Source organism: Haloplanus sp. XH21 (assembly GCF_023276355.1).
Taxonomy (GTDB): Archaea; Halobacteriota; Halobacteria; order Halobacteriales; family Haloferacaceae; genus Haloplanus; species Haloplanus halobius.
In genome coordinates this window covers 948,137-1,060,923 of the sequence record NZ_JALLPL010000001.1, presented here as the reverse complement: position 1 = coordinate 1,060,923, position 112,787 = coordinate 948,137, and the positions used below count along the sequence as shown (strand labels likewise).

113 protein-coding genes and 3 tRNA genes (2 of these 116 running past the window's edge) are annotated in these 112,787 nt (G+C 62.4%); 51 read left to right on the top strand and 65 right to left on the bottom strand.

What is annotated here, in order from left to right; genetic code table 11:
• The 3 genes from MXB53_RS05415 to MXB53_RS05405 form a co-directional block, all read left to right on the top strand.
• Positions 1–1,475, top strand: the 3' portion of a protein-coding gene (locus MXB53_RS05415; protein ID WP_248896275.1) for a DNA mismatch repair protein. Its footprint begins 247 nt before the window's first position; only the last 1,475 of its 1,722 coding nucleotides appear in the window; the start codon falls outside the window, past its left edge; the stop codon is at positions 1,473–1,475.
• Between the two features lie 214 nt (positions 1,476–1,689).
• Positions 1,690–3,033 (top strand): CRTAC1 family protein, encoded by a 1,344-nt coding sequence (locus tag MXB53_RS05410; protein WP_248896274.1) that lies wholly within the window; start codon positions 1,690–1,692, stop codon positions 3,031–3,033.
• 57 nt (positions 3,034–3,090) lie between these two features.
• Positions 3,091–3,288, top strand: coding sequence for a DUF7576 family protein (locus MXB53_RS05405; protein WP_248896273.1), 198 nt, complete (start codon positions 3,091–3,093; stop codon positions 3,286–3,288).
• Position 3,289: 1 nt separating this feature from the next.
• Here the strand turns inward: MXB53_RS05405 and MXB53_RS05400 are convergent, their stop codons facing one another.
• The 4 genes from MXB53_RS05400 to MXB53_RS05385 all read right to left on the bottom strand — a co-directional run bounded on the left by MXB53_RS05400 (position 3,290) and on the right by MXB53_RS05385 (position 7,844).
• On the bottom strand, positions 3,290–5,656 hold the full coding sequence (locus MXB53_RS05400; RefSeq protein WP_248896271.1) for an ATP-dependent DNA helicase: 2,367 nt from the start codon (positions 5,654–5,656) through the stop codon (positions 3,290–3,292).
• An 81-nt stretch (positions 5,657–5,737) separates the two neighbouring features.
• Entirely contained in the window at positions 5,738–6,133 is a 396-nt protein-coding gene (locus MXB53_RS05395; RefSeq protein WP_248896270.1) for a DUF5658 family protein, read from the bottom strand.
• Positions 6,134–6,241: 108 nt separating this feature from the next.
• On the bottom strand, positions 6,242–6,607 hold the full coding sequence (locus MXB53_RS05390; protein ID WP_248896268.1) for an ArsR/SmtB family transcription factor: 366 nt from the start codon (positions 6,605–6,607) through the stop codon (positions 6,242–6,244).
• Positions 6,608–6,683: 76 nt separating this feature from the next.
• Positions 6,684–7,844 carry an MFS transporter gene (locus tag MXB53_RS05385; RefSeq protein ID WP_248896266.1) on the bottom strand — a complete coding sequence of 387 codons (1,161 nt, stop codon included), beginning with the start codon at positions 7,842–7,844 and terminating at the stop codon, positions 6,684–6,686.
• An 82-nt stretch (positions 7,845–7,926) separates the two neighbouring features.
• Here MXB53_RS05385 and MXB53_RS05380 point away from each other — a divergent pair, with 82 nt between their 5' ends.
• Positions 7,927–9,372 carry an NAD(P)H-hydrate dehydratase gene (locus MXB53_RS05380; RefSeq protein ID WP_248896265.1) on the top strand — a complete coding sequence of 482 codons (1,446 nt, stop codon included), beginning with the start codon at positions 7,927–7,929 and terminating at the stop codon, positions 9,370–9,372.
• Positions 9,365–9,862 (top strand): cyclic pyranopterin monophosphate synthase MoaC, encoded by a 498-nt coding sequence (gene moaC / locus MXB53_RS05375; RefSeq protein WP_248896262.1) that lies wholly within the window; start codon positions 9,365–9,367, stop codon positions 9,860–9,862. The genes MXB53_RS05380 and moaC overlap by 8 nt, the downstream gene beginning before the upstream one ends.
• Here moaC and hflX read toward each other — a convergent pair.
• Positions 9,854–11,188, bottom strand: coding sequence for a GTPase HflX (gene hflX, locus MXB53_RS05370; RefSeq protein WP_248896260.1), 1,335 nt, complete (start codon positions 11,186–11,188; stop codon positions 9,854–9,856). The two genes, moaC and hflX, sit on opposite strands and share 9 nt — an antisense overlap.
• Before the next feature lie 50 nt (positions 11,189–11,238).
• Positions 11,239–11,457 carry a hypothetical protein gene (locus MXB53_RS05365; protein ID WP_248896257.1) on the bottom strand — a complete coding sequence of 73 codons (219 nt, stop codon included), beginning with the start codon at positions 11,455–11,457 and terminating at the stop codon, positions 11,239–11,241.
• A gap of 198 nt (positions 11,458–11,655) precedes the next feature.
• On the opposite strand from MXB53_RS05365, the gene MXB53_RS05360 reads away from it, so the two are divergent.
• The gene (locus tag MXB53_RS05360; protein WP_248896255.1) at positions 11,656–11,988 is read left to right on the top strand and encodes an FUN14 domain-containing protein; all 333 of its coding nucleotides are present in this window, start codon (positions 11,656–11,658) and stop codon (positions 11,986–11,988) included.
• Here the strand turns inward: MXB53_RS05360 and MXB53_RS05355 are convergent, their stop codons facing one another.
• The 3 genes from MXB53_RS05355 to MXB53_RS05345 form a co-directional block, all read right to left on the bottom strand.
• Positions 11,989–12,714, bottom strand: coding sequence for a ribosome assembly factor SBDS (locus tag MXB53_RS05355; protein ID WP_248896253.1), 726 nt, complete (start codon positions 12,712–12,714; stop codon positions 11,989–11,991). It lies immediately after the preceding gene.
• A gap of 65 nt (positions 12,715–12,779) precedes the next feature.
• Complete coding sequence (gene trxA / locus MXB53_RS05350; protein ID WP_248896251.1) at positions 12,780–13,118, bottom strand: thioredoxin; 339 nt, start codon at positions 13,116–13,118, stop codon at positions 12,780–12,782.
• A 63-nt stretch (positions 13,119–13,181) separates the two neighbouring features.
• Complete coding sequence (locus MXB53_RS05345; protein ID WP_248896249.1) at positions 13,182–13,856, bottom strand: 2,5-diamino-6-(ribosylamino)-4(3H)-pyrimidinone 5'-phosphate reductase; 675 nt, start codon at positions 13,854–13,856, stop codon at positions 13,182–13,184.
• 275 nt (positions 13,857–14,131) lie between these two features.
• Between MXB53_RS05345 and MXB53_RS05340 the strand changes: the two genes are divergently transcribed.
• The 4 genes from MXB53_RS05340 to MXB53_RS05325 are packed head-to-tail and all read left to right on the top strand — an operon-like array spanning position 14,132 to position 20,625.
• Positions 14,132–15,403 carry a Single-stranded DNA binding protein gene (locus tag MXB53_RS05340; protein ID WP_248896248.1) on the top strand — a complete coding sequence of 424 codons (1,272 nt, stop codon included), beginning with the start codon at positions 14,132–14,134 and terminating at the stop codon, positions 15,401–15,403.
• A complete protein-coding gene (locus MXB53_RS05335) occupies positions 15,400–16,962 on the top strand; it encodes a hypothetical protein (protein ID WP_248896247.1) in 1,563 nt (520 codons plus the stop codon). The genes MXB53_RS05340 and MXB53_RS05335 overlap by 4 nt, the downstream gene beginning before the upstream one ends.
• Positions 16,962–17,729 carry a metallophosphoesterase gene (locus tag MXB53_RS05330; RefSeq protein ID WP_248896245.1) on the top strand — a complete coding sequence of 256 codons (768 nt, stop codon included), beginning with the start codon at positions 16,962–16,964 and terminating at the stop codon, positions 17,727–17,729. The genes MXB53_RS05335 and MXB53_RS05330 overlap by 1 nt, the downstream gene beginning before the upstream one ends.
• Positions 17,730–17,784: 55 nt before the next feature.
• Positions 17,785–20,625 carry a DEAD/DEAH box helicase gene (locus MXB53_RS05325; protein WP_248896243.1) on the top strand — a complete coding sequence of 947 codons (2,841 nt, stop codon included), beginning with the start codon at positions 17,785–17,787 and terminating at the stop codon, positions 20,623–20,625.
• Between the two features lie 13 nt (positions 20,626–20,638).
• On the opposite strand, the gene MXB53_RS05320 is transcribed toward MXB53_RS05325, so the two are convergent.
• Both MXB53_RS05320 and MXB53_RS05315 read right to left on the bottom strand, forming a co-directional pair.
• Entirely contained in the window at positions 20,639–22,870 is a 2,232-nt protein-coding gene (locus MXB53_RS05320; protein ID WP_248896242.1) for an AAA family ATPase, read from the bottom strand.
• A gap of 25 nt (positions 22,871–22,895) precedes the next feature.
• Entirely contained in the window at positions 22,896–23,741 is an 846-nt protein-coding gene (locus tag MXB53_RS05315; protein WP_248896240.1) for a fumarylacetoacetate hydrolase family protein, read from the bottom strand.
• Between the two features lie 154 nt (positions 23,742–23,895).
• Between MXB53_RS05315 and MXB53_RS05310 the strand changes: the two genes are divergently transcribed.
• A complete protein-coding gene (locus MXB53_RS05310) occupies positions 23,896–24,048 on the top strand; it encodes a DUF7563 family protein (protein WP_248896238.1) in 153 nt (50 codons plus the stop codon).
• 7 nt (positions 24,049–24,055) lie between these two features.
• Here MXB53_RS05310 and MXB53_RS05305 read toward each other — a convergent pair.
• Both MXB53_RS05305 and MXB53_RS05300 read right to left on the bottom strand, forming a co-directional pair.
• Positions 24,056–24,180 (bottom strand) — tRNA-Ile (locus MXB53_RS05305).
• A gap of 75 nt (positions 24,181–24,255) precedes the next feature.
• Positions 24,256–26,487, bottom strand: a complete 2,232-nt coding sequence (locus MXB53_RS05300) for a CDC48 family AAA ATPase (RefSeq protein WP_248896236.1) — start codon at positions 26,485–26,487, stop codon at positions 24,256–24,258.
• 184 nt (positions 26,488–26,671) lie between these two features.
• On the opposite strand from MXB53_RS05300, the gene larC reads away from it, so the two are divergent.
• The gene (gene larC / locus MXB53_RS05295; RefSeq protein ID WP_248896234.1) at positions 26,672–27,988 is read left to right on the top strand and encodes a nickel pincer cofactor biosynthesis protein LarC; all 1,317 of its coding nucleotides are present in this window, start codon (positions 26,672–26,674) and stop codon (positions 27,986–27,988) included.
• On the opposite strand, the gene MXB53_RS05290 is transcribed toward larC, so the two are convergent.
• On the bottom strand, positions 27,985–28,716 hold the full coding sequence (locus MXB53_RS05290; protein ID WP_248896232.1) for a hypothetical protein: 732 nt from the start codon (positions 28,714–28,716) through the stop codon (positions 27,985–27,987). The two genes, larC and MXB53_RS05290, sit on opposite strands and share 4 nt — an antisense overlap.
• Positions 28,717–28,798: 82 nt before the next feature.
• Between MXB53_RS05290 and radB the strand changes: the two genes are divergently transcribed.
• On the top strand, positions 28,799–29,494 hold the full coding sequence (gene radB, locus MXB53_RS05285; RefSeq protein ID WP_248896230.1) for a DNA repair and recombination protein RadB: 696 nt from the start codon (positions 28,799–28,801) through the stop codon (positions 29,492–29,494).
• On the opposite strand, the gene MXB53_RS05280 is transcribed toward radB, so the two are convergent.
• Entirely contained in the window at positions 29,489–30,631 is a 1,143-nt protein-coding gene (locus MXB53_RS05280; RefSeq protein ID WP_248896229.1) for a CBS domain-containing protein, read from the bottom strand. The two genes, radB and MXB53_RS05280, sit on opposite strands and share 6 nt — an antisense overlap.
• A 123-nt stretch (positions 30,632–30,754) precedes the next feature.
• On the opposite strand from MXB53_RS05280, the gene MXB53_RS05275 reads away from it, so the two are divergent.
• The 3 genes from MXB53_RS05275 to MXB53_RS05265 all read left to right on the top strand — a co-directional run bounded on the left by MXB53_RS05275 (position 30,755) and on the right by MXB53_RS05265 (position 33,171).
• Entirely contained in the window at positions 30,755–31,504 is a 750-nt protein-coding gene (locus tag MXB53_RS05275; RefSeq protein ID WP_248896228.1) for a potassium channel family protein, read from the top strand.
• Positions 31,505–31,773: 269 nt separating this feature from the next.
• A complete protein-coding gene (locus MXB53_RS05270; RefSeq protein WP_248896226.1) occupies positions 31,774–32,643 on the top strand; it encodes a hypothetical protein in 870 nt (289 codons plus the stop codon).
• A 45-nt stretch (positions 32,644–32,688) separates the two neighbouring features.
• Positions 32,689–33,171 (top strand): hypothetical protein, encoded by a 483-nt coding sequence (locus MXB53_RS05265; RefSeq protein WP_248896224.1) that lies wholly within the window; start codon positions 32,689–32,691, stop codon positions 33,169–33,171.
• Positions 33,172–33,328: 157 nt separating this feature from the next.
• Here the strand turns inward: MXB53_RS05265 and MXB53_RS05260 are convergent, their stop codons facing one another.
• Together MXB53_RS05260 and MXB53_RS05255 are read right to left on the bottom strand one after the other, a co-directional pair.
• A complete protein-coding gene (locus tag MXB53_RS05260; RefSeq protein WP_248896223.1) occupies positions 33,329–33,559 on the bottom strand; it encodes a hypothetical protein in 231 nt (76 codons plus the stop codon).
• Entirely contained in the window at positions 33,522–33,716 is a 195-nt protein-coding gene (locus tag MXB53_RS05255; RefSeq protein ID WP_248896222.1) for a hypothetical protein, read from the bottom strand. The genes MXB53_RS05260 and MXB53_RS05255 overlap by 38 nt, the downstream gene beginning before the upstream one ends.
• A gap of 234 nt (positions 33,717–33,950) precedes the next feature.
• Between MXB53_RS05255 and MXB53_RS05250 the strand changes: the two genes are divergently transcribed.
• A complete protein-coding gene (locus tag MXB53_RS05250; RefSeq protein ID WP_248896221.1) occupies positions 33,951–34,496 on the top strand; it encodes a hypothetical protein in 546 nt (181 codons plus the stop codon).
• 671 nt (positions 34,497–35,167) lie between these two features.
• Here MXB53_RS05250 and MXB53_RS05245 read toward each other — a convergent pair.
• Entirely contained in the window at positions 35,168–35,506 is a 339-nt protein-coding gene (locus MXB53_RS05245) for a hypothetical protein (protein WP_248896219.1), read from the bottom strand.
• A 532-nt stretch (positions 35,507–36,038) separates the two neighbouring features.
• Positions 36,039–36,113 (bottom strand) — tRNA-Val (locus MXB53_RS05240).
• Between the two features lie 237 nt (positions 36,114–36,350).
• Between MXB53_RS05240 and trpD the strand changes: the two genes are divergently transcribed.
• From trpD to trpG, 4 genes are read left to right on the top strand one after another with little or no spacing between them, the layout of a single operon-like run.
• Entirely contained in the window at positions 36,351–37,346 is a 996-nt protein-coding gene (gene trpD / locus MXB53_RS05235; RefSeq protein ID WP_248896217.1) for an anthranilate phosphoribosyltransferase, read from the top strand.
• The gene (locus MXB53_RS05230) at positions 37,347–37,988 is read left to right on the top strand and encodes a phosphoribosylanthranilate isomerase (RefSeq protein WP_248896215.1); all 642 of its coding nucleotides are present in this window, start codon (positions 37,347–37,349) and stop codon (positions 37,986–37,988) included.
• On the top strand, positions 37,985–39,607 hold the full coding sequence (gene trpE, locus MXB53_RS05225) for an anthranilate synthase component I (RefSeq protein WP_425601194.1): 1,623 nt from the start codon (positions 37,985–37,987) through the stop codon (positions 39,605–39,607). Before MXB53_RS05230 ends, trpE begins: the two co-directional genes overlap by 4 nt.
• Positions 39,608–39,615: 8 nt before the next feature.
• On the top strand, positions 39,616–40,251 hold the full coding sequence (trpG, locus tag MXB53_RS05220; protein WP_248898072.1) for an anthranilate synthase component II: 636 nt from the start codon (positions 39,616–39,618) through the stop codon (positions 40,249–40,251).
• On the opposite strand, the gene MXB53_RS05215 is transcribed toward trpG, so the two are convergent.
• Positions 40,248–40,445, bottom strand: a complete 198-nt coding sequence (locus tag MXB53_RS05215) for a DUF8029 family protein (RefSeq protein ID WP_248896213.1) — start codon at positions 40,443–40,445, stop codon at positions 40,248–40,250. The two genes, trpG and MXB53_RS05215, sit on opposite strands and share 4 nt — an antisense overlap.
• Before the next feature lie 583 nt (positions 40,446–41,028).
• Here MXB53_RS05215 and MXB53_RS05210 point away from each other — a divergent pair.
• The 3 genes from MXB53_RS05210 (at position 41,029) to MXB53_RS05205 (ending at position 46,709) form a co-directional block, all read left to right on the top strand.
• Positions 41,029–45,246, top strand: coding sequence for an LAGLIDADG family homing endonuclease (locus tag MXB53_RS05210; RefSeq protein WP_248896212.1), 4,218 nt, complete (start codon positions 41,029–41,031; stop codon positions 45,244–45,246).
• Between the two features lie 305 nt (positions 45,247–45,551).
• Positions 45,552–45,671: an HVO_2523 family zinc finger protein gene (locus MXB53_RS15780; protein ID WP_345779696.1), complete on the top strand. Its 120-nt coding sequence runs from the start codon at positions 45,552–45,554 to the stop codon at positions 45,669–45,671.
• Positions 45,672–45,725: 54 nt separating this feature from the next.
• On the top strand, positions 45,726–46,709 hold the full coding sequence (locus tag MXB53_RS05205) for a phytoene/squalene synthase family protein (RefSeq protein ID WP_248896210.1): 984 nt from the start codon (positions 45,726–45,728) through the stop codon (positions 46,707–46,709).
• Between the two features lie 73 nt (positions 46,710–46,782).
• Here the strand turns inward: MXB53_RS05205 and cruF are convergent, their stop codons facing one another.
• From cruF to MXB53_RS05180, 5 genes are all read right to left on the bottom strand, one after another.
• On the bottom strand, positions 46,783–47,643 hold the full coding sequence (gene cruF, locus MXB53_RS05200) for a bisanhydrobacterioruberin hydratase (RefSeq protein WP_248896208.1): 861 nt from the start codon (positions 47,641–47,643) through the stop codon (positions 46,783–46,785).
• Positions 47,636–48,466, bottom strand: a complete 831-nt coding sequence (locus MXB53_RS05195; protein ID WP_248896206.1) for a prenyltransferase — start codon at positions 48,464–48,466, stop codon at positions 47,636–47,638. Before MXB53_RS05195 ends, cruF begins: the two co-directional genes overlap by 8 nt.
• The gene (locus MXB53_RS05190; RefSeq protein ID WP_248896205.1) at positions 48,463–49,956 is read right to left on the bottom strand and encodes a phytoene desaturase family protein; all 1,494 of its coding nucleotides are present in this window, start codon (positions 49,954–49,956) and stop codon (positions 48,463–48,465) included. The genes MXB53_RS05195 and MXB53_RS05190 overlap by 4 nt, the downstream gene beginning before the upstream one ends.
• A 62-nt stretch (positions 49,957–50,018) precedes the next feature.
• The gene (locus tag MXB53_RS05185) at positions 50,019–51,440 is read right to left on the bottom strand and encodes an FAD-dependent oxidoreductase (RefSeq protein WP_248896203.1); all 1,422 of its coding nucleotides are present in this window, start codon (positions 51,438–51,440) and stop codon (positions 50,019–50,021) included.
• A 123-nt stretch (positions 51,441–51,563) separates the two neighbouring features.
• Entirely contained in the window at positions 51,564–52,010 is a 447-nt protein-coding gene (locus MXB53_RS05180) for a hypothetical protein (RefSeq protein WP_248896201.1), read from the bottom strand.
• Positions 52,011–52,110: 100 nt separating this feature from the next.
• Here MXB53_RS05180 and MXB53_RS05175 point away from each other — a divergent pair, with 100 nt between their 5' ends.
• The gene (locus MXB53_RS05175; RefSeq protein WP_248896199.1) at positions 52,111–52,932 is read left to right on the top strand and encodes a ZIP family metal transporter; all 822 of its coding nucleotides are present in this window, start codon (positions 52,111–52,113) and stop codon (positions 52,930–52,932) included.
• A gap of 51 nt (positions 52,933–52,983) precedes the next feature.
• Here MXB53_RS05175 and MXB53_RS05170 read toward each other — a convergent pair whose 3' ends face one another.
• Both MXB53_RS05170 and MXB53_RS05165 read right to left on the bottom strand, forming a co-directional pair.
• Complete coding sequence (locus MXB53_RS05170) at positions 52,984–53,271, bottom strand: DUF8060 family membrane protein (protein ID WP_248896198.1); 288 nt, start codon at positions 53,269–53,271, stop codon at positions 52,984–52,986.
• Positions 53,268–54,287 carry a DUF7490 domain-containing protein gene (locus tag MXB53_RS05165; protein ID WP_248896197.1) on the bottom strand — a complete coding sequence of 340 codons (1,020 nt, stop codon included), beginning with the start codon at positions 54,285–54,287 and terminating at the stop codon, positions 53,268–53,270. The genes MXB53_RS05170 and MXB53_RS05165 overlap by 4 nt, the downstream gene beginning before the upstream one ends.
• 255 nt (positions 54,288–54,542) lie before the next feature.
• On the opposite strand from MXB53_RS05165, the gene MXB53_RS05160 reads away from it, so the two are divergent.
• Positions 54,543–54,803, top strand: coding sequence for a universal stress protein (locus MXB53_RS05160; protein ID WP_425601193.1), 261 nt, complete (start codon positions 54,543–54,545; stop codon positions 54,801–54,803).
• Positions 54,804–54,817: 14 nt separating this feature from the next.
• Here the strand turns inward: MXB53_RS05160 and MXB53_RS05155 are convergent, their stop codons facing one another.
• The 3 genes from MXB53_RS05155 to MXB53_RS05145 form a co-directional block, all read right to left on the bottom strand.
• Positions 54,818–55,729, bottom strand: coding sequence for an alpha/beta hydrolase (locus MXB53_RS05155; RefSeq protein ID WP_248896195.1), 912 nt, complete (start codon positions 55,727–55,729; stop codon positions 54,818–54,820).
• Position 55,730: 1 nt separating this feature from the next.
• On the bottom strand, positions 55,731–56,075 hold the full coding sequence (locus tag MXB53_RS05150; RefSeq protein ID WP_248896193.1) for a DUF8159 domain-containing protein: 345 nt from the start codon (positions 56,073–56,075) through the stop codon (positions 55,731–55,733).
• Between the two features lie 91 nt (positions 56,076–56,166).
• Positions 56,167–56,364, bottom strand: coding sequence for a hypothetical protein (locus MXB53_RS05145; RefSeq protein ID WP_248896192.1), 198 nt, complete (start codon positions 56,362–56,364; stop codon positions 56,167–56,169).
• Between the two features lie 314 nt (positions 56,365–56,678).
• Here MXB53_RS05145 and MXB53_RS05140 point away from each other — a divergent pair, with 314 nt between their 5' ends.
• Positions 56,679–58,565: an SLC13 family permease gene (locus tag MXB53_RS05140; RefSeq protein ID WP_248898070.1), complete on the top strand. Its 1,887-nt coding sequence runs from the start codon at positions 56,679–56,681 to the stop codon at positions 58,563–58,565.
• Positions 58,566–58,569: 4 nt separating this feature from the next.
• On the opposite strand, the gene MXB53_RS05135 is transcribed toward MXB53_RS05140, so the two are convergent.
• From MXB53_RS05135 to MXB53_RS05005, 27 genes are all read right to left on the bottom strand, one after another.
• Positions 58,570–59,310, bottom strand: a complete 741-nt coding sequence (locus tag MXB53_RS05135; protein ID WP_248896190.1) for an N-acyl homoserine lactonase family protein — start codon at positions 59,308–59,310, stop codon at positions 58,570–58,572.
• On the bottom strand, positions 59,307–60,368 hold the full coding sequence (locus MXB53_RS05130; protein ID WP_248896188.1) for a hypothetical protein: 1,062 nt from the start codon (positions 60,366–60,368) through the stop codon (positions 59,307–59,309). Before MXB53_RS05130 ends, MXB53_RS05135 begins: the two co-directional genes overlap by 4 nt.
• A 395-nt stretch (positions 60,369–60,763) precedes the next feature.
• Positions 60,764–62,233 carry a preprotein translocase subunit SecY gene (gene secY / locus MXB53_RS05125; protein ID WP_248896186.1) on the bottom strand — a complete coding sequence of 490 codons (1,470 nt, stop codon included), beginning with the start codon at positions 62,231–62,233 and terminating at the stop codon, positions 60,764–60,766.
• A gap of 3 nt (positions 62,234–62,236) precedes the next feature.
• Complete coding sequence (locus MXB53_RS05120) at positions 62,237–62,731, bottom strand: uL15m family ribosomal protein (RefSeq protein ID WP_248896184.1); 495 nt, start codon at positions 62,729–62,731, stop codon at positions 62,237–62,239.
• Entirely contained in the window at positions 62,728–63,192 is a 465-nt protein-coding gene (gene rpmD, locus MXB53_RS05115) for a 50S ribosomal protein L30 (protein ID WP_248896182.1), read from the bottom strand. Before rpmD ends, MXB53_RS05120 begins: the two co-directional genes overlap by 4 nt.
• Positions 63,192–63,848: a 30S ribosomal protein S5 gene (locus tag MXB53_RS05110; RefSeq protein ID WP_248896181.1), complete on the bottom strand. Its 657-nt coding sequence runs from the start codon at positions 63,846–63,848 to the stop codon at positions 63,192–63,194. Before MXB53_RS05110 ends, rpmD begins: the two co-directional genes overlap by 1 nt.
• A complete protein-coding gene (locus MXB53_RS05105) occupies positions 63,838–64,398 on the bottom strand; it encodes a 50S ribosomal protein L18 (RefSeq protein WP_248896180.1) in 561 nt (186 codons plus the stop codon). Before MXB53_RS05105 ends, MXB53_RS05110 begins: the two co-directional genes overlap by 11 nt.
• Positions 64,398–64,856 carry a 50S ribosomal protein L19e gene (locus tag MXB53_RS05100; protein ID WP_248896178.1) on the bottom strand — a complete coding sequence of 153 codons (459 nt, stop codon included), beginning with the start codon at positions 64,854–64,856 and terminating at the stop codon, positions 64,398–64,400. The genes MXB53_RS05105 and MXB53_RS05100 overlap by 1 nt, the downstream gene beginning before the upstream one ends.
• Positions 64,853–65,566, bottom strand: a complete 714-nt coding sequence (locus MXB53_RS05095) for a 50S ribosomal protein L32e (protein ID WP_248896177.1) — start codon at positions 65,564–65,566, stop codon at positions 64,853–64,855. Before MXB53_RS05095 ends, MXB53_RS05100 begins: the two co-directional genes overlap by 4 nt.
• Complete coding sequence (locus MXB53_RS05090) at positions 65,567–66,103, bottom strand: 50S ribosomal protein L6 (RefSeq protein ID WP_248896175.1); 537 nt, start codon at positions 66,101–66,103, stop codon at positions 65,567–65,569.
• A 4-nt stretch (positions 66,104–66,107) separates the two neighbouring features.
• Entirely contained in the window at positions 66,108–66,500 is a 393-nt protein-coding gene (locus MXB53_RS05085; RefSeq protein ID WP_248896173.1) for a 30S ribosomal protein S8, read from the bottom strand.
• 2 nt (positions 66,501–66,502) lie between these two features.
• Positions 66,503–66,703 carry a 30S ribosomal protein S14 gene (locus tag MXB53_RS05080; protein WP_248896171.1) on the bottom strand — a complete coding sequence of 67 codons (201 nt, stop codon included), beginning with the start codon at positions 66,701–66,703 and terminating at the stop codon, positions 66,503–66,505.
• Positions 66,700–67,218 carry a 50S ribosomal protein L5 gene (locus tag MXB53_RS05075; protein ID WP_425601213.1) on the bottom strand — a complete coding sequence of 173 codons (519 nt, stop codon included), beginning with the start codon at positions 67,216–67,218 and terminating at the stop codon, positions 66,700–66,702. Before MXB53_RS05075 ends, MXB53_RS05080 begins: the two co-directional genes overlap by 4 nt.
• A gap of 5 nt (positions 67,219–67,223) precedes the next feature.
• Positions 67,224–67,943 (bottom strand): 30S ribosomal protein S4e, encoded by a 720-nt coding sequence (locus tag MXB53_RS05070; protein ID WP_248896168.1) that lies wholly within the window; start codon positions 67,941–67,943, stop codon positions 67,224–67,226.
• A complete protein-coding gene (rplX, locus tag MXB53_RS05065; RefSeq protein WP_248896166.1) occupies positions 67,940–68,296 on the bottom strand; it encodes a 50S ribosomal protein L24 in 357 nt (118 codons plus the stop codon). The genes MXB53_RS05070 and rplX overlap by 4 nt, the downstream gene beginning before the upstream one ends.
• Positions 68,293–68,691: a 50S ribosomal protein L14 gene (locus MXB53_RS05060; protein WP_092634472.1), complete on the bottom strand. Its 399-nt coding sequence runs from the start codon at positions 68,689–68,691 to the stop codon at positions 68,293–68,295. The genes rplX and MXB53_RS05060 overlap by 4 nt, the downstream gene beginning before the upstream one ends.
• Positions 68,691–69,017, bottom strand: coding sequence for a 30S ribosomal protein S17 (locus MXB53_RS05055; RefSeq protein ID WP_248896164.1), 327 nt, complete (start codon positions 69,015–69,017; stop codon positions 68,691–68,693). Before MXB53_RS05055 ends, MXB53_RS05060 begins: the two co-directional genes overlap by 1 nt.
• Complete coding sequence (locus tag MXB53_RS05050; protein ID WP_248896163.1) at positions 69,008–69,397, bottom strand: ribonuclease P protein component 1; 390 nt, start codon at positions 69,395–69,397, stop codon at positions 69,008–69,010. The genes MXB53_RS05055 and MXB53_RS05050 overlap by 10 nt, the downstream gene beginning before the upstream one ends.
• Complete coding sequence (gene rpmC, locus MXB53_RS05045) at positions 69,397–69,600, bottom strand: 50S ribosomal protein L29 (protein ID WP_248896162.1); 204 nt, start codon at positions 69,598–69,600, stop codon at positions 69,397–69,399. Before rpmC ends, MXB53_RS05050 begins: the two co-directional genes overlap by 1 nt.
• Positions 69,600–70,583 carry a 30S ribosomal protein S3 gene (locus MXB53_RS05040; protein WP_248896161.1) on the bottom strand — a complete coding sequence of 328 codons (984 nt, stop codon included), beginning with the start codon at positions 70,581–70,583 and terminating at the stop codon, positions 69,600–69,602. Before MXB53_RS05040 ends, rpmC begins: the two co-directional genes overlap by 1 nt.
• Complete coding sequence (locus tag MXB53_RS05035; RefSeq protein WP_248896159.1) at positions 70,583–71,044, bottom strand: 50S ribosomal protein L22; 462 nt, start codon at positions 71,042–71,044, stop codon at positions 70,583–70,585. The genes MXB53_RS05040 and MXB53_RS05035 overlap by 1 nt, the downstream gene beginning before the upstream one ends.
• A gap of 3 nt (positions 71,045–71,047) precedes the next feature.
• Complete coding sequence (locus MXB53_RS05030; protein ID WP_248896157.1) at positions 71,048–71,470, bottom strand: 30S ribosomal protein S19; 423 nt, start codon at positions 71,468–71,470, stop codon at positions 71,048–71,050.
• 2 nt (positions 71,471–71,472) lie between these two features.
• Positions 71,473–72,195: a 50S ribosomal protein L2 gene (locus MXB53_RS05025; protein ID WP_248896155.1), complete on the bottom strand. Its 723-nt coding sequence runs from the start codon at positions 72,193–72,195 to the stop codon at positions 71,473–71,475.
• Between the two features lie 2 nt (positions 72,196–72,197).
• Positions 72,198–72,452, bottom strand: coding sequence for a 50S ribosomal protein L23 (locus MXB53_RS05020; RefSeq protein WP_248896153.1), 255 nt, complete (start codon positions 72,450–72,452; stop codon positions 72,198–72,200).
• Positions 72,449–73,195 carry a 50S ribosomal protein L4 gene (rpl4p, locus tag MXB53_RS05015; RefSeq protein ID WP_248896151.1) on the bottom strand — a complete coding sequence of 249 codons (747 nt, stop codon included), beginning with the start codon at positions 73,193–73,195 and terminating at the stop codon, positions 72,449–72,451. The genes MXB53_RS05020 and rpl4p overlap by 4 nt, the downstream gene beginning before the upstream one ends.
• 3 nt (positions 73,196–73,198) lie before the next feature.
• Positions 73,199–74,215, bottom strand: a complete 1,017-nt coding sequence (locus tag MXB53_RS05010; RefSeq protein ID WP_248896149.1) for a 50S ribosomal protein L3 — start codon at positions 74,213–74,215, stop codon at positions 73,199–73,201.
• Positions 74,216–74,219: 4 nt separating this feature from the next.
• Complete coding sequence (locus MXB53_RS05005; protein WP_248896147.1) at positions 74,220–75,062, bottom strand: RNA methyltransferase; 843 nt, start codon at positions 75,060–75,062, stop codon at positions 74,220–74,222.
• A gap of 219 nt (positions 75,063–75,281) precedes the next feature.
• Here MXB53_RS05005 and MXB53_RS05000 point away from each other — a divergent pair.
• From MXB53_RS05000 to MXB53_RS04970, 7 genes are all read left to right on the top strand, one after another.
• Positions 75,282–75,352, top strand: a tRNA-Gly gene (locus MXB53_RS05000).
• A 197-nt stretch (positions 75,353–75,549) separates the two neighbouring features.
• Positions 75,550–76,671, top strand: coding sequence for a tyrosine-type recombinase/integrase (locus MXB53_RS04995; RefSeq protein WP_248896145.1), 1,122 nt, complete (start codon positions 75,550–75,552; stop codon positions 76,669–76,671).
• 317 nt (positions 76,672–76,988) lie between these two features.
• Positions 76,989–77,273 carry a hypothetical protein gene (locus MXB53_RS04990; protein ID WP_248896143.1) on the top strand — a complete coding sequence of 95 codons (285 nt, stop codon included), beginning with the start codon at positions 76,989–76,991 and terminating at the stop codon, positions 77,271–77,273.
• A 9-nt stretch (positions 77,274–77,282) separates the two neighbouring features.
• The gene (locus MXB53_RS04985; RefSeq protein ID WP_248896142.1) at positions 77,283–77,627 is read left to right on the top strand and encodes a DUF6908 domain-containing protein; all 345 of its coding nucleotides are present in this window, start codon (positions 77,283–77,285) and stop codon (positions 77,625–77,627) included.
• Between the two features lie 71 nt (positions 77,628–77,698).
• A complete protein-coding gene (locus MXB53_RS04980; RefSeq protein ID WP_248896141.1) occupies positions 77,699–77,929 on the top strand; it encodes a hypothetical protein in 231 nt (76 codons plus the stop codon).
• Positions 77,926–78,165, top strand: coding sequence for a DUF8139 family protein (locus MXB53_RS04975; protein ID WP_248896140.1), 240 nt, complete (start codon positions 77,926–77,928; stop codon positions 78,163–78,165). Before MXB53_RS04980 ends, MXB53_RS04975 begins: the two co-directional genes overlap by 4 nt.
• 58 nt (positions 78,166–78,223) lie before the next feature.
• Positions 78,224–80,761, top strand: a complete 2,538-nt coding sequence (locus tag MXB53_RS04970; protein ID WP_248896139.1) for an HsdM family class I SAM-dependent methyltransferase — start codon at positions 78,224–78,226, stop codon at positions 80,759–80,761.
• Positions 80,762–80,790: 29 nt separating this feature from the next.
• Here MXB53_RS04970 and MXB53_RS04965 read toward each other — a convergent pair whose 3' ends face one another.
• Positions 80,791–82,824 carry a phospholipase D-like domain-containing protein gene (locus tag MXB53_RS04965; protein WP_248896137.1) on the bottom strand — a complete coding sequence of 678 codons (2,034 nt, stop codon included), beginning with the start codon at positions 82,822–82,824 and terminating at the stop codon, positions 80,791–80,793.
• A gap of 125 nt (positions 82,825–82,949) precedes the next feature.
• Here MXB53_RS04965 and MXB53_RS04960 point away from each other — a divergent pair, with 125 nt between their 5' ends.
• Genes MXB53_RS04960 through MXB53_RS04920 form a run of 9 tightly spaced genes read left to right on the top strand, consistent with a single transcriptional unit; the run spans position 82,950 to position 96,308 of the window.
• Positions 82,950–84,068, top strand: coding sequence for a winged helix-turn-helix domain-containing protein (locus MXB53_RS04960; protein WP_248896135.1), 1,119 nt, complete (start codon positions 82,950–82,952; stop codon positions 84,066–84,068).
• The gene (locus MXB53_RS04955; protein ID WP_248896134.1) at positions 84,061–84,783 is read left to right on the top strand and encodes a hypothetical protein; all 723 of its coding nucleotides are present in this window, start codon (positions 84,061–84,063) and stop codon (positions 84,781–84,783) included. The genes MXB53_RS04960 and MXB53_RS04955 overlap by 8 nt, the downstream gene beginning before the upstream one ends.
• Positions 84,783–87,068, top strand: a complete 2,286-nt coding sequence (locus MXB53_RS04950) for an argonaute/piwi family protein (RefSeq protein ID WP_248896132.1) — start codon at positions 84,783–84,785, stop codon at positions 87,066–87,068. The genes MXB53_RS04955 and MXB53_RS04950 overlap by 1 nt, the downstream gene beginning before the upstream one ends.
• A gap of 24 nt (positions 87,069–87,092) precedes the next feature.
• A complete protein-coding gene (locus MXB53_RS04945; protein ID WP_248896130.1) occupies positions 87,093–88,463 on the top strand; it encodes a metallophosphoesterase family protein in 1,371 nt (456 codons plus the stop codon).
• Positions 88,460–91,153, top strand: a complete 2,694-nt coding sequence (locus tag MXB53_RS04940; RefSeq protein ID WP_248896128.1) for an AAA family ATPase — start codon at positions 88,460–88,462, stop codon at positions 91,151–91,153. Before MXB53_RS04945 ends, MXB53_RS04940 begins: the two co-directional genes overlap by 4 nt.
• Positions 91,153–92,364 (top strand): DNA double-strand break repair nuclease NurA, encoded by a 1,212-nt coding sequence (locus MXB53_RS04935; protein ID WP_248896126.1) that lies wholly within the window; start codon positions 91,153–91,155, stop codon positions 92,362–92,364. The genes MXB53_RS04940 and MXB53_RS04935 overlap by 1 nt, the downstream gene beginning before the upstream one ends.
• 3 nt (positions 92,365–92,367) lie before the next feature.
• A complete protein-coding gene (locus tag MXB53_RS04930; protein WP_248896124.1) occupies positions 92,368–92,985 on the top strand; it encodes a DUF8166 family protein in 618 nt (205 codons plus the stop codon).
• Positions 92,986–94,617, top strand: a complete 1,632-nt coding sequence (locus tag MXB53_RS04925) for an ATP-binding protein (RefSeq protein ID WP_248896123.1) — start codon at positions 92,986–92,988, stop codon at positions 94,615–94,617. It begins immediately after the preceding gene.
• Between the two features lie 26 nt (positions 94,618–94,643).
• Complete coding sequence (locus MXB53_RS04920; RefSeq protein WP_248896122.1) at positions 94,644–96,308, top strand: ATP-dependent nuclease; 1,665 nt, start codon at positions 94,644–94,646, stop codon at positions 96,306–96,308.
• Positions 96,309–96,314: 6 nt separating this feature from the next.
• Here MXB53_RS04920 and MXB53_RS04915 read toward each other — a convergent pair whose 3' ends face one another.
• The 7 genes from MXB53_RS04915 to MXB53_RS04885 form a co-directional block, all read right to left on the bottom strand.
• Entirely contained in the window at positions 96,315–96,716 is a 402-nt protein-coding gene (locus MXB53_RS04915; RefSeq protein ID WP_248896120.1) for a winged helix DNA-binding protein, read from the bottom strand.
• Entirely contained in the window at positions 96,713–98,617 is a 1,905-nt protein-coding gene (locus tag MXB53_RS04910; RefSeq protein ID WP_248896118.1) for a type IV secretory system conjugative DNA transfer family protein, read from the bottom strand. The genes MXB53_RS04915 and MXB53_RS04910 overlap by 4 nt, the downstream gene beginning before the upstream one ends.
• Positions 98,614–99,585: a DUF8128 domain-containing protein gene (locus MXB53_RS04905; protein WP_248896116.1), complete on the bottom strand. Its 972-nt coding sequence runs from the start codon at positions 99,583–99,585 to the stop codon at positions 98,614–98,616. The genes MXB53_RS04910 and MXB53_RS04905 overlap by 4 nt, the downstream gene beginning before the upstream one ends.
• Positions 99,582–101,753: an ATP-binding protein gene (locus MXB53_RS04900; RefSeq protein WP_248896114.1), complete on the bottom strand. Its 2,172-nt coding sequence runs from the start codon at positions 101,751–101,753 to the stop codon at positions 99,582–99,584. Before MXB53_RS04900 ends, MXB53_RS04905 begins: the two co-directional genes overlap by 4 nt.
• Positions 101,740–102,828 (bottom strand): TrbL/VirB6 family protein, encoded by a 1,089-nt coding sequence (locus tag MXB53_RS04895; protein WP_248896113.1) that lies wholly within the window; start codon positions 102,826–102,828, stop codon positions 101,740–101,742. Before MXB53_RS04895 ends, MXB53_RS04900 begins: the two co-directional genes overlap by 14 nt.
• Entirely contained in the window at positions 102,828–103,229 is a 402-nt protein-coding gene (locus MXB53_RS04890) for a hypothetical protein (RefSeq protein ID WP_248896111.1), read from the bottom strand. Before MXB53_RS04890 ends, MXB53_RS04895 begins: the two co-directional genes overlap by 1 nt.
• A 201-nt stretch (positions 103,230–103,430) precedes the next feature.
• Entirely contained in the window at positions 103,431–104,267 is an 837-nt protein-coding gene (locus MXB53_RS04885) for a transcriptional regulator FilR1 domain-containing protein (protein WP_248896109.1), read from the bottom strand.
• 261 nt (positions 104,268–104,528) lie between these two features.
• On the opposite strand from MXB53_RS04885, the gene MXB53_RS04880 reads away from it, so the two are divergent.
• The 8 genes from MXB53_RS04880 to MXB53_RS04845 form a co-directional block, all read left to right on the top strand.
• Complete coding sequence (locus tag MXB53_RS04880) at positions 104,529–105,416, top strand: DUF932 domain-containing protein (RefSeq protein WP_248896107.1); 888 nt, start codon at positions 104,529–104,531, stop codon at positions 105,414–105,416.
• A 228-nt stretch (positions 105,417–105,644) separates the two neighbouring features.
• Positions 105,645–105,785 carry a hypothetical protein gene (locus tag MXB53_RS04875; RefSeq protein ID WP_248896105.1) on the top strand — a complete coding sequence of 47 codons (141 nt, stop codon included), beginning with the start codon at positions 105,645–105,647 and terminating at the stop codon, positions 105,783–105,785.
• 17 nt (positions 105,786–105,802) lie between these two features.
• Positions 105,803–106,222: a hypothetical protein gene (locus MXB53_RS04870; RefSeq protein ID WP_248896103.1), complete on the top strand. Its 420-nt coding sequence runs from the start codon at positions 105,803–105,805 to the stop codon at positions 106,220–106,222.
• Positions 106,223–106,306: 84 nt separating this feature from the next.
• Positions 106,307–106,939, top strand: coding sequence for a DNA-methyltransferase (locus MXB53_RS04865; RefSeq protein ID WP_248896101.1), 633 nt, complete (start codon positions 106,307–106,309; stop codon positions 106,937–106,939).
• Between the two features lie 70 nt (positions 106,940–107,009).
• Positions 107,010–107,549: a TATA-box-binding protein gene (locus MXB53_RS04860; protein ID WP_283102231.1), complete on the top strand. Its 540-nt coding sequence runs from the start codon at positions 107,010–107,012 to the stop codon at positions 107,547–107,549.
• Between the two features lie 71 nt (positions 107,550–107,620).
• Positions 107,621–109,201 carry a type I restriction-modification system subunit M gene (locus tag MXB53_RS04855; RefSeq protein ID WP_248896097.1) on the top strand — a complete coding sequence of 527 codons (1,581 nt, stop codon included), beginning with the start codon at positions 107,621–107,623 and terminating at the stop codon, positions 109,199–109,201.
• On the top strand, positions 109,198–110,484 hold the full coding sequence (locus MXB53_RS04850) for a restriction endonuclease subunit S (protein ID WP_248896096.1): 1,287 nt from the start codon (positions 109,198–109,200) through the stop codon (positions 110,482–110,484). The genes MXB53_RS04855 and MXB53_RS04850 overlap by 4 nt, the downstream gene beginning before the upstream one ends.
• A 21-nt stretch (positions 110,485–110,505) precedes the next feature.
• A protein-coding gene (locus tag MXB53_RS04845) for a type I restriction endonuclease subunit R (protein ID WP_248896095.1) crosses the window boundary here: on the top strand, positions 110,506–112,787 show its 5' portion. 694 nt of this gene lie beyond the right edge of the window; only the first 2,282 of its 2,976 coding nucleotides appear in the window; its start codon is at positions 110,506–110,508; its stop codon lies beyond the right edge, outside the window.

Here is a 112,787-nt window from a genome sequence, read left to right as displayed (position 1 = left end):
ACGCCCTCACCAGACACGCCGCCGACCGGATCCGCGTACTGACGCCGCTGACCGCCCGCGACGCCATCGAGTCCCGACTCGGCGCCGTCGGCGACGCCCGCGCGGCGTGGGCGAGCCTCGCCGACGGCGGCCGGAGCGCGGTCGTCGCGGCCTTCGAAGACTACGACGACGCCACGGGGAGCGAACGCGCCGCCGTCGAGGCGGTGCTGGCGCTTCGCGACGCCGGCCTCGACGGATCGACGTTCGACGCCCTCGGCGACATCGACCCCGAGGCCGTCCGCGAGGCGGCCGACGCGCTGCAGTACGTGACCGACGACGGCGTCGCGCCGGGCGCCGACGACCGCCTCGACGATATCCGCGCGCGCCTCGACGACGCGCGCGACCTGGAGAACTCCGCGTTCGACGTGCTCGAACGGATCCGGGAGACGGGCGTCCGCGACCTGGCGGACTTCCGGCGCGCCTTCACCGACTACGTCGACCGCGAGACGCGACTCTCTCGGGGAGCCGTCGAATCGGTCGCCCCCGAGCAGGCCCACGACGCCGCCGACTTCGTGAGCACGTCGCTCCGGGCGCTGGTCGATGACCTCGAACGCCAGGAGACCGAACGCGAACGCGAGGTCGAGGACGCGCTCCGGGCGTCCATCGCCGAGGCCCGCGAGGATGTCGACCGGGCGGTCACCGCCGTCGACGACGTGGCCGTCGAACTGTCGCTCGCCCGCTTCGCGGAGGCCCACGACCTCGTCCGACCGACGCTGGGGGGCGACGGGCTCGCCGTCGAGGGCGCGCGGAGCCTCTTTCTCGACGACCCCGACCCGGTCACCTACGCGGTCGGCGACCACGGCCTCGACGGGGCGCCGTCGGGCGACCGAGTGGCCGTCCTGACGGGAGCCAACAGCGGCGGGAAGACGACGCTGCTGGAGACCTGCTGTACCGTCGCCCTGCTCACCGCGATGGGACTGCCGGTCCCCGCCGAGCGGGCGGAGGTCGGCTTCTTCGACGCCGTCGTCTTCCACCGACGGCACGCGAGTTTCAACGCCGGCGTGCTGGAGTCGACGCTGAAATCCATCGTCCCGCCGCTGACCGACGGCGGCCGGACGCTGATGCTCGTCGACGAGTTCGAAGCGATCACGGAACCGGGCCGCGCGGCCGACCTGTTGAACGGACTGGTCGATCTGACCGTCGAACGCGGCGCCCTCGGCGTCTACGTCACCCACCTTGCGGACGACCTGAGTCCGCTCCCGCCGGCCGCCCGGATCGACGGCATCTTCGCCGAGGGCCTCACGTCCGATCTCGATCTCCGGGTGGACTACCAGCCGCGGTTCGGCACGGTAGGCAAGTCGACGCCGGAGTTCATCGTCTCGCGTCTCGTCGCCAACGCGGGCGACCGCCGCGAGCGACAGGGGTTCGAACACCTCGCCGCCGCCGTCGGCGAGGAGGCCGTCCAGCGCACCCTCGCGGAGGCGTGGGAGGACTGAGACGGTTTAGTGTGAGTCATCACCGGTGGTTCGCCGGACCATCTTGTCGAACCACCGGTAGACAGGTACAGTAATCCGTATGAGACGGGTCGCTGTGGCTGTTCGCCACGACGACCGCCCACAGTCGGCCTCGATGTGGAACCGACTACAGCAATCCGCATGAGACGGCAGTCCGGAGCGAGCGACTCTTAACCCCGTATCGTCTGGGCAGGGTATGTTCGAGGACTGCTCGGGGCGGTTCGCAGACAACCCCGACTTCCGGGGGTACGGGGCCACCGTCACGTCGGGACCCGAGGGTCCGCTCGTGTTCGTCGCGGGGTTCGGGGACGCCAACCGCGTCCTCCGGTGGCGGTCCGGCGTCGTCGATACGGCCTGTGGCATCCTCGCCGACGACGGTCGTCACGCCATCGGCGTCGCCGCCGCCGACATGGACGCCGACGGTCGCGAGGAGGTGTACGTCCACAACGTCGCCGCCTTCGGCGGCACCTCCCCCGAGGCGGACCTCCTCCTCGACCCCGAGGGCGACCGGTGGCACGACCGCTTTGCCGACCCCGCGAACCGCGGCCGCGCCAACCACCGGGTCGGCCGCTCCGTCGCGGCCATCGACCGCCTGGGCACGGGTCGCTACGGCGTGTTCGTCACCGGCTACGGCTCCCCCTCCCGGTTCTACGAGATGGGCGACGACGGTAGCATCACCGATCTCGCGGGGACGGTCGGGCTGGACGTGGTGACCGGCGGGCGGTCGGTCGCTGCCGGCCCTATCCTCTCGGACCGGACGGATCTGTTTCTCGGCGCCGAGCGAGGACCGAACCTGCTCTTGCGCAACGTCGACGGGCACTTCGTCGACGTGGCCCGGGAGTACGGCGTCACCGACGCGGCGGAGAACGCCCGCGGGGCCGCGCTCGTCGCCCCCGACGGCGCGAGCGAGTTCGACATCGTCTGTGGCAACTGGAACGGCGACAACCGCCTCTTCGCCCGCGACGGCGACCGGTTCCGCGACGTCGCCCCATCGGCGCTCGCCCGCCCGACCCGGGTTCGGACCGTCGTTCCCGCCGACTTCGACAACGACGGCCGGCAGGAACTGTTCGTGAACTGCCTCGGCGCGCCCAACCGCCTGCTCACCTACGACGGCGAGTGGACCCAGACCGGCGTCGGCGCGGCGAGCGAACCCGAGGGGATGGGCACCGGCGCCGCCGTCGCCGACATCGACGGCGACGGGACGCTCGAACTCCTCGTGGTCCACGGCGAGGCGGAGGCCCAGCCGCTCTCCCTGTATCGCGCGCCCAACGACGCCGACTGGCTCCGCGTGCGACCGCTCACGCCCGCCGGCGCGCCGGCCCGCGGCGCCCGAGTGACGCTCCGGACGACCGCGGGGCGCCAGACCCGTATCATCGACCCCGGGAGCGGCTATCTCTGCCAGATGGAACCCGTCGCTCACTTCGGCCTCGGCGACGCCACGCCCCGGGAGGCGGTCGTCCGCTGGCCCGACGGCCGCGAGCGGACGATTCTGGATCCGTCGCCGCGAACGACGCTCGACTGCCCCCACCCCAGCGGGTGAGGGCGCCAGAGCGATGTAGCCGGATTTAAGAGGGATTCACCGCTACTGACTGGAAATATGATCGATCCCACCTCCGATATTGGGGAGGACGTTGACGAGAGCACTGCGCCGACGTGTCACACGTGTGGGAAGAAGATAGTACAGGAGCCGAACCACCGAGTCGTCTCCTGGATCGACGAGGGCGAAATCGACCATCTCCATTTCTGCGACGACGAGTGTCGGGCGTCCTGGAGCGGGAAGCGGCCGAACCAGTAGGTCAGCGGCCGCCGTCCGCGAAGCGGTCGAGACCGAGCGAGAGCATATCCGGGCTGACCGGCTGGAACTCCTCGCGCTCCCAGTCGGGAAGATACTCGCGGACGCCGTTCCAGCGGTCACGGGCGTAGCGCGCGTCGACGAGGACGCGAACCCCGCGCTCGTCGGGCCCGCGGATCACCCGACCGACGGCCTGGCGCGCCTTCCGCACCGCCGGCACCGTCAGCGCCGTCTCGAACCCGCTGCGGCCGCCACGCCCGTCCGCGTCCGCCCCGAACGCCCGGTCGTACGCCGTAACGACCGCCTGGGTCCGCGGGCGGGTCGTGTCGACGAGCGGAACGCCACACACCACCGCCGCGTGGAGGCGGTCCCCCCGGTAGTCGACGCCCTCCGTGAGCGTCCCCCGAAGGCTGGTGACGAGCGTGCTGTCGTCCGCGCCGAAGAACTCCTGTTTGAGCGCCTCGGTCGCGCCGTCATCGCTCGATTCGTCGAGGAGGACAGACGAGTCGAGGCGGTCGGCGAGGCGACCCGCCATCCACTCCGCCTCGGCGTAGTTCGGCATCCCGACGAGGACGTTGCCCTCGCGCCCGGCCACCTCGGCCACGGCGTCGACGTACACCCGTCGCGTGTCGCTCTCGCTCCCCGGTGGGCCGCGGTTCTCGTGGGTGAACGTCGGCGCGTCGACGGCGAAACTCGCGCGGTTCTCGGCCGGGAAGGAGAGGCCGTAGGTCCGTTCGACGACCGGCCGGCCGTTCTCAGCCAACTCGTCGAGCCCCGTCACCGTCCGGAACACGTCGAGCGGTTCGAGCGTCGCGGACATCAACACGCCGCCGCCGAAGTCGGCGAGGCGGTCGGCGATGGCGTCGCCAGGGACGCAGTTGTGTAGCGACAGGCGGGCGTTGTAGGCCCGCCGCCACGAGTCGGCGGGTTCCGTCTCGTCCCACGTCCGCGAGAGGTCGATCTCGCGGAAGTAGCGGGCGTGATCCGCGCGATACCAGGCCCCGAGCACCCGACCGACCGTCGGCGCCGCCCGGTCGCGATCCGCCTCCTCCAGTTCGTTCAGGACGCGCGCCGCCACGGCGCCGACCGTCTCGGCGCGCACCCACACGTCGTCGCCGTACTCCCCATTCGCCCACTCCGTGATGGCGTCCGGTTCCGGCGTCTCGGGGTCGCGCAGAGCGATCTCGTCGTCAGGGAGGTCGTCCAGCGCCGTGCGCCACGCCGGCCGCTCGCCGTCGAGATACGCCGTCACCTGCCGGTCGAGTTCCTTGCGCAGGTCGCGCACGAACGACCGCGTCGCTTTCAGCTCCGCGAGCGAGACGTCGGTCTCTTCGAGTTCGCCGCGGACCATCGCCGCGTCCGAGTCAGCCGGGGAATCCCCGTCCCCGCGCTCGAATTCGAGCGGTTGGATCACCCGCGTCAGTTCCGACTCGGCGTTGCGGAGGGTGGTGTCGGCCACCCCGTCGCTCACCAAGTCGCGCACCCGCGGCTCGAGCATGTGCGCCTCGTCACAGACGACGAAGGTCGATTCGTCGAGCAGTGGCCCGGTGAACGTCTCCGTGGTCCGCGGGTCGAAGGCGTGGTAGTAGTTGCCGATGACTACCTCCATATGCGGCAGGAGTGCCCCGAGCATCGAGTGAGGGCAAGTGCCGTGGCTGGCCGCGAGACCCACCAGTTCCTCGGTGTCGAGGAGGCCACGGTCCTCGACGTCGAAGGGGACGGCCTCGACGGGGTCGCCGTCCTCGGGCAGGTCCTCCAGATACTGGGCGTAGAACGGACAGTATTCGGTGTCCTCGAACTCGGCGGTGTCCGGAAGATACGGCGTCGTCTCGCCCGCCGTCTCCAGGTAGTCGGCACCCGCCGACCCGCCGGAGCCAGTGTTCAGGAGACCGGTCTGGGCGCGGCGCGCCTCGTCCGCCAGCGCGGCGGCCGTCGTCGGCCCGTCGCTCCCCGTCAGGTTGCGCGTCCGCTCGCGCAGCCCTTCACAGCGGTCGTAGACGGTCGTCTCGTCGATGTTACCCGTTCGCTCGCGGCTGTACGGGCAGATGTCGGCCTTGCCGACGAGCGTCAGCGCCGAGAGAGGGCGCCAGTCGTCGGGCAGGTTGTCGTTGATGGTGCGCACGTCCGCCTCGAACTGCCGCAGTTGCTGTTTGACGCTCGTGAGCACCACCACCCGCTCGAACGACGAGTCGGGATCGCGCACTCGGTCGAGACCCGCGGTCAGCGCGAGCATGGTCTTGCCCGTCCCGCAGGCGCCTTCGATGACGGCGAAGCCGTCGCGGTCGGCCGTCTCGATGGCCGTCTCGATGCCATCGGCCTGCTCCGCGTACGGCTCGTCGTGGCCGAAAATCGCCCGCCACGTCTCCCCCATGTTATCCAGAGACTGGCGACGTCCTCGGATAAAAAGCTCGGCTCGGCGGAACGCCGAGAAGCGGGTCCGTCTCTGTCGCGATTACAGCAGACTCTCGCCGAGAACGATCACCGCGAGGTTGTTGGCGAACACGAGGAGACCGGCGGCGACGAGGACGCCGAGCCACACCTCGATCAGCGCGGCGAAATAGCGGTTCGCCGGCGGGGGCGTCCGCCGCAGGCGCTCGACGAGCAGGCGAAACCCGACAGCGACCACGACGGCGACGAGCAGGTGTGCGCCGACCACGACGGCGAGGCTCCGTCCCAGGAGCCACCGCATCAGTGGGTTGCTCTCGGCGCCGGTGCCGACCAGCCGGGCCGCCGCGAGCGTCGTGAGTAGATCGACGGTCAGCAGGAGGAAGAGCGCGACGGTGATCCAGTCCCAGTACTCCTCGATCCGGGAGTTGATGGCCGTCGAATCCAGCGGCTTGGCGGTCATTGCGCCACCGCTCGGGCAGACCGACTCGGCGCATCCCGCTCAGTCAGCAGCATGGCGATAGCTTCGCGTCGCGTCACCATGCCAGTTTCCCTGCCGTGACACGGGTGACTACGGCGTCGAGAACTCCTCCGTGTCGGCCCCGACACAGACGACGAGGGAATCCTGGGTCGCGGCGTACACCGTCATCTCGCGGCCTTTCACCGAGTAGCGCGTGTCGGCCACGTCGACCAGCCCCGCCTCTTCGAGGTTGCCGAGGTGGTGACGGACGTTCTGGAGGGACGTCGAAACCGACTCGGCGAGTTCCGAGGCCGTCGCGGGGCGCGCTTCCAGCGCGGTCACGATGGAACGGGCCGTCTCCGACGAGAGCGAGCCGATGAGCTGTTCGGCGTCGTCGTCCGTCAGGGACAGGACGCGGACTTCACCCTCCTCCGACGCCGCGTCCCCCGTCGATTGGGATCGGAACAGCTCTGGCATCACGCCGTGGGTTTCGAATCCAGATGGAAAACCCTTCGCCAGAATGTGCTTCAGTAAACGAGTTGACAGGTGAAGGTCACTCCGCAGGCGTCTGGAAAATGCCCGCGAGATAGAGTCCGGCGAGGAGGGCCACGAGCGCGAAGAGGCCGCCAGCGAACCCGCGGAAGATGGCGTCGAACGCGTAATGCTCGCCGAGCACGCCGACGGTGCCGCTCCCCATTGCCTGCACGAACAGGGCGAGGCCGCCGTAGACGGCGTAGGCGCTGCCACGGTTGTCCGGGATCGTCCCGAGGACGTACGCGTCGAGCGCGGGGAAGAGGCCGTGGACGACGAGGCCGAGCGCGACGCTCACCGCGACGAGGCCGAGGAGGGAGTCGACGACCGTCAGCACCGCGACGCAGGCGGCGACGCCCGTGCCGAGCGCGAGGATATATGGCACGCGGGGCAGGCGGTCGGCGAGGCTCCCGCCGAGCCAGAACGCTGGCAGGCCGGCGACGAAGGCGACCGTCAGCAGCGTGCCCGCAGGGCCGGGAGCCAGTCCCTTCGCCGTCACGAGATACGTGACGTAGAAGTTGAACACACCCTGCCAGACGAAGCCAGCGCCGCCGATGAGCGCGACGGCCGCGAGGATGATCCGCCAGTGGGCGAGCGCCGCGCGAAAGTCGCGGTCGGCCCCGTGGGGAACGCCGCCTTCGCGCTGCCGGGCGACGAGCAGGAGGGCGAGCGTCAGCGTCGCGCCGATCGCCGTGAGGAGCCAGAAGACCGCCCGCCACGAGACGGTGGCGACGAGCGCCACCGCGAGCGTCGGCGCGACGACGGCGGCCATCTGGGCCGCCGTGCCGTGGATGCCCACGAACTGTCCCACGCGTTCGGGGTAGAGATCGCCGATCAGCGGGACGGCCGACGCGTAGTAGGCACCGGAGGCGACGCCGATGGCGAAGGCGCCGACCTGCAGGAGCGGGAGCGACGTCGTCACGGCGGTCAGCGCCGACGCCGCGGTGAGGAGGACGCCCGCGCCGAGGACGATGCGTCCGCGAGCGACGCGCGTGACGAGATATCCGACCGGAATCCGCGGGACGGCCGTGCCGACCCAGACGAGCGTCGTCACGAGGCCGAGTGCGCCCGTGCCGGCGCCGAAGGTGGTGCGGAACGTCTCCAGCAACGGCGCGAACGCGACGCGGCCGAAGTTGACACAGAACACCAGGCCACAGAGCGTGCCGAAGAGCCGTCGCGTCACGGTCCGGGGTTCGACCGGGGCGGGCACAAGCGTTGCGCTCCGACAGCGAATAGTATAACGGCCGGGGGAGCGAAGCGCGCCCATGATCACGCCCGACCGGATGGCGGCCGTCGACGAGAACGCGGCCGCGCTCGGCGTCCCGCGCAAACAGTTGATGGAGTCGAGCGGTAACGCCGTCGCCGACGCGGTGCGCGAAGTCGCGGCTCCCGGCGCCACCGTCGCCCTCGTCTGTGGCCGCGGCAACAACGGCGGCGACGCCTTCGTCGCCGCCCGCTTTCTCGACGACCACGACGTGACCGTCCACCTGCTCGGCCGACCTGAGACCATCATCACCGACATCGCGCGGGAGAACTGGGACGCGCTGGAACGCGCCGCCATCGAGACGCGGGTCGTCCGCGACTCCCGGGCCTTCGACCTCGGCGACCCCGACATCGTCGTCGACGCAATGCTCGGAACGGGCGTGACGGGCGCGCTCCGCGACCCCGAACGCCACGCCGCCCAGCGCATCAACGCGCACGACGCGCCGGTGGTCGCCGTCGACGTGCCCTCGGGCGTCGACGCCGCCACCGGCGAGGCCGCGGGCGTCGCCGTCGACGCCGACCACGTCGTCACCTTCCACGACGCCAAACCCGGTCTCGACGCGCTGGACGCGGAGGTGACCGTCGCCGACATCGGCATCCCCGAGACGGCGGAGCTGTTCGTCGGCCCCGGCGACCGGCGCCTGCTCTCGCGGCCCGCCGACGCCCACAAGGGCGCGTTCGGCGAGGTGCTCGTCGTCGGCGGCGGCCCCTACACCGGCGCCCCCGCGCTCGCCGGCCAGGCCGCGATGCGCGCCGGCGCCGACCTGGTTCGCGTGGCCTGTCCCCGCAGCGTCGCCCGCGAGGTGCAGGCGTTCGAGGAGGGTCTCATCGTCCGCCCGTTCGACGGCGATCGACTCACACCCGACCACCTCGACCACGTTCGGACGCTGGCGGCCGATCACGACACCGTCGTCTTCGGCCCGGGCCTCGGCGACGACGACGCGACGCTCGCGGCCGTCCGCGAGTTCCTCGCCGACTACACGGGGCGGGTCGTCGTCGACGCCGACGCCCTCGCCGTCGTCCCCGACGTCGACACCGACGCGACGCTCCTGTGTACGCCCCACGCCGGCGAACTCCGGGCGATGGGCGGGCCCGACGTGACCGGCGCCGACTGGCGGGAGCGACTGGAACAGGTGGCCGCGTTCGCCGCCGACACCGGCCACGCGCTGCTGGTGAAAGGCCCGGACGACGTGGTGACCGACGGCGAGCGCGAGCGCGTGAGTCGCACCGGGAATCCGGGGATGACCGTCGGCGGAACCGGCGACGTCCTCGCGGGCGCCGCGGGGGCGTTGCTGGCGTCGCTTCCTCCCGTCGACGCCGGATCGCTCGCGGCCTACGCCAACGGCCTCGCCGGCGACCGCATCGTCGAGGACCGAGGCTACGGCCTGCTGGCGAGCGACCTCTTGCCTGAACTGCCCGCGGCCCTGTGGGGTGGTGTCGATGTCTGACGAGGAGACACCGCAGGACGACCTCACCCACACCGACGAGTCCGGGAACGTCCAGATGGTGGACGTGGGCGACAAGCCCGACACGTCGCGCCGGGCGGTCGCGCGCGGCGAGATTCACCTCCAGCCGTCGACCATCGAGGCGATTCGCGCCGACGAAATCGGCAAGGGCGACGTGCTGGCGACGGCCCGCATCGGCGCCGTTCAGGCCGTGAAACACACCTGGGAGACGATCCCCATGTGCCACCAGATCCCCATCACGAACGTCGAGACATCGTTCGACGTGGGCGACGACCGCGTCGAGGTGACCGTCGCCGTCGAGACGACGGGGAAAACCGGCTGTGAGATGGAGGCGCTCGAAGGTGTGACGACGGGGCTGAACGTCGTCTGGGACATGGTGAAAGCGGCGGAGAAAGACGAAGACGGGGAGTACCCCGCGACCGAACTCACCGGCGTGCGGGTCGTCGAGAAGACGAAACGTCGGTTAAACTGATTCGACGGTCGCGAGGTCGCCCGCTCGAGCGCGGGCGCGCTCGATGATCGACGGTCGCGCCTCGAACTCCAAGAGGACCTGATCGTCGTCGTACTCCTCGCGTTCGACGTTGGCGTGGTCGTACACCCAGGAGACGAGGCTCATGGTGTCGTCAGTCATGGGGAGGACGAGCCGTTCGGACTCCCAGTCGGGGAGTTCCTGCTCGATGCGGTCCCGGAGGTCGTCGACGCGTTCACCGGTCAGTCCGGAGACGGTGACGGGGTTGGGCGCGAGCGCCGAGAGGGCCTCACGTTTCTCCGCGAGTTCGTCGTCGTCCACGCGGTCGACCTTGTTCAATACGGTGACGATGGGCGCCTCGTTGCGCTCGTACAGCGTGTCGTGGCAGGTGACGAGTTTCTCGCGCATCTCCGCGACGGATTCGCTGGCGTCGACGACGAGGAGGACGAGATCCGCGCGGTAGACGGAGTCGAGCGTCGACTCGAAGGACTCCACGAGCCAGTGGGGCAGATCCGAAACGAATCCGACGGTGTCGGTGAGGAGGACATCACGCTGCCCCGTATCCGCACGGCGTGTGGTGGTTCCAAGGGTGGTGAAGAGGCGGTCCTCGCTCTCGGCGGTGGTGGCGAGGTCGGGGTGGCGGTCCTCGTTCTCGTCGATATCGAGTTCGGCGGCGAGTCGGCGCATCAGCGTCGACTTGCCGGCGTTGGTGTAGCCCGCGAGGGCGACGAGGTCGAAGCCGGATTCGCGGCGCTGCTCCCGGCGGTCCTGCTCTTTCTCCGCGATGGCGTCCAGTTCGCGCTTGATGTCCGCGATCTGGTTTTTGATGTCGCGTTCGCGGCTCTCGTCGTACTCGCCGAGACCCATGAAGCCGGGGCGCTCGTCGCGTTTGGCGAGGCTGGTTTTCGCCTCGGCGCGCGGGAGTTCGTATCTGAGTTCCGCGAGTTCGACCTGTAACTGGGCCTTGCGTGTCTGTGCCCGCTGACCGAAGATGTCGAGGATGAGCGTGAATCGGTCGATGACCTCGGTCCCCTCGGGAAGTTTGCCACCGATGTTGTACGTCTGGTACGGGCCGAGACGGTTGTCGACGATCACCGCGTCGGCGTCCGTCCGGACCGCCAGCTGTGCCAGTTCCTCGGCTTTCCCCTCACCGAACGCGTAGGCGGCGTCTTCCGTCCGGATCTGGGTGAGTTCTCCGACGACGTCGTAGCCCGCGGCACGGGCGAGGTCCTTGATCTCGCTCAGGTCGACCGATCCGTGGTCGACCCGCTTGGCGACGACGGCGGTCGTCGCGTGCTCCCCGTCAGCGGACGCGTTCGTTCTCTGCACGATCTACCGGAAGTAGGCGCTCGAACCACTTAAACTCCGCTCGCCCCCCATCACGTCGTCTCCGACGGCGTGTACGTCCGCAGCCGATATATCATACGGAGGACAGTGCTCCCGACGGCGTCGGCGGCCACCGCCGCCGGAACCGGCGATGTCTCGTCGTAGCCCGCGATGGGAACCGTCCACTCCCGAAACCGGATCAGGCTCCCGAGGATCAGGAGGAGGACGCCGGCACCGAGCCACGACAGCGCCGCGGAGGGCAATCCGAACATGGTCGGGGGGTTGGCGCGGCGAAATGAGAAGCGTCGGGCCGCGAGGGTCCCGTTCGGCTCGGTATCGGTGGATTTGTCTCAGCCTCGCGGATACGCTCGGAGCGCGCCGACGGACCCATCTGTCGGCGTCAGCGGGCGAGACCGTCGGGCCAACCCCACCGCCACAAGCGACTTAACCGCAAGCGTCGGAAAAGCGGTATGGACCCGTTCGTCTTGCAACTGGGAATCGACCCCCAGCAACTCGGCATCGAGTTCGGGAGCGGGGCGGTGATCGGCGGCATCATCGGTTTCGCGGCCAAGAAGGTGGCCAAGATCATCGCCATCATCGTCGGCCTCGAGCTCGCGCTGTTCAAGTTCCTCGAATCGCGGGAGATCATCAGCGTCGACTGGGCGGCGCTGTCGGCGGGCGTGTTGAAAACCGGCGAGAGCGCAGCGGACGGGCCGCCCGGATGGGTGTCGAGCATCCTCTCGACGCTGTCGGTGTCGGCGGGGTTCGCCGGCGGATTCCTGCTCGGCTTCCGGCGCGGATAGCTAGCGGACGTTGAGGTCGTCTTCGTCTTTGACGATCCGCGTCTCGGCCTCGCCGCTCGTCACTTCGTTCACCAGGTCGTAGAACTCGTTTTGCATCCCTGCGGGGAAGGTGAGGACGCCGACCCAGGAGCCGTCGGCCTGCCACTCCTCGCGGTCGAGGTCGCCGAACTCGCGGATGCGTGACTGCGCGCTTCCGGCGTACTCCGGCGGGACGTGGACCGCGACGGTCACTTCGGCAAAGCGGATCGGAATGACGGGCCGGAGCGCGTCGAGCGCGTCGTCGACCTGCGTTTCGACGCGCTCCATCGGGTCGATCTTGAACCCCGCCTCTTCGAGCGCGCGCTCGATGCGTTCCGGCGGGTGGGGCGCGTCGTCCATCTGCGGGTTGACGGCGTTGCGCGCGATCCGGTTGATCAACTGTTTGCGCTTCTGTTCTTGCATCTCGCGGCGCTGCTCGGCGGTGATCTGTATCTCGCCGCGTTTGACGACCTCCGGGATGATCTCCATCGGGTCGGTCGTGCCGAACACCTCTTCGAGGTCCTCCTCGGCGGGCCGGTCGCCGCGCGAGGCGTTCTCGAAGACATCCTCCGCGGCGATGACATCCTCCAGATCCCCGTCGAACTCGTCGCGCTGGATCGCCAGCGCCGCGTCGGGATCGATCAGTACCTCGAACCGTGAGCCGTGGGATTCGAGGCGCGCGGTGACGGCCTCGTCGAGCGATATCATACGCCGGACTACAGCCTCCGGTGATTTATACTCTCGGCCAACGACAGCGCCCCACCGCGGGACGATCAGGAGAGGTCGTCGATTATCGACACCAGATCGGCCTTGTCCTGGACGCCGATGAGCCGTTCGGCCTGCTCGCCGTTCGCGTAGAACTCGAGGGTCGGGACGCTCCGGATGCCGCGGTCCTGGGCGAGTTCCTGTAGTGCGTCGATGTCGACTTTCAGGACGACCGCGTCGGTTTCGGCCGCGATCTCCTCGACCGTCGGCTCCAGCATCTTGCAGGGGCCACACCAGTCGGCGTAGTAGTCGACGAGGACGATGTCGTTTGCCGCGACGAGTTCGTCCAGGTGGTCGGCGTCTTCGACGTGAATCGGCTCCGATCGTTCCGCGGTCGATTCGCTCATACTCGAACTAGCGACGCGAAGCCCTTAACGGTTGAGTCGCGTGACCGACGGGACGCACGACCGTCAGTCGGCCGCGTCGCGAACCCGGTACTGCAACACGACGCCGTCGTCGAGGCGGTCGACGGCGACCAGTTCGAGCGACGGGAAATCCTCGACGAACCCCTCGCCGTCGGCGAGGGTCGGGGCGTCCCGGCCGCCGATGACGAGCGATCCCACGAACACGCTGAGTTCGTCGACGAGGCCGGCGGCAAAGAGCGAGTAGATGAGTTCGCCACCCCCTTCGGCGAGGAGTCGGTCGACGCCCTCGCGTTCGAGTGCCGCGAAGGCGGCGGCGAGGTCGACCCGCTCCGCGCCGGCGACGATGACCGTCGCGCCCGCGTCACGGAGGGCGTCACGGCGCTCCTCGGGGGCCGCCTCCGAGACGAGAACGCAGGTGTCGGCGCCGTCGTCGAGGACCGTCGCATCGAGCGGCGTCCGGCCGCGGGAGTCCGCGACCACGCGAGCCGGGTTGGCGTCCCGGCCGTTCCGCAGGCGCTCCACCCGCCGCGACTCGGATTTGACGCCGAGATGCGGGTCGTCGGCGAGGACGGTTCCGACGCCGACGAGGACGGCGTCGGCGGCCGCCCGTAGGCGATCGACGCGGTCGAAATCCTCGTCGCCCGAGATGCGAACCTGGCGGCGCTCTCGCGTCGAGAGTTTGCCGTCCACGCTCGTCGCCGCGTTCACGACGACTTCCATACGCTTCCGTTCGGACGGGGAGAGAAACCGCTTTCGGTGGGGTTGAGGGAGCGGTCGCGGGGTTGTTGCGGTGGGGCGGTCGCGGGGTTGTTGCGGTGGCGGAGGTCAGGAGTCGAACCGCGAACGAGCGGAGCGAGTGAGCGGGCCAAGCGCCGACCGGAGGGAGGCGCGCAGGCTTTTGGTCGAGCTTTTGCCAGGGAGGCGCCGAAGGCGCCGACCGCAGCAAAAGGTCGGTGTGCGACGCTTTTTATTACTGCACGCCGAACTACGGGGTGATGCAACTCGACGATCATGCCGAGGATCTCGCCTCCGACCTCGGCGTAGACAAAGCGGAGGTCAAAGAGGATCTGGAGAGCCTGCTCGAATACAGCGTTCCCGTCGAGGAAGCCAAACAGAGCATCCGCCGAAAACACGGCGGTGACGACGGGTCGTCGGCGACGCCGACGGCCAAATCCATCGCGGACGTGTCGACCGACGACGGGTCCGTGACGGTGACCGTCAGAGTGCTGACGAAGGGGACGCGATCCATCCGGTATCAGGGCGAAGACCGCGTCATCCGCGAAGGGGAAATCGCCGACGAGAGCGGTCGCCTCGCCTACACCGCGTGGGAAGCGTTCGACGCCGAACCCGGCGATACGGTCACCATCGGCAACGCGAACGTCCGAGAGTGGGAAGGCAGCCCCGAACTCAACCTCGGCGCGAACACGACCATCGCGGTCGCCTCGGACCCCGTCGAGACGCCGCATGAGGTGGGCGGCGACCGGGACCTCATCGACCTCGAACCCGGCGACCGCGGCCGCAACGTCGAGGTGACGGTGCTCGAGATCGAAACCCGGACCATCGACGGCCGCGACGGCGAGACGGAGATTCTCTCGGGCGTCGTCGCCGACGAGAGCGCGCGCCTGCCGATCACCGACTGGGACCCACACGACGAACTGGCGGAGGGCGCGTCGCTCCGCCTCGAAGACGTCTACGTCCGCGAGTATCGGGGCGTCCCACAGGTGAACGTCACCGCGTTCTCGACGATCAAGCGCCTCGACCGCGAGATCGAACCGCCGGCCTCGGCCCCGCGGATGGCCGTGGGCGAGGCCGTCGCGACGGGCGGCCTGTTCGACATCGAACTCACCGGCAACGTCATCGAAGTGCGCGATGGCTCCGGCCTCATCGAACGCTGTCCCGACTGCGGGCGCGTCGTCCAGAACGGCCAGTGTCGCGCCCACGGCGACGTGGACGGCGAGGACGACCTGCGCGTGAAGGCCATCCTCGACGACGGCACGGGGACGGTGACGGTCGTGCTCGACTCGGAGCGGACGGCCGAGGTGTACGGCGGCGACATCGAGGACGCGAAGGAGGCGGCCCGCGACGCGATGGACCGCGAGGTGGTAGCCGACGCCATCCGCGACCGGATCGTCGGCCGCGAGTACCGCGTTCGGGGGTCGCTCTCCGTCGACGAGTACGGCGCCAACCTCGACGCCGACGAGTTCGTCGAGAGCAGTGACGACCCCGCCGACCGTGCCAGCGAACTGCTCGCGGGGGTGGCGCGATGAGCGCCGACGGCGACGATGACGGCGACAGCGGACCCGGCCGCCGCGAGGTGGCCCACCGCCTCTTCGCCGCGGAGTTCGACGACGCCACCGTCTCCTACGCCGAGAGCGACGAGGAGCGCGCGCCGAAATACGTCGTCACGCCGACGGGCGCGCGAGTGAACCGCCTGTTCGCCGTCGGCGTCCTGACGGAAGTGGAGTCGGTCAACGACGACGTCCTCCGAGCGCGGGTGGTCGACCCGACGGGCGCCTTCGTCTCCTACGCCGGCCAGTATCAGCCGGACGCGGCCGCGTTCTTCGAACGGGCCGAGACGCCGGCGTTCGTCGCGCTCACGGGCAAGGCCCGGACGTTCGAACCGGACGACGGCGACCGCATCTACACCTCCGTTCGCCCCGAGAGCGTCGCGGAAGTCGACACCGACACGCGCGACCGGTGGACGGTGTCGGCCGCCGAGGCGACGCTCCGCCGCGTCGCGGCGGTGGCCGACGCCCGATCGATCGACGCCACGGGCGACGACCTGCAAGCAGTACTCGCCGACCGCGGCTACGACGAGTCGCTCGCGGCCGGCATCCCAATCGCCCTCGAACGCTACGGGACGACGACGGCGTATCTCGACGCCGTGCGCCAGGTCGCGCTCGACGCGCTGGAAGTCGTCGCCGGCGACCGGGATGCGGTGCGCGCGCTCGATACGGCCCCCGACGACGAGGGCACCACGTCGCTCGGGCCGCTTCCCGACGCGGTGACGGCCGAGCGAGCGACGACCGCCGCCGAGACGAGTGCGACCGGTGGAGAACGCAGTGACGCCACCGCGACGGCAACGAGCGACGAAGAGACGGAACCCGTCGCCTCGGCGTCGGAAGCGAGCGCGGCAACGACGGCCGACGAGGAGTCGGCGACGGAAGCCACGACGGTCGAAGGGACGACGACCGACGCCACGATCGACGAGGAGAGCGGGGTAGACGCAACGGCGGCCGACGAACCGTCCGCCGAACGCAGTGCGGTCGACGCGGACGCCGAGACGGACAGCGACGATTCGTCAGTCGACGGGGCGGCGGATGCGGACGAGGCGACGGGCACCACGACGCCGGACGGCGACCTCGGCGACTTCGACGAGGACGACCTCTACGAACTCGACGAGGAGGAGCGCCGCGAAGTGGAGGAGTCATTCGATGTCGGCTTCGAGAGCGGGGCCGAAGTCGGCGACCCCGGCGAAGCCGACATCGACGTTCCCGGGCCGGAGGACCTCGAAGAGGGCGTCGACGACAGCGACGAGACGGACGCCGCGGCGGCGGCAGACACCGAGGCCGAAGCCGAGTCCGGGGACGAAGACGATTCGAGCGCCGATACTGACGCCAGCGCCGAGGACATCAACCTCGAAACGGCCGCCATCGAGGTGATGGACGAACTCGATGACGGCGACGGGGCGGACCGCGAGGCGGTCGTCGCGGCCGTCGTCGACGAGTACGGCGCCGATCCGGGCGTCGTCGCCGACGCCATCGAGGACGCCCTCATGAACGGGCGGTGTTACGAACCGAGCGAGGACCGCCTGAAAGCGATCTGATGGCGCTCGTGGAACCGGTCCCGGACGCCCCCGCTGCGACCGCGGACTGCGGCGACGAGCGCGCACTCGTCGTCGCCGACTACCACGCCGGCATCGAGGTCGGCCTCCGATACGAACGCGGGGTCGAACTCCGGAGCGCCGCCGACACTCGCCGCGAGCGTCTGCTGGCGCTCTGCGAGCGTGTCGAGGCGGACCGAGTGGTCGTCCTGGGTGACCTCGTCCACCGAATCGGCGACCCCGGCACCGGCGAACGCGACGAAGTGGACGCCCTGCTCGACGCCCTCGACGCTCGCGGGGTGCCGCTGACGCTCGTCCCCGGCAACCACGACGGCGGCGTCGCCGACGCCTACGGCGACCGGATGGAGGTGGCGGACCCGGAGGGTCACCGCCGCGGCGACGTGGGATTCGTCCACGGACACACGTGGCCGAACCGGGCTGTCCTCGGCGCCGAGACTGTCTGTATGGGGCACGAACACCCGCAGGTCCGTCTCGAAGACGAGGTCGGCGTCGGCCGCGCCGAGAAGGCGTGGCTCCGGGGCGACCTCCGTCTCGCCCCCTTCGCCGACCACCTGGGCGTCGGCCCCGAGGCGTTGGCGTGGTCGACGCCCGACCTCGTGGTCTTCCCCGCGTTCAACGACCGCTCGGGGGGGACGTGGATCAACGTCGAGAATCAGGAGTTCCTCTCCCCGTTCCTCCCCGACGCCCTCGGCGGCGGCGAAGCCTACCTGCTCGACGGGACGCGCCTCGGCGCGTATCGGCGGGCGTAGCCCAGCATCACCGCGGAACGGTGACCTTAATCGGCTCGCACCGCTAGCGGGGCCGATGGCAGAACGGGAGGTTCGCGAGGGGATGGACGCCTTCACCCACCTCGGGGAGCGGGTGCGGGCCGCGCTCTCCGAGCGGGGGTTCTCGACGCCGACCGAACCACAGCGCCGAGCGATTCCGCCGCTCGCGGCCGGCGAGAACGCGCTCGTCCTCGCGCCGACGGGGACGGGCAAGACGGAGACGGCGATGCTGCCGGTGCTCGACGCCGTCGACCGGCGCGAGGAGCAGTTCGGCATCTCGGTGCTCTACATCACGCCGCTGCGCGCGCTCAACCGCGACATGCGTGACCGCCTCGACTGGTGGGGCGAGTATCTCGACATCGACGTGGACGTGCGCCACGGCGACACCACACAGTATCAGCGGAGCAAGCAGGCCGACGACCCGCCGGACGTCCTCGTGACGACGCCGGAGACGCTCCAGGCGATGCTGACGGGGAAGAAACTCCGCACGGCGCTCTCCGACGTCGACCACGTCGTCGTCGACGAGGTGCACGAACTCGCGTCGGCCAAGCGGGGCGCGCAGTTGACGGTCGGCCTCGAACGCCTGCGCGACCTGGCGGGGCCCTTCCAGCGCATCGGCCTCTCGGCGACCGTCGGGTCGCCAGAGGAGGTTGGGAAGTTCCTGACCGGCGACCGCGGCTGTACGCTCGTCGAAGTCGACGCGGGGACGAACGTCGAGTTCGAGGTTCGCAATCCCGAACCGACGGCCGAAGACGAGGCGCTCGCGGGCGAACTCGCGACCGATACGGCAGTGGCGAGCCACGTCCGCGCGATCAGAGATGTCGTCCGCGACAACGAATCGACGCTGGTGTTCGTCAACACACGGCAGACGGCGGAGGCGCTCGGCTCGCGGTTCAAGCGCCTGGAGGAACCCATCGGCGTCCACCACGGGTCGCTCTCGACGGAGGCCCGCATCGACGTGGAAGAGGCGTTCAAGTCGGGCGAACTCGACGGTCTCATCTGTACGTCGTCGATGGAACTCGGTATCGACGTGGGGCGCGTCGATCACGTCGTCCAGTACGGAAGCCCTCGGGAGGTGGCTCGCCTGCTCCAGCGCGTCGGCCGCGCGGGCCACCGTCGCGACGCCGTCTCACAGGGGACCGTCCTCACGGACCACCCGGACGACACGCTGGAGGCACTGGCAATCGCCCGACGAGCCGTCGCCGGCGAGGTCGAACCCGCGACCATCCACCACGGCAGTCTGGACGTGGTCGCGAATCAGGTCGTCGGCCTCGTGATGGACCACGGCGAAATCGCCGCCCGCGACGCCTACGAGACGCTGACGCGGGCGTACCCCTTCCGCGACCTCTCGGAAGAGCGGTTCCGTGACGTGGTACGGGAACTCGACGCGAATCGCCTGCTGTGGCTGGAGGAGGACGCCGACCGCCTGGAGAAATCGGGCGGGACGTGGCAGTATTTCTACGCCAACCTCTCGATGATTCCGGACGAGGAGACCTACGAGGTGTACGACCTCTCCTCGCGGAAGACCATCGGCACTCTGGACGAGCGGTTCGTCCTCAACTTCGCCACGCCGGGCGAGGTGTTCATCCAGCGCGGCGAGATGTGGCGCATCACGGAGGTCGACGAGGACGAGACGCGGGTCGAGGTGACGCCCATCGAGAATCCGGCGGGCGAGGTGCCGTCGTGGACAGGCCAGGAAATACCGGTACCGTCGGCCGTCGCCGGCGAAGTCGGGGAGTTGCGCGGCGTCGCCGCGTCCCAGTTCGACCGCGGCGCCGACCGCACGGCCGTCGCCAGCGACATCCGCGCCCGGTACCCCGTCGACGAACGCACCGTGCGCGAGGCGCTCGACCCCATCGAGCGTCAGGTGGAGGCCGACGCGCCGACGCCCACCGCCGACCGCCTCGTCGTCGAAGGCCAGGGCCGCGGCATCGTGCTCAACGCGCCCTTCGGCCACGAGGTGAACGAGACGCTCGGCCGCCTGTGTTCGGCGCTCATCGGCCAGCAGACCGGATCGTCCGTCGGCCTGGAAGTCGACCCCTACCGCATCGAACTCGAAGTGCCGGGCCGGGCGGGGCCGAGCGACGTGGTCGAGGTGCTCGAAAGTACGGACCCGGACCACGTCGAGGGACTGCTCGAACTCGCCCTGAAAAACTCACAGACGCTGAAGTTCACGCTCGCGCAGGTGGCCGCGAAGTTCGGCGCCCTGAAGCGGTATCAGGGCTCGGGCCGCTTCGGCGCCGACCGCCTGCTGGCCGCCCTTGAGGAGACACCCGTCTACGACGAGGCCGTTCGCGAGGTGTTCCACCGCGACCTCGACATCGACGGCGCGGCGTCCGTCCTGAAACGGGTCCAGTCGGGCGATATCGAGGTGGTGACCGCACGGGAACACACCCCCATCGGGACGGGCGGGCGGAGCAGCGGGCGGGAACTCCTCGTTCCCGAGAACGCCGACGCGAGCGTCGTCGAGACGCTGAAAGACCGGATTCGGAACGACCGCGTCATCCTCGCCTGTCTCCACTGCACGGACTGGACGCGCAAGACCAAGGTGAAACGCGTCCCCGACCAGCCCCAGTGTCCGGAGTGTGAGTCGACGCGCATCGCCGCGCTCAATCCGTGGGACGAGGAGGCGGTGAAAGCCGTCCGGGCGCCCGAGAAGGACGAGGAACAGGAGCGCCTGACCGAACGCGCGTACCGCTCCGCGAACCTGGTCCAGAGCCACGGCAAGCAGGCGGTCATCGCGATGGCCGCCCGCGGCGTCGGCCCGCACAACGCCGCCCGCATCATCGCCAAGCTCCGCGAGGACGAGGACGACTTCTACCGCGACATCCTCGAACAGGAGCGCCAGTATGCCCGGACGCAGTCGTTCTGGGATTAGGGAGCCACTCGGCTCACGTCGATTTCTGACCCGCGCCCCCGAGCGACGGCGCCACCGTCTCGAGCGCGGCGTCGAAGTGAGCGGCCGTCAGGCACACCTCGTCGGCGTGCTCGTTGGCCTCGGGGCCGGGGTAGGCGTCGGCCACCGCTTCGACCGCGAGCACCGCGGCCTCGCGGCAGACGGCGGCGAGGTCGGCGCCGGTGTAGCTGCCGGTTCGCCGGGCGACAGCGTCCAGATCCACGTCGGCGGCGAGGGGCTTGTCCTGCGTGTGAACGTCGAGGATGGCCCGCCGTGCAGTCTCGTCGGGCGCCGGCACCTCGACGTGGGTTTCGAGGCGGCCAGCCCGGAGCAGCGCCGGATCGATGACCTCTTTCCGGTTGGTGGCCGCGAGAACGACGACGTTGGGGTTGTCGGCGACGGCGTCGAACTCCGTCAGCAACTGGGAGACGACGCGCTCGGTCACCGCGTTGTCGCCGGCGGAGCGGTCCGTCGCGACGGCGTCGATTTCGTCGAAAAAGACGATGGCGGGCGCGGTCTGTCGGGCACGGTCGAACACCTCGCGAACGGCTTTCTCGCTCTCGCCGACGTAGCGATCCAGGAGTTCTGGTCCCTGGACGCGCACGAAGTTGACGCCGCTCTCGGCGGCGATGGCCCGCGCGAGCAGCGTCTTGCCCGTTCCCGGCGGGCCGTAGAGCAGGACGCCGGAGGGCGGGTCGGCGTCGGCCGCCTCGAACAGCGGTCCGTACGTGAGCGGCCACGTGACCGCGCGTTCGAGGGTCGCCTTCGCGTCGTCGAGGCCGCCGACCGATTCGAACCCCTGGGTCGGCGCCTCGGAGACGTACTCGCGCATGGCACTGGGGTCGACCGCCGCCATCGCCGCCTCGAAGTCGTCGCGGGTGACCCTGATGTCCTCGGCCGGCGTCTCCTCGCGCCGGGCGCGACGGAGCGCCGACATGGCGGCCTCGGTCACCAGGGATTCGAGGTCGGCGCCGACGAAGCCGTGGGTCCGCCCGGCGAGACGGTCGAGGTCGACGCCCGCCGCCATCGGCATCCGGCGCGTGTGGACGTCGAGGATTTCGCGCCGCCCCGCCTCGCCGGGGACGCCGATCTCGATCTCGCGGTCGAAGCGGCCGCCGCGGCGGAGCGCGGGGTCCAGGTCGTCGACGCGGTTGGTCGCACCGATGACGATGACCTCGCCGCGAGCCTCCAGGCCGTCCATCAGCGAGAGCAACTGCCCGACGATGCGGTCCTCCATGCCGTCGCTGTCCTCGCGCTTGGGCGCGACGGAGTCGATTTCGTCGAAGAAGATGATCGACGGCGACGCCTCGCGGGCGTGTTCGAACACGCTCCGGAGGCGCTCCTCGCTGTCGCCCTTGTACTTCGAGACGATTTCCGGGCCGGAGACGGAGATGAAGGTGGCGTCGACCTCGTTGGCGACGGCGCGGGCGATCAGCGTCTTGCCCGTCCCGGGCGGGCCGTAGAGCAGGACGCCCTTCGGCGGATCGACGCCCAGACGGGTGAACAGGTCCGGTTCCGCCAGCGGGAGTTCGATCATCTCCCGCACCAGATCGAGTTCGTCGTCGAGACCGCCGATGTCCTCGTAGGTGGCGCCCGTGACGGGGTGATCGACCGGTTCGGCGTCGACGCTGGGCGTCGGCGACGACGTATCGGCGTCGGTCGATCGATCGGGACGCGTGGCGCCGCCCGTCGTTCCGGCGTCGGACCGGCCGGACGAAGCGTTGCCACCCACGAGCCGAAGGTCGGTGCCGTCGGTGAGCCGGACCGCACCCTCCGGGCGCACCGACCGGACCACGAACGGCTCGTCACCGAGGCTCTCGACGTGGACGCGGTCGCCGGCACGGAACGGCCGGCCGTCGAGCGTCCGGCGGAGTTCTCGAGGGACGGCTTCACTGTCGGCGTCGACACCTGGCGGCGGGGCGAGCGTGACCGACTCGGCGTCGGCGACATCGGCGGTCCGCACCTGTACCGTGTCGCCGACGGCCACGCCGGCGTTGGCGCGGGTGCCGGCGTCGATGAGGATGGCGTCCTCCGAGATGCCGGCCCGGGCCGGCCAGAGTTTCGCAACGGTCGTACGGTCGCCCTCGACGACGATGGCGTCGCCGCTCAACACGCCGAGTCGCTTCCGGGCGGCCTCGGGCAAGCGCGCGATTCCGCGGCCCGCGTCTCGCTTCTCGGCGCTCCGGACCGTGAGACGGATACCGGTGTCACCGTCGCTCCCGTTCATCGGCGGTGCTAGGGGTGGCCGACCCTTACGCTTGCCGACCCCGGTCGGTGTCGGGGCGGACCACGTCCGCGCCCACCGAGCCGATCCGGTCGATTTCCGCGCGCACCCGGTCGCCCGGTTCGATTCGATGCGCGCCGGGCGTCCCCGTGAAGATGACATCACCGGGTTCCAGCGTCATCACACGGGAGTGAACGGCGACGAGTTCGCGCGGCGAGAAATGCATGTTGTCGACAGTGTTGTTTGCGCGAACGGTTCCGTTCACGACGGTCCGCACCTCGATGTCGTCGAGCGTCGTGTCCGCCTCGGGCACAGCGATGTGTGGTCCGAGGACGAGAAAGGTGTCGTAGCTTTTCGCCCGCGTGAGAAAGCGTGGATTCCGCTGGAGCACGTCCTCCGCGGTCATATCGATGACGGGGGCGTAGCCCGCAACGACATCGGCGGCGTCCTCGGCGCGGACGTTTCGACACGTCCGCCCGATGACGACGGCGAGTTCCGCCTCCGCCGTGACCCGAGACGATTCGTCGGTCGGCGGGAGTCGAATCGGGCCGCCGGGCCCCGTCGCGGCCGTGGCCGGTTTGAAGAAACTCGCCGGTTCGTCCGGGCGCTGCTCCGACAGGTCCGCGGCGTGGTCGGCGTAGTTGAGGCCGATGCCGAACAGTTTGCCCGGGCGGGCGAGAAACGGGCCGAACGCGAACCCTTCAGCTGGGGAGCGGGTGGCGCTGGCAGCGTCGATTTCGGGGCGCTCGTCGGCCACCCGCGAGAGCGCGTCGCGAACATTCGACGCACCCCTGTAGGCGGATTCGAGCGGGACGAACCCGTCGTCATCGCCGACGAAGGGACGGCCGTCAGCCGTTCGGGCGAGATACCACATCTCACGCCGTCCCCCGTTCGCACGTGTCGGTTCGGCGAGCGGTCCGCGTCAATCGGCGGCGGGCGTTCATGGTAAACCGGGTGACAGCCAGACTAATGAATCTCCGGGAGTGGCCCAAAGACTTATGTGAAATCTGAGGGGTATCTCGACCCGTATGCCCGAGTGTCAGAACTGTGGCTCGTTCGTCACCCGTGATTACGCCCGGGTGTTCACGCCGACTGGCGTCGACGAACCCCGGGTCTGTCCCCGCTGTGATGACCTGGTCCGCGACGGTGGCGACGTGCGCGACGCTCGGTCGCCGCGCTAACACCGGATGGAAGGGGCGGGATTCGAACCACGCGAAGCCGCTGCCGACCATCGGTCGGTCGTCTCCCCATCGGACCGACGGCGACCGCGCCGCCAGTCGACGGAGAACACTCTACCACTGAGCCACCCTTCCATCGACCGTACGCCCAGGAATCACTAACACGCGTTGGCTACCGAGAACGCGGGAGTGGCCGCCGCGACGGCGGCGTTACTGGAATCCGATGCGACCGCCGCCACCGCGACCGGCGAGTCCCTCGCCGCCACCGCCGCCCTTGAACTGCTCTTCGACCTGCTCGTAGTACTCCATGATCTCGTCGGTGATCGTGGGCCGGACGTTCTCCATCGCCTGCCGGAAGTGGCGCATCTCGACGTGTTCGGCGTCGTCGTCCTCGCGGAGCGCAACCATCGCCGCCTCGCGGGCGATGCTCTCCAGGTCGGAGCCGACGTAGCCGCCGGTGATCTCCGCGATTTCGCGCAGGCTCACGTCGGGCGCGAGCGGCGAATCGCGCGTGTGGATCTTCAGGATCTGCTCGCGACCCTCCTGTTCGGGTTCGCCGATGAACACCAGGCGGTCGAAGCGCCCGGAGCGCAGGAGCGCGGGGTCGATCATATCCGGCCGGTTGGTCGCCGCGATCACCATCACGTCCTCCATGTCCTCCAGCCCGTCGAGTTCGGTCAGGAGCTGGTTGACGACCCGCTCGGAGACGTTGTTGCCGACCTCGTTCCCGCGCGAGGGCGCGAGCGAGTCGAGTTCGTCGAAGAAGATGACGGTCGGCGACACCTGCCGGGCCTTCCGGAAGGTCTGCCGGATCGCCTTCTCGCTTTCACCGACCCATTTCGAGAGGAGCTGCGGACCCCGCACCGAGATGAAGTTGGCGTTGGTCTCGTTGGCGACGGCCTTCGCCATCAGCGTCTTCCCCGTGCCGGGCGGGCCGTACAGGAGGACGCCTTTCGGCGGGTCGACGCCCATGCGGTCGAACTTCTCCGGCGAGGAGAGCGGCCACTCGACCGCCTCTTTGACCTTCTGTTTGGGGTCGTCGAGACCGCCCACGTCGTCCCACGTGATCTTCGGAAGTTCGACCAGCACCTCGCGCATGGCCGACGGCTCCACCTCGTTCAGCGCGCCGCCGAAGTCGTCGCGCTTGACGATCATTCGGTCGATGAGACTCGGCGGAATGTCCTCCTCGTCGAGGTCGATCTCGGGGAGGTAGCGCCGGAGCGCCTTCATCGCCGCCTCCTTGGTGAGACTCTCGATGTCGGCACCGACGAAGCCGTGGGTCTCGTCGGCGAGGTGATCCAGACTCACGTCGTCCGAGAGCGGCATGCCACGCGTGTGGATCTGAAGGATCTCTTTCCGCCCTCCTTCGTCCGGGACGCCGATTTCGATCTCGCGGTCGAATCGGCCCGGCCGCCGTAGCGCGGGGTCGACCGAGTCGACGCGGTTGGTCGCCGCGATGACGATAACCTGGCCGCGGGTTTCGAGGCCGTCCATCATCGTCAGCAGCTGGGCGACGACCCGGCGCTCGACCTCGCCGGTCACGTCCTCGCGTTTCGGCGCGATGGAGTCGAGTTCGTCGATGAAGATGATCGAGGGCGACTCGTCTTTGGCGTCCTCGAAGATTTCGCGCAACTGCTGTTCGGACTCGCCGTAGTATTTCGAGATGATCTCGGGACCGGCGATGGAGAAGAAACTCGCCGACGTCTCGTTGGCGACCGCTTTGGCGAGGAGGGTCTTCCCCGTTCCCGGCGGCCCGTGCAGGAGGACACCCTGCGGGGGCTCGATGCCGAGTTTCTTGAAGATCTGCGGATGCTTCATCGGGAGTTCGACCATCTCCCGGACCCGCTGGATCTCGCTCTGGAGGCCGCCGATGTCCTCGTAGGTGATGCCGCCACCCGTCTTCTCGAACCCGGAGATCGGCTCCTCGCGGAGTTCGACCTCGGTGTCTTCGGTGACCAGACAGACGCCGTCGGGCTCCGTCTCGACGGCGATGAGCGGGATGGCCTGTCCCGGCGAGCGCATGAACGGGTGGTTCGTGCTGCTCATCACGGGCACGATGTCGCGCTCGACGACCGGGCGCTTGAGGATCTGGCGTTTGACCATGCCCGCGGCGTCGGAGCCGAACTGGACGCTCGCCTCCTCCGGCGGCGCGAGCACGAGTTTCTCGGCTTTCGTCGCTTCGGCCTTGCGGATCGTGACACGCTCGCCGATGCCGACATCGGCGTTCTGCCGCGTGAACCCGTCGATCCGAACGGTGTCGGTGTTCCAGTCCTGCCGGTCGGCGCGCCACACCTTCGCCGCCGTCGTCTCGGCCCCCTCGATTTCGATGATATCCCCTGGAGAGAGCTTCAGGTGGAGCAACGTGTCGGGATCGAGACGGGCGATACCGCGTCCCGAATCGTTCGGGTACGCCTTCGCCACTTCGAGTTGCACTTCGTTCATGATATACCCGCGAAGATGGTCGAAACTGGGGAGTGGCGCGGCATAAGTTTGTTGTTAGCCGGAACGACACGATCGCGTCTGGCCGTGATCCGTGTCATACTGTAACACAACCCTGGACGTACAAACCCCTGCCGATCCGGGAGCGGTCGCAAGCCGTTTGGCGCTGGGCCGCGAGCGAGCGAGCATGAACACGCTCGCGTTCGACGCCCGCATGGGGGCGAGCGGCGACATGCTCTGTGCGACGCTACTCGCCGTCGGCGCCGATCCGTCCGTCCTCGACCCCGTGGAGGATGCCCTCGACGTTCGGTACGTGGTCGGGTCGACGACCAAGGCCGGCATTGCATCGACGACCGTCGACGTGGTGCTGGACGAGGACAGCGGGGCTGAAACGGGCGATCACGACCGCGATCATGCCGAGCGCGAGCAGGGGCACAGCCACGACCACGACGATCACGACCACGATCATACCCACGACCACGCTAGCGACGAACACCACGACCACGCGGAAGGCGGCGGCCCCAATCGCACGTACGCGGAGGTCGTCGACATCGTCCGCGAAATGGACCTTCCGTCGGTCGCCGAACGGACCGCGCTCGCGGTCTTCCGTCGCCTCGGTGAGGCGGAGGCGACCGTCCACGGCACCGACCTCGAATCGACCCACTTCCACGAGGTCGGGGCCGACGACGCCATCGCCGACGTGGTCGGCGCGACGCTCCTGCTGGCGGATCTCGGCGTCGAGCGCGTGGTCACGACGCCCGTCTCGACCGGCGGCGGCACCGTCTCGATGAGCCACGGCGACTACCCAGTGCCAACGCCGGCCGTGACCGAACTCGTGGCCGACGCGGACTGGTCGATCCGGGGCGGGCCGGTCGACCGCGAACTCCTCACCCCCACCGGGGCCGCCATCCTCGCCGAAATCGCCACGGGCGTCGAGACCCTGCCCACGCTCGACATCGACGCCACCGGCTACGGCGCGGGCGACGCCGACGTGGCCCACCAGCCGAACGTCCTCCGGGCGATCGCGGGCACGGGATGCGGCGGGCTCCGGCGCGAACCGATCACGGTGCTGGAGACCACCCTCGACGACGCGACGCCGGAGGTGCTGGGCGGGTTGCAGGAGACGCTCGCGGATGCGGGCGCCCACGACGTGTCTATCGTCCCGACGACGATGAAGAAATCGCGTCCAGGGCATGTGGTTACAGTGATCGTCGACCCCGCGGACGCCGAGCGGGTGGCCCGGCGACTCGCCGCCGAGACGGGGACGCTCGGCGTCCGCGAGGGCGGTGCCAGTCACCGCTGGGTGGCCGACCGGTCGTTCGAGACGGTGACGCTCGACGTGGCCGGCGAGCGCCACGACGTGACGGTGAAAGTCGCCACCGACGCCGACGGCGAGGTGTACGACGTCAGCGCGGAGTACGACGACGCTGCGGCGGTGGCGAGCGAGACCGACCTGCCGGTGCGCGAGGTGCTCCGACGCGCGGAAACGGCGTTCGAAGATTAGGACTCGCGGTGTTCGGCAAGCGCCTCCTCGACGGTGAGGTCGCCGGCCGCGACCCGCCGGGCGAGGGCGTCGTCGATGGTCCGGTCGTCGGTCGAGACGCGCCGGGACCGATCCTTGATGCGCTGGAGTTCGCCGGCCGTCGGCTCGATGTCTCGCGATTCGACGCGCTCGCCCTCCAAACGGGCGATGTTGACGGCGGCGAGCACGTCGCCCATCCCCCGAGCGCCGGTGCCGAGATACGGCGTCGTCCCCGTCTCGTCGACGAGTTCGACCGTCACGTCGTCGAGGTCGTTGACGAGGCGGGCGCCCTGGAGACGGGCGCCGTCGCCGACGCGGACGAGCGGATCCACCGCGTCGTCGACTTCCCGACGAATCGTCTCGACAGCGTCGGTGAGCGGGACGTGAAAGGCCGCGACGACCGTCTCGCCAGCGAGGACGGCGACGCCGGGGCGAGTGCCGGGATCCACGCCGACGACGGTCCGACCCTCGCCGCCGCGCAGGAGCGCCAGCGCCTCGTCGACGGCGCGGCGTGGTGCCTCGGCCGTGGCCGTCACCCGGTCGACGTCGGCGTCGTCGCCGGTGCGATCGTCCGGCGCGGCGATGACGACCGAGGCGTTCTCGGGCAGGTCGCTGCCCGGTTCGACCGTGGTGAACGCCACGCCACGGTCGCGGAGCAGGTCGACGACCTCGTGGTACAGTTCGAAATCGGCGGTGGCGACGACGATCACAGTCCCGGTTCGTCCCCATCGCGGTAAAGCGTGTCGTGCTCGGTGTCGAGGGTTTATCACCCGGAGCGACCCAGATGGGAGCGTGTCAGAGCCAGTACCCACCGGCTGTGCCCCGATCGACGACCTGCTGGGCGGCGGGTTCGAGCGCGGGACCGTCACGCAGGTGTACGGCCCGTCCGCCGCCGGGAAGACGAATCTCGCGCTCTCGGCGGCCGTCCAGGTCGCCGTCGCGGGCGAGACGGCGGTGTTTATCGACACCGAAGGGCTCTCACTCGATCGGTTTCGGCAACTCGCCGACGCCGCGACCGACGACACGGACCTGGAGTCGATCACCTCGCAACTCATCGTGACCGAGGCCCACGACTTCGCCGAACAGGAGGAGGCCGTCCGCGACGTCGCGGAGTTCGCCCCACGAGCGGAGTTGATCGTCCTCGACAGCGCAACTGGCTTCTACCGACTCGAACGCCACGACGACGACGAGGGCGAGACGCTGCGCCGCGTGGGCCGGCAGGTGACCCATCTCCTGTCGCTAGCGCGCAAACATGACCTCGCAGTCGTCGTGACGAACCAGGTGTTTTCGGACCCCGACGCCGACCGGGTGCGGGCACTCGGCGGCCACACGCTCGAACACTGGACGGGGACCGTGCTCAGACTGGATCGGTTCCGTGGCGGCAACCGACGGGCGACGCTGGAGAAACACCGATCGAAGCCCGCGGGTGAGACGGCAGCCTTCCGCATCACCGGCGAGGGGTTGGCCGGCGGCGAGGAGAGTTTATAGCTCGCCGAGTTTTCGGAGCAGCTGGCCGCGGTACTGCTCGTCGGCGATCAGTCCTTTCAGTTCGAGCACGTTGCGTTCGAGCGTGTCGGCCGCGACGTGGAACGCGTGGTCGGCGCCGTAGCCCTCGCCCGTCCCGGCGACCTGACCGCGGTTGGTCCGCAGGCGGATCTGACACTGGATCAGGGGCGTCCCGCGGAGTTTCTCCTTGTGTTCGTGGAACCGAACGTGGGCGTGGTGGACCTGCATCTCCTGATACTTGTCCGCGATGCTGGTGATCCCCTCGACGATTTCCTCGCGAGAGATGGTGTCGAGCAGGGCGACGTTGGTGATCTGAACGTCCATCTGCCCTTCCTCGGTGAAGGTGAGCGCGCGGAGCACGTCGGTCTTGGTGAGCACGCCCGTAATGGTCTCGTCGTCCTCGCTCGGCGTGACGACCAACCCCGAAATATCGTTGTCGAGCATGCGGCGCACGGCGTCCTCGACGGTTTCGTCCTCCGTGGTCGTCACCACGGGGCTGGACATCAGGTCGTACACGGGGAGGTCGAGCATCCGGTCGAGGTCACCACGGCGGTCGCCCCGGCCCTGGCGGTCGGCGTCCCGGACCACGAAGTCGACGATATCGTGAGTCGTGAGCACGCCGACGAGGGAGTCGTCGTCGTCAACGACAGGGAGACGGGAGACGCCGTTTTCGCGGAGGCGGTTGATCGCCTGCCCGATGTGGTCGTCCTCGGTGACGGTCACTACGTCCTCCGTCTGGATCTGCTCGACCGTGAGGGCGTCGAGACTGTCGAGCACCGCTTCGAGGATGGCGTCGGCGGTGACGATACCCCAGAGGTTCTCTCCCTCGTAGACGGGGGCAACCTTGGTGCCACCCTCGACGAGGACGCGCGCTACCTCGCGGACATCCTCGTGGCGGTCGACCCGCGGTGCGGATTTCATCACGACGCTGGCCTTGGTCCCGTCCTCGATCCGGGAGCGGACCAGGTCGCGTTCGCCGATGACACCCGCGTACTCACCGTCTTCCGTGACGATGAGGCCCTTCGGGTTCTCGCGGTCGAAAATAGAGCGAACCTTTCCGAGGCGCTCGCCCGCGTCGACCTCGATGTACTCTTGAGTCGCAATATCAGAGATATCCATACTGCTACTGTGGTTGCAGACGGCTTGAAAGTTGCCTCTTTCCCAGATGTGCGGTAACACGTCGCGTCGGCGACTTTTGCGCCGACAAACAGCGTTTTACCCGGATGCGGTCACCGGGCGGTGGTGACCCGTTCGAACGTCCCGATCGTGGCGAACCGATGGTTGCTCCGGCGCGTCGCCCGACCGGTCGGGACGCTCCTGGGCGTCATCGTCGTCGGCATCGCCGGATTCGTCCACCTCGGTGGCGTCAGCACCGTCGAAGCGGCGTTCTGGCTGCTCGATCCGTCGAGTATCGAACTCTACTACCAGACCGCGTCCGGCCCGGTCGACCGCGTGAAGACGTTCGCCATCGTCGTGCGCGTCGCCCTCGTCGGTGCGATGGTCTGGACGGGCGAGACGGCGCTGACGGCGACGTTCGGCGGGCAGATCCAGGAGGAACTCAGACGCGTGAGAAACCAGCGAGAACGAGCGTCGACCAGTGATCACATCATCATCTGTGGCTACGGGATGTTCGGCCGGACCGTCGCCGAACGGTCGCGGGAACGCGGACGGGAGGTCGTCGTCATCGAGCGAAACGACGCCCAGTACAACCGAGTGCTCGACGCCGACGTCCTCGGCGTCGAAGGCGACGCGCGGCGGGAGGGCGACCTGCGGGACGCCGGGGTCGAGCGAGCGGATGTCCTCGTCGCCGCCATCGACGACTCGAACGTGAACATCCAGATCGCCCTCCTCGCGACGCAACTGGCGCCGGACCTCACCGTCGTCGTCCGCGTTGGCGACGAAACCTACGAATCCGTCGCTCGGCACGCCGGCGCCGACGAGGTGATCATCCCCGAAGTCGCAGGCGGCGAGTTGGTGTCGGAGCAGTGGTGATATCGGGGAGACCGAATCGCCGGCATCCGCTCTCGAACATCGGTCAGTGTATGCGACGCTCCAGCGGTCGCTCGTGGGTAGTAGAAAGACGGGGTAGGTCGGTCAGCGGAATCCACGTGTCGACCACGTGGACTGAAAGGGGCTGACCCACCGTGCCGTCTACTATCCACTTCTCGGCAGCGTCACAAAACACCTCCGATACGTAGTTCCGAACGGGGAGACGGCGGGCGGGGCAACACCAAAACGGCTGGCGGACACAGGACTCGGTGATGCCCTCCACACGAGCGGTCACGATCAGCCTCCTGACCGGGCTGTTGCACGCGACGGGGCTCCTCGTCGTCGCGCTCGACCTCGGCTACACGGTCGGACCATCGGCGTACTCGGTGCCCGGGATGGCGTGGCGATACGGCGGCCTCGTCGTCGTTGCGGCGGTCCCGGCCTGGCTCGCGATCCGCTGTCGGATCGTCACACCCCTGCTCGCGATGGCCCTGACGACCGGCTACGTGCTCGGCATGGAACTCACGCCGCCCGGGCCGACCTTTCGGGACGTCGCAACGCTCGAACGGCTCCCGGAACCGACGGGTATCACGGTCGTCGAGGACGGGCTGTTCATCGTCCGGTACATGGTGAACGCGTCGGTCTGGACGGTCGGGTTTCTCTTTCTCGGGGTGGTCGAGTACGCCGTCCGGTCGACCCGGGACTGGCTGCCGGCGGTGCCCACGCCGTGGTCGTGGCTCCCGATCCCCGCGTCTCGGCGGCGAGCGGCCGCCGTCGCCACCGGCGGCGGTGTCCTCCACACCGTCGTCATGACGTGGTTCGCCGTCCGGCTCGGGGTGACGGTGTCCGGCGGCTCGGCGTGGCTGCTGTACGGCGCGAGCGTCGTCGGCATGTGGCTGCTCGCCGCCGTCCCGCTGTATCTGCTGGTTCGGCATCGGCTCGTCGCGCCAGCCACGGGGCTGACCGCGTTCGTCCTGCGCGACGTTCGAGCCGAGTTCTCGGCGAGCGTCGACGACCCACACGCGCTGTACTTCGGCGGCTGGTTCCTCTTTCTCGGCGTACTCCTGGTGGCCGCGGGCGTCGAATACGGTCTGCGCCGGGCCGAGGTCGTTCGTCGGGTGAGTTCGGGACCGTGGCAGTGATCTAGCACGTAGAGTTAATGGGATCGACCGACTGCCACTCGGGCGATGAGCCGATCCGCGTTCGAACGCGCTCGTCGACTCCGAGACGCGAACACGGTAGTCGTCGCAGTTGCTATCGCCAGCACGGGCGTGTTCGCGCCCTTCGTCGCCCTCGTTCGCGGGCCGTTCACGCCGAGCGAGGCCATGCTGACGCTCTCGTGGTGGACCGGCGCCACGGTCCTCTCGGGATACGGAGTCGTTCACCTGCTCGCCGCCGTCGCCGACACCAGACGGTTTCTGGCCGACTACGGGATCGAACACGCCAGCGCGGGCGTCGTGTTCTGCCACGCGCTCGGACAGCGGTTACTGCTCGTCATCGGCGTCGGCTTCGCGCTCGCCGCGCTCGCGGTCCTCGGAACGGGAGTCGGGGTGCCAGTCGCGCTCCTCGTGGCGCTGGGGCTGTTCGGCGCCCTGCTCCTCGGTCCACCGACCGCGATTCCGATGAACCGTCGCGTCTCGGATCGGTTGGGCGACTATCGAGCGGGGTGAGTGGGTTGGGGCGAAGCCTCGGCTAGGAGGGTGTACGCGACGGTCAGCAGCGAGAAAAGGGATCGGCGAGAGCCACACCGACAACCGCGATTTTATAGGTCGTAAGCAAGGCGCGGTTGTACGAGAATCCAGTGTAAGTACACCCAGGAATTGTCGTTCAGAATGGGATCGGGATCCCGAAGAGGATCTCTACCAGTCGCGCGAGGATATACAGCATGACTCCGAGAAGGAATAACCGGAGTAGTGTCGCAATCGCCTGCTCGATCCGTGATCCCTCATCGAGTTGAGCGAGCGTCTCGCCGAGATCGGCATCCAGCTGGCCCTGCGCGGGCTGGCTGGTCTGTGTGGGTTCAGAGAAACCCGCCGCTACCGCCGAGACCACCTCCACTACCGAACCCACCGCGATACTCGTCAATGGTCTCGCGAACGTATGACGCCGAACAGTCGCACATCTGTGCAATCGCCTTCGCGTCGGCGTCGGGGTTGCGATCGTAGGTCTGGACAATCTCTTGCTGAAGGTCGCTCACGTCGTTGCTTCCGAACATGGTCTGAGCGACAGCAGGCGAGGGTTTACCTACAGTCATCGCGAACAACGGCTCAGGTGCGTGCCCCATCCTACACGTGCTGTCTTGTTACGTAGTGACAACCGATTGGGTTTATAACTAGGGTGATACGCTGGAACCACCCTTTCTCGCCGGTGTTTTCAGCAGCGAGAAAAGGCGATATCGAGAGCCACACTTACAACCGCGGAGGTTATAGCGTCTTATAGAAACCGCATTATGTCTATCACAGCCGAGACGCTCCCAAGCCGCGTCGGCGAGTTCTATCGCGGGCTCGGAGCGGCACTGCTGTTGCTGACAGTTAGTGTTGCAGTCTTCGGATCTCCGGGTCTGTTGCTGCTCGCGCTTACTGACATCGGATCAAGCGCGCTGGTAGCGGTGACGTTCGTCGGCGTCGTCATGCAGCTCTCCGCGCTCGCCTTTCGGGATGCGAAGCTGGGCCGGTTCGAGGCTGCTGATGAGCTTAGTCTCCGCCCGATCGAGGTCGTGGTGGCGGGTATCTTGTTCGTCGCGTATCTGACGACGTTGCTGTTCGGGACAGTCTGGGTCGCGACGCTGCTCGGCGGTGGGGTTACTGCGCCGGCCCTCCTCACAGCCGTCGTGATTCCGTTCGCCGACAATCTGCTGTTCCGCGAAACCGGCATCTCACCAGCGGCGATTGGCGTCCTGGTAATCGCGATAGGGCTGGTGGTCGCTGGGGTTATCCGGCGCAGTGCGATAGATCAACTGCCGGTTCTCGGTGATCGCCTGCGACCGCGGATTTAGGGCATTCGGGCTGCCCATTGTCCAAAGGCGACAGTCAGGGTGAGATGAATCGGTCCGACAAAGACCCAGACAGAGCCATCTGGTGGCCACGGCGAAAGGTGAAGCGGACCAATAAACGTTGCCAGCAACACTCCCAACGGTATCGTGACGAGTCCGACCGCGATTGTCTGGATGCCGATCGTGAGCCAGAACCCGGCCACACGGGCGAGAAGAGCGTCTGCATCCAGCAGTTCTCCAAGGCGGTCGGGGCGTGACACACTGCCATGCGGGACGCCCCGCCACCTAAACGTACTGGGGCAGAGTCATTCAGTATCGTAGTAAATTGCGTCGTTCCCACAAACCAACGCATACCACTAATGGCATGAGAGAGTATTCTAAACATCGTAATCCAAGGCCTCAAAGAAGGGTGTCGTGAAGACTGTGTCGCGTTCTTGGTAATCAGTATAGAGCAAGTTATTCAGTAGACGTTCGTTCTTGGAATTGTGCCTCAGATTCCTTCTTAATGGTTAACGACCTTGCAGGAAATGGTAAAGTCATATTGATGGATTCGACACTTTCGCCCAAATTTTCAATATATTGGGGTGGAAGTTGTAATTCCAAGTGTTCGCTTCCATACAGCCCTAACTCTTCGTTTGATATTCGCTCATTCTCATTGTCCAAGTAGTAGTGTATTAATGTAGTAAGTGGGGATCAAATCCCCAGCTGAGGGATCCATCCGAACCCATCTTCTGCTGGGTAGTATAGTATGACACTTGATATTTATACTCTATATCAGGGCGTCCAAGTTCAAGAAACACGAGAATTGAGAGTATTAAGGTGATTATCGGGAGACTGTAAGCGAATCCGGAAAATACAGAAACAATTCCGATAATAGCCAAGATAGATTCAATAATAACTCGAATCCAGCCCATTAATTTGAATCTATCATGCCATTTTTCAGGGATGCCAGCAACAACTAATTTGAACCCTTCCCGACGAACAGCAATCCCATTAAGGAGGAACACAAGCACTCATCCTCACATACACGATTGTTTCTTGTGGTGCTCCGTGACAGAAGTGAAGGACCTCCCTTTCTCGTGCATCAGGTGGAACAGCCAAAGCTGGCGGGGGATTTTCGGAGTCTGTCCTTTTACGAACACTCCCTAAGGGGATGTTCCCGGCGGCCGGTAACGATCCGCGCAGATTCGTGGCGGGACGGTCCGAAAGAAAGGAATTCGGCGATTTTATCGCTCCACCAGAAAGCGGGGTTGGGAAGGTTAGTATATGAAGAACAATACTACGAGACGGTGTTGTCACTCACCAGTCGCCGCGCTACCAGGTGATCGTACGACCGACGATTCGAGGACCGCGCTCGGGGGTCTCGACGACCGTCGCGACCGTCCGCTCTTCGAGATCGTCGACATCGGCGAGTTCGAGGTCGGTCACGAGGATGCTCTCGATATCGCCTCGAACCGAGGTCCGGTTCGCGGACCTCTCGGCTCATGCAACCACCTCTGTTAAAACGAAGTGGCTACTGTCCCCGAAATCACCTGTAAAAGGAAGTGGGTTGGGGCGAATTTGAATCGCCGGCCTCCTCCATGTCAAGGAGGTGTCATAACCTGACTAGACCACCAACCCGGTTCTGGCTTGCTTTCGAACGCATCACCACGTACCGCCGGCCAGTAATTGAACCTTTCGGAACACCGGCCCGCGCCACAGTTTCGAGAGGATTATACGGGCGGCCGCGACTGCCCCGAGAATCGGCTGCAGTCCGGCGGTCGAGGCGCCGTCTCGGCCGGTCTCCTGTTGCGACAGCGTTAAGTTGATGTATAGATTTGTTCATTACAACCCGAACTAATACACTGGTGTCCATCCATGCAGGATCATATCGAGCGCGTCACCGACGGTGAGGACTTGACCCAGGAGGAGGCACGGGACGCCGCCCGCGCCGTCTTCGAGGAAGCGACCGAGGCCCAGATCGGGGCGCTGCTGGCGGCGCTCCGGGCGAAAGGCGAGACCGAGACCGAAATCGCGGGGTTCGCCGAGGGGATGCGCGACGCCGCGCGGACCATCGACCCCGACCGGACGCCGCTGGTCGACACCTGCGGCACCGGCGGCGACGACTACGACACGATCAACGTCTCGACGACGAGCGCCATCGTCGCCGCGGGCGCGGACATCGCCGTCGCCAAACACGGCAACTACTCCGTGTCCTCTACCTCCGGGAGTGCGGACGTGCTGGAAGTGGCGGGCGTCGACGTCGAGGCCGAACCCCCGGCGGTCGAAGAGGCCATCGATCGCGACGGCATCGGCTTCATGCTCGCGCCCGTCTTCCACCCCGCGATGAAGGCCGTCATCGGCCCGCGGAAGGAACTCGGGATGCGGACGATATTCAACGTGCTCGGCCCGCTGACCAATCCCGCCGGAGCCGACGCGCAGGTGGTCGGCGTTTACGACCCCGACCTCGTGCCCGTCCTCGCCCGCTCGCTCGCGCGGATGGACATCGGCCGCGCGATGGTCGTCCACGGCTCCGGGATGGACGAGATCGCGCTCCACGACGCCACGACGGTCGCCGAAGTCAAGGGGGAGGACGTGACGGAGTACACGCTCATGCCAGCCGATCTGGGCCTGGAGCGAGCACCGATCGAGGCCGTCGCCGGCGGCGACCCCGAGGCGAATGCGGCGGACCTCCGGAGGATCGTCACCGGTGAGGTGACGGGACCAAAACGCGACATCATCCTGGCGAACGCGGGCGCGGCCATCTACGTCGCGGGCGTCGCCGACGACCTGGCGGGTGGCGTCGACGCCGCTCGGGAGGCCATCGACTCGGGCGCCGCCGCCGCGAAGTTCGACGACCTGCGGGGTGCCTGAATGGCGCGCGTGAAGATCTGTGGTGTGACCACCGAGGCGGACCTGCAGGCCGTCGTCGACGCCGGCGCCGACGCCGTCGGCATCCTCACCGAAGTCGACGTCGACACGCCCCGAGAGGTGGAGCCGGACAAGGCGGCCGATCTGGTTGCCGCCGCCCCACCCTTCCTCTCGACGGTGCTGGTGTCGATGCCCGACTCGGCGGCGCGGGCGGTCGGGCTCGCGGGCGCCGTCGCTCCCGACGCCGTCCAACTGCACGGTGACTTCGGCGCCGACGAAGTCCGGTATATCCGCCGCGAGGCGCGCGCGGACGTGATCACCGCCGTCGACGCCGACGACACCGACCGCGCCCGCGCCCACGACGGCGTCGCGGACGCCATCCTCGTCGATTCGACGACTGAGTCGGGCGCGGGCGGCACCGGAGAGACACACGACTGGGAAGCCACGCGCTCGCTCGCTGACGACCTCGAGACGCCCGTCGTCCTCGCGGGCGGACTGACGCCAGCGAACGTCGCCGAGGCGGTTCACACGGTCGGTCCCTACGCCGTCGACGTCTCCAGCGGCGTCGAACGGACTGGCGGGCGGAAGGACCACGAAGCGGTCGAGACGTTCGTCCGGAACGCGCGCCGGGAGGTGCCGGTGTGACGCCCGACCGCGACCGCGACACCTTCGTGACCGACCTCGACGGTCGGACAGCCCCAGTCGTCGCCCGCCTCGCCGTCACGCTCGACGCCGAGACGACGCCGCTCTCGGCGTACGCGGCGCTGGACGACCGCAGCGACTACGGCTTCCTGCTGGAGAGCGCGGAGAAGACGCCGTCGAGCGACCCCGAGGGCGCCTTCACCCAGTCCGACGAGGGGACCGACCGCCACGCCCGGTACTCCTTCGTCGGCTACGACCCCGAGGCCGTCGTCTCCGTGACGGGGACCGACATCGCCGTCGAGTCCCTCGGCGGACCGGCGGCCGAACTGGTCGCCGCGACCGCCGGCGTCGACGACACGGACGCCGACGTACTCGATGCGCTCCGAACCACGCTTCCCGATCTCGACCGCGTCGGCTTCCCGCCGGGCGACCGCCAGCAACTCGACGGCGGTCTGGTCGGCTTCCTGGCGTACGATGCGGTCTACGACCTCTGGCTGGACGAGGTGGGCGTCGAACGCCCCGATCCGATCGTGCCCGACGCGGAGTTCGTGTTGACGACGCGAACGGTGGCGTTCGACCACGCCGACGGAACGATACAGCTCGTGTTCACGCCGGTGCTCACGCCGGACACCGACCCCGGCGCCGTCTACGACGACCTGCTCGACGAGGCGATCAAGATCGAGGAGACGCTCGCGGTGGCCAGCGCGCCCGAGACGGGCGGGTTCGAACGCACCGGCGCCACCGCCGGGCCGCGCGAGGCCTACGAAGACGCGGTCCGGCAGGCCAAGGAACACGTCCTCGACGGCGACATCTACCAGAGCGTCATCTCGCGCAAACGGGAACTCACCGGCGACATCGACCCGCTGGGCCTGTACGAATCCCTCCGTGATGTCAACCCTTCGCCGTACATGTATCTCCTGCGCCACGGCGACCGCACCATCGTCGGCGCAAGCCCCGAGACGCTGGTCTCGGTCCAGGGCGATCGGGTGGTCTCGAACCCCATCGCAGGCACCTGTCCCCGGGGGTCCGGTCCCGTCGAGGACCGCCGCCTCGCCGGCGAGATGCTCGCCGACGGGAAGGAGCGTGCGGAGCATACGATGCTGGTCGACCTGGCGCGCAACGACGTCCGTCGCGTCTCCGAACCCGGATCGATCCGCGTCGAGGAGTTCATGAACGTACTGAAATACTCCCACGTCCAGCACATCGAGTCGACGGTGACGGGGACGCTCGCGACGGGTGATGATCCGAGCGCTGGGGACGAGCGCTCCCCACCGTTCGACGCCTTCGACGCCACCCGGGCGACCTTCCCCGCGGGGACGCTCACCGGCGCGCCGAAAGTGCGCGCGATGGAGATCATCGACGCCCTCGAAGCGGACCCGCGCGGCGTCTACGGCGGGGGAGTCGGCTACTACTCGTGGTCCGGCGACGCCGAGTTCGCCATCGTCATCCGGACGGCGACGGTCGACCACGGCGCCGAGGACCGCATCACCGTCCAGGCGGGGGCGGGAATCGTCGCCGACAGCGACCCCGCGAGCGAGTACGAGGAGACCGAACAGAAGATGGGCGGCGTGCTCGACGCCCTCGGCCGCATCGAGACGACGCGAACGGAGGCGACACGATGACCGGCGGTATGACGGTGCTGGTGATCGACAACTTCGACTCCTTCACCTACAATCTGGTCGAGTACATCTCCGATCATCCCGACCCGGCGACGGGCGAACCGATCCGGGTCGAGGTGCGCAAGAACACGATTTCGCTCGAAACGGTCCGGGAACTCGACCCCGATGCCATCGTCATCAGTCCCGGGCCCGGCCACCCGAAAAACGACCGCGACGTGGGGGTGACGAACGCCGTCCTCCGAGAGGTGAGTCCCGCGGTGCCGACGCTCGGGGTCTGTCTCGGCCTCGAAGCCGCCGTCTACGCCTACGGCGGCGCCGTCGGCCACGCGCCGGAACCCATCCACGGGAAGGCGTCCCCCGTCGACCACGACGGCGAGGGCGTCTTCGCGGGGCTCGATCCGGACATCCGCGCCGGTCGGTATCACTCCCTGGTCGCGACGAGCGTCCCCGACGAGTTCACCGTGTCGGCGACGACGACCCACACCGTCGACGGAACTGACCACGAACTCGTCATGGGCATCCGCCACCGCGAGTATCCACTCGAATGCGTACAGTTCCACCCGGAGAGCGTCCTGACCGCCGCCGGACACGACATCATCGACAACTTCCTGCAGGGCGCCCGGTCGACGGACCGGGTCGACGCCTAGCCGAGAAACAGCGACGCCAACAGCACGAGACCGACGACGACGGCGGCGATCGTCACCAGTCGCCAGGCGACTTTCAGGACGACGCGCCCGACCAGAATGACGACGCCCACGGCGACGATGGCGAGCAGTAACTGTCCGAGCTGGCTACCGAGGAGCCCACCGAACTGGAGAGCCGTCTGGAGCGTGAGCGACATGCTGGACACAAACTCACAGCGAACGCATAATACTGCCGGCTGGAAGTCAATCAAGCGATCCGTCAGCCCAGGAGGACGGAGATCTTGAAACAGTTACAGCCGACAGTATAAGTCTGTGGGCGCCACCCCGCCACCGTCACGCGATCATATTCATATCAAGAGCCAGGTAGATGCGGCGGAATCGTTCGCTGGCGGCGACGGAATCGACGGCGATCAGCGACAGAAATGCTGTCATGGTGCAGTGTCCGCGTCGCCATCGAGACCCCTTCTATTCAGCTGGAAGCCCCACCATGTGCCCCGATTTTCGCCGTTCGATTACACTTTCACTTCGGTCTGGACATCGTTATATACGTCGAGTCTGAATATGGAAAGCGTACGCAGACACAGTACCGATATCGCCGGCACAGAATAGACAGGAATCGGATAGGTTTGCGCTATCGAAACCCGAACCAACGCCTTTACCCCGATTCCCCGTACACCAACAGTCAGCGATGAGCCGATCCGAGTCAGCCACCGGACCTGCCAGCGTCCGGTCGAACCGAAGGAGGGGGACCCCCGCACCGATCAACACGATGACCGATACATGAGTACGTACGACATAGAGACCGACGACGTGGAGTTACCGATCAAGCGCACGGACGGCGAGACGCTCGAAGAGCGACTCACCGACAACGCGTACCACAACATCCTGCCCGCCCGCTACCTCCGGAAGGACGCGGACGGTGAACTGATCGAGGATCAAGAGGATCTCTTCCCGCGCGTGGCGAAAAACATCGCCCTCGCGGAAGCGGTGTTCGAGGCGCGCAAGCAGGACACCGAAATCACGGTCACGCCCGACCAGTTGAAACCCGACCACCCGCGCCGTGACGAACTCGCCGCCGAGGTGTTCGGAACGGGGACCACCGCCGACGACGACGTCGAGACGGCGCTTTCGGCCCACAACGTCAACAAATTCGCCTACGAGACGGTCGTCCCGGCACTCCCCGAGGACGTCCGGACCGTCGTCGAGGAGACCCGCGACGAGTTCGAGACGCTGATGGAGGACCTCTCCTTCATGCCGAACTCGCCCACCCTGATGAACGCGGGCGACGAACTCCAGCAGCTGTCGGCGTGTTTCGTCGACTCACCGGAGGACGACATCGACGACATCCACCAGACCGCCAAGGAGGCGGCCCAGGTGTTCCAGTCCGGCGGCGGTATGGGCTATGCGTTCTGGCGACTCCGCCCGTACGGCGACCCCGTCGGCTCGACGGGCGGCATCGCCTCCGGCCCCATCACGTTCATGCGGACGTTCGACCAGATGTGCGAGACCATCGCCCAAGGTGGCGCCCGCCGGGGCGCCCAGATGGGCGTCATGCGCATCTCTCACCCCGACGTCATCCAGTTCATCCACGCGAAGAACAAGGACGTCTCGCTGGCGCATACGCTCCGCCTCAACGACCCGGACGACTTCACGCACAACTCCTTCGCTGACGCCCTGGAGGAGGCCCGCGAACTCATCGACGACGAAGGGAAGGTACCGAAACACCTCCGCAACGCCGTCGAGGGCCACCTCTCGAATTTCAATATCTCCGTCGGCATCACCGACGACTTCATGGAGTCCCTGCAGGCGGGCGAGGAGTTCACCTTCACCAACCCGCGCACCGGTGACCCCCACATCGCCACCCCCGAGACCAAGGAACTGTACGACATGTTCGGCCTCGGCGACTACGTCGAAGTCGGCGAGGAGCTCTCGATGCCCGCGGAGGTCATCTGGGAGGACATCGTCGAGGGCGCCCACGAAAACGGCGAACCCGGTGTCATCTACCTCGAACGGGTGAACAAGCAGCATTCGTTCGACGTGGAGGAGCATCCGGACCACCGCATCCTCGCGACGAACCCCTGTGTTACGGGTGAGACGCTCATCAGCACCGATAACGGCCTGGTGCCTGCCGAGGAACTGTACGATCAGGGTGTTTCGACGGATGTCGTTGTCGACGGGCGTCTGAGCGAGGAGCCGGTCAAGGAGGCCAGTAGCGTCTACAAGACCGGCGAGAAAGACGTGTGCCGGCTCACGACCGAGGAGGGATACGAGCTTCGGCTAACCGCCGACCACCGCGTCAGGACGGACGACGGCTGGACGGAAGCAGGCGAGCTAACGGCTGGCGACACGGTCCATATCCAGAACCGCAAAGGCGGGTTCGGCCAACACGGCTCCGCCGAAGAGGGGCGTGTTCTCGGCTGGCTCGTCGGTGACGGCCACCTGAAACACGGCGAAGAGCGGGCCGTCCTCAACTTCTACGACGAAGACGCGTCGGTGTCGGAGGCGTTCGCGGACGACGTGAACGAAATCGTCCGCGAACCGCTCGGCAACGCCGACTACGAAGTCGGAGTCAACGATATCGCTCGGAGCGACGACGACCGCGGCGCGCAGGCGATCGAACAGCGGATCCGTTCGACCCGTCTCTACGAGTACGCCGAGGAGGCCGGTCTCGTCAAGGACAAACTCAGTGTCCCCGACGCGATTATGCGGGGGAGCGAGGAGATGGCACGTGGCTTCCTTCGAGCGTTGTTCACCGCCGATGGCAGCGTGCAAGGCTCCGTCGAGAAGGGCGTCTCGGTTCGCCTCTGGAGCGCCGACGCCGACTTGCTCGGTGACGTACAGCAGCTCCTCTTGAACTTCGGCATCGCAAGCAAGGTGTACGAGAACCGCAAGGACGCAGGAACGAGGGAGCTCGCCGACGGCCGTGGCGGAACGGCGGAGTACGAGACGCAGGCACAACACGAACTCGTCATCGTCAAGGACAATCTGGAACGGTTCCGAGACGAGATTGGGTTCCTGCTCGACTACAAGAACGAGGCGCTCGATCAGCGGCTCGATACCTACGACCGTGGACCGGACAGCGAGCGATTCGAGGCCACCGTCGAGTCTATCGAGAACGACGGTCACCAAGCCGTGTACGATCTGACCGAGCCGGATACCAGCTCGTTCGTCGCGAACGGGCTCGTGGTCCACAACTGCGGAGAACAGCCGCTCGAAGAGTACGAGGCCTGCAACCTCGGCCACATCAACCTCTCGACGCTCGCCGCCCGGGACGCGCCCGACTGGCGCGTCTGGACCCAGGAACACGGCGACGAGTACGATTCGATGGACGAGGCCGTCGACGCCTTCCTCGCTGACGCGATCGACTGGGATGAGTTCGACCATCGCATCGAGTACGGCACCCGCTTCCTCGAAAACGTCGTCACGATGTCGGACTTCCCCGTCGACGACATCGAGCAGAAGGTCCGCGAGATGCGCAAAATCGGACTGGGCGTCATGGGCCTGGCGCAACTGTACGTCCAGCTCGGCATCCGCTACGGGAGCGACGTCGGCAACGAGGTCGCCCAGCAGGTGATGACCCACATCAACCACGAGTCGAAGTGGGCGTCCCACGAACTCGCCGAGGACCGCGGCTCCTTCGAGGACTGGAACGAGTCGAAATACGCCAACCCGACCGACTACCGCGAGTGGTTCGAGCACCACACCGGCCTGGACGCCGACGAGTGGGCGGACGGCTTCCCCATCCGCAACCACAACACGACCACCATCGCCCCGACGGGCACCACCTCGATGGTCGGCAACACCACCGGTGGCTGTGAGCCGATTTACAACGTCGCCTACTACAAGAACGTCTCCGACGACGTCCAGGGCGACGAGATGCTCGTCGAGTTCGACGACTACTTCCTGCGGACGCTGGAGGCGAACGACCTCGACATCGACGCGGTGAAACGCGAGGCCCAAGAGCAGATGGCCGACAACGCGTTCGACGGCGTCGAAGGCCTGGAGACGGTGCCGGACGCCATCGGCGAACTGTTCGTCGTCACCGGCGACCTCTCCGGGAAACAGCACGCCGCCGTCCAGTGTGCGTGTCAGGAGGGCGTCGACTCCGCCATCTCGAAGACCTGTAACTTCCCCAACTCCGCATCCATGGAGGACATGGACGAGGTGTACCGCTACATCTACGAACACGGCGGGAAGGGCGTCACCGTCTACCGCGACGGCACGCGCTCGAAACAGGTGTTGACCACTCGCGCCCAGAACGCGGAGTTCGCCGACGAGAGCGAGGCCGCGGAGGCGCTGGTCGAGCAGATCGAGGACGTGTTCGGCGGCATCGAGGGCTTCCTCGAGAACGAGGACGTCCGCGCCGCCCTCGACAGCCAGATGGAAGACATGCTCGCGGCCGCGGACGGCGAACGCGAACTCGGTACCAAGCGCCCGCGACCCGATGTCCTCCACGGCGTCACCCAGCGCATCGACACGGGCTACGGGAAACTCTACGTCAACATCAACGAGGACGACGACGGGCGGCCGTTCGAACTCTTCGCCAACATCGGCAACTCCGGTGGCTTCACCGCCTCCTTCACCGAGGCGCTGGCGAAGACCATCTCGACGGCGCTCCGCTCGGGCGTCGACCCCCGCGAAATCGCCTCCGAACTGCAGGGCATCCGGTCGCCGAAAGTCGCCTGGGACAAGGGCGAACAGATCAACTCCATCCCGGACGCCATCGGCACGGCGATGCGCCGCTACCTCGACGGCGAGATCGACAAGCCGTACCCGAAACAGCAGAACCTGACCGAACTCGAACAGGCCGAAAAGCAGGCGATGGAAGGCGGTGACGCACCCGAGGCCGACGGCGGTGCGCAGGCCGGCGTCAGCGACGACACGGCCGAACTCCTCGAAGCGGGCGAGAGCCCCGAGTGTCCCGAATGCGGGACGATGAACCTCTACTACTCCGAGGGCTGCAAGACCTGCGAGTCGTGTGGCTGGTCCGAGTGCTGAGACGGATCCGTTAGAACCGCGTCCCGGCGGTCGTCGCCTCGGCGATGAGCGACCGTCGGAAATAGTTCACGACGGTCCGTCCGAACCGGCCTCACACGATGATCGCCCGCGGTGGGCGCCGGATTCACGCCATGAGTTCTCCGACACCCGAGATACGCAGTTATCGCGACAGACAATAATGATTCGGCCATCCTGAGAACGGTATCGTGCCGAACTACCCAACGATACGGCACGAACGTTTGCATCCGGGCAGACAAACCCACGCCGGCGGAACAGTCATGTCGGTGTGGACCCCACGCCGGGGCATGTCATCGTCAGGCGGTCGACCGTGCCCCCGCTGTGAGACGGCGATGCGGCGCCGTCACTGTAAATACGTCTGTCCGAACCACGGGGTCGTCTACGACTGCAGCGACACGTTCTGGTGACATGAGCGGATTCGATCCAGCCGGCAGCGCCGGGAACGCGGGGGAGACTACCGAATGGTGAGTGACGACGGCATCGCTCGGGGGAGGGCGATCCAGCGCCGGACCGGCAAGACGTTCCATCTCGCCACGCGCCTGCTGCCCGACCGCGTCCGCGAACCGACGTACGTTCTCTATGCGTTCTTCCGCGTCGCCGACGAAGTGGTGGACGACGCGGACGGGGTCCCGCCCGAGGAACAGCGGGCCGAACTCGAACGGTTACGCGCCGCCGCGCTCGACGAGGAGCCGACCGACGACCCGGTGCTCGCCGCCTTCGCCGACCTTCGCGAGCGCCACGGCATCGACGACGCGGACGTGCACACGTTCGTCGACGCCATGCTGACCGACGTGACGAAGAGCCGCTACGAGACGTTCGACGAACTGCGGGCGTACATGGACGGGTCGGCGTCGGCTGTGGGGCGAATGATGACCGACGTGATGGCCCCCGAGCGGCCGGAACGGGCGCGCCCCCACGCGACGGCGCTCGGCGAGGCGTTCCAGCTCTCGAACTTCCTGCGCGACGTGCGCGAGGACATCGTGGAACGCGACCGGCTCTACCTGCCACGGGAGACGCTCGGCGCGTACGGCGTCAGCGAGGCCGATCTGCGGAACTTCGAGGTGACCGAGGAGTTCCGGCGGGCGATGGCACACGAACTCCGGCGGACGGAGGCGCTCTACCGCGAGGGCGTCGCCGGCATCGAGTATCTGCCCGCAGACTGCCAGTTTCCCGTCCTCGTCGCCGCGGTCCTCTACGCCGACCACCATCGCCTGATCCGCGAGCGAAACTACGACGTGCTGTCCGAGACGCCGGCGATCAGCACGCGCCGCAAACTCGCGCTCGTGGCACGAACCCGCTGGCACTGGGCGTGGAACCGCGACCCCGAAACGGTGTTCCGGCGGGTGAGCGCCGTTCCGGATGGAGCCAGGGACGCCGTCCCGACCCCCGGCATCGGTCGCCGCCTGCTCCGCGGCGCGGTGGACAGCCTCCGGCGCCTCAACTAGGCGTCGGCAGTCAGCAGTCGGTCTCGTCCTCGCCAGACGATCCAGCGAGAACCTCTCGACGGGGACGATACGCCTACCGCCAGGGCAGAAACGGCGCCGAGTCGAAGCGCTCGGTGCGGAGCAAGCCGACGCCGAACAGGGCGCCGACGGCCGCCGCTCCCCAGTTGCCGAACCAGACGTTGATCGCACTCCAGAGCACCACGAAACTCACCAGGTCGTCGAGGGCGAAGGCACAGGAGTCGAGACGGGTCAGCACCGCCGTCCGGTCGAGGACGGCGTCGAGGACGAGGACGGTGACCGTCGCCGACAGGATCCAGCCAGCGAAGTTCGAGAGCGGGACGCCGTAGACGGGGCCGCCGGCGGGATAGGTCCAGAACCCGAGCGCGACGGCGCCGGGGTCGAGAACGACGTCCATGCCCACGACCGCCGCGATGACGGTCGGGAGCCGAACCTGGGGAGCCTGCGCTCGGTCACCGAGGAGGAGGAGACAGAGCAAGTAGGCGTTACAGACGAGCGGCAGGAAGAAGACGGGGAGGCCGACCGGCACGCCCGCGAGCGTGGGACCGAGGTCGATGGCGTAGTGGAACTCGCCGTAGGGCAGGCCGGTCCGGAGGCCGACGAACTCGATGGCGTAGGCGTAGGCCGCGAGGAGGGCGACGCCGATCGCGGCCCGGCGGTCGATCAGGGGCGCCATGCCGACGAGCAGCGGCGACCGCATGACGAGCGTGCCGAACAGGAGCAACAAGGGGTCGAACGCGAACGGCGCCGGCAGTAGCGCCTCCGCGCTCGCGACGAGGAGGACGGCGCCGACGGCGGGGAAGACCACCGCGATGGTGAACCGGTTCTCGCGGACGAGGGCGTCGAGGCGCGCCTGGATGGCGGCGCGCGTCGAGGGGGCCGCCGGCACGACGGACCCGTCGTCGGTCTCACCCATAGAACACCCTCCAGAGGCCGCCCATCGTGAACAGGGCGCCGACGACGGTGTTCACGGCCGGATACCACCAGTAGGCCCGCGAGACGGAGATGTCGGCGCGGGCGACGAGGACGACGGCGACCGGATAGACGGCCATGAGCGCGCCGAGACGCGGGTCGAGCAGGCCGAAGGCGATGGCGGCGAGCGCCCAGCATCCGGCGCAGTAGGCGTACGCCCGCCGCTCGCCGAGGCGGGTCGCCGTCGTCTCGATGCCGGCCGCGCGGTCCGGGTCGATATCCGGAATCGCGGAGAACGTATGCATCGCCATCGACCACACCCAGCCGCCGCCGACGGCGAGGACGGGTGGCTGCGCGCCGGCGACGGTGACGTAGGCCGCGACGCCGGGCAGGATGTAGAGCCCGTTCGAGAGCGAATCGAGGGGCGGCCGGGTCTTCAGGCGGAGCGGCGGGGCGCTGTACGCGACGCCGAGAGCGAGGAATCCGAGGAGCCACGGCCACGCCCGCGTCGGCGTCACGGCGAGAGGGGGGAAGGCGAGCAGCGCGCTCACCGTGACCGCGATGGGGACGAGACGCCCGCCGCCGTAGCGCACCTCGCGACCCTCTTTTTTCGGGTTCTCCGCGTCGATATCGGCGTCGAAGATGTCGTTGACGCCGTACAGCAGGACGTTCGCGGGCAGAAGGAAGTACGCGAAGAGGACGAGCGTCGCTGGCGTGAGCAGGTCGGCTGGCGCCGTGGCGCCGTAGACGACGCCCACGGCCACGGGACCGGCGAGATAGAGCCAGAACCGAGGTCGGGAGAGACGGACCAGATACGCGAGGCTCATTCCATCATGGCCTCGACCGTGAGGCGGCCGCTGATGAGACACATCGGGACGCCGATACCGGGGGTGGTGTAGGAGCCAGTGAAGTAGAGGCCGTCAACCGCGTCCGAGTCGTGGGGCGGGCGGAGCAGCGAAGTCTGTCGGAGGGTGTGCGCGAGGCCGAGCGCGGAGCCCTGGGTGCTGTTGTATCGGTCCGCGAACTCCGAGACGGAGAAGATTTCCTCGAAGACGATGCGGTCCCGGAGGTCGACCCCGGTGTGTTCGGCGATGTCGTCGAGCACCAGGTCGCGAAACGCCGCGCGGCGCTCCGGCGTGTCGTCGAGGCCGGGCGCGATGGGTACGAGCGCAAAGAGGTTGCTGTGGCCCTCGGGTGCGACGGTGTCGTCGGTCTTCGAGGGAACACAGAGGTAGTAGGCGGGGTCCTCGGGCCACGTGGGGTCGCCGAAGATGGTGTCGAAGTGGGCGTCCCAGTCGGTCGGGAGGACGAGCGAGTGGTGGGCCAGCGGTTCGACCGAGCCCTCGACGCCGAGATAGAGCAGGAACGCGGAGGGCGCGTAGGTGCGGGAGTTCCAGTAGTCGGCGTCGTACTGGCGGTCGTCGGGGACGAGCAACTCCTGTTCGGTGTGGGCGTAGTCGGCGTCGGAGACGACGCGGTCGGGGAAGAACTCGCGGCCGTCCTCGGTGCGGACAGCGAAGGCACCCTCCCGACCTCGGATTTCCGAGACGGGATGGTCGGTGCGGAACTCCACGCCCAGTTCCTCGGCCATCGCGACGATGCCGTCGACGACGCCACCCATGCCGTTCTCGGGGTAGTAGACGCCCAGATTGAAATCGACGTGGCTCATCAGGTTGTACAGTGCGGGCGTGTTGTCGGGCGCGCCGCCGAGAAAGACCAGCGAATACTGGACGATCTGCTGGAGTTTGGGGTGATCGAAGTAGTCCTCGACGTGGCCCTGCATCGTCCCGAGCAGGGAGAGACCGCGAGCGTACCGAAGCACGTCCGGGTCGACGAACTCGCGGAGGCGAGAGCGGTCCTCGTAGACGAACTGCTGCATCCCCACGTCGTAGGTGTAGGCGGCCTGATCGAGATACGCGTCGAGCGCGTCGCCGGCGCCGGGTTCGTACGACTCGAACAGGTCGCGGTTGGTCTCCAGGTCGGGGACGAGGTCGACCTGATCGCCGTCTTTGAAGAAGATGCGGTAGTGTGGGTCGAGGCGTTCGAGCCCGTAATACTGCTCGGGCGAGCGGCCGAAATCGCCGAAGAAGTCCTCGAAGACGTCGGGCATCAGATACCAGGACGGGCCCATGTCGAACCGGAACCCCTCGGCGTGGAGGCGACTCGCCCGACCGCCGAGCTGTTCGTTTTTCTCCAGAACCGTCACGTCGGCGCCGGCATCGGCCAGATAGCACGCCGTCGAGAGGCCGCCGAAACCGCTGCCGACGACGACGACGACCGATTCGTCGAGGTCATCGGCCGGCGGGGATGCATTCATGACCCCCCGTTGGACCGTGATCCGTATATACTGTCGGCAATCGCGTGTGACGGTGCCACACCTCACGCGAGTCGGCCGTTCAGGACTTTCGCGGCGACGAGGATCGGATCCCAGACGGGACTGAACGGCGGCGCATACGCCAGATCGAGGCGTTCGAGTTCGTCGACTCGCAGGTTCGCATCGAGCGCCGTCGCCAGCGTGTCGATGCGGATCGCCGCGCGGTCGCTGCCGACGATGGTTCCGCCGAGCACCCGCCTGCTCCCGCGGTCGGCGACGAGCGTGACCGTGGTATCGGCGGCGCCGGGGTAGTAGCCCGAGCGCGATTCGGCGGTGATCGTCTCCCGGACGGGATCGAAGCCGGCGTCGGTCGCCTCGTCGCCGTCGACGAGTCCGACGCGGCCACACTCCAGGTCGAACGCCTTCACCACGGCCGTCCCGGCCACGTCACCGACGGGCGTCGGGTCGCCAGCCACCGTCGCACCCACGGCCCGCCCCGCGCGATTCGCCGTCAGCCCCAGCGGCATCCACGTCGACCGTCCCATCACCGTGTGACGCGACGTCGCCACGTCGCCCGCGGCGTATATCGCCGGGAGGCTGGTTCGCCCGTAGTCGTCGACGTGAAGCGCACCGTTCGGCCCCCGGTCGACGCCGGTGCCGTCGAGGAGGCCGGCGTTCGGCTCGATGCCGACGCCGAGGACCGCCATCTCAACCGAGAGGCGGTCGTCGTCGAACGCGATTGCCTCGATGCGACCGTCGCCGACGAGCCGCTCGACGGGCGTGTCGGTGTGGACAGCGACGCCCCGCTCGCCGAGGTGGGCCGCCACCCGCTCGGCGACGGCCTCGCCGAACGGTGGCAGGAGGTGGCTCGACCGCTGGAACAGGTGGACATCGAGCCCTCGGGCGACGAGCGCCTCCGCCATCTCGACACCGACGTACCCGCCGCCGACGATGGCGGCCCGCTCCGGCGGGGCGAGTGCGGCGTTGTGGTCGACGCGCCCCCGATCGACGGGGCCGTCGCCGAGGCGGTTCCTGTCGTACTCACCGGGAGCGGCGAGGTAGGCGTCGATAGCGGCCGCCGAATCTAGCCCGTGGACGGTGAACACGCCATCCAGGGTGGCGTCGAACGACCGGGTGGTCGCTCGGGCGCCGGTCGCGACGAGGAGTTCGCTGTAGGGCTGATCGAATCGCTCGCCCTCGCTCCGGACGGTCACCGTCCGCTCCGTCGGCGAGACGGACACGACTTCGTGGCCACGGCGCAGGTCGATCCCCCGCTCCGCGACATCCGTCGGTGAGAGCGACAGCAAGTCGGTCAGCCGGTCGACGGTGCCCTCGATGAAGTACGGCAGCCCGCAGTGGGCGTACGACACCCACTGCCCCTGCTCGAAGACGACGACGTCTCGGTCCGGTTGCTCGCGGCGGAACTTGCTCGCCGCGCTCAGACCCGCGGCATCGCCGCCGACGACGACGAACGGATCACGGTTCATGAGGGCAGGTCACGCGGCAGCGGGAAAAGCGTGCGCCGGCTCATACGGATTAGTGGAACTGTTTACCGGTGATTCGCTGGACCGTCCCAGCGAGCCACCGGTAATGACGTCCAAGAAACCGTCTCACTCCCGGTAGAGCAGATAGCCGAGCATCCCCGCGAGCGCCGTCTCGGAGGCGAGCGCGAGGAACTCGGCGGGGCCCGCGAAGACGTGGGCGAGGAGATAGGAGAGCGTCGAGCCGTGGTGGTGCGTCCCGGGACCGACGAAAAACAGGGGACGGTGGCCGCTCACGTGCCAGCCGAAGTAGCCGACGACGTAGACGACCATGAGCGCGATGCCGGCGATGTAGAGCGGGCGGCGATACGCGCCCGCGATCGCGGCGACCACTCCACCGACGATAGCGAGACCCGACACGACGAACAGCGGCCACCGCAGGTCGGGTGGGAAGAGGACGCCGCCCTGGAGATACGTCAGCCAGTTGCTGACGCCGAGCGCCAGGTGGATCACCGCGACGAGAACGGCGAGGTGGACCGTAATCAGGTGGATCGGATCGAAATCGCTAACGTTCATCCCCTATGTCGAGAACGGACACCTAAAAAACGGTCACGAAGCCGCGCCGCCGACGGGACGAACCGAACGTGTTATTAATTACGTTATTCTCTTTGTTAATATGACTCGTCTCTCCCCTGCTGGCGGGATCGCAACGGGCGTCTTCGCGGTGCTGTCCGGGTTCGCGGCGACCATCGGGGCCTGGAAACTACTGGGTATCTCGTGGGTCGCGTTCGCCGCGATGGCGCTCGGCATCCCGCTCGGCAAGCGGTCGTTCGGCGGCCGCCCGTGGGCGCTGGTGTGGGGGTACGGCCTCGCGAGCGGTGCGATGGTGACGAGCGCCGCAGTGTTCCTGATCCCGCAGGCCATCGCTCACGACGCGAGTTTCGGTGGGTTCGGCGTCGCGCTCGGCTTGCTCGTCGGCTTCGCGAGCCACACGGCCGGTCACCGCCTCGCGCATCTCGACCTGCCTGTCGATCGCACCGTCGCCGAACTCTCCGCGCACGCCTTCTCCGCGGGCCTCATCATCGGCATCGTCTACGGCAACATGCCCGACCTCGGCCCGCTGCTCGGCCTCGCCATCGTCTCGCACAAGGGACCGGCGGGCTACGCGGCGGCCCGGCGACTCGTCTCGAACGGGCGCGATCCGTCGGTGTTGCTCGTCCCCGCCGCCGGCGTCGGCATCGCGGCCATCGGCGCTAGCCTCGTCAGCCTCCCGGCCGCGCCGTCGGTCCGCGGGATCGTCTTCGGGTTCGCCGCCGGCATCTTCCTCCACGTTGCGATGGACTTCCTGCCGCGGTGTGAGATCGGGAGCGATGTCCACGACCTGCTGAGAGTGTCCGGCGACGCCCACGCCCTGCTGGACCGCCTCCGAACGCACGCCGTCGTCAGCACCGCGCTCGGCGGCGTCGCCGTGTTCGTCGCCTGGCTCGCGCTGTCGTAGGCGCTCGACCCGTACGACACTCACCACTCCGAAAGCGAGCAGCTAGCAGCGTCAGCCGTACAGCCGGCGAAGCTGATAGGTGATGCCGACGCCCGCCAGCAGCAACACGATGAGGTTGAACGCCGCCTGAAACAGCGACCGGTACTCGTGGGTGATCCACGTCGTGATGGCGTTGGAGATGCTGAGATACAGCCGTATCACGGCGATGAACGCGAGCAAGCCCAGCAGGAGCAGGGCGGCGTAGTTCGCGTATCGCCGGACGCGAGAGTGGTCGGTGCTCTCGTCGGTGGGCTCCTCCGTCTCGGTGCTCGAATCGGGGGTTGGGGTAGTGTCACTCATGGGATCCTCCTCCGGGCGAGAAGCGCGGCGGCGACGACGGCGAGGGCGGCGACGAGCGCGCCGAAGCCGGGACCGGCGCTTTCGGTCGGAATGCCCGTCTCCGCGGGCACCGGTCGATCGCCGGCGCCGCCGTCACCGCCGTCGCGGCTGAAGTCGCTGACCTGGAGTTCGACATCGCGTCGCGTCTCGTTGACGCTGATGGTCTCCGTCGGGTCCAGATTCGCCGTCCCGCGAACGCTGTCGATGACGACGCCGTCCTTCCAGAGCACCGCGTCGATGTAGTAGTTGTAGTTCGACGGGACGGTCGACTGCGCCTCGACGGTCTCCGTGCGACCGGGACGGATCGAGCCGACCGGAACGGAGGTCTGATCAGCGACGATGTTGGAGTCGGCCTGGCGGAGCGTCAGCGTGACGCGGAGGTTCTCCGGCTGTTCGTCGCCGTCGTTGGTCAGGGCGGCCTGCACGGCGAGCGTCGTCCGGTTGTCGTTCGTCTCCACAATGGAGAAGGAGACGGGCGGCAGCGCGTCCGCGCTGGCGAACGCGACATCACTCCGGGCGTAGGGCGGCTGGAGGGCCGCGAGTCCCTGGAGTTCGCGCCCGCCGCTATCGATCCGCTGCCCGTCGCGGTAGACGACCGCCTGGATGCGGTAGCCACCCTCCCGCTCGACGGTCAGGTTCGTCGGCACCGCCACCTCCTGCTCTTCGGAGAGGTTGCCGACGGAAACGGACCGGGTCGTCGCGACCAGCCCCGACTCCGCGTCGATGGCCTGCACGCGCAGGCTGACGTTTCGTGCCGGTGGGCCGCGGTGCGAGAGGCGCGTCTCCACGTTCAGCGTGACCGTATCGCCCGTCACGTCGCCGGCCGAGATGTCCATCTGTGTGATGTCCACCGGTCCCGGACGCACCGGCCGATCGTCGGTCGGATCAGCCAGGGCACCGGGCGCGAGCACGGCGGTGAGGGCAGCGAGGACGACGACGCCGGCCGCACCCACGGCCAGCGCTGTTTCGCGGCGCATAGACGGAAGGACTCGCGGTACCCGCAAATGCTTTGGGGAAAGTCAAACGGACGTTTATCTTTCGGGCGACCGATCGACGGGGTATGCGAAGCGACCTGCGATAGTAGCGTTTGGAACTGTGTGCATACCTGATCGCACGCTGTCTGGCGATCCGGTGTGCGCTGACTTACAAAGGCGACTATAGGGACCGACACGGAGCAGACGAGCGTCGCCCTCTGTGAGTATCCCGAGGAGCGGATCGAGGCCGGAGAGACGGTGTACGCGGTCAACTCCCTCCGAGGCGGCGACGCCCGCGCCGGCGAGGACGCGATCGACGCGACGGTCGAACCACACCAGTTCGTCCGCGACAACGACCCCGCGGACGACCTCCTCGTGTTCGCCGAGGAGAGGGACGTAGACGAACTCGTCATCGGCGTCCACGAGCGGAATCCGACCGGAAAGACGATCTTCGGAAGCACCGCGCAGGAAGTGCTCCTGAAGACATCGCGTCCCGTCGCCGTCGTGCCTCTGGAGTAGGCTAGCGACCCTCGCTACCCGAACACGCCGTCGAGAAACGCGAGTTGGTGTGCGGCAGCCTCGCTCGCGGCGTCGCCGAGGGCGTCCATCTGCCGCATCGGCAGCCGCAGGAACGTCGCGTCGTCAAGGCGGTCGGCAGCCGTCGCAACCGTCTCGGCGGGGACCAGATCGCCGTCACCGGCGGCGATGCACAGCGTCGGACAGGCCACGTCGCTGGCGTCGGTCAGGGGGCGATACCGAAACAGCGACAGGAGCGACCGCGCCGGAGTCCGGTTCTGCCAGTCGCTTACGGACGGGATGCAGTCGAGATAGGCGGTGCCGGTCGGGTCGCGTGGCAAAACGCCGAACTCCTCGGGACCGCCGACGACGGGGACGGCGTGAGACCGGCCAAGCCGAGCGAGAAGACGGTCATGCAGGCCCGCCCGAACGGCGGTAGCGAGATAGCGCGGCGACCGGGCGCGGGCGAACGCGCGTCCGTCGAGAATCGGGGCGACCGCGACGGCGGCGGCGACGGCGCGTGATTCGGCCGCGACCCGCACGACGTGTCCGCCGCCGAGGCCGTACCCCCAGAGCGCGATCCGCCGGTGGTCGATGCCGTCGAGACGGCGAACCCGATCGAGCGCCGCGTGCCAGTCGGCCACCTGCGCTACGGGGGCAACGAGATTTCGAGGGGTGCCCTCACTCGCGCCGGAGCCACGATAGTCGAAGAGAAAGGCGGCGTAGCCCGCGCGGGCGAACGCCTCGACGTAGCGAGGGTAGCCGAAGGTGCGTTCGGCCGCGAAATCCGGCCCCATCACGACGACCGGCGGCGTCGCCGGGCGGTCCGGTCGGTAGAGGCGACCGCGACACGTCTCGCCCGCGCTCTCGAAGGTCAAGGTCGTCGTTGCGAACTCGAACGTCCGACGAGTCGTGGTCGCCGCGGGCATCTCAGTCGTCCAGGTCCTCGTCGAGCGTCTCGAGGACGCGCGTCGAGAACTCGGTCTCGGAGAGCCGGTATTCGAGCAAGCCCTCGAACCACTCGGTTTTCGCGTACCAGGTGTTCATCGCCTCGTCATCGAAGCGAAGGACCGTCGCCTCGACGCGGGTGGGTTCCCAGTCGTCGTCGCGCGCCATATCGAGGAAGGCGTTCAGCGCCTTCCCCATCTCCATGTGGTTGACCTCCTCGCCCGGATAGGCCGTGATATACGACAGTTCGACCGGGTCGACGGCCTCGACATCGTGGACATCGAGCCCGAAGTTCCGCAGTTCCTCCTCCAGTTCGGATTCGTCCATCGTGTGTCGTGTTTGGTCTGGGCGGACAAAACCCTTGCCGGATCGGCGGCGCTACGCGATACGGGAAATAACGGAACCAGTCGGAGCGCGATCAGTCGGCGCCGGGCTTCGGGCCGAGACCACCGCGGTCGATCATCGGAATCATCGTCGCCGGCTCGGGCTCCGGTTCGGGGCGGTCACGCCGCCGGTCGGTCGTCGGGGTGTTCCCCGAACGGGGTTGCAGCGGGATGACGGGGTCGATGGTGATCGTCGATCGGTTCTTCCGAGTCGTGCGTCGGGACGTGCTCATTGGATGTGTGTCGTATGCTGGGTCGGTTGGTGAGCGGCACTGCGTCATCTGACCGCGATCAGCATACGAGTACGACGCGTTGCATCGTGAATACACCATAGCGCCCATCCATAATAAACCTTCATGATCGTTGGAAACCATCGACTGAGAGCGTCTGGCACACCAGGACGCTGATCGGGCCTTCGGTATTTTGAAACCGAACCGGCGCTTCGGTCCACGCAGTTGTGACGACTCCGGCTCCCCTCGCGGCGACCGACGCGACGGCAGTCGCGGGGTCGGCGGCACGCGCCGTCGACGCCGCCGGGTCGCTCTCGTTGACGCCGGACGTCCTCGTCGTGTTCGGCATCGTCGTGCTGACGCTCGTGCTGTTCGTGACCGAGCTACTCCCCATCGACGTGACGGCCATCCTCGTCATGGTGTTGCTGATGCTCCTCGGCACCGACGGCGTGGTGAACTTCACGCATATCTCCACCACGGAGGGCGTCTCCGGCTTCTCGAACTCGGCGACGATCACCGTCCTGGCGATGCTCATCCTCAGTTCGGGGATCAGCCGGACGGGACTCGTCCAGATCCTCGGCGGCAAGATGGCCGCCTTCGCGGGCGAGAACCGCGACCGACAGCTGCTCGCGACCATCGGCGTCGCCGGTCCCGTCTCGGGGTTCATCAACAACACTCCCGTCGTCGCCATCCTCGTCCCTGTCATCAGCGACCTCGCCCACGCGGGCAAGACCTCCCCCTCGAAACTCCTCCTCCCGCTCTCCTACGCCTCGATGTTCGGCGGGATGCTCACGCTCATCGGCACGTCGACGAACATCCTCGCGAGCGACGTCTCGGCGCGCCTGCTCGGTCACCCGTTCTCGATGTTCGAGTTCACCAAACTCGGCGTCGTCGTCCTCTTGGTCGGTAGTCTCTATCTGATGATTCTGGGACCGCGACTGCTCCCCGACCGCGTGCCCATCGAGGAGGACTACGTCCGCGAGTACGCCATCGAGGAGTACCTGACCGAAGTCGTCGTCGACGAGGACTCCCCGCTCGTGGGGCAACCGGTCCGGAAGGCTATCGAGGACATCGACCTGGACGCCGACATCCTGCAGGTCGTCCGCGACGGCGAGGAGTTCCTCGAACCCGGAAAGATGGGGATCCAGGCGGGCGACATCCTTCGACTCCGGGCCGACCGCGACACCGTCCGGCAGCTCGTCGACCGGGAGACGCTCACCCTCACCGGGAGCCCACCCCAGACCGAGGCCGAACTGGAACCGGACACCGAGTCGTCACAGACGCTCGTCGAAGTCGTCATCCCCCGCGGCTCGTATCTGGTCGGCGAATCCCTCGCGAGTTCGACGTTCCGCCAGCGGTACGACGCGAATGTCCTCGCCTTCCGGAGTCGGGGCGAGACCGTCCGTACCCACATGGACCGGCGACCGCTCCGCGTCGGCGACACGCTCCTGATCCAGGCGCCGCCGGACAGCATCGACCGCCTCTCACAGAACGACGACTTCATCGTCGCCCACGAACCGGACGAACCGGACTACCGGACCGAGAAGATCCCCCACGCCGCCGCGATCATGGCCGGCGTCGTCGGGTTGGCCGCGATTCCTTGGGGCACCATCGGCGGGGCGCTCGCCGGTGTCACCGGCGTCGCCGCCTTCGAGGCGCTCTCCGCGCTCTCGCTGCCGATCCTGCTGACGGCGCTCGCCGGCGTCGTCGCGATGGTCGCGGCCGGCGTCATCAAGCCGACGGAACTGTACGACGCCGTCGAGTGGGACGTCATCTTCCTCCTGGCCGGCATCATCCCGCTCGGGATGGCGCTCGAACAGACCGGCGGGGCCGACCTCCTCGGGACGCTCGTCGCCACGACGGCGACCGTCCTCCCCACGCTCGGCGTCCTCTGGGTGTTCTACCTCGCGACGGGGCTCATCACCGGCGTCATCTCCAACAACGCGAGCGTCGTGTTGATGCTCCCGGTCGCCATCGAAACCGCGACACAGATCGATGCGAGCCCCTTCGCGTTCGTCCTCGCCGTGACGTTCGCGGCCTCGACGGCCTTCCTCACGCCCGTCGGCTACCAGACGAACCTCTTCGTCTACGGCCCGGGTGGCTACAAGTTCTCGGACTACATCCGCCTCGGCGCGCCGCTGCAACTCCTGCTCTCGGTCGTCACCGTCCTCGGCATCGCCTTCTTCTGGGGGCTCGGCGCGTAGGCGTCTAGCATAGCCCCGCCGGGTCGGCGTCCAGAATCCCCCACTCGTGGCCCGGGAGGATGCGGTCGGCCCGGTCAATGACCTCGTGGGCGCTCTCCCACCACTCGAACTCGGTCATCGCTGCCCCTCGCCGTGGCGTCCCATCGTCGTCGACGTTGTCGTGTGTCGGCACGGCGTCGGCGGCGACGACCACCGTGCCGTCGGCGGTGTCGACCGCGAGCGACTGGTGTCCCACGGTGTGACCCGGCGTCGGGACCGCCGTGACCCCGGGACAGAGCTCCGTCTCGCCGTCGAGCGGCGTCACGTCCACCGTCAGCCAGGGCGGGTCCCGCCCCAGCGACTTCGCGTCGTAGCGCTCGGCGTGCATCGGATAGGGCGCGATGGCGTACTCCAGTTCGCGCCGCTGGGCGTAAATGTCGGTCTCCCCGTCGAACAGATCCAGATTGTAACAGTGATCCCAGTCCAGGTGGCTGAGGAGGACGGCGTCGATATCGCTCGGCGCGTAACCCGCGTCGTCGAGGACGGCCGCAAGTCGCTGGTCGTCGTCGCGGTGGCAGTCGAAGTCGGGGTGGCGCTCCGCCATCAGGTCGAGGGCGCCGAAACTCGTGTCGACGAGGATCGTGCGCTCGGCCTCGACGAGGAACACGATCGATGGCGCCTCGACGGTGCCGTATCGACCCTGTACCAGGATGCTCTCGTCCATCGTGAGGGAGCCACAGCAGTAGGGCGTGACCGTCGGCGTCATGGTTTGCAATGATCCGGACGGGAGATAAACGCGCGGTCCACGGAGACGGATGTGGCCGACGATTCGAACCGCTCGGCCGCCGCGACGCTCACTCGACGGTGCGGCAGTCGATTGCCGCGGTGAATGCCCGCATGAACTCGGCGACGGTGTTTCCCATCAGGTAGATAGCCCTCGTCGAGGCACGCGTCGAGGACATCGACGGGGGGCGCCGACTCGTCGTGGTGGACGAACTCGGCGGTGACACGGCGCTCTAACAGCCGCGCGTGCGATCCCGCGACGTGGACCCGGCCGATGCGGTCGTTCTCCGCGAGCCAGTTGAGGTAGTGGACGAACGCCGCGGTCCGCCCGGCGCGGTCGCGCCGCGTATAGACGAACGGCGTGAGAACGCCGTCCTGGAGGCGGTCGACGAGGAACTGCCGGAGTAGCTCCGTGGATTCGATATCGTTCATCATGGCCCCGTTGGCGACCAGTCCGCCGCCCTCGAGACGCTGCCACCCCCACTCGCCCCGGAGGCGCGTGGTGTAGTCCTCGATCCGGGCGGGCGGGAGTGGGTCGAGACCGAGCGCCCGCAGCGTCTCGTCGACGACGAACGCCGATCGCGAACCGAACACGTCCTGGAACGGGGAATCGGATGGTGGTTCGGCGACGGTGAAGTCGTGACCCGCCTTCGCGAACTCGCGACCGAGATAGTCGTTGATGGCGTCGTTGCGGTCCCCACTGATGACGTAGGCATCTTCGGGGACGGTGCGCGTGAAGACGCGAACGATGTCGGAAAGGTTCGTCCCGAGGGTAGACTGGTGGTCCCGACGGACGTCGACGAGGATCACGACGTGGGGATCGAACAGTTCGTTGACGAGGCGTGTATTCGCGTGTCGCCCAGAGCGACAGCCACGCGGCCACGGCGCCGACACCGAAGATGATGGGGGAGAGCGGCTCCCGAAACGTGTAGATGGCGAGCAACGGGCGACCATCACCCCACCCAGCCGATAGCCCCATAGCTGTGAACACAGGGCGATCAGCACGACACCGTCGATCATGATGACGGTGGCAGCGATCATGGGTCAAGCCATCGGTGAGGCGGGCAGACGAACCGTTCACGGGGGCGGGGGCGTACATCAGCGTGGCTGCGAGGACAGTGATCCCTGTCGATAACTGCTGTATCGCCTGGAGCGACCGGTTCAGTGGACTGTCCGACGGGGGTGTCTATTGCTACCCAGCCGATCACAGCCGTTGTCAGTCAGGACGAACGACTCCAGACGCCATAATAACCACTGCCACATCGGGAGAGTCCGGGGCGAGCCGACTCCGGCAACTCTTCGAGAACGTGATGCGAAACGCCATCGGTCACGGGGTACGGTCGAAGAGTGAGCCGTCGCGTCGGGGCGCGACTGCCGTGTCGACACGGCGCCGTCGCTCACGAGGGGTGAATACTGGAAAGAAGTGGAAGGGCCGGTTACTCGGAGCCGAACATCTGGCGCATCATGGGATGCATCTCCATCAACTGCTCTTCCGCGATCTCCTCGTAGAGCTTGTACGTGATGGAGACCGTGAGCAGGAGACCCGTACCCGAGACCTGCCCGATCGTTCCGAGCATGTTCGCGCCGACCGCGAGCAGTCCGACCAGCGCGCCACCGATGACGGTCACCTGCGGGATGTACCGCTCCATGACCTTCTCGATGACCTGCGGGTTCCGCCGGAAGCCGGGGATCTGCATCCCGGAGTTCTGGATCTGCTGGGCGGTCGCTTCGGGGCCCATGCCCGTCGTCTCCACCCAGAAGATGGCGAAGATGGCGCCGCCGATGACCATCACCGTCAGGTCGATGCCGACGCGGATCATGATCTGCCAGGGCTCGGCGGCCGTCCCGGCGAGCCACCACATCCAGTCAGTGCGGGTCTGGATCGGAGCCAGATAGTAGAACAACCCGGCGACGGGCTGTCCGTTGCTGTACTGGCCGAGCCACGCCGGCATACTACTCAACGTGCTGTTGAGGATGCGCCCGAGGAACTGGATGTTCGCCTGCAGGGCGCGAACGAGGATCATCGGTAGGACGCTGGCGTAGATGAGCTTCACCGGGAACCGACCGCGGGCGCCCTTGACGCGGGCGTGCGCGAGCGGGATCTCGACCCGGACGCTCTCGGCGTAGACGACGATGGAGAAGATGAGCACCGTCGTCACCAGCGCGAGCAACTGCCCCTGTCCGAGCAAGAGCGCCTGCAGCCCTTCGGCGGTGAGCGGCGACGCGATGGCCTGTTGGCCGGTCAGGATGGCGAACCACGTCGGGAAGAACCCGGAGGTGCCGCTGAGCGCCTCCCAGCCGAACAGCCCACCGACGAGCTGCTGGCTCACGCCGGCGATGATGAACAGCCCAACGCCGGAGCCGACGCCCCACTTGCTGACGATCTCGTCCATGAACAGGATGAGGATCCCACCGACGGCGATCTGTGCGAACAGGAGGCCTTGGACACCGGCGAGACCGATCCCCAGCGCCTCGCCGACGGCCGGATCCGCCGGCAGGAAGTTCCCCGCGAACACCATCGGCAGCCCGGTCAGACAGATCATCAGGACCACCAGCAGCTTCTGGAGGCCCTGATACAGCACCTGATCCCGGGGGTCGTCAGTGTCGAGACCGAGCAGATCGGCCCCGCCGAGCAGCTGCAGCACGATGCTCGCCGTGACGATCGGCCCGATCCCCAGTTGGAGGATCGACCCCTGCGATCCGGCGAGGATCGAGCGGAAGCGACCGAACAGGTCGCTCTGCGTGCCCGCGTCCAGCCCGAACAGCTGGACGTTCGTCAGGAAGAAATACAACACGAGAATGCCGGCAGTCCAGCCGATCTTCCGCCGGAAGGGGACGTGCCCCTCCGGCCGTGCGACTGACGGCATCCGCGTCAGCACCGGTTCGGCGGTCTCCTTCCATCCCATGGATTACTCCTCGTCTGACTCCTCAGCGTCGGCGTCCGCGCTCTCCTCGGCCGTCTCGGCGCGATCCGAGAGGTCGGCGCTGCCGCCGGCGGACTCGATCTTTTCGACCGCGCTCGCGGTGAATGCGTCGGCGACCACGGACAGTTCGTGTCGGACCTGCCCGTCGCCGAGCACCTTCACCACGTCCGCGTCGTAGCCGTCGTCGGCCACGTCGCGGGCGTCGATCAGGTAGCCGTCGCCGGACTCCTCGGCGAGACCTTCGGCCGCGTACAGCGGCGCGTTCTCGTCGAGTTCCTGGACCGTCACCTCGCGCACCTCGTCCTGGACGGAGTCGGGGCGCGTGAACCCGTGTTTGCCGAGCGGTTCGTAGTTGTGGAACTCGTGTTTGTCACGACCCGCGCGGCCGCGGCCGCCACGGTGCCCGGCGCCGCGCCGGTTCTTGTGCGTGCCGCCGCCGTGGGTTCGGGACCCGCGTTGGCGCTTTTTCTTGTCGGTCATCGCATGGCCTCCAGCAGGGTGTCGATCTCGTCCGTGGTGTGACGGCCGAGTTGGCCGCTCTCCACGATCGGGTGCTTGATGCCGTCGTGACCGCCGCGCGGCGGGTGGAGCCGAATCGACGGGGCGAGACCCTGCTCGCGCAGCGTCGTCTCCTCGTCGACCAGCGCCGCCGCCAGCGCGTCCACGTCGGCGTAGTCGGTGTGCGCTGCGACCCACTCGTCGTCGATGTCCGCGTCCCCTTCGAGGGCGTCGGCGCGCTGACGAATGAGCGTCGCGACCACGTCGACCGACGGCTCGCCGTAGGCGACGTAGTCGTTGACCTTCGTGATCATCCCGCGGTAGGTGTCACGCTCGGGCACCAGCGTACACTGGTTGACAGCGTGGAGGTTGAGCATCTCGAGCGTGTCCTGCACGTCGCCCGAGATGTTCACCTCGCCGCGAACCTGAACGATCGCCTGCATCACTCGCCCACCTCGGTTTCGTGCTGCTTGCGGCGCGCCCGCTCGGGCGTCCGCGACTGCGAGGCGTTCTGAAGCGCGTTGTACGTCGCTTTCGCGAGGTTGACCGTCGTCCGGGTGTTCCCCGTCGACTTGGTCCAGGCGTCCTGGACGCCCGCGAGTTCGAGGATGTTCCGCACCGTCGGGGCGGCCGCCAGGCCGAGCCCCTGCGGGGCCGGGATGACCTCGACGGTCACCGAACCGGCCTTCCCCGTCGCCTTCCGCGTCAGGGAGTTGACGCCGCCGGCGCGGTCCTCCCAAGACCCGGAGCCACGGTCGACTTCGATAATGTTCAGCTTCGCCACGTCGATGGCCTTCTGGATGGCAGAGCCAACCTGGTCGTCACGGCCCTCGGCGTAGCCGAGGTAGCCGTCGCGGTTGCCGACCGCAACGACACACCGGAACTTCACCCGGCGGCCGGAGTCGGTCATCCGCTGGACCATGTTGATGTCGAGCACCTCGTCGTCCAGCCCCGGCAGGAGCTGGTCGACGATTTCGGCCTCCTTCAGCGGGAGCCCGGATTCGAGTGCTGCCTTCATCGACGTGATGTCGCCGTCCTGTACCTTGCGGCCGAGCCGCGTGCGCGGTTCCCAGCCGTCGCCGTAATCGTTACTGCTCATTGTCCTCCATCAGTCGTTCGCGCACTTCGTCGAAGTGCTCGGGGAGGTTCGTCGCGTCGAAGTCGCCGCCGTACAGCGGTTCGTCCAGCTGTTCGGCGTACGCGGCGATATGCTCGCCGCGGTTTCGCGACCAGTCTGCGAGGACGCTCTCGCTGTGCGGGATGTCGAGTCCCGCGTCGATAGCGCCTTCCTGTACTGCGAACACCTTGTTGCCCGGTGTGGCGGTGTTGAGACCGATGTCGAGGACGGCCTCCGTGAGGCCGGCCTCGATGGCTCGCATCCCCGCGAGATACCCCGTGAGATACGCGCTGGGGAGATTGCCCGTGGGGGCTTCCCAGCCGTACTCCGCGAGGTCCTCGGAGGAGGCGGCCGCGTGGGTCTCGTCGCCGTCCGGACCGGGGGTGATCAGCTGCGCCCTGACGTGCCTGTTGCTCACGCGAGCAGCCAGGCGCGGCTTCCCGGATTTCAGCAGGCGCAACCGCTGGTGGTAGTCGGTTCGGTCCTCGCGGCGACGCCGCATTGGGACCTTGTATCGTGGGCCTGTTGCCATTAGTCGTTCACCTCTACGTCGTAGTTGTTGCGGATGTACGCTTCGAGTCGCGCCACGCTGTCGAACTCGCCACCGCTCGCCTTGTCGTAGAGCTCGCGGTACTGCGAGGCGTCGAGCGGGCCGTCGTCGCGCAACTCACGCAGACGACGCCGCTGAGCGCGGATGCGATCGATCCATTCGTCCTTGCTGTCCTGCCGGGCGCCGGACGTCCCACGTCGGGAGCCAGCGCCGGTCTGGTGACCGTAGGCTCGCTTGTCCGCCCGTTCGCGGGCGCGACCGCGCGAGTTGCCCGAGGCGTCTTTCGCTTGAATCGTGCCCTGATCGACCAGGTCACGGATGTCGTCGCGAGTGATCGCTTCCGCGATCTCGCTCTGGGCCTCCGGATCGAACCAGACGCGGTCTTCGCCAACGTCGAGGACGTCGGACGCGAGCCGTTTCTGTGCGCGCAGATCAGTCATTCGGCTTCCTCCACTTCGACTTCGATGTACGTCGGGTTGAGGACGCGGATCTCTTCGTCCTCACAGACATCTTCGATGCGTTCGCGCTTGCGTCCACCGACACCGCTCGCGATGCGGACGGCCTCGGTGTCGGGGTCGATCCCCTCGAGGTCGTCCGTGTTGTGGACGTACACCTCTTCGAAGCCGCTGGGATGGAGACCTCGGGCGGCCGTCGGCGAGCGGTAACCCGCTTCGACGGTCGCACCCTTGCCTTTGATCCCGCGACGCTGCTTCGAGAGGGTACCCCGTGGCTTCCGCCACGATGGGTCGACGCGCTTTTTCTTGTGGTGGTCCTGTCGGTTGAACTGCGGCGTGCCCTCCCGGCGCTTCTGAACCAGCGCGCGGGCGGCGTCGTCGTCGAGGTCCGGGGTCTTGTCGGCGTGGCCGCGGGGGCGGAGTTCCGTCTCCGCTTCCGCTTCCTCGGCCGCTTCCTCCTCGATATCCTCTTCGACTTCGGCCTCAGTCTCCTCGGCGACTTCGAGGCCACCGACGTCGGCTTTGATGCGGGCCGCCAGGGCGTTACCGACGCCCTGGATGTCCGCCAGTTCCGACTGACTCGCGGCCTTGAGGTCCTCGATGGACTCGTAGCCGGCGTCGCGAAGCGCGTCGGCCTTCGACGGGCCGACGCCACCGATGTCTTCGAGTTCTTGAATGTCGTTATCGTCGCTCATCTACGCCCCACCTGCCTGTGGTTTCTGCGTGATGTAGACGCCGTCCTGGAAGACGCGGGTGTCCTTGCCGGGCACGCGCGTCAACTGCTCGATGTCGGCAGCGGTCTGGCCGACATCTTCCTTGCTGGGGCCGGAGAGGGTGAGTTCCTCGCCGTCTACCTGTACCTCCGTGTCGCCGCGGATCTGCACGCGTCGCGGCGCGCGTTCGCCGAGGAAATTCTCGATGACGACCTCGTCGCCCTCGACGGTGACCTGCATCGGGAAGTGAGCGTAGAAGATCTCCATCTCGTACACCCAGCCCTCGGTCACGCCGTGGATCATGTTCTCGACGTGGCTCTCGAACGTGCCGAGCGTCGCGCGCGTGTTGGCGTCGTCGGCCTCGCTCTCGATGACCACGTGGTCGTCCTCGACGCTCACCGACACGTCGGGGTACCAGAGGCGTCGCGTGACGCTCCCGTTCGGTCCCTCGACGGTGAGGTCGAGATGGTCGGTTTCGGCGGACACGTCGTCCGGAATTTCGATTTCTGTTCGGTTCATTATCTTAGTAGACGTACGCGATCACCTGACCACCGATGCCCTGTTCGCGGGCCTCGTAGTGGCTCATGACTCCGTGGCTGGTCGTCACGACGAGCGCCCCGTAGTCGCGGGCCGGGAGGTACCGCTTCTCCCATTTCTCGTACTCGTCGGCGCCCGCGGAGTAGCGGGGCTTGACGACGCCACAGTGGTTGATCGCACCTTTTAGTTCGATCTCGAAGCGACCGGCCTTGCCGTCGTCGACGAACTCGAAGCCGCCGATGTACCCGCGGTCGTAGAAGACCTCGAGGACGGAGCCGATCACGTTCGAGGCGGGCTGTACCGTGTGGGACAGATGTCCCACGCTCTCGGCGTTATCGAGTCCCGAGAGTGCGCTCGAAAGGGGATCGTTCCCTGCCATTGTTATCGGTACTTCCGGAATCCCATGTCACGAGCGACCTCGCGGAAGCACTGCCGACACAGGTAGATGTCGTACTTGCCGACGAGTCCCTGCTCGCGGCCGCACCGACGGCACTCGTGGCGCTCGTCGGTCCGGGGCGTGGCGTGCTCTCCGGTCACGTCGCGTTCGTCCTGGGTTCCTGACTGTGATTCACTTTCGCTCATTCGGTAACCTCCACGTCGAAGGTGGCTTCGACGAAATCGACCGCGTCATCCGCATTGAGTCGGTGACCCGACGGAATCGAGCGCGACTCCTTGGCGCGCTTCGACACGCGGTAACCCGGGCGAACCAGGTTGACCGTCACGTCGAGCCCGTAGATGCCGATGTTCGGGTCGTACTCCTGGCTCGGGAACGCCGTGTGTTCCTCGACGCCGAAGCTGACGTTCCCCGTCTCGTCGAACTGTGAGGCGGAGAGGTCGACCAGTGGCAGCGCCGTCTGAAGGAAGTCTTCAGCGGTCTCGCCACGGAGCGTGACCTTCGCACCGATCGGGTCGCCCTCGCGGATGTTGAACGCCTGGACGGTGCGTTTGGCACTCGTCCGCACGCTCTGTTGGCCGGTGATGTCCTCGAGGATGTCCTCGGCGTCCGCGAGTTCGCGACCACCTTCGCCGACGCCCATGTGGACGACGACTTTCTCGATACGCGGTTCGCGCATCTCGTGGAAGTCAGCGGTCTCGATTTCGCTCATTCGTCATCACCCTCGATGAAGTTCTCGTCGATCACGACGACGTACTCTTCGATCGTTTCGAAGCCCTCGCCGTCGAAGTCGTCCTGGGTGACGGTGACGATGTTGTCCCCGCTCCCGGGCGTGACGGTGATCGTGTCGATCCGACCGATCTCGCCGGCGTGGCTGCCAGCGACGGCCGTCACGAGCGCGCCCTCTTCGTAGGTGAAGTGGGCGACGATCTCTTTGGTCTTGTTGTCGACGACCAGCGAGTCGCCGGGGGCGTACGTGCCAGCCTCGTCCTCGTCGACGCGGACGTTCGTCCCGTCGTGGAGGGTGAACTGGAAGTCGCCGCCGGTGACCTGGGCCTTGCCGACGATCTTGCCGAGGCGGCTCTGGGCCGCCTCGGCGTCGATCGGCGTCAGGGCGAGTCGACCGCCCTCGTCGGGGAACACGCGGTAGGACTCCTCGCGTTCCTCGAAGGTCAGGATGTCGAACATCCCGATGGGACGCTCGACATCGGAGACGGCGTCCCCGTTGACGAGGACGCTGTCCTGATTGAGGGCGTAGTTGGCTTCCTTGCGCGAGTCGGCGTAGCCGAGCACGTCCCGCAGGACGATCAGCAGGGGAACCCCTGCCTCGCCGTGCGGACCGGCGCCGGCTTTCACCGTCCAGGTCGCGGTCTTTCGCTCGACCGGCCAGGACTTCGGAACTGAGAGTCGTTTCTGGTGTCGGGTCATTCGCTATCTGCCTCCAGACGCGCCTGCCGGCGCTCGTCTTCCAGGTCCAGATCGGTCACGCGAAGGTTGCTCGCGTCGATGGGCCGGGGCACTTCCTCGCCGTCGGCCTTCTCGACGGTCACGTCCTCGACGTGAACGACCTCGTCCGTCAGGTCCACCGCAACGACCTCGGCTTCCGTGCCGGCGTGGTCGCCACGAAGCACCTCGACGGTATCGCCCGCGTTGACGCGGACATTGCGCTGGCCGTACTCCTCGCGGAGGTCGTCGGCAAGCGTCGCACGAACCTGGTCGTGTCGCTCGTGCAGGGGCGCCGTTCGCTTTCGTTTGCGCTCTTTGTGTGGCTGTCGAGTCATACGATCATCGTCGCGGTTGATGCGATGCTCCCGAAGCGTTCGGCGACTTCGCGCGCGACGGGACCCTTGATCTCGGTCCCGCGAGGCTCCTCCATGTCGTCGATGACGACGGCGGCGTTGTCCTCGAATTTGACGCGCGTGCCGCTGGGGCGGCGGATGGGCTTGCGCTGGCGGACGACGACCGCCTCCAGCACCTGCCGGCGCATTTCCGGCGTGCCCTTGGTGACCGAGACGGTCACCTTATCGCCGATCCCCGCTTTGGGGTGTCGATTCTTCGTGCCGGAGTAGCCCGCGACGCTGATAACCTTCAGTTCGCGAGCCCCCGTGTTGTCGGCACAGTTGATGAGCGATCCCTTGGCGAGACCACGGGTGACGTCGGCCTTCAGCGCCTCCATCACTCGTCACCTCCCAGTATCTCGACGACCACGTGTGATTTGGTCTTCGAGAGGGGTCGCGTCTCCGCAATCCGGACCGTGTCGCCTTCCGAGAGACCCAGGCACGGGGGTGCGTGGGCCGGAACGCGGCTCCGGCGTTTCATGTATCGGTCGTATTTGGGAACGCGAACGTCGTATTCGCGCTCCACGACGACCGTCTTTTCCATCGCTGTGGAAGCGACCGTGCCTTCCAGCGTCTGTCCGCGCACGGACAACGAGCCGTGGAACGGGCAGTTCTGGTCGGCGCAGGCCTCCTCCGGTTCGGTTACGTTCAGTCCTATCGCCATGTGGATACACCTGTCTTCTCTGTTCGCAGGGCGGGTCGTGAGAGCAGTCGTGTGCCATCCACCGTAACGTAGGCCGCGTCCTCGCAACCGCCCGACTGACCGGCTTGTGGGCCGGCAGTTTCCGACGGAAGTTTGGGCGCGGTCCCCGACGCCTTCGCGGCGTCGGCGGCTTCATCTGTGCACGGAATCTCGAATTCGAAGGTCGTGCCCCGCTTGGGCAGACACCACACCCGATCCCCGGCCGACAGGCTCAGCGTGCGCATCGTCTCGTCGACGACGCGGCCGCTGATCCCGACGGTGTCGGGATTGGTCGACTCGACGACCCGCGCGTGCAGGCCGATGAGCTCGTGTCGACACAGGGTCTCGGGTGTGAGCGCCATCAGATATCGCCTTCTTCGCGCTGAATCGTCTTGATTCGCGCGATCGTCTTCTTGAGTTCGCCGAGTCGCGAGGGGTTGTCCGGCATCCCGCCAGCGGCCTGGACGGCCTTGGCGTTCAGCAGTTCCGTCTCGAGGTCCTCGAGTTCAGCCTCGCGTTCGGCGGGCGTCATGTCGCGGATCTCTTCGGTGTGCAGGATGGCCATTATTCTTCCTCCTCCTCAACGTCGACGTTGGGCTGGTCGTCGGCCGTCTCCTCCATCTCTTCGACGAGGTCGGCGGCTTCCTCCTCGATCTCTTCGTCGAGCTCTTCCTCGGACTCGATGCCCTCCTCGGGCGTCGCGGTCTCGACGGGTTCCTCGGGGGACACGTCGGTCGGCGGTTCGTCGTCCGCGGTCTGGGCCTGCGTCTCTTCGACGACCTCCTCGACGACCTCTTCGTCGATCTCCTCGTCGATGACGTCTTCCGGCCCTTCGGTCGGCACGTCGACCTCTTCGTCTTCGCCGACATCCGGGATCTCCTCGGGCTCTTCCTCGAGGAGTTCCTCGACGCCACCGCCGGTTTCGGCCGCCTGCTCGACGGGTTCGACGTCGGCGTCCTCGGCGATTTCGAAGTCGTCGGGGAGCTCGGCACCCGGCGGGATGATCTTCACCGTCACGCCGATGGTACCGAGTTTCATCACGGCGACGCCCTGGCCCTCGTCCACGATGGACTCGGCGGGTTCGCCGTTGTGCTTGATGTAGCCGCGGTTGAACTTCTCGACGCGCGACCGGGCGCCAGTGACCTTCCCGGACAGGACGATTTCGGCGCCGAGGGCGCCGGCTTCCATGATCCGGTCGATGGTCGTATGGCCCGCTTTGCGGAAGTACCAGCCGCGCTCGAGGGCGTTGGCCAGGCGGTCCGCGACGATGCGGGCGTTGAGGTCCGGCTCGTCGACTTCCTGCACGTCGATCTGAGGGTCGTCGAGGTCGAACCGCTCTTCGAGTTCCGTGGTCACCTTGCGGATGTTCTTCCCACCCTTGCCGATGACCATCCCGGGTTTCTCGGCCTTGAGGACGATCTGAGTCCCCATCGGAGTCTTGGCGACGTCCATGCCGCCGTAGCCCGCGCGGCCGAGTTCGTCGGCGAAGAACTCGTCGATCTGGGAGCGCTGCAGGCCGTTCTCGATGAACTGCTGTTCGTCAGCCATTATTCCTCGACCTCCTCGATGATGAGTTCGACATCACAGAGCGGCGTGTTCCACGGGTCGGCACGGCCGAAGGCACGAGGCTTGCGCCCCTGCCGTTCGCCGACCTTGTGGGCGGCGACGTGCTTGATGGCCATGCTCTCGCCCTCGAAACCCTGCTCGTCGGCGTTGTTGCTCGCGTTCTCGAGCAGTTTCAGGAAGTCCTCGCTGGCTTTCTCCGGGTAGCGACCGGCGTCCCAGCCGTCGATGTCGCTGCGGTGACCGACGCCCGTGTTGTGCTGCTTGAACGGGACCGACCGGTCGCCGTCGATGACTGCCTGGAGATACTCCTCGGCGTCGGCGACGGTCATGCCCTTGAGCTGACGGGCGATGGCCTTGCTGTGCTTGATACTGATGGGCCGCTCTCGGAGCATCGCCTTGGCGGTGGTCTCCGGGTCGGCCTCGACGCTGTAGTTGATTCCCATGTGTTACTTGAGTGGCACGAACTTCGAGGACCTGGTCGCGCCGATACCGGCCTGACCGTGCTCGACCGACGTGCGGGTGAGCTGGAACTCGCCGAGGTAATGCCCGATCATCTCGGGCTCGACCTCGACGCGCTGGAACTCCTGGCCGTTGTACACGGCGAAGGTCAGTCCGACGAACTCGGGGAGGATCGGCATGTCCCGGAGATGCGTCCGGATCGGGTCGTTGGCCGTCTCCTCCTCGTCGGCCTCGCGGGCGCGGTCGAGCAGTTTCTGGTGTTCGACCGACAGGCCTCGGGTGATGGTTCGCCGCTGTCGTGCGGGAAGCAGTTCCGCGACCTCGTCGAGCGACATGGACTGCAGCTCGTCGAGCGTGTGACCGCGGTAGGTGAACTCACCTTCGCGGCCGGTTCGGTATTCGGAACTCATGGTTACTTGTTACTGCCTCGTCCGGTTCGCTTCGAGGCGATGTCACCGACCTTCCGGCCCGGCGGGGCGTCCCGCGAGACGGACTTGGGCTGGCCGGGATGCTGTCGGCCGCCGCCACCGAACGGGTGGTCGACGGCGTTCATCGCGACGCCTCGAACACGGGGCCACTTCGTGCCCCGCGCTTTCATCTTGTGGTGGTTGTTGCCGGCTTTGACGAACGGCTTCTCCGTTCGGCCACCGCCCGCGACCACGCCGATCGTGGCGCGACACTGCGGGTTGAGTCGTTTGACCTGGCCGCTCGGCAGCTTCACGACCGCGACGCGCTTGTCGTGGGTCATGAGCTGTGCGCTCGTGCCGGAGGCGCGAGCGAACTTGCCGCCGTCGCCGGGGCTGCTCTCGACGTTACAGACCGGGACCCCTTCCGGGATCTCGGCCAGCGGGAGCGTGTTCCCGGGCTTGATCTCGGCGGAGACGCCGACCTGGATAGTTTCGCCGACGGTCACACCCTCGGGCGCGAGGATGAGCCGGCGGTCGCCGTCCTCGAACTCGACGTCCGCGATGGGCGACGAGCGGGCGGGATCGTGTTCGATGCCGACGATCTCGCCGTTGATGACGTCTTCCTGTTCCTCTTTCTTGTGTTCGAGATCGGCCTTGTAGCGATGGCTGGGGGCACGGAAGGTTGGCCCACCACGACCACGCCGCTGGCCCTGAATGCGTCGTCCCATTGTTAGAACACCCCGATTCGCGAGGCAATTTCCTGTGCGTCGTCGTCCTCGGAGAGGGTCACGATCGCCTTCTTCTCCGCATCAGGCGTGATCTCCGTGTTGACGTTCGTGATCGTCACGTCGTAGCGCGACTCGATGGCGTCGACGATCTCCGGCTTGGTTGCGTCGATGTCGACGATGAACTGGAGCTTGTTCTCGAAGTCCATCTTGTCCATCGCCTTCTCGGTCACCAGCGGATGTTTGATGAGCAGGCTCATCGGTCGGCCACCTCCGCGACGGCGCTCTCCGTCCAGATGGTGAGTCGACCGGCCTGCGTGCCGGGGGCGAGTTCCTCGGCGTTGACCTCGCGTGCGGTCGTCACGTCCGCGCCGGCGAGGTTGCGCGCCGCCTTCGACGGCTCCTCGCTCGTCACGAACAGGATCGACGACGGACGACGGTATTTCCGTCCGCGGGTCTTCCCGCGGCCGGCCTTGACCGTGCGTCCCTCGTCGGCGCGTTCGACGTCCTGGTGGACACCGAGGTTCTCGAGGAGGTCGACGACCTCGCGGGTCTTGACCAGATCCTCGAACTCGTCGCTGACGACAAGCGGGAGCTCGACGCCGTCGTCGAACTGGTGACCGCGCTCGGCCACGCGCTCGCCGTCGACCGTGGCTGCGATGGCCGAGCGGATGGCGAGCTTTCGCTCCTTGTCGTTGATTCCTTTGCCCTGGTCCTTCTCGGCTTTCGGCGGGTGCGCCTTGCGCCCACCGACGGTCTGGGGCACACGGGCACCCTGTCCGTTCTCGCGGGGCACGTGGGCCATACCGCGGCCGCTACCGAAGGACTCCGCCGGGGTTCGCAGCCCGGCGAGGGGGTCGGCACCGTACGCCTGTTTTCGGTTCGCCTGCGCGGCCAGGACGGCACGCTTGATGAGGTCCGGCCGGTAGGCCGTCTCGAAGACCTCCGGCAGGTCCACCGTGCCCGCATCCTCGCCGTTCAGATCGCGTACTGTTGCTTGCATATGTTATCCCTGGTTGGATGCGGTGGAAACGTAGCGCACCTCGGGGTCGAGGCGCGGTTGGTCGTTCGGTCGGACGGCCGGACGGAAGCGAAGGAGTCGCTGGTCCGGTCCCGGAAGCGACCCTTTGACGAGGGCGTACGGGCCGTCGATTTCGCCGTAGTTGACGAACCCGCCGTCGACCGACGGCTCGTCGCCGTCGCCCATGTCGATGAGTCGCTTGTTGAGTTCCGTCCGCTGGTGGTAGCCCGTCTGTCCCTGCTGGGGGACCGTCGAGCGCACACGGGACGGGTTCCACGGACCGAGGTTGCCGATGCGTCGGCGCCACCCCTGGCGGGCGTGTTTGCCCTTCCGCTTCTGGACGCCCCAGCGCTTGACGGGGCCCTGGGTGCCTTTCCCTTTCGTGATTCCGCTCGCGTCCATGTACTCGCCCGCGCGGAACACGTCAGACATGGCGTGTTCCCCGCCGTCTTCGACGAGATCGAGCGCGAAGTCGACGCGTTCCTCGAGCGAGCCACCGCCGACTCGCGTCTCCATCACGTCGGGTTTCTTCTTCGGGACGTTCGCCAGGTCGCTCGGCACCGTGTGGGTGATCATCCGAAGGTCGTCGACCGCACCGCGTTCGACGGCCTCGCGGAGTGCCTCGGCGTCCGCCTCGAAGCTGTCTTCGGCCGGCAGGTCGAGCGTGCGGTCGAGCTCCGAATGGAACTCGTCGGTCCACACTTCGGTTGCCGGCTTCAGTCCGTACGACGTCTGTTCGTAGGCTCGCAGGGCAACGGCGCGCATCGGCGGCGTCTCGACGACGGTCACCGGCACCGACTCCTCCATCCCCTCGCGGGGGGAGTCGGCCTGATCGTTGACCATAACGACGTGGGTCATTCCGGCCTTGTAGCCGGCAAAGCCCTGCAGCGCAGGGGCGCCCTCGTCGTCGGGCCACGATCGGATACGCGGGACTTCGCTGACCGCGCGCTTGCGCGGACCGAATCCCATCGAGCCTTTTCGTGGTCTGCTTGGTTGTGGCATGGATTTACTCCGTGAGTGTCAGGGGCGCGAGCGACGCGAACATCGCCTCCTCCGTTCGCACCGTTTTGCTTCCCTGTCGCGGAATCGTATTCAGCCAGAGGTCGAACCCCGGACCGGGTTCGACGTCCGTGTCGCCTCCGTCGGCGACGACCTCGACTGGTACGTCGAGGATGTCCGGAAGCCCTCGTCCGGGCGCCCCGAAGACGACGGTCATGTCGTCCGAGCGCCCGACGATGTCGGCCAATCCGTCGACCGACAACGCCGTCCCGTGGCGGGACGTGGCGATGCGTAGCCCCGCGTCGGGGCGGGCCAGCGCTTCCGGCAGGTCCGTGCGCCGGATCTCGAACCCCGGAAGGGGTTCGTCGACGATCCGGGCACGGACCGGTTCTCTCGAAGAGATCCTGATGGCGACGCGCTCTCCTTCGCTCACCTCCATCCCGTCGGGGAGGAGGAGGGAGATCGGGTGTTGCAGTCCGCAATTGACCCGAACGCGGCCGTCAGGTCCGACCTCGGTCACGATTCCCTCTTGTAACGACCCCGGACGCTCAGGTCCGGAGCCGGTCCGCGACGCGACGCGGAGGGGCGGCAGGACGCCAGCGTACTCCAGTTCGTCCCGCCGTCCCCACGCTTCCTTTCGGAGGTGAGGGGGCGTGGCGGCGTACCGAAGTACGACCTCAACGAACCCGCCTCCCCAGCGCCGCTCGCCCTCCCCGTCGGGGAAGACGACCAGGCGATCCGCCCGAAACACCGTCGCCGCGCGGGCGACGTAGCCGATCTTGCGAGTTGCCTCGCGTTTGTCCTCGGCTTCTCGGACGAGGGACGACGGCACGAGCACGCTGAGCGTCATGCCGAGCCTTTCCGCGTCACGTCACTAGACTGTGCCATTCGTACCAGAGCCTCCGGTAAAAGGGTAGCGAAAATCTCGGCGGGCTGTGAGGGCGTCACACGCCGCGAAACGCCGATTCATGGGATTTTCTCGCACGAGAGAGACCCCCACGCCGGCGCCGAATCGGCCGGGATTTCGGAACCCTTAATAATCCATCCCGGCTTGGTTTGGATGCGAAGGGCGCTGGTAGTGTAGTGGTATCACGTGACCTTGCCATGGTCACAACCTGGGTTCAAATCCCAGCCAGCGCATCCCTGCGGCCTTCTTCCTCCCGAATTCCGCCGTTTTCGCTGGGAGCAATGAATGTACGTTACAGGTCACGAGGTGGGTTCCAAATCGGAGCCCCGAAGCCGTACAGCGATTAGAAAACGTATCAGGGTCACTTCAACAATACGTATAAAAAAGTCGGGGAGAGCTAGTCTAGACTCTAGATGTGGAGGTAGAGTCGATGACTGACGACGAGAATCATATCGGCGCGGCCGTGCTCGTGACCGACGAATCGAGACAATACGTAAACCCCCGGCAACTCGCATCCTACCGCGAACACCGCCGCCAACTCGCCCAGTGGATGCAGAACCTCGGTAAGGACCCCGAGAAAGCGAATGGGTACGCAGAATCCACGGTGAAAACCCGGATGGCCCGGCTCGACAAATTCTACCGCTGGGTCTGGGAGCAGGAAGACGGCTACACCGAGGACGTATCCGTCTCGCACGCGGACGCGTGGATGAAACACTTAGCGCACCAAGACTACGCGTCGAGCTACAAATCCTGTTGCCAAAAAGCGGTGAAGACTCTGTTCAAGTACCGGAGCTGGGAGCAAGGCGAAGACATCGACTGGGAACCCGTCATCACCTACAGCGATAACAGTGGGACGGACAACCCACGCGACTACCTCAGCCGGGACGAACGCCGCAAGATCCGGGAAGCCTCGTTGGAACACGGATCCATACCCCACTACAACTCCCTTACACCGGAGGAGCGTGACGAGTGGAAGGCCTACCTCGCGCAACGGTTCGAGAAGCCGAAAGAACGGGTCACCAAGTCGGACTGGGACCGGGCGAACAGCTTCAAGACGCCGAGCATGGTCTGGACCGCGATGGATGCCGGCCTCCGACCCGTAGAAGTACAACGCGCCAAGGTTTCGTGGATCGACCTCGACAACGGAGTCCTCCGCATCCCCAAAGAAGACTCCTCCAAAAACACCGACAACTGGACCATCAGCCTCCTCGACCGGACGGTCTACTTCCTCGAACAGTGGTTACAAGAGAGGAAGAATCGGGAGCGGTACGAGGGCAGCGATAAGGTCTGGCTGACACGCAGCAGGAACGGATACAGCAGCCACTCCCTGAATTACCTGCTGGACAAACTCTGCGAAACCGCCGGAATCGACACAGAAAACCGAGACATCACCTGGTACTCAATACGTCACTCGGTCGGCACCTACATGGCACGAGAAGAAGGCCTCGCCGCCGCACAAGCACAACTCCGGCACAAATCCGAGAAGACCACGATGAAGTACGATCAAGCACCCGTCGAGGACAGGAAAGACGCGCTCAACAAAATGGGCTAACACAGCCAAGTATCAGGTACTCGATGGAGTACTTCGGAGGGGATTTGGCCCCTTGACTAAGGCAGTAGGCCCTGAGAGATAACCGGCTCCGAATCTTTCGAGATCAACGTACAGTAGTAAGTCGTTAGTTTCTCAGCACTGTTTCAAACCTTTCTGTCTGACCTGCCGAGTTTGTTTCTGACCTGTTTCAGGCCCATCGTTGCGTTCCTGGTGTTTGGTCCGGAGCTGTTTCGGGGCAGGTTTTCAAACCCTTATCTGTCGAAGTGTAAGATACTTATTTAAAAGTTGTAGACTATTTGTAAGATAAGGTGATTTTGATGCAAGTCGGCACACACGACGACCAGTTGGAAAAGTTCGAAACCCTATACAACTACGCACTAAACAGGCCCTGCGGCCACACCGTAGAATACCGAGGCTACACCCTCGAAAAAGTGGACTGGAGCCACCCCGAACACGACGAGTACAACGTCAGGAACCGGGACGGGACAGTCGTCGAGAGCTACACCATCACAGCCTTCGACTCACCGCAAGACCTGAAACAACGACTCGACCAGCTAATCAACCAAAACCCGTCCAGCGTGAGAGAGGCCGTCGAAGGGTGAAAGCCAGGGGTGGAAGCAGTCAAACAAATCCTTCGAGAACAGGGAACCACAGCCGAGGACATGGAGATCGGGGAACACTACGAGATAGAAGCCTCCGGATCGATGGACCTCACCATCGAGAAAATCGGAGAGAACCGGCTAAGCGTCGCACACTACTACACACAGCACGGCGACATCATGAGCGACCCCGAAATCGTCTTCAAAATCCAAGACAACGAATGGACCCCAGTCCGATACACACAACACCCCAACATTCACCAACACAGCGAAAACGGGCTTCCCTCAGTCCAAGAATTCGCAGAGCAGTGGAGCCGCAACCTCAAAAAACAAGGATTCACCAACACAAACCAGTAACAAAAAACACTGCTCTTTTCCCATCCTCCCCTTTCTCTAATAAAATTCAAACAGTAGACAATTTTTCAGAGATGAACGCGGACCAACTCCTCGAAAAATACGGACTAACCCGAAAAACCACCCAGCAGTACATCGACGCAATCACACGCCTCAACCAGACACAGACCGCCGACGAACTCAACGTCTCCCGCGACACCATCAACCGCTACAAAAACGCCTTCCAAAAAATGACCCCACAGGAACGAACCCTCCTGATCACCGCCCTCGCACAAGACAAACTCCTTGAACACGCTACGGAGTGATTCCTATCGCGCAGGCCTACCAGAAAGGAGACCGCATCAAACTCATACTCGACAAAGAACGCGGCCCCGACACACACCTCCACGGCAAAACCGGAGAGATCATCCATATTGAATTCGACGACGCCTCATCAATCACCGGCAACAGCGAAGACAACTTCATCTACACCATCCAACTGGACAACGGCGAAATACCGGACATCCACTTCCGAAGATATGACTTGAGGAAAGAGGGGTAGGTCTCCAAATATCTGGCCTAATACATATGAGAGTTGAGGGAGACACACGATACAATCAATGCGTCATAATGACCTTCCCCAACTAGATCCGGACTTATTCAAAGGGTTATCAGAGATATCGAGGGTAGAATCAAGCGAGGTCTTGGATGACGGAATTAAAATCACATTAGAAGATTCTACTCTTTACTTCTACCGACCGAGAAGGCCGCAGAGTCAGTTAGAAGATCTTCCAGACGATGTTGATCGGACCTTCTTCGCTACTGCAAACGGATTCATAGGATTCGACAAGACGGCACGGTACTACACCTCTTCCGAAGCAAACTCACTTGTAGAACTCTTGGAGGAGATAATTATTGGCCAAATACAGGGTGATGAGATCAGCATTGATGAAGCGTTAGAGAAGCTGATTGATTCTGGGTACTTAGCAGGGTTTACTCCCAAAGCGGTAACCGAGATTTTAGCTGGCTGGGCAGTCTCCTCGTCTGACGATTCTGTTTTGGATATTGCGACGGGAACAGGCAACCTTCTGAAACAAGCCGCCGAAGAGAACGAAGAGGCGCAATTGGTCGGGATAGAGATTAATCCGGTTATCGCTAAATTAGCTCAAGCCCGGTTGAAAGACATTAGCAACGCTGAGATTCTGAATACCGATTTCTTCGACTGGAATCAGTTAGGTCAGCAAGAGCTGGGTGAAAAGGATGAATCACGAAAGTTTGACGCGGTGATTGGGAACCCACCGGTCGGAAGAATGCATCAAATCATTCCGGAGAAACGTGATGAACTCCGAAACAGATACCCGGATATCGGATCCACGACTGCAGCTGGGTTCGTAGCGAAGGCAGCAGAGCACCTGAAAGAAGGAGGACGTGGAGCATTCGTACTTCCCAAAACCGCTTTGAGAGAGGGTCTGGTGCAACATCTGGTTGAATCCTGTAGCATCCATAGAATCGTAGAAATGCCGATTGGCACATTCAACTACGCTAGAGCTCCAGAACTGGTGCTGCTAACCTTTATCAAAGAGAATAGGTCGCCGGAAGAGCGAGAAACAGGGATTGCGAGATTCAACAAGCCAGAACTACCAGAAAATGCTCGTGGACTCTTTGAGCAACCGTTGAAAGGAATTGTTCAAAACCGACATAATCCCTACGACGCAGAAATCGTGCGAGCATCTCACGCCGATCTTGAAGGTAAAAATGTGATGCGGATACTCTCAAACCCGCCAATCTACGACATAGTCACCTCTGAACAGTTCCCAAGACTGGGTGATTTACCTGGTGTCACTCTCGGATCAGGTGTTCAAACAGGAAATAATGATTTATTTTATTTCAACGTTGGTGAAAAAGAAGATTCGGAAATCGAGGACCGATTCTTCCGACCACTTATCAAGAACCCTCGTGATGACATCCACTCAATTACTGAGGATAGAATTAATCGATATATCTTAGATCTACAATCCTATGTGGAAGAGCAGGAGAAGAAGGGAGTTGAGGTCACAGAGGAGAACATCATCAAAGAGCTGGAGAATGATGGATACAGTGGTTTAGCTGACTATCTACGGGATGTATCAGTTAATCCCCGCAAAAGAGGACCGTATTTCCTACCTGAATACCGGGGCAAAATCGACAGCGTGGACTTGGTTATTCCCGAATTCTTCGACACTCCTCGCTGCTACTCTGTAGAGGTTGAGGACGCAATGTTTGATAATACGATGATTGGTGTCCAAGTTGAAAACGATCAGATAGCAGATGCAATATCACGATTGCTGAATACACCACTTTACAGAGAGTTCTTCCAGACATTCGCCGGCACGATGAATTTGGATTGGTATCGGATGAATATCGGCCAGGCTAAGGATATTCCCATTATCAAGAAGGCTCTTACCGAGGATGTATTTGACCGGATGGCTCCGTTCTTTCCGCCGGATGATGACAATGACTTGATTAGTTTGAATCAGCTTCTGATAGAAAGCTGTGAAAGTGATGAAGGAAGACAGGCGCTTCGTCAGTACTTGGCGTCCAGAGATAATTACGCTTGGTCTTGGTTTATGACTCTACCCGAGTTCGAGGAGTTTCAGGAACTGCTGGAGTCAGATAAAGAGGAAGCGCGGGAGTTTGTCGTTAACCGTTTTGACCAAGAGCTCCTAGATCAGGCTCGAAATACGTTTGAGAATATCGAGTTCTTTGAGGAGCGTAGAGAACTGTTGAACGATTTGTTGATGGAGTTTGAGGAAGGACACTACAGGGGGTTCCTGGCCGGCATTGTTCTCCAGTTTGAAGGAGTGTTAGCTGATCTAGTTGAGGAGGCCGGCGGAGAGATAATTGAGGAAGATCACGAGACCAAGTTCAAGATGCCTGGAAGAGATCGTAGCCAAACAAAGAATCTGGGTAGTTTGATTTCACACTTCTTTGATGGCGTCTTCAGCACCTTCTTAGATGAGACTGTAAGACAGCGACGTAATCAAATCGCACATGGAGATGTTATAGAAAACAGTCGTGAACTCTCAATACACTTCTTCATATCCTTCTATGCTCTCTGTAATGCTTCTCTGAATGAGTACGTACGTTTAGCTGAACAGGACCAACCCGCAGCAGCCTAAGCTACAGACTCCCTCGGTTCTCTAAGCTTTCACAGGAATCGTGAGATTAGGCCTTTGTCTTCGTTGATGTTGAAGGGGAACCAGTCTGCTACGGCTTCTTCGGCTTTGATTTGTATCTGGTTGCCGTCCTGTTGTGCGCGTGCTTCGTTTGGGAGTGTGCGGCCGTATTTCCGGACACTGCTGTAGACGCTGAGTGAATCGTCGAACTTGGCGATGAGGTTACCGTTTCTTCTCTGGAATTGGATGAGGCCGCTTTCGTAGGCGTCTTCCCACATCCATTTCCCGATATCGTATTTTTTCTCGGCAGGTTCTTCAGGGAAGTAGCTGGGTAGTTCCCGGTTTGCCCGGTTGTAGAGGTTTTTGAAGATTTGCCGGGCTTCTGCGAGGGTGTCGGCGTCTTGGCTCCGCATTATGACGTCTCTGGTTTTGAAGATTTCCGCGAACCAAGTGAACAAGGGGTTGCTTCGCTCTGTTAGGTCGTTCACGTACTTCGCGGTTTGATGAGTGTCTTTGAATTGGATGTCGAAGTTGAGGATTTTGGCCCGGTGCTGTATCCGGCTTCGGGGGAGGTTGTCGTTGCTGATGAATGCGAGTGCTGGAATATCTACTTCGCCGGTCCAGTGCTTCTGCCGGAAGTTGAGGTAGGTCTCGATGTCCAGGTCTTTAGGATCGATGTCATCGAATACGACGGGGAAGACTGAGTCGACTCTGCGGACTCTGGTGAGGTTGGTTTTGTTTAGGTCGTCGCCGTCTTTGGGTTCTGTGACATGGCCGTTGGAAAGTAGATGGAATGCGTAGCGGGTGAGAGTGCCTTTGCCGCTTCCGGGTTCTCCGTAGACGTAGAGGCTGGGCAGGTACTTGTCGAGGTCTATGCCGTTGTCTTTGTAGACTGCTGCGTACCGGTTGATGAATGGTGTCCAGAAGAACCAGATGATGGCTTCCCACATCTGGGCCTTGACTGCCTCTGGATGGTCTGTGCGCCCGAACTTGTCCACTGTCTGGAAGTACTGTTCCAGGTATTCCAGGGCTTGATCGATTTTCTCCGGGTTGTCCGGAAGCTCGCGTGTCAGCTCCAGCTGCTTTGCCGATTCAGTTTGTAGTATGAGTTTGTCGTCGCTGTTGAACCACATCTTCGGTGCTCCGAACTTCTCTTTCGAGTGTTTGCTGATCGCACCGGGTGAGGCTCGAAGGGTTTTGCCGTCTATCGCTGCATCGATGGAGCGGGTTTCTTCTCTAAGGTCGGTGAGAATGTCGTCGAATCCGTTGAGTGATTGTGTGATAGTCTGATCGGCTTGGTTCTCGTTGTTGCTGACGGCTAGTGTCAGGTCTGGGTCTTCGAATTCTCCTATGATGGTTGCTTTTTCGACGTTTGCTTCGTCCAGTCGTTCGGTCAGTTCTTGTTCGAGTTCGGCCTCTTCTTCTTGGGACGTGGTGCGGCCGTCCACCCACGCGTGTATGATCTCTTCGCGTTCTTTGTCGTCGACCTCTTCGAGCTGGTCGGTGAGGTCTTGCATGAACTGGTCGGCGTAGCCTTTGTGCTCGTCGTACCAGGTGTCGAAGACGTTGTCGAGCGGTTGGTTGCCATCGGTTTTGAAGACGGCTATCGCGTTTTTTTGCCGTGTTGATCCCCAGCCTTGTTCGCTGAGGTTGGGTGATCCGAGGATGTTGGTCCGAGAGCCGTCTTGGTGTTGTAGTATGTATAGTTTGGAGTGGACCTCGTTGCTTCGGAGGCTGGCGAGGTAGATGCGTAGCCGGTTTTCGCGTTGGAGGCGTTCGAGTTTTTCGGCGAGTTGTTCTTTGCCGCGTAGTTTCTTTCTGTAGTCGAGTGTGTTGTCTCCGATGACGACTTCGAGGTTGACGTCGTCTGTTCCGATGTCTTGTAGAAGGTTGAGGAGTGTCTCCGGTGAATCGGAGTATGTGATTGCGCGTATGTCGGTTACGTCGTCGGTGAAGTAGGTCTCGAAGTTATCTCTGGTTTTGAGTGTGGCTAACTCTAGCTCTGCTTCTTCGTCTTCGCTGAGCTGTACTGCGGTTTCGTAGAGTGTGTTTGGGTTTTCTGGCATGGGTTTTCCCCTCCTCCGGTGTGACCTAGAAACGGTCAACTGTCCTACTAGTGGAATAACCGGCAAAGGTTTTAATAGTTTTGCTGATGGAGTATAGTTTGAGAAAACGAGAGTGGTTTCACCTAATGGATGACGAGCAAGACAAACTGAATCGGTTCCAAGAAGCATTCGAGAGGGGTCAGGAAGGCCAGATCAGTAACTATGAGGCCTGGCTACAGGACCAGGGAATCGACTCAGAGAAGGTAAATAGAGAATACTTGGAACAGTACTTTCGGGAGAATCCGGAGAATGCAGTAAACCACGAGGAAGAGTTAGAGGAAGTTGCGGAGTACATCGGGTTCTTCTCTCAGCGAAGCAACGTCTACCACCTCCCGGTTATCGGAATTTCGGAGGTAGGGAAGACCCAGTTCATTCAAACAGTCTCCAACCTTCTCGGCCAGATCGAACCGGAGATCGAGCAGCGGTCTTTCAAAGCAGACGACTTCACGGAGCTTGGTGAAGAGGAAGAGAGAATCTTCGAGGTCAGAGATGAGCTTCGAGGCCTGGAAAAAGTCGTTGTCTACGTTGATGACTGTGAGTGGGCAGAGGAGGAGAGTCTTATCGAATCATTCCGTGTAATCGAGAGCGTTGTCGACGACGCGTTCCTTGTCACGTCGTGGACTCCTGAGTACTGGATGCACCACAGGGAGGATGTTGAACCAGTACTTCCCTCCTCTACTGAGATCCACCTCTCTCCGTTCTCGGAGAAGGATTCACTGGAGGCGTTGAATCAGGTAGTCAAGGTACTGTCCGATGACGGGTTGGATCTCCCCGAGGAATTCCTTGAGGAAATCCACCGGTACAGCACCGGGATTCCCGGTGTCTTCACGGAATTGTTGCTTGCTTCGCTACGCGAGGCGTTTGTGAAGGAGTTGGAGTTGGGTAGTAGTGAGTCGGTGGAGTCTGCTGCAGGGAAACTGAACCTCGACGAAGTGGAGGAGACAGTGTATGAGTTATCGGATACGAAGGTAACGATTCTGACCCATATGTTGCTGTGGAATCATAGGGAGGGAATACGGCCGTCTCAGCTTGTCGACCTGCTGGACAGGGACAAGTCGACGGTGTCGTACCACCTGAAGAATTTGCAGGCAGATGGCTTGGTTGAGTCTGAGAAGCAGGGTCGTTCAGCGTACTACAGGGTCAAGAATCAGGTTAAACCATTCATCCAGACCAGAATCGCGCAAAACGGTGAGTACAATGGCTAGCTACAAGATACTACCATTACGGAACGAAGGCATTGATCTCGAAAAGATCGAAAATCGCGTAGAGAATATGTCGGCGCTGGAGTCCAGCGCAGACTTGAGAAGTGGCACTCTGCCGCGCAGCTTCCAAACCTTCCAGGGCGAGATTTGCTACGTCGAGTACGCACAAGAAGAGGAGACAGAGGTCACGACCCTAGATGGAGATGACGAGAAGATCAAGGTCGCGGATATGTACCCAATCATCTTCCTCGGGAACGGCTACGTGGCCTACGACGCGAATCTTCCCAATCAGGACGTAGAAAACGCTATTGTCCGAATGGTGTCGAATCTGTTGGACACAGATATCCACTATGAAGCTGTGACGTTTGACGAGAACGGTATCAAGGACGTCGTTGATCAGGCGAATACAGTTCGCGAGGCTGATTTCAAGCCGTCAAGTCAAAAGCCGAACAGTGTCTCGGCACGGTACCTGCCTGGTCTCCAGGAGACTGAGATCTGGCAGCAGTACGAGGCAGAGCCCTTGGAGAAGGCGAAGGTCGATCTTCCTGATCAGTCGACGTACAACATCTCCTTCTATGAGAAGGGCAAGATCACGATTCACGGGAGACAGATCCCGAAAGATGTGCAGGTGGATATTCTGCGGTATATCGCCGACGAGGTCGTGGCTAACTTGGATATTGATTCTTTCCAGAAGAAGCTGGGAGGTGAGTTCCAATGATGTTGACTAATATTTTCCAGATGCGGAATGCGCCGCAGAATCCGTCGATGCGGCGGGTCAAATTGAACGGTTTACCTGTCGACGAGAAACGGGACAGGATTTCATTCATACAGGCCATTATTTCGAACTTGAACAAGATGGGTATCGACGCGTCGTTGGCACCGCAGGACAGTGAAGGGGACATCACTCTTCTCAGTCCTGACGGTAAGGAACTAGATCTGGTCAGAGCCACTTACGACAGCTTCAGCCCTGAGTTCTTGGCCAGTAAGAAGGCGACCCAGTACGAGGTCAGGGAGGCCTGGCAGAACCGGGTGAGGACTCATTTGTCGGAGAACGGGTTCCAGAAGGTTGGACGCAAGTATGTCAGAGTGGAGGATATCCTCAATCCGTCCTCGGATTTCAAGGAGGCCTATGAGATCCAAGCGGAGATCATCGACGGGGAGCCAGCAATTTCTATTGATCCGTGTACTCGCATAATGGAGAGTTTATCCGGTGAGGATATTCAGCGGGCAGGTAACCCGGATGAGCGTGTTGATGTGCAGGTTCTTCCGAAGTGGAAGAGCGGTGAACTGGTAGGTCGAGCAGGATTCAAAGCCGGTGACAAATCCTTCGAGTACCACGGGGAAAGCCTCCCGACGCCGAAGTACTGGAAGAAAAAGTACGACATTGAGTTCGTGGATGGCGACGAGGAGATGCTTGACATCTACATCCCGGATTACGATATGGAGCTTCCGTATCCGGCGTCTGTCGTCTTCGGAAGCTTCAGCCGTGGACGTTCGCTTCCGGATGATTTGAAGAAGGATCCGAAGCAGAGGGTTTCAGAAGCTGCTACGGCAATCGACCAGTACTTCGACTCGATGCAGTTCACCGGGATTGAGGCTGATCTAAGTAAGCTCACCACTGCGAAGGAGCTGGGTTACAGCACCCCCAGTTTCGGTAGTTCTTACGACTTTGACGTCCGCTTGGGCGGTGATCGAAAGACGGGGGTTAATGATATTCACAAGTCGCTGAAGAGGAACGGTCCTTACGCAGGCCCCGTCAACGGTGAGTACGTTGTCATCACTCCGGAGGACGGCCGTGAAATTAGAGACGGATTCGACGAACTGGCCAGTATCTACAACCAGTTGAATCTGGGTAGTATCTCCCGGTGCAGTGAGGTCGGAAACGATGGGATCATCGAGGTTGGAAGCCAGAACAGCAATACCTACGCCAACCGGATTACCGAGGTACGCGATCAGCTGGATGCTATCGATTCTGACCTGATCGCCTTCGTTGTCCTGCCTGGCCACAATCAGGACGTGTACTTCCAAGCGCGTGGAAAGCTGTTCGAGAGGTTATTCGGAAATAATCCGGTTCCAGCGCAGGCCATCCAATACAAGAACGTGGTGAAGCTGGCGAACGATGACGGCTACTTCATCGGGGTGAATACGGCTTCCCAAGTGTACGTCAAGCTTGGGAAAGTCGGATCAGCAGTCTGGATTTTGGATGAACCCGCAGATGCACACGTACCCGGAGTCGAACCTGGCAGTACGTGTTATGCTTACCACGACGTCTCCCGGAGGCCGGACAAGAAGTCTGCGGCAACAGCTTACAGCGCCACTACTGATTCCTACGGGCGTTACATCGCCACAGGAGCTCAGCCGACCGGCGGCGAGAAATTGACGCCGAAAGTGTTCCACGATATTTTGAATGAATTGCTTCGGAAGGTTTCGGCGTTCCACCGCCGACAAGAGACCAGCGGTGAGAAGGACTTCCACTTCAAGCGGCTGGTGTTCGCCAAGGACGGAAAGATCGGTTGGAAGGAGCAGAAGATGATGAAGAAGGTGATCAGGGAAGGCGTCCCGAGCGAAGGGAAACGGCCTATCTCTGAGATCCTCGACGAATCCGGGCTTCTGCCGGATGATATGATTATCGATGTGGTCAGCGTCAACAAGTCTCCGAACAAGCGCGTGGTCACCCGTGACGGAAACGGGTTTGACAACGTTGCCGGCGGGAACGCGATGATCTACGGCGATGAAAGCGGACTCCTAGTTTCACACAAGCCGGAAAGGGGTACCGCGAAGCCTCTGGAAATTACGGCGAACGACCACGTCTCCCTAAACAGGGATGACGTCCCGGAACCAGCCGCCGAAAGTCTACTCAAAGAGTACTACAACCTGAGCTACTTGAACTGGTCCTCAATCTTCAGCCAGGGCAAGTACGCCTTGCCGCAGATACTGACGCAAAATCTCGGAGAAAACCTGTCCGCCGGAATCGACGTCCCGGAAAATATGGCAATGATATAACAAACTACACGAGGATTACAAACTATGACTCAATCAAACCAAGATCCACGTTTCGTTCACCTTTCAGACGCACATATCGGCCACCGGCAGTACGGTGTGAAGAAGCGGCGTGATGATATGTACATGACTTTCCGGTCTGCGATTCTCGATGCTATCGATGAGGGTGTGGATTTCGCGGTTTTCAGCGGCGACTTGTTTCATAATAAGGATGTGAATGCGCGGGCGTTGAGTGATGCCGAGAACGGTCTGGAAGAGTTTGACGAGGCCGGGATTCCTGTTGTTGGGATCCAGGGGAATCATGATGCAAATCTGTACAAGGAGGATTTGAACTGGCTGGAGTATCTGCACAGTCGGGAGCGTCTGATTCTACTGGAGGCGAATTTGCAGGATGAGGGACCGGTTTTTGAGAAGCATGATTTTGAGGAGCCTGGTACGTCTTCGGGTTATGTTGATTTGAATGGTGTCCGTGTTTTCGGGCTTCAGTACTTGGGTCAGCGAACCTCCGACTACTTGGAAGAAGTTGCAGAAGCGATTAAGAGAGTGAATGAGGAGGAGGGTGAGCCGGAGATGACGGTTCTTCTGGGCCACTTCGGCGTTGAGGATCATATCCCTGGTGTGGCTGGTGGCATCTCTTTCAACCAGTTGGAGCCGTTGGAGGAGGTGGTTGATTATCTGGGGCTGGGCCATCTTCACAAGCGGTACAGTCACGGTGACTGGGTGTTCAATCCTGGTTCGTTGGAGGCTCACGACACCCGAGAGGCTCAATGGGAGCACGGCTACTACATCGTCGACGTCGATTCAGACGGTTTCGAGTACGAGTTTAATGAGTCGAAGCGGCGGCCGTTCTACCGGTTTAGCGACGACGTCTTCGTTGATGACTACAATACGCCCCAGGAGTTCAAGGAAGGGTTCAAGCAGAAGTTGGAGGAGGAGCTTCCGAAGCTTCGAGGGAAGCAGCAGAAAGAGTACTACAAGGCCGGTGGGAGTGTCCGTGACCCGGTGATCGATCTCCGTTTGAAGGGCCTGCTTCAGTTCAATCGTTCCCAGCTGGATATTGACTGGGTTCGTGACTTGGTCGAGGAGCAGACGGATGCGCTGTACGTGAACTTGACTGATGCGACCGAGTCGAAGGAGATCGCGGATATCGAACAGGAGCTTGACGGCGATATTCGTGGAGAGGATGAGCAGATTGATCGAGGCAAGTTGGAGGCTGCGGTTTTCCAGAAGTTGGCGGGCCAAGATTCCCGGTTCCGTGACCGAGAGGAGGAAGTTGCGGAGACCTTGTCCGTGGTTAAGCGAAGTGTCTTGGAGGACGAGTCTCCGGAGTCTGTGGCGGAGACGGTGAAGAATCGGCGGCGTGAACTGTTCCCTGATATGGGAGGTGGTGACGAATGAAGATCACCGAAGTCGAACTTTCCAACATCAAGAGCTACGACGACGCGATCAACAGCATCGACCTTACCGAGGGCGTCAACGCGATTGTCGGCAAGAACGGTTCGGGCAAGTCCACGATTCAGGAAGCGGTCGGATTCGCCCTATTCGATTTCCTCGGAGTCACACAGGAAGACTTCGTCCGGGACGGGGAGAACTCGGGAAGTGTCCGAGTTACGTTCACCTCGAACAAGGACGGCGAGGAGTACACTGTTGAACGCTACGCTAAGCGGTCGAAGTACCGGGTGATCCGGGAGCGGGATAACAAGGAGCTAGATCTCTCGGGCAAGGATGAAATCCTGTCTTGGCTGCACGAGCATCTCGGGATTCCCGAGGAGACGGAGTTGGAGAAGCTGTGGAAGTCGAGTATCGGTGTTCCGCAGACCCAGTTTACCGACGACTTCGCCAAGACACCCAGTAAGCGTGAAGGCGTTTTCAATCCGCTTCTGGAGGTTGACGTATACGATGAGGCTTGGGACGATCTCTTGGACGTGAACAAGGCGATCAAGCGGGAGAAGCAGGACTTGAAGGAGAAGATTGAGAACCTGAAAGGCCAGGTCGGGAATCTCGACAAGAAACGAGAGGAGAAGGAAGAACTAGAAGAAGAGATTGAGGAGAAACAGGACGCGCTTGAGGAGTTAGAGGAAGAACTGGAAGAATTAGAGGAACGTGAAGAGGAACTCGAAGAACTGGAGGGGGAAATCGATGAATTGGAGAACAAGATAGAGCAGAAAGAGAATACTATCGGGAACAAGGGAGACGCTCTCGAAGACGCAGAGACAGCGTTAGAAGAGGCGAAAGAGGCCCAGGATATTATCGACGAGGTCAGGGACGAGTACAATGAGTACGAGAAGAAGTCGGACCAGCTGGACGATCTCCGTGAACTGGAGGAGGAACGCGATGGTATCCAAGAGAAGCTGAACGAGTTAGAGAAAGAGCAGGGCCGACTTGAGGAGAAGGTAGGCAACTTGGAGGACGACGTCTCCGATGCTAAGGAAGCGAAAGAGACGATGGAAGAGTTGGAGGACGACGTCGACCGACAAGAGGAACTGGAGGATAAATTAGACGAGTTGGAGGACAAGGAAGAGAAAATCGAGGATCTGAGAGATGATCTGAGTGAGGCCGAGGACGAGTTAGAAGATATTGAGGATGACATCGAAGAGTTAGTAGAGGAAATTGAGGAAATCGAGGAGCTGGAGGACAAGGCCGAGCAACTGGATGACTTGGAGGAAGAAGAGCAGGGTCTGAACGACGAGAAAGCTGGTTTAGAGGCTCGGGTTGAGGACTTAGAGGAGGCTATCGAGACGCTGGAGGACACCGAAGAGGCGGAGTGTCCGACCTGCGGCCAAGACTTGGATCAGGAACACCGGGAGTCCGTACTTGAGGAGAAACGCAGTGAAAAGTCCGAAGCCGAGGATCGAATCTCCGAGATCGAGGAAGAGCTGAACGAATTGGAAGACGATATCGAGGAAGCCGAGGAAGCCAAGAAGCAGGTAAACCGGCTTGATGATCTTAACGACAAGCTGGAAGGCTGGAAAGAGAATCGAGAGAAGCAGGAAGACGAGATCGGCGAGATAGAAGACAAGATCGACGAGCTGGAGGAAGAAATCGAAGAGAAAGACGAGGTCGAACAGGAGTTGGAAGAGCTCGATGATCCGAAAAGTGAGTACCAGACGGCCGAGGCCACCTACGAGAACAACGAAAACGCGGAAAACAAACTAGAGGAGGTCGAAGAAGAACTCGGCGAGTTGAACAACCGGATCCGGGAGAAAGAGGAGGAACTGCGGGAGTTCGAGGGGCTTGACGACGAGATCAGGGAGATAGAACAGCGCCTCGAAGAGCTTGAAGACGCGCATCAAACGTATATTTCGAAGAAGGAGACAGCCTCGAAGGTCGACGAGCGACAGGAGAAAGTCGACGAGCTTGAAGAAGAGATTGATGAGTTAGAGGAAGACGTCGAAGGCCTTGAAGAGGACCTTGAGGAGCTTGAGGAAGAGTTCGACGAAGAAGAGTACGACGAAGTGAAGGAGCGGATCAAGGAGCTTCAGGGGAAGACAGGAAACCTGAGCGGCCAGATCGAAACTCAGAAGGAGAATCTGAGTGACTTAGAGGAAGAGATCGAGGAGTTGGAAGAGCAAGAAGAAGAGCTGGAGGAGAAGCAGGATGAGTTCGAGGAGTTGGAGGCTGACTTGGAGTTCGGCGAGTTCATCCGGCAGAGTATCAAGGATGCCCGGCCGTTGATGACCGAGATACTGGTGAAGGAGATATCGGCCGAGGCCAACAAGATCTACCGCCAGCTCCGAGGAACTGCTACGGAAGAACTGGAGTGGCGTCCTGACTACGAGATTGTTGTTCGGGAGAATGGGAATGAGAAAGGGTTCGACAAGCTGAGCGGCGGGGAGCAGATGAGTGCTGCCTTGGCGGTCCGCCTCGCCATCTTGGAACTCCTGAGTGATGTCGACCTGGTGTTCCTCGACGAGCCGACAACGAACCTCGACGAAGAGAAGCGGCGTAACTTGGTGGATCAACTTCAGAACTTGGAAGGGTTCGATCAGTTGACCGTGATCAGTCACGACGACTCCTTCGAGAGCGTGACGGAGCACGCGATCACCTTGGAGAAGATCGACGGTTCAACCGAGGTGAGGGCTCAGTAATGCCGCTTTATCGAGACAAAATCGCGCAAGAACTAGAGGACAAGAAGTCGGATTTCAAATCCGGGATAGGCCAAGATGTGGTTGAGGAGTTCCAGGATGCGGCTGGTGAACTCTCCGATCTTTCACGGGGAGAGATAGAGGAAAGGTTGGAGGAGTTTGAGTTGCCGGCTGCCCTCCCTACGGAGGAGTTTGAGGAGGAAGACGGTCTCACCGTCCGGTTTGAGGAAAGCAGGGAATGGGGGTCACATGAGGCGGTGAATGACTGGGCGCGAAGTCAGATCGAAGGTATTCCCACGATTTCGGCGGATGGGTCGCAGATTGACCCGGTCAGTGAATTCGAGAAGCCTGTTGGACTGGTTCAGGCGGTCTGGATTGCTAATAATCATACTACGGATGGTGACTACGAAGAGGACGCTGAGACTGAGGTTTTGACGCCGGAGGATCTGCTTTTCGAGGATCCGAATACGGGCCTGCTTCAGGTTGACGACGAGGAGGTCTCGATAAGCCGATTTGAGCTTGAGATGAAGGTTCTGGAGCGGCAGATCAAGAAACACGCTGATAGCGAAGACACACCGGTAGTACTGTACGACGGACCTCTCGTTCTCTCGTTTGCTCAGATGTTCAGTAGCCCGGTTCAGGATAGATACAGTGAGGCCTTGGCTCGGCTGTTAGCGGCCAGTGAGCATCACGGCGTGCCTGTAGTCGGGTATACTGCGGGTTCGAAAGCCAGTGACCTGGCGAAGATGATTGAACGGTTAGATTTGGTGGATCTCAGTCAGTCTGTCCGGGACTACCAACTGGTCGACGAGTTAGTAGAGGATTGGGGGGACAGGACGGTTGTATTCAATTCGCGTAGGGATAACTCGCTTAATTGGCTTCAGATAACGTACCATGGCCAAGAATACGATTTTTCGGAAGATATCCTATTTACGTATCTCAAGACGGATTCCGGGCCTCAAGTCGACCGAATCGACTTTCCTCGATGGGTTCAGGAGGAGGGCTTGGTTGACTATGTCTTAGCGGCTATCCGTGCAGAAGTTGGTGTCGGCCGCGGGTATCCGGAGATTCTCCAGGCTGTTGATGCGGATGCGGTTATCAGCCGGGAGGAGCGGGAGGAGTTCCTGCGGATGTATCAGGGTTTCTCGGAGGAGAATGATATTGAGCTGCGGTGGAATAACAAGGCTCTCAGTAAGAAGAGGAGGCGTAGATAATCTATGAATGAAGACGATACACAGATTGGGAAGGTCGTGGGTTCGAACTCCCACATCGACTATGTCTGCGAAATCTACAGCGATGGGATGCGGGAGACTCCGCCGGATCCTACGGACTACGAGTTCGGCCAGTTCGTCTATATCCAGAAGGAGATCGTTGATCGGGAGTGCTGTTTCATCGGTGTGATCTACGATACGTGGATCGTGGATCCAGATCAGGGCCGGACGGGGCCACGTCTCGCCCAGCCTGAGGAGCAGAACATTTTCCAGCCGAGCTACGTTGATGAGAAGCAGGTTTTGACTGGTATTGCACTGTTGGGCCACGTCACTGTAGAAGACGGAGAGATTGTTGAGGCAGATCATTCGATTCCGCGGTGGACACTGGAGGTAGGCGATGTGGTGCAGAAACTTTCGGACGAAGAGATGGTGGCTTTCCACGAGGTCGACGGGGAAGTGAAGTTGGAGTACTATCAGCGGGTAGTGGATGTAGCCGGTGGCTTTGCCGAGGACATCCTCTCGCAGATACTGGAACGGTTGAAGCAGAAGAGGCCCGGTGAAGCCGATGCGTTGGACGTGATTCAACGAAATCTGGAGTGGCAGACGAAAATGGAGGAGATGTAGATGGTCGACGGAATCGTATCTGAACCGGGCGAGGAGGCCAACGAATTCGTCTTCGTTACCCCGGACGATACGGAGATCAAGAACGGCGAGTTCATCTACTATACTGGGTCTGTCGAGGTCGAGAATGATGATGGCGAGGTGGTGGAGCGGACGGAGAAGATCTTTGCCCGTGTCACCGGACGAGAGCAGAAACGCGGGTATCCGGATCAGTTCATGTCCGATCCCGGTGTCTCTCCCGAATCCGTTGCTGGGAAGCTCGGTATCGCTACCGAAGGCGTAGACCTGTACCGTTTGAATGCGACAGTTATCGGGTTCTACGATGACCGATTGAACGACTTTACGAATCCGCGGATCGTTCCGAAGCCGGGTACTGAGATCGAGCTGGCAACCGATGAAGACTTGGAAGAGTACCTGACTGAGGCAGACGAGGGACAGGATGGTTCGGCGTACATCGGAGACCTGCTTCACAGGCCGCCGGGAAGCACCGATATCCACCTTCCGATAGACAACTTCGCCTCGACACATCTCTCGATCTTGGCCTCGACGGGCAGCGGGAAGTCCTACACCGCCTCTGTCCTCATTGAGGAGATGATGCAGCCGGATTCCCGTGCCGCTATGCTCATCGTCGATCCGCACGGCGAGTACGGCTCGCTCAAAGAGATGGAGGATGACGGCAGGTTCAGCGAAGGGGATTACTCACCGGAGGTCGATATCAAGACTCCTGACGATATCAAGATCCGGATCTCTGAGCTTTCGCTGTCGGATCTCTTCTCCGTAGTCGACGATCCCTCCGATGCACAGGAACACGTCCTTTCCGAGGGCTGGAGTGCGTTGAAGAATGACTCCGATGTCGATTTCGAGTACGTTACGCTGGAGCAGATCAAGAGCCGGTGCCACGACGTTGCGGATAACGAGAGTACTGCGAACGCGTTGGAGTGGCGGCTGGACAAGGCGTTAGACCGAGACCTGTTCGATCCGAACAAGCATCTCTCTCTGTCGGAATTATTGGAGCCGGGGAAGTGTACTGTCCTCCAGTTGGATACGATGGCTCTGCGCGAGCAGCAGATGCTTCTCTCGGTGTTGTTCCGGCGTATTAACCGGGAGCGCGTGAAGCACGAGAAAGGGGATGATAGCGAGTTGGATTTCCCTGTTTTCAGTCTTCTTGAGGAAGGCCACCGCTTTGCTCCAGCGGATGGCGATGCCCGTTCACTCGGTGTCCTGAGTACGATCCTGAGCGAGGGCCGCAAGTTCGGGATCGGGATCGGGATTATCAGTCAGCGTCCGAGCAAGATTGACGACGATGTCCTGTCGCAGTGCAAGACGCAGATCATCATGCAGATCCAGAACCCGTTGGATCAGGACGCGGTGAAGAAAGGTGTCGAGGATGTGGGCGAAGACCTGCTTTCCGAGCTACCAGGCCTTACTCCGGGACAGGCGATCATCGCCGGCGACAGCGTCAACACGCCGTTCCCGGCCCGTATCAGAGAGCGGTACACGACTCACGAAGCCGAAAGCGTGCCTGCGACCGAGGAGTGGCAGAAGACGTGGAAAGCCAATCACAGAAGGCAGACGGAGGGCGTAGCCGATCCCGAACAGGAAGAGGGAGCGGAGGATAGAGATGCTAGACTCTAAGATCAGGAAAGAGGTGATTTGAATCCATGTCGGTTCTAACTGTTGAATCCGTGGAGGTTCGCAATTTCAAATCAATTGCCCACTCGGGCAAGGTTGATATCACGGACTTCAACGTCTTAGTGGGAAAGAATGACGCTGGGAAGTCCTCCTTGCTCCAAGCCTTGGAGATCTTTCTAAATGCGGGTAAGCCGAGTCACAACCAGTTTCATAAGTACCGTGATGAGGATATCGAGATTGAGGTTTCTTTCTCTGAGGTTCCTGATGAGCTTGGAGAGGTGCTTAGCGAAGAATATTATGATGGTTCTGAGTTCGTTGTCACACGGGAATTCTATAAGAGAAGTTCTACGACACCGGGGGCTACGACGTATGTTAACGGGGAAGAATTGTCGTCGGGAGCCGTCAACACAGGTGATGAGGATCTATCGAAGGCGAAGTCTAGGGACTACATCTGGGAGTACATGCCGTCTCCTATACTGATTGAGGCGGAAAGGGATGTGAGTGAGGAAACCAAGCTGAAGGGAGGAACGTTGCTGAATCAACTCTTGGTTCCGGTATTGGAACAGGGCGGAATTGGGGAGAGTGAGACGATACGTGAGACGAAAGAGTCTCTGGAGGCTACTCTGGCTGAAACGTCGAATGAGATCGGAGAGCAGCTGACTGAGAGTATTCAAACCCACCTCCCAGACGTAGAGGAGATTAATATTCAGCATGGGGGTGTAAGCCTGCAAAAGGCGATTTCTCCGACTGTGGAACTGAAGGATGAATATCTTCCAGATAGCGTCGATATCTCGGAGAGAGGGTCTGGAGTGGGGAGCCTATTCATTCTGTCCTTGATGCAGGCTTACGTTGATATGCAGGTCGGAGAGGGGTATTTTGTTTTGTTTGAGGAGCCGGGAAACTGGTTACATCCGAGTGCGGAGAGGAAGATGTTGGATGCACTGAGAGGGATTTCAGAGGAAGGCGGTCAAATAATGCTGACAACGCATTCGGAGGTGTTCATAGACCGTACCGAAAAGGGACGACTCTATATTGTGAAGCGTGAGAACGGAGAATCTCAATTTGAACAGGTCGAAGAAGACGCGTTCAGAGCTGTTGATGAGATCGGCGCGAAAAACAGTGATTTGCTTCAGAGCGATTTCGTCCTCTATGTTGAGGGGCCTTCGGATGCGAGAATTATTGAGGAAGTCTGTCGGAATGCGTTTGAGAGCTGGGATAGCAGAAATGTCATAATTCAGCACTTGGGAGGGACTGGGAATCTTGAGTACTGTGATCCGGGTGATTTGAAGAAGATCAATCGTGACTGTGCATTTCTACTTGACAGTGATAGGGAGTCAGCAGATGATGAGCCTAATTCTGTAGCACGGGATATACAGATTGAGGCAGAAGAGGAGGGGATTCCGTGTATGATTCTTGATCGTACTGCGATTGAGAATTACTTCTCAGCACAAGGAGTAAACGAGGTGTTTGGACTCTCTGTTGATCCTGGATTCGTACCTGAATATGGGGATCCAGTAGAGGAGATAGAGCGTCAAATCGAAATAGAACACTTACCAGAGGGCCATTCCGCGGAAGACTCCTATTCGAAGGTCAAGCATGGTAGGGAGGTCGTCAGAGCGATGTATGACCAAGGGGAAAGGATCGAGGAAATAGAGGTATTTGTTGATAGCTGTCTGCCAAGTCAGGAGGATTAGTTCCCTTCACTCTATCCTCTCCAGGATCTGCTCCCGAAGAGTGTCTATTTTCCTATCTATCCGTTCTACCTTTTCCTCCAACTGATGTACTTTCTCCACGAGTTCTCGGTGGGTCAGGTTCTCGTACTGGTCTAGATCCTTTTCTTCGTGTTCCAGTCGCTGTTGGCCTTTGTCGGTTAGTTCTGATTGTTTTGGGTGTTGGAAGACGCGTTTCTGGCCGTTGATTTCGCGTTTGACCATGCCGTCGGGTTTCTCGACTTGGATGAGGCCGTGTTTTTCGAGTTTTTTGAAGGCGTAGGTGACGTGGTGGTTTTCGAGGGTGGTGGCTGCGGTGATCTTCTGGACGTCGTCTTTCCCGTTGGCGATGCAGGTGAGGATGATGCGGTCTTTCTCTCTGAGTGAGGTCATTGTTCGAGGAGGACGCACTGGGTTTCGAGTTCGGTGCAGAATCCGTCTTCCTCGCGGTAGAGGCAGAACTCTTCCAGGTCTTCTCGCTGGTTGTGGTCGAGTTCCGGGCATTCGATCTCCACCTTGTCGCGTTTTCTCAGGTCTTCGTTGGAGAGTTCGAGGATCCGGTATTCGACCTGTTTCAGTTCGTCTATGTCGGTGACTGGTTCTCCGTCGACGGTGTAGTAGCTGTAGCTCCCATTCTCGTCTTCGTATTCTGAGCCGCGTCGGTTGACGGGGTTGGAGACGATGTTCTCCAGTTTCGCCGCGTCTCCTTCCTCGACGACGAAGAAGACTTCCCGGTCTTCCTTATGGCCGCGCCGCAGGTTTTTGAGTACTTTTCCTGGTTTGGAGAGCGTCTCGCATTCGGCTTCCAGGTGTGCGATTTCTCCGTCAGGTAGGTGAACGTGACCATCGGGTTTCTCCTCGTTATGTCCTTGGTGTAGCAGGGTGGTCTGGAAGCCGCGTTCGTCCAGCTGTTTCTTCGCCTGTGCGAGCATTTCCTGATGCTTTTCGTCGCCGGCGTTGGCCTGGTTGCCGAGGGATTGTTCCAGCTTGATCTCCGTCGTGGAGGTTGAGGCTGCCTGGTGTTCTTTGATCTGTTCTACGTCGCTGTAGTCTGCGTTCCACGGTGGGTAGGTGTCGAAGGTGACTGCGTCTCGCTGGTTTCGTTCGGCGGGTTTCTGGATCGCTGCCCGGTACTTGCCGAGGGAAGTCAGTTCATGCTTGCTGATTCCGTGGAGCATTCCGGCGATCCGGTTTTCGTCTTCGCTTCCGCTGGGGTCGAAGAATATCTTGGTGCGGCAGTTGTTGGATACCGCTCTCCGCATCTCGGTGGAGAGTTGCTGGAGGTACTGGGTGGCGAGCCAGCAACCAAGCCGGTACTCTCGAGCCTCGCTAAGGATCTTGGTGAAGTTACTGCCTTCGCCAGCGAAGTTCTGGAGTTCGTCGACGTACAGGTAGAACGGTGTTCTTTCCTCCTCCGGTTCGGTGATCCTGCTCTGTGCCGCGGCCCATATCTTGGTGATGACTATAGAGCCGACGAGTTCCGAGACGGTTTCGCCAACCTCTCCCTTCTGTACGTCGACGAGCAGGATTTTGCCTTCATCCACTACTTCGCGGAAGTCGACGCCGGAGTCTTTGGCCCCGATCACTCTCCGGATGGTGGCGTTCATCACGAAGTCGTTGAGGCGGCGCTGCAACGGCTCCATATCGTAGGAGGACATGTCTTCCTTGATTCGGACGAGCTGTTCCCGTATCACCGAGTCTTGGGTTTGGTCGATTAGTTCGGAGAGTTGATCTTGGTTGATGACGCAGCGGAAGACGTCGATCAGTGTTTTCGATTCTCCCTGTTTGATGTTGAGGTCGAGGTGGGCTCGGAGCAGGGTTTCGAGGACGCGGCCGAACTGGTCGCCCCAGTTCTCGCTTTGGCGTTTGAACAGGTCGATGAGGTCGGAGACGATGATCTCCTTCTGGTTTTCTTTCTGCGCCGTGTTCATGTCCTCGGTGATGTAGGGTTCGAGGACGTTGATTGGCGTCACCGGTTCCTGGGCCGGGTTGATGTAGACGACATCTTCGACCCTGTCTTCGGGGAGTTTGGCGAGGAATTCGTCGATCATCGCTCCTTTCGGGTTGATAATGCAGATGCCGTGCCCTTTCTCCGCGTCTTGGAGGGCGGCGTGGAGCAGGAGTTGGGTCTTGCCGTGACCAGTTGGGCCGACGTTGAGGACGTGTGTCCGTCGCTTGTCGTCGTCGAGGGTGATGTTCTCCTCGACGCCCATGATGGAGTTGCGGCTGCCGAGGTAGGTGATCGACTGGTTCCCGGTGCTCTCGATCAGGCTCTGAACTTCTTCGGGAGTCATGGCTGTGCGTTTCGGATGTTCTTTTGGTTGCGGTCGGGGATTGAGACGAGTGCGGCGAGTTCGCTGGGAGTGGTGCGGAAGCTGCGGCTCCAGCCTCGGTACTGCCTATCGGCTACAGCCTGGGCGAACCGGAGGATCTGTGACCTCCGTAGGGAGCGGACGGTTACGGCGTTGAGGTACTGGCCGGTGTCGGGGTTTTCGTAGATGTTGAAGGCTCCGGCCAGCTCTTTCACTCGGCTTGCGGTGTACTCTCCGGAGCCGATGAAGAGGAAGCGGATCGCAGTCTTGAACCGGCCTGTCCCTGCTTTTCGGTCGACCTGTCTGGCCTGTGTCTTCTCCCGTTTGGTCGGCGTCCTGTTTCCCCACAGCTTCTCTTTCTCTTTTTTGAGGTAGTTGCGGCGTTTGTAGGCCCAGGTCTTCCACCACCAGTTTCGGACTGGTTGGCCGACTATCGGCGTAAACAGAAGCTGGACGACGACCCGTGTGTTCTGCATGGCGTGCCGGTGTAATGCTGACGCTAGCGAGTTCGTGGGCGGGGAGTCGAAGTCGGTGCGGAGTGGGAAGTAGCTGGGACGTCCCGTGGTCAGCAGTCCGCCCCCTACTGTTGTCTCCTCGGCGACAGGCAGTCCGGAGACTCCGTCGTTGAATCCGATTCCGGGGATGGTGTCGGAGAGGTGTGTCCGCAGTTTTCGCTCCAGGCGTTTGGTCGGGACGGTGAACTGGAACGTCAGATTCGAGTTGCGTCGGATCTCGAAGACGGTGGTGGGCGAAGCGTTTCCGAGTCCGAGTACTTTGGTCTGGAATTCAGTGATGTTCTGGATGAAGTCCGATAGTGTCGACGGTATCTCTCCGTTCCGCGGTGGTCGAACCTCGACGGTGTAGCCTCCTCCTTTTGTTTCTCGGAGGTGTTCGGCCTCTCCCTCTGTCAACGAGATGTGGTCGTTGAGGAGGGCTAATTTCAGGTTCATAGTTTGACCCTCCGTTTTTCGATGAGTTCGTGTTCGGTGTCGGTGGCTTCTACTCGGACTCTGGTGTCGAGGTTGCCGGAGATTTTGACGAGGCCCTCGCTGTGGTCGGCGTCGGTCCCTGTCTTCAGTTCGAAGAGTTCCTGCTTCTCTCGCTGGGAGAGGTCGAAGTAGTCGACGACCGAGTCGGGAACGCGGTCGTGCCGCATGAAGATCTTGCCGGGCATGTTGTCGAGGATTTCTCGGCCTTCGCGGCAGTGGGTGAAGTGGGAGGCGTTCTGTGTGACGAGGGTGATTGCGGTGTTGGTGTCTCGGCCTTCGAGGACGAATTGGTTGAGCACGTCCCGGCCGTGGTCGTGGTTCATCAGGATTCGGGCCTCGTCGATGACGACCAGGGTTTTCCGCCGGTCCTGAGAGACTTGGTTGTAGAGTTTTTCGACGAGTTCGGCTAGTCTATCCGCGTTCTCCTGTTTCCCGCGTTCCTTGACCTCGAAGCTGACCACGTCTTCCTCGAGTTTCGATCCGACTTTGATGCCGGCGTGGAGGGTGTGGGTGGTTCCGCCGAGGCTGTCGATCAGGTGTTTGTACTCTTTTTTCGGGTCGACGACGATGATTTGCAGGTCGTCGTAGACGAGGTAGCTTCGGAGTATCTCCTGTTTGGTGGCGTAGCTCTTGCCGGAGCCGACCATTCCCATGCGGGCCATGGAGTGGCTCGGCCAAGAGAATCGGTCGAGGAGAATCGGTGTTCGGTCGGACGTGTCGATTCCGTAGATCACACCTTTGGCTTCCTCAATTGACTGGGTGACGAAGGGAAGGCCTGCGGCGGCGGAGGCCGCGGGCACGAGCAAGCGCTGGTCGAGCCTGTCGGGGTAGAACAGCGACTGGGTTTGGTAGGCTTGGTCAGTACAGAAGACCGGCTGCTGGTAGTCTATCTGCAGGGTCTTGAGCCGGTTGCAGAGCTGTTCGAAGGCCTGCTGGCAGATCTCTTTGTCCGGGTGGTGGACGGTGATGTACGTGCTGTAGTCGACGGGCTGATCCTCACGATCCGCGAGCAGATTGAGGATCCACTCAACGTCGTCCAAGAGGGACTCGAGTTTGTTCGTGCCGCGGTAGCCTTGGCTGAGGAAGGAGTCGATCTCGGCGTTCAGCTTTTCCGACAACCGCTGAAGTTTTCGACTGGTCTTCCCGGAGTTTCGCGGTCTGATGACTTGGACGACATCGACGAGACCATCGGTCCTGAGCAGTTCTCGCGGCCAGCCCAGTTCGACGTTCGAGGGATACTCCGTGATCGAAACGGTGCGTCGGTACTCGCCTTCTTCTTCTTCGGGATGAGCTGTCCAGTCCCAAGTCTCCTGTTCCGGATCGTCGAGGTCTGCCACGAGTCTCTCAAGTTCGTCTTCGACGACGAGATCAGCGGTCAGATCTGCCGTGTTGAATTTGCTCAGGACTTTGCTCGCTCGGTTCTCCAGTTCCTTCCGAACCGCGAAGCCCTGTTCTTCCTCCTCGAAGTCGATGGGAAGCCACTCGACTTCCTCGACCGGGAGTAGCTCGGTGATTGGAGGCGCTGGTTCCTCGACTCGAAGCACGATGTAGTGCTTGGTGATGGTGAACTCTCGTTCGGCGAGGTCGGCGCAGTAGTCGATGTAATCCTCTCGGAGCGGTCCGTCCGAATCTCTCTGTTTGAGGTGGTCGACATAGTCCGTGAGTTCGAGTTGTTCCTGCCGGGAGTGGACTTCGAGCGGGTAGTTGACCGCGTGGATCAGCTCCCGGTAGATGTTGTGGACGGCCCTCTGTTCAGCCTGGGTTTTCATTTCGAGGTTAGTGGGTTGAACCTCAACCACCGCGACAGCCGAACCGTCGTGGGATTCAACGACACCCTCGTCGATGCTTTCGACTTCAGACGTTTCCGACAGCTGCTCGATGGTTTTCCACCGGATTGCGTTGTAGAGGTGGTTGTCGAGCGGTCGTCCGTACGGCTTCCAGGCGCTCCACACGATCCCGATGATGGCGGCGATGAACAGCCAGCCGAGGGTGGCCAGGGACGGCGATCCGTAGGACTGGAAGATGACGGTCAGGCTGGGAGTTCCAAGTCGGATCAGGTCTTTCGGCGTGAGGAAGCCGAAGAACTTGGTGGGGACTTGGATGTCTCCCGGCATTCTAATCTTCGTCATCGTTCCATCCTCCGTCGGTGACTTTTTCTTGGCTCTTGCGCCGCCGGTAGGCCTGAAGCCGGTTCCTTTCGTCTTGGTTTAGCTGGAGGCCACCCCTCGTATTCCTCTTCTTTTTGACCCTCTTGGTCAATTTGGACGAGAAGCTGCGGGCTTTCCCGACTGCCATCTGTGAGGCTCCGTAGAGCTGGTAGGGGACGAAGAGGAGGAGGCTGAAGGATGCGACTCCGAGAATCCAGTTTGAGAGTGCTTGGGTTCCTTGGAAGAGGCTGGTGGAGAGTAGTGACATGGAGAGCTTCAGGACTAGGACGTCGAGTGGTCCCATTAGGAGGGCTGCGAACCAGCCTGCGATGAAGGAGTCGGAGTATCTTCGCACACGTGGGAGTGACCATCCGATAGCGAGTAGTGGTGAGATTGCGGCGACGAACATGATGTAGACGTTGCGGATGAGGAAGACCACGACGACAGCCAGCAGGAGGGCCGAGTTGATGACGTATGCCAAGTATATTCCGGCGGAGACTCCCGCTGCCTGCATCGACGACATGGAGAGTCCGCTGGGTGCGAAGGCTTGGACCAGGGCGTTGCTGAAGTCGACGCCGAGTTGTAGGACCGGGAGACTGATCGTGGCGAAGATGAGGGCCAGTATGGTTCGGGGTAGAATCATCCGAATCTGTCCGTAGGAGATGCCGAGGATAGGCCCGATCATGTAGAGCAGGCCCGCGGCCATGAAGACGAGTGAGGAGAGTAGGAAGGCGACTGGCAGCGTAAGCTGGTGGATTTCTTCGACCGCTGGGTTCGGATGGACTGCGGGTATGGTTGTCAGTACAAGGGTGAGCTGGCGGAGCAGTTGTTGTGCAAGCGTCTTGAATGGGTGGAACAGGACGGCGATCAGCACGTCTTCTAAGGTGGCGTCCCAGTCGCCGGTGAACTCTTGGATCGCCTCGACGAGTTCGTTGATCGCGTCTATAATCCCGCTGTTGTCCTCTTCTTCGTCTTCAGTATCCTCTTGCGCGATTCCTGGTGCGACACATACTGTGAGAACGATTAGAAGCACGAAAGACGCGTGTGCGTACTTCATCAGCAGACCACGCCTCCAAGCTGATTTATAATAAACTGGACAATCATGTTCGCGCTCAGGAGCAGAACGGTGCCGACCAGCACGCTTTTCGCAACCTGCTTCCCACGCCGATTGTACTCCTGACCTGGAACGATGATCAGGATCCCGGCCGTGGTGAATCCGAGCGTAGCGAGTCCAACCCCGCCGAGGAACGCCAGCTCGGTGAGGGAGTGAAGCAACTGGAACAGCGGTTCGAACGCCTGTGATGATGAACAGTTCAGCGTTCCGTGCGAGGCAGTTGCTGGAGTTGTGAACAGCAGAACTGCTGGAATCAGCCGGAAGAGAACCCGTTTGGTTTGTTCAGCTCCGATTCGACCCGCTCTTTCCGCCGCTTTTTTGACCTGTCCGGTAAACTCTGTCATGGGGAGTTCCTCCGTTTACTGCGGTGGCTCCCGTCAGTGCTCGCGGATCACACCGGCCTGGATAGTTGGAGTGACCCGTGAGCGCTACATTGCTTCGCGCCTAGACTACGGTAGGGTCTAGAGACAGGTTAGAATATATAACCTTTCACGAAAATTTCGGTGAGATAAACGTCTGACGGATGTTTCGGCTACCGATAATTTCTATCGGTCATTTTCGACCGGGACGGACTCTTCTCCCTTCTCAGTGTATCGGTCAACTAGGTTAGAGGCCCAGTTCACAACATCTTCGTTGGAACTGACTAGATAGACGTCGGGTGCTCCTTGGTCAACATCAGTTGTCAAAATTCCCACTATTTCACCATCAAATATGGTGATACTATAGTCGGTTGGAATTTCCTCAGAGACGGTAATGTGCGTTGAACCGTTTGCGTACATCTCTTTCCACCGCTTGAATGCTTCCTCGTCATTTCTAACGGCCTTTTCCATGTCAATACTGGATACAACGTGTATACTATCCAGTTCGCCGCTTACCAGCTGTTTTCTTACGTATTCAGGATCGTAGGTTCGATGGATGACTTCCCTAATTTCGCTGGCTTCGTCGATCATTTCGTGATATAGACGCTTAGCATGATTTCTCCCAGAGTCCTCACTCTGGACTTCTATACGGGCGTTAGCTAGGTACTCCAGTTCATTTTGATCAAGAAACTCGTCGAAGTTACTGATCTGCCTCAGGAATGGGGTGAGAGGGAATAGCCTATTGATGATATGTGCATCTTTCATCCAGTTATGCATATGCTCGATTGCGATCTCGCCCGTGGGTGTGAGTTCGTAATTCCCTCGCGAGATTTTGTTCAGTAGGCCGCGTTTTTCAAGCTTACCAAGCTGAGTACTTTTAGTTGAACGATTTATTTTGATATCCGGCAGATACTCCTGCTCTTCCTCGCCTTGATAGAATTCGAGAAAGGCGTATGTACGATTAGGTGTTCCAAAGAGGAACTCCATCAACTCATAGTCATTTTCAAACGGGGATTCTGACATATACGCTGGTTGTAATTTCCCCAAGTAAAAGTTTGGAAGGGAGAAAATTTCGGCTGTAGCAACTTCTCGATGCTGAACCTATCTCTTCAAACGAAGCTCGGCGTCTAGGTTCTGACCTAAGGGTACGTACCGTTTCCATTCTATACAAGGTGATACTCTATTCAAGGTGAACAGTACGCTTTCGACGATTTAGACGAGCTTTACGAAACCGCTGAACAGCTTCCTGAGGTCGACCGTCACGACGTCTACGCCCACCACTCCGTGGATGATGAGTGGGAGGAGGTGCCGTACCGCGACAGTCTCTGGACGGATGATGGGAGAGCGACCGGCGTGGTCTCCGCCTCTCAAGACTTCTATAACATCATCCAGTACGGCGATATTCTGGAGACTATCGGTGACGCCGTCAACCGCCACGAAGACATTACGCCGAGAGGCAGGGTCTCGATCTCGCCTACAGCCCACAAGATGTCGGCTTCCATCAACTTCTACGGGGCCACGGTCTACGCCAACGAGGACGACCCTATCGACCTCGGGTTACAGGTGCAGAGCGGGCACTCCGGCTTCCACGGCTTGAAGTACGATGTGGGTGCAGAGCGCCAGGTATGCAGTAACGGGATGACGGCCTTCATCTCCGACCTCAGCTTCGACCAGACCCACAGCGACCCGTTCCAGCCCAGCCTAGCGTACAACGCTGTCGACGCTGTCATTGAGAGTCCGGTGGAGATTGAGCACCGACTGGCTGAGGCTCAGAATCGGGAGTTGATGAATCAGGATGAGGCCCTGCTGGTCCTGATGGATTCGGGTATCGGCCAGTATCTCGAACAGCCTGTCCCGGATCTACTCAATGCGTTGTACGATGAGGTTGAGGATCCGGAGGCTCCGACGCTGTGGGAGACGTACAACGCGGCCACACGCGCCCTCACGCACTACACCCATGTTCCTGACTACGAGTTAGCCGACGGGTTTGAACAGGCGGCCCAGCTCCTCGAAACGGGCAGGAACGAGATTCCGGAACCAGAACGACTGGGACAGCAAGCAGTTGAGAGACGAACCCGTGACCTCGTTGAGCGGGGAGATACTGAGCCACTGTGGGAGGGCGAGACTGAAACCCTTCGAGAACTCCGGGAACTCCACGACGTGGAGGCATGAAGCAGATGCTGATTCCACGAGATCGAAATCCGGAGCGATGGGTAGCGGTGAGGTACAATTACTGACTTCGACGAAGAGGAACCGATAGCCCAGTGGGAGGCCGCTTTCCTCCCGGACTGGGAGTGGGAGGCCTACGACAAGGAAGAGGACGGCGTCTACTTCGGCCGCGTCCGCTCCCCAAACACGTACGGGGAATGGGAGTACGGCTACTTCTCCCAAGATCAGCTAATGGAGGCAGGAGCTTACCGAACCGACCTAGATCCGGAGGACGAGGCACCGCTGTTCCCTGATGGCGGAGAAGTTGAGGATATCGTCGCAGTCTACGAAACCGAGTTAGAAGCAATGCTGGAAGAAGGTGATGACGTATAGACGCAGTCGATGAAATCTTGGAGGAGTACGTCGACGAGCGACACCGGTTCCAGAGAAAACCGTACTGGCTATTCCTCGACGCCCAAGACGAACTACAGTGGGAGACGTTCGCGTACTTTCCCGAGGCACACTACAACCGGGAGATCAGCAAGCGGATCAAAGAAGAATGGGAGCAGGAGATTCTGCCGGACGGCGGTTCAAGGACGCAGTACTACTGGAGCGGCGAAGAGGGAATCGTCTACCACACCGACGCCGGCGACGAAATGGTCGATCCGTTCTTCGGCTCCATCGAAGAAGCAGAACACTACCTAGAAAACCTGGCAGATAGACACGGAAAAGAGCAGTACATCGGGTTAGTACTGAGAAAATCCGGGAACAGAAAAGTCGAGGAAGCTACCGAAGTCCTCACAGAACAGAGCGGGTTAGCGGACTGGTGATGGTTCGTTAAGAGGGATATCATACTTCAGGGAGATTTCCGGGACTGCATCGAGAAGATACCTGACAAGTCGGTGGATCTCGTATTGACTGATCCTCCGTACAATCTCTCCTCGGATTTCAAAATCGAATTTCCTGACCGAAGCGACGTCGGCTACGAAGCTGGGGATTGGGATGACGGCAGTATTCAGCCACAGGACTGGATATCTGAGGTTGTGCCTCTATTGAAAGAGACAGGTGTAGTGATCGCATTCTACGATAATCGGAAGATGGGGGACGTGATCTCGGCAGTTCGGGATGCTGGGCTTGAGCTCCGACAGAAGGCGTACTGGCACAAGACCAATCCAACTCCGCAGATGTTCGGCGTGAAATGGCAGGAGGCAGTTGAAGAGCTTATTATCGCAACAGCAAATCAAGGGGAGGGACATCACTTCCAAGAACATCTGGGGCAGCGTCACAACGTCATCAAGGCGTCAGTCAACGGCAGAGGCACAGGCGAAGATCATCCGACTCAGAAACCGGAGGAACTCATCGCGGAGCTGATCAAGTGGTGGAGTAAGGAGGGCGACTTCGTCGTTGACCCGTTCGCAGGAACTGGGACAACTTGTGTAGCAGCCCAGCAACTCGGTCGCCACTATCTAGGTATCGAGATAGACGAAGAGTACGTAGAAATTTGCAGGGAACGGCTCCAACAGAAATCCCTCCGGCATAACTGGTGATGCAGAGTCGATAGCTTCGGAAGAACTGAAGGGGGAGGTGGTCAAAATCTAATGTAGAGAATAATTTGCTATGCACGTTGTGAGTACGATGGGGAGCGGTGATCTGAGACGCGAACTTGAGTTGGATTCTGTAATTCAGGCTCTCAAAGAGGAGTTCGATATCGAGGCAAACAAGCATAGCAACTCGATGGCCACCGTTCGATTAGAATCAGGGGGCCCTGCGTTTACTCTCTATCGCACTGGTTCGTACCAGATCCGAGGGACGGAGAGTAGACAACACCTATTCGACGCAAATAAAGAACTTCTGAGCGCCCTCAGAGGAATTGGCTTGGAAATCCCCGACACTGCCTTTGATCACAAGAATTCAGTCTATCTTGAAGACCTTGAGACCACGGTTGAGCTAGAGACTTTAGCTGTTCATCTCGGCTTAGAAAACGTGGAGTACGAACCGGAGCAGTTTCCTGGAGTCATCTATAGACCGCCAGAGCCCGGTACAGTAAATCTAATATTTGCAAGTGGAAAGACGATCATCAGTGGCACTATTCACGAGGAAATAGCTCAGGAATCTGCCGCACATCTGCGCCAAAAACTGGCCAGCCTCTCAACCTAAATATCGTATAGCGGTTTCGAGGTGATCGTTTCAGCGCAACCCTTAACAGAGTATCCTTAGCACTACTACCCATGGCTATTGCGGGGAATTCTAACGGCGAGCTTGAAAAGAAGCTCTGGGAAACTGCAGAGAAACTACGAGGGCCTGTTGATCCATCGGAATACAAGGATTTCGCTCTCGGGCTTCTGTTCCTCAAGAGTATGTCTGACTCTTTCGAGGCGCGTCGACAGGAACTTGAGGAGAAAACCCGCGATTCTGATTCGCGCTACTATACTGAGGACGAGCAGGAACGACAGTACATTCTGACTGACAAAGATGAATACAAACGAGAAAACGTCTTCTACCTCCCCGAAAAGGCACGTTGGCAGTACTTCGTCGACAACGCAACTGACCCACAAATCGGGAAAAAGATCGATGATGCGATGCGAGCAATCGAAGACGAAAATCCTCGACTCAAAGGTATTTTACCTAAGGGGTACTCCCGGTCTTCGCTCTCCGATAACTCCTCAGATGCGTTAGAAGGCCTGATCAATCTCTTTGCAGACCTCGATATGGAGGCAAGTAACGGAGATCAAGATGAGGACATCTTTGGCCGCATCTACGAATACTTCATCAAGCAGTTCGCAATGGAGGGCGGCCAGAAAGGAGGCGAATTCTACACACCAAAGAGCGTCGTCGAACTCATGGTTGAAATCCTCGAGCCATACGAAGGCCGAATCTTTGACCCCTTCAGCGGTTCAGGCGGTATGTTCGTCCAAAGCCAGAAATTCATAAAAAGCCACGGCGGAGACACGGACAAGATCTCCATCTATGGCCAGGAGATCAAGGAAAGCACACTCCAGATCTCCAAAATGAACCTCTACCTTCGAGGTCTGGACGGAAACATCAAACAAGGGGACAGCATCCTCAACGACCAACACAAAGGCCTCGAAGCAGACTACATCCTGACGAATCCACCGTTTAATATGAGCGAATGGGGGAAAGATCAGATAGCGGACGACGATCCCCGATTCAAATACGGAATTCCTCCCACCAATAATGCTAATTATGCCTTCATTCAGCATATGATTCACCATCTCAATGATACAGGGATGGCAGCAACAGTCATGGCAAACGGCGCCATGTCTGCCCAGAACAATGAAGGAGAGATTCGAAAAGGGATAGTCGAAGACGATCTGCTGGACACTGTAATCGCTTTGCCGAAAGAGTTGTTCTATACGACTAGTATCCCAGCATGCATCTTCATTCTAAGCAAAGGAAAAGAGGACGATCAATATCGGGACAGAAGCGGAGAGACCCTCTTTATTGATGCGACAGACCTCTATGAAAGCGTTAATCAAACACAAAATGAGTTAGGGGAGAGCCAGATAGAGAAAATTGCAAACACGGTCAGATCCTATCGAGGAGAAGAAGGGGTCGAAAGCTACGAAGATCAGAAGGGCTTCTGTAAGGTGTCGGATATTAATGAAATTTCAGACAACAAGTATATCGTCACTCCCGGAAGATATGTTGGGGTTAGAGAAGATGACGATAACGACGAACCCTTCGAGAGGAAAATGGAGAGGCTATCATCCGACCTCCGAGAGAACTTCCAAAAATCAAACGAGTTACAGAAGAAAATTGAGAAGAGCCTTCAGGAGGTAGGATTTTGACTTCAGAACAGCAGACGTTTGACACTTCGGGGGAGGCCCGTTCCCTAGAATTGCGGGATGCAACTACCCATATCGTCGATTCAGAGCACAAATCTGCACCAGAGATAGAAGAAGGATATCCATATGTGAAAACGTCAGATATAGAAAATGGTCGGATCCACTTTGAGGATGTCTCTTATGTGGGTGAAGAATCCTATGAGGAGTGGACAAGACGGTTAAATCCTGAACCAGGTGACATAGTTCTTACCAGAGAAGCCCCAGTCGGTAGAGTCGGTATTGTTCCGGAAGGAAAACAGATTTGCTTGGGTCAACGTACTGTTTTAATAAGGCCAAATCCCGAAATCTTAGATAATCAGTTCCTTAGATATCTTCTACTTACTGATGAGGTCCAAAATAGATTTGAAGCTTTGAGTACGGGATCCACTGTAGATCATCTAAATCTGAGTGATCTGAGATCTTTTGAACTCCGAGACCTGCCGAGGCTTGAGGATCAGAAAAAGATTGGGACTATTTTGAGCTACTTTGACGAGAAAATCAAGACGAACCAGAAAATAAATTCACTTCTTGAGGAAGTAGCACGATCTCTATTTGAGTACCGGTTTGTAGATTTCGAACCCTATGATTCATTTAAGGATTCAGAACGTGGTCAAATCCCTGATGAGTTTGAGGTGGCAGGATTAACGGATATTACTGACGTAGTACTGGGTGGAACGCCAGATTCTAGTGAAGACTCTTATTGGGGCGGCGATATTGTATGGGCAAAAGCTAAGGACGTTTCGAATGAACAAGAGGCATTCATCTCTGAAACTGAAAAGAATATAACGGAGAAAGGGTTGGAAGAGAGCTCCACGGAGATAGCCCCAAAAAATTCGACGATCATTACAGCAAGAGGAACAGTAGGCGAGTTAGCGATGCCTGCTTTCGATATGGCGATCAACCAATCCTGCTACAGTCTTGTTTCAGAACGAGAAGAGGACAGGTATTTCGTCTACTTCCTGATGGATGCGATACTAAACAATCTAATGAGTAGAACTCATGGAACCGTATTTGACACGATTACTAAGAGAACCTTGAACGAGCAAGACGTGGTTCTTCCTCCTGAAGAAGATCGGGCGAAATTCCACGATCAAGTTACAGCAACGATAGAACAGATTAGAGAAAACCAGATAGAGAATAGAAATTTGGAGAGTCTTCGTGATACACTTCTCCCAAAATTGGTGTCGGGGGAGGTCAGGGTTAATGACATTAGTCTTGATGATTTAGAGGTTGGTAGTGAGGTTTGATGGGTTATGTCTTTGAATGAGATGGAGTTGTCGGAGAAGCCGGCTTTGCAGGTTTTCCAGGATATCGGGTATGAGTATAAGCCTGGGTCTGAGCTTGGGCCGAATGGGGATGATCCTGAGCGTGAGTCGCTTTCTGATGTTGTGCTTCGAGGCCGGTTGGAGGATAAGTTGCGGGATTTCAATCCGTCTCTGCCGGATGAGGCTATTGAGGATGCGATTTCCCAGCTCCTCGGTTATAACTCCACCCGCCTGTTAAAGAATAACAAGAATTTCCACGATAATCTGACCGACGGTATTCAAGTAGAGTATGAAGTTAATGGAGAGCCCGTTGGGGATTTTGTAGACGTCATCGACTTTGAGAATCCGGAGAATAACGATTTCTTGGTGTCGAATCAGGTCACGATCCAGTTTGGAGATAACCCGGAGAGACGGCCAGATATAGTCGTTTTTGTTAACGGTCTGCCGATAGGTGTTTTGGAGATGAAGAATCCGACTGATCCGAACGCCTCCATCGGGAAGGCGTATAAGCAGGTCACGGATCGGTACGTCAACGATATTCCCGACTTGTTCCATTACAACGAGTTGATCGGTGTGATGGACCTGAGCAACGCCAGACTGGGTTGTCTCAGTGCTGGCTGGGAATGGTTCTCTCCTTGGAGGTATATCGATGAGGAGAAGGATGCGACAGATGAGTATTCGCCGTCAGAGGTTCTGATACGTGGTGCCTTTGACCCCGTACGGGTTCTAGATTTAATCAAGAACTTCGTTTTGTATTCTGATGAAGGTGGGGAGTTGAGTAAGAAGTTGGCAGCGTACCACCAGTTCTACGCTGTCAACAAAGCTGTTGAGAGTAGTAAGGAAACTGTCCCGAATCCCGATGATAATCGGATCGGGGTGGTCTGGCACACGCAGGGTTCGGGCAAGTCGCTTTCTATGGTTTTCTATGCGAATAAGGTTCGGCAGCTGGAAGAAGCCCGTAATCCGACTCTCGTTTTCCTAACCGATCGTAATGATCTGGACGAGCAATTGTTCAAGGAGTTCAAGAAGCATGGTTTGCCGGCGGAATGGGCAGACGATGATAATAGAGTTGAGCTCCGGGATCGGCTGGATCGGGAGTCCGGAGGCATAGTCTTTGCTACGGTTCAGAAGTTCCAGACGACGGATGAGGAAGCGGTCTATCCGGAGGTGAATGACCGCGAGAACATGATTGTGGTCGCGGATGAAGCTCACCGTACCCAGTACAAAGAGTTAGCTGCGAACGTGAGGAGAGCTCTTCCGAATGCATCATATCTGGGCTTTACTGCTACGCCTATTGAGAAAGAAGATCGGTCGACGACCAACACATTCGGTGGCTACATCAGCCAGTATACTATTGACCAGTCTCAGAAAGACGGTTCCACTGTCCCGATCTACTATGAGAGTCGTTTGGCGAAGCTTCAGATTAATGATCCGGAGATAGGAAGGCATTTTGAGGAGTTGATGGAGTCGAAGTCGGATGATTTGCGGGAAGAGATGACTAAGCGGTGGACTAGTCTCCGCCGTATAATTGAGAATAGCGATGAGCGAACACGGCAGATTGCGGAGGATATTGTTGACCACTTTAACGACCGGGAGCTCGAAGGAAAGGGGATGGTCGTCGCGATAAGCCGGCAAGCTGCTATCAACTACAAGGAGGCTATTGAGGAGATCCCTGAGGCTCCGGAAGTTGAGGTCGTTATTTCTGGTGCAGAGGACTTCCTTGATGATCCGGAGGATAACGAAGAGCTGAAGCGTCGTTTCAAGGACGATGACGATCCGCTCAAACTGGCAGTTGTCTGTGATAAGTGGCTGACCGGCTTCGACGTCCCGTGTCTTCACACGATGTATATCGATAAGCCGATGAAAAACCACAATCTGCTACAGGCTATCGGCCGAGTTAACCGGGTCTACAAAGACAAGCCGGGCGGCCTGATTGTCGACTATATGGGTATCGCGGAGAATCTCAAGCAGGCCTTGGATAAGTACACGACTGAGATTCAGGAAACCGCGATGCTCGACTTGGAGGAAGCGGTTGAGGTAATGCATCAGAAGCACGAGAAGGTCGCTAGTTTCTTCGATCACGTCGATTACAGTGATTGGCCGCATCTCGACAATCTGGAGCAGCAACGCCTGGTCCACAAGGCGCAGAACGATGTGTTGGTTACGGAGGAGCGAGAGCAGAAGTTCAAGGAGGCGATGAAGGAGTTGAGGAAGGCTTTTTCGCTGGTTTCCCCTCATCCGGCCTCTAATGAGATACGGCAGGATATGGTGTTCTTCGAGGGTGT

Excerpts from the sequence above, each read along its gene's own strand:
- MXB53_RS05410 (WP_248896274.1), top strand. The coding sequence starts at position 1,690 with ATGTTCGAGGACTGCTCGGGGCGGTTCGCAGACAACCCCGACTTCCGG.
- MXB53_RS05405 (WP_248896273.1), top strand. The coding sequence starts at position 3,091 with ATGATCGATCCCACCTCCGATATTGGGGAGGACGTTGACGAGAGCACT.
- MXB53_RS05400 (WP_248896271.1), bottom strand. The coding sequence starts at position 5,656 with ATGGGGGAGACGTGGCGGGCGATTTTCGGCCACGACGAGCCGTACGCG.
- MXB53_RS05395 (WP_248896270.1), bottom strand. The coding sequence starts at position 6,133 with ATGACCGCCAAGCCGCTGGATTCGACGGCCATCAACTCCCGGATCGAG.
- MXB53_RS05390 (WP_248896268.1), bottom strand. The coding sequence starts at position 6,607 with ATGCCAGAGCTGTTCCGATCCCAATCGACGGGGGACGCGGCGTCGGAG.
- MXB53_RS05380 (WP_248896265.1), top strand. The coding sequence starts at position 7,927 with ATGATCACGCCCGACCGGATGGCGGCCGTCGACGAGAACGCGGCCGCG.
- moaC (WP_248896262.1), top strand. The coding sequence starts at position 9,365 with ATGTCTGACGAGGAGACACCGCAGGACGACCTCACCCACACCGACGAG.
- MXB53_RS05365 (WP_248896257.1), bottom strand. The coding sequence starts at position 11,457 with ATGTTCGGATTGCCCTCCGCGGCGCTGTCGTGGCTCGGTGCCGGCGTC.
- MXB53_RS05360 (WP_248896255.1), top strand. The coding sequence starts at position 11,656 with ATGGACCCGTTCGTCTTGCAACTGGGAATCGACCCCCAGCAACTCGGC.
- MXB53_RS05355 (WP_248896253.1), bottom strand. The coding sequence starts at position 12,714 with ATGATATCGCTCGACGAGGCCGTCACCGCGCGCCTCGAATCCCACGGC.
- trxA (WP_248896251.1), bottom strand. The coding sequence starts at position 13,118 with ATGAGCGAATCGACCGCGGAACGATCGGAGCCGATTCACGTCGAAGAC.
- MXB53_RS05345 (WP_248896249.1), bottom strand. The coding sequence starts at position 13,856 with ATGGAAGTCGTCGTGAACGCGGCGACGAGCGTGGACGGCAAACTCTCG.
- MXB53_RS05340 (WP_248896248.1), top strand. The coding sequence starts at position 14,132 with ATGCAACTCGACGATCATGCCGAGGATCTCGCCTCCGACCTCGGCGTA.
- MXB53_RS05335 (WP_248896247.1), top strand. The coding sequence starts at position 15,400 with ATGAGCGCCGACGGCGACGATGACGGCGACAGCGGACCCGGCCGCCGC.
- MXB53_RS05330 (WP_248896245.1), top strand. The coding sequence starts at position 16,962 with ATGGCGCTCGTGGAACCGGTCCCGGACGCCCCCGCTGCGACCGCGGAC.
- MXB53_RS05325 (WP_248896243.1), top strand. The coding sequence starts at position 17,785 with ATGGCAGAACGGGAGGTTCGCGAGGGGATGGACGCCTTCACCCACCTC.
- MXB53_RS05320 (WP_248896242.1), bottom strand. The coding sequence starts at position 22,870 with ATGAACGGGAGCGACGGTGACACCGGTATCCGTCTCACGGTCCGGAGC.
- MXB53_RS05315 (WP_248896240.1), bottom strand. The coding sequence starts at position 23,741 with ATGTGGTATCTCGCCCGAACGGCTGACGGCCGTCCCTTCGTCGGCGAT.
- MXB53_RS05310 (WP_248896238.1), top strand. The coding sequence starts at position 23,896 with ATGCCCGAGTGTCAGAACTGTGGCTCGTTCGTCACCCGTGATTACGCC.
- MXB53_RS05300 (WP_248896236.1), bottom strand. The coding sequence starts at position 26,487 with ATGAACGAAGTGCAACTCGAAGTGGCGAAGGCGTACCCGAACGATTCG.
- larC (WP_248896234.1), top strand. The coding sequence starts at position 26,672 with ATGAACACGCTCGCGTTCGACGCCCGCATGGGGGCGAGCGGCGACATG.
- MXB53_RS05280 (WP_248896229.1), bottom strand. The coding sequence starts at position 30,631 with ATGGATATCTCTGATATTGCGACTCAAGAGTACATCGAGGTCGACGCG.
- MXB53_RS05270 (WP_248896226.1), top strand. The coding sequence starts at position 31,774 with ATGCCCTCCACACGAGCGGTCACGATCAGCCTCCTGACCGGGCTGTTG.
- MXB53_RS05265 (WP_248896224.1), top strand. The coding sequence starts at position 32,689 with ATGAGCCGATCCGCGTTCGAACGCGCTCGTCGACTCCGAGACGCGAAC.
- MXB53_RS05255 (WP_248896222.1), bottom strand. The coding sequence starts at position 33,716 with ATGTTCGGAAGCAACGACGTGAGCGACCTTCAGCAAGAGATTGTCCAG.
- MXB53_RS05250 (WP_248896221.1), top strand. The coding sequence starts at position 33,951 with ATGTCTATCACAGCCGAGACGCTCCCAAGCCGCGTCGGCGAGTTCTAT.
- trpD (WP_248896217.1), top strand. The coding sequence starts at position 36,351 with ATGCAGGATCATATCGAGCGCGTCACCGACGGTGAGGACTTGACCCAG.
- MXB53_RS05230 (WP_248896215.1), top strand. The coding sequence starts at position 37,347 with ATGGCGCGCGTGAAGATCTGTGGTGTGACCACCGAGGCGGACCTGCAG.
- trpG (WP_248898072.1), top strand. The coding sequence starts at position 39,616 with ATGACGGTGCTGGTGATCGACAACTTCGACTCCTTCACCTACAATCTG.
- MXB53_RS05215 (WP_248896213.1), bottom strand. The coding sequence starts at position 40,445 with ATGTCGCTCACGCTCCAGACGGCTCTCCAGTTCGGTGGGCTCCTCGGT.
- MXB53_RS05210 (WP_248896212.1), top strand. The coding sequence starts at position 41,029 with ATGAGTACGTACGACATAGAGACCGACGACGTGGAGTTACCGATCAAG.
- MXB53_RS15780 (WP_345779696.1), top strand. The coding sequence starts at position 45,552 with ATGTCATCGTCAGGCGGTCGACCGTGCCCCCGCTGTGAGACGGCGATG.
- MXB53_RS05205 (WP_248896210.1), top strand. The coding sequence starts at position 45,726 with ATGGTGAGTGACGACGGCATCGCTCGGGGGAGGGCGATCCAGCGCCGG.
- cruF (WP_248896208.1), bottom strand. The coding sequence starts at position 47,643 with ATGGGTGAGACCGACGACGGGTCCGTCGTGCCGGCGGCCCCCTCGACG.
- MXB53_RS05195 (WP_248896206.1), bottom strand. The coding sequence starts at position 48,466 with ATGAGCCTCGCGTATCTGGTCCGTCTCTCCCGACCTCGGTTCTGGCTC.
- MXB53_RS05190 (WP_248896205.1), bottom strand. The coding sequence starts at position 49,956 with ATGAATGCATCCCCGCCGGCCGATGACCTCGACGAATCGGTCGTCGTC.
- MXB53_RS05185 (WP_248896203.1), bottom strand. The coding sequence starts at position 51,440 with ATGAACCGTGATCCGTTCGTCGTCGTCGGCGGCGATGCCGCGGGTCTG.
- MXB53_RS05180 (WP_248896201.1), bottom strand. The coding sequence starts at position 52,010 with ATGAACGTTAGCGATTTCGATCCGATCCACCTGATTACGGTCCACCTC.
- MXB53_RS05175 (WP_248896199.1), top strand. The coding sequence starts at position 52,111 with ATGACTCGTCTCTCCCCTGCTGGCGGGATCGCAACGGGCGTCTTCGCG.
- MXB53_RS05170 (WP_248896198.1), bottom strand. The coding sequence starts at position 53,271 with ATGAGTGACACTACCCCAACCCCCGATTCGAGCACCGAGACGGAGGAG.
- MXB53_RS05165 (WP_248896197.1), bottom strand. The coding sequence starts at position 54,287 with ATGCGCCGCGAAACAGCGCTGGCCGTGGGTGCGGCCGGCGTCGTCGTC.
- MXB53_RS05155 (WP_248896195.1), bottom strand. The coding sequence starts at position 55,729 with ATGCCCGCGGCGACCACGACTCGTCGGACGTTCGAGTTCGCAACGACG.
- MXB53_RS05150 (WP_248896193.1), bottom strand. The coding sequence starts at position 56,075 with ATGGACGAATCCGAACTGGAGGAGGAACTGCGGAACTTCGGGCTCGAT.
- MXB53_RS05145 (WP_248896192.1), bottom strand. The coding sequence starts at position 56,364 with ATGAGCACGTCCCGACGCACGACTCGGAAGAACCGATCGACGATCACC.
- MXB53_RS05135 (WP_248896190.1), bottom strand. The coding sequence starts at position 59,310 with ATGACGCCGACGGTCACGCCCTACTGCTGTGGCTCCCTCACGATGGAC.
- MXB53_RS05130 (WP_248896188.1), bottom strand. The coding sequence starts at position 60,368 with ATGATCGCTGCCACCGTCATCATGATCGACGGTGTCGTGCTGATCGCC.
- secY (WP_248896186.1), bottom strand. The coding sequence starts at position 62,233 with ATGGGATGGAAGGAGACCGCCGAACCGGTGCTGACGCGGATGCCGTCA.
- MXB53_RS05120 (WP_248896184.1), bottom strand. The coding sequence starts at position 62,731 with ATGACCGACAAGAAAAAGCGCCAACGCGGGTCCCGAACCCACGGCGGC.
- rpmD (WP_248896182.1), bottom strand. The coding sequence starts at position 63,192 with ATGCAGGCGATCGTTCAGGTTCGCGGCGAGGTGAACATCTCGGGCGAC.
- MXB53_RS05110 (WP_248896181.1), bottom strand. The coding sequence starts at position 63,848 with ATGAGCAGTAACGATTACGGCGACGGCTGGGAACCGCGCACGCGGCTC.
- MXB53_RS05105 (WP_248896180.1), bottom strand. The coding sequence starts at position 64,398 with ATGGCAACAGGCCCACGATACAAGGTCCCAATGCGGCGTCGCCGCGAG.
- MXB53_RS05100 (WP_248896178.1), bottom strand. The coding sequence starts at position 64,856 with ATGACTGATCTGCGCGCACAGAAACGGCTCGCGTCCGACGTCCTCGAC.
- MXB53_RS05095 (WP_248896177.1), bottom strand. The coding sequence starts at position 65,566 with ATGAGCGACGATAACGACATTCAAGAACTCGAAGACATCGGTGGCGTC.
- MXB53_RS05090 (WP_248896175.1), bottom strand. The coding sequence starts at position 66,103 with ATGAACCGAACAGAAATCGAAATTCCGGACGACGTGTCCGCCGAAACC.
- MXB53_RS05085 (WP_248896173.1), bottom strand. The coding sequence starts at position 66,500 with ATGGCAGGGAACGATCCCCTTTCGAGCGCACTCTCGGGACTCGATAAC.
- MXB53_RS05080 (WP_248896171.1), bottom strand. The coding sequence starts at position 66,703 with ATGAGCGAAAGTGAATCACAGTCAGGAACCCAGGACGAACGCGACGTG.
- MXB53_RS05070 (WP_248896168.1), bottom strand. The coding sequence starts at position 67,943 with ATGACCCGACACCAGAAACGACTCTCAGTTCCGAAGTCCTGGCCGGTC.
- rplX (WP_248896166.1), bottom strand. The coding sequence starts at position 68,296 with ATGACTCGACAGCCACACAAAGAGCGCAAACGAAAGCGAACGGCGCCC.
- MXB53_RS05060 (WP_092634472.1), bottom strand. The coding sequence starts at position 68,691 with ATGGAGGCGCTGAAGGCCGACGTCACCCGTGGTCTCGCCAAGGGATCG.
- MXB53_RS05055 (WP_248896164.1), bottom strand. The coding sequence starts at position 69,017 with ATGGCGATAGGACTGAACGTAACCGAACCGGAGGAGGCCTGCGCCGAC.
- MXB53_RS05050 (WP_248896163.1), bottom strand. The coding sequence starts at position 69,397 with ATGGCGCTCACACCCGAGACCCTGTGTCGACACGAGCTCATCGGCCTG.
- rpmC (WP_248896162.1), bottom strand. The coding sequence starts at position 69,600 with ATGGCCATCCTGCACACCGAAGAGATCCGCGACATGACGCCCGCCGAA.
- MXB53_RS05040 (WP_248896161.1), bottom strand. The coding sequence starts at position 70,583 with ATGGCTGACGAACAGCAGTTCATCGAGAACGGCCTGCAGCGCTCCCAG.
- MXB53_RS05035 (WP_248896159.1), bottom strand. The coding sequence starts at position 71,044 with ATGGGAATCAACTACAGCGTCGAGGCCGACCCGGAGACCACCGCCAAG.
- MXB53_RS05030 (WP_248896157.1), bottom strand. The coding sequence starts at position 71,470 with ATGAGTTCCGAATACCGAACCGGCCGCGAAGGTGAGTTCACCTACCGC.
- MXB53_RS05025 (WP_248896155.1), bottom strand. The coding sequence starts at position 72,195 with ATGGGACGACGCATTCAGGGCCAGCGGCGTGGTCGTGGTGGGCCAACC.
- MXB53_RS05020 (WP_248896153.1), bottom strand. The coding sequence starts at position 72,452 with ATGAGCCTGCTCATCAAACATCCGCTGGTGACCGAGAAGGCGATGGAC.
- rpl4p (WP_248896151.1), bottom strand. The coding sequence starts at position 73,195 with ATGCAAGCAACAGTACGCGATCTGAACGGCGAGGATGCGGGCACGGTG.
- MXB53_RS05010 (WP_248896149.1), bottom strand. The coding sequence starts at position 74,215 with ATGCCACAACCAAGCAGACCACGAAAAGGCTCGATGGGATTCGGTCCG.
- MXB53_RS05005 (WP_248896147.1), bottom strand. The coding sequence starts at position 75,062 with ATGACGCTCAGCGTGCTCGTGCCGTCGTCCCTCGTCCGAGAAGCCGAG.
- MXB53_RS04995 (WP_248896145.1), top strand. The coding sequence starts at position 75,550 with ATGACTGACGACGAGAATCATATCGGCGCGGCCGTGCTCGTGACCGAC.
- MXB53_RS04990 (WP_248896143.1), top strand. The coding sequence starts at position 76,989 with ATGCAAGTCGGCACACACGACGACCAGTTGGAAAAGTTCGAAACCCTA.
- MXB53_RS04980 (WP_248896141.1), top strand. The coding sequence starts at position 77,699 with ATGAACGCGGACCAACTCCTCGAAAAATACGGACTAACCCGAAAAACC.
- MXB53_RS04970 (WP_248896139.1), top strand. The coding sequence starts at position 78,224 with ATGCGTCATAATGACCTTCCCCAACTAGATCCGGACTTATTCAAAGGG.
- MXB53_RS04965 (WP_248896137.1), bottom strand. The coding sequence starts at position 82,824 with ATGCCAGAAAACCCAAACACACTCTACGAAACCGCAGTACAGCTCAGC.
- MXB53_RS04960 (WP_248896135.1), top strand. The coding sequence starts at position 82,950 with ATGGATGACGAGCAAGACAAACTGAATCGGTTCCAAGAAGCATTCGAG.
- MXB53_RS04955 (WP_248896134.1), top strand. The coding sequence starts at position 84,061 with ATGGCTAGCTACAAGATACTACCATTACGGAACGAAGGCATTGATCTC.
- MXB53_RS04950 (WP_248896132.1), top strand. The coding sequence starts at position 84,783 with ATGTTGACTAATATTTTCCAGATGCGGAATGCGCCGCAGAATCCGTCG.
- MXB53_RS04945 (WP_248896130.1), top strand. The coding sequence starts at position 87,093 with ATGACTCAATCAAACCAAGATCCACGTTTCGTTCACCTTTCAGACGCA.
- MXB53_RS04940 (WP_248896128.1), top strand. The coding sequence starts at position 88,460 with ATGAAGATCACCGAAGTCGAACTTTCCAACATCAAGAGCTACGACGAC.
- MXB53_RS04935 (WP_248896126.1), top strand. The coding sequence starts at position 91,153 with ATGCCGCTTTATCGAGACAAAATCGCGCAAGAACTAGAGGACAAGAAG.
- MXB53_RS04930 (WP_248896124.1), top strand. The coding sequence starts at position 92,368 with ATGAATGAAGACGATACACAGATTGGGAAGGTCGTGGGTTCGAACTCC.
- MXB53_RS04925 (WP_248896123.1), top strand. The coding sequence starts at position 92,986 with ATGGTCGACGGAATCGTATCTGAACCGGGCGAGGAGGCCAACGAATTC.
- MXB53_RS04920 (WP_248896122.1), top strand. The coding sequence starts at position 94,644 with ATGTCGGTTCTAACTGTTGAATCCGTGGAGGTTCGCAATTTCAAATCA.
- MXB53_RS04915 (WP_248896120.1), bottom strand. The coding sequence starts at position 96,716 with ATGACCTCACTCAGAGAGAAAGACCGCATCATCCTCACCTGCATCGCC.
- MXB53_RS04910 (WP_248896118.1), bottom strand. The coding sequence starts at position 98,617 with ATGACTCCCGAAGAAGTTCAGAGCCTGATCGAGAGCACCGGGAACCAG.
- MXB53_RS04905 (WP_248896116.1), bottom strand. The coding sequence starts at position 99,585 with ATGAACCTGAAATTAGCCCTCCTCAACGACCACATCTCGTTGACAGAG.
- MXB53_RS04900 (WP_248896114.1), bottom strand. The coding sequence starts at position 101,753 with ATGACGAAGATTAGAATGCCGGGAGACATCCAAGTCCCCACCAAGTTC.
- MXB53_RS04895 (WP_248896113.1), bottom strand. The coding sequence starts at position 102,828 with ATGAAGTACGCACACGCGTCTTTCGTGCTTCTAATCGTTCTCACAGTA.
- MXB53_RS04890 (WP_248896111.1), bottom strand. The coding sequence starts at position 103,229 with ATGACAGAGTTTACCGGACAGGTCAAAAAAGCGGCGGAAAGAGCGGGT.
- MXB53_RS04885 (WP_248896109.1), bottom strand. The coding sequence starts at position 104,267 with ATGTCAGAATCCCCGTTTGAAAATGACTATGAGTTGATGGAGTTCCTC.
- MXB53_RS04875 (WP_248896105.1), top strand. The coding sequence starts at position 105,645 with ATGGAGGCAGGAGCTTACCGAACCGACCTAGATCCGGAGGACGAGGCA.
- MXB53_RS04860 (WP_283102231.1), top strand. The coding sequence starts at position 107,010 with ATGCACGTTGTGAGTACGATGGGGAGCGGTGATCTGAGACGCGAACTT.
- MXB53_RS04855 (WP_248896097.1), top strand. The coding sequence starts at position 107,621 with ATGGCTATTGCGGGGAATTCTAACGGCGAGCTTGAAAAGAAGCTCTGG.